Origin of the sequence: uncultured Cyclobacterium sp. (assembly GCF_963977555.1) — a bacterium.
Classification (GTDB): domain Bacteria; phylum Bacteroidota; class Bacteroidia; order Cytophagales; family Cyclobacteriaceae; genus Cyclobacterium.
Map to the genome: position 1 here is coordinate 288,356 of NZ_CAXBPD010000002.1, position 115,343 is coordinate 403,698.

Here is a 115,343-nt window from a genome sequence, read left to right on the forward strand (position 1 = left end):
TTTCAAAGAATTGATAAGCCCTAAAACTTCCTTAAACATCAGTTGAATATGAATATACTTGAAAAAATAATTTCCCGAAAAAAAGAGGAGATAGCTGAGCGAAAAGCATTATATCCACAGAAATTACTGGAAAAGAGCTTGTTTTTTGAGGGTAAGGTGGTTTCGATGAAGAAATACGTTACTGATCCTGAAAAGACGGGCATAATTACTGAATTTAAGCGGAAATCCCCCTCAAAAGGATTGATAAATGGCACAGCATCTGTCGAGCAAACGACCATAGGATACATGCAGGCAGGTGCTTCAGCATTGTCCATACTGACTGACAAGGACTTCTTTGGAGGCAGTGAAGCAGATCTTGGTCTGGCTAGAAAATTCAATTTTTGCCCCATTTTACGCAAAGATTTCATCGTAGATGAGTACCAGATAATCGAGTCAAGGTCCATAGGAGCAGACTGTATCTTATTAATCGCTGCAGCCTTGTCCCCAAAGCGATTGGTCGAGTTGGCAGCTTTTGCCAAAAGCCTGGGCTTGGAAGTGTTGCTAGAAGTACATGACGGCGAAGAACTGACTCAAAGCCTTAACGAGCATGTGGACCTAGTGGGCGTAAATAACCGCAATCTCAAAACATTTGAGGTGGATATCCAAACCTCTTTGGATTTGGTAAAGGCAATACCGGATACCTTCACTAAAATATCAGAAAGTGGTCTCTCTGACCCTGCCAAATTGGTTCAATTGAAGCAAGCAGGGTTTGATGGCTTTTTGATAGGGGAAAACTTTATGAAAACCATTCGCCCACATCAAGCGGCCTATAATTTTATGCAGCAATACCGGAAATTACTGGCAGCCTCCAAAGAGCAAGTATCCCTATGATCATCAAAGTTTGTGGAATGGCCGACCCTGAAAATATTTCAGGATTGAAAGGTATAGAACAAGTAGATTGGATGGGTATGATCTTTTACCCCCCTTCAGGACGATATGTACCCAAATTCGGACAGGAAGCGGCTTTTTATAAACAATTAAGCCTCCCAAAAGTTGGTGTATTTGTCAATGAAAATACAGCAGAGATCATCAGGAAGGTAAACGATTACGGGTTATCCTTGGTGCAACTTCATGGGGATGAGCTTCCTGAACAACTGCAAGCCATCAGAGAAAAATCCAATGTTAAACTTATCAAAGTTTTCAGGGTGGGGGCAGATTGGAATTGGAAGTCATTGGAACCTTATGTAGCCCTGGTTGATTATTTCCTTTTTGATACGGATGGCCCTTCCTATGGAGGTACCGGTCACCAATTCAATTGGGAACTTTTGAAAGCCTATCCTTATCAAATCCCTTTCTTATTGAGTGGAGGAATTTCAGCACAGGATACGGAAACCTTATTGAATTGTTATCAGGAATTTCCTGCCATGGCAGGGATAGATATTAACTCAAAATTTGAAATTTCTCAAGGTTTTAAAGACCTGGAGAAGGTAAAAACATTCGCAGCAGCAATAAGAAAAGAAGCCGCGTCAAAGACAAAACTGAAAAGCAATGATAAAAATTGATGAAAATGGATTTTACGGAGATTTTGGGGGAGCCTATATCCCCGAAATGCTGTATCCCAATATAGAAGAGCTTAAAGAGAACTACGAGCAAATAATGGCTTCTGAGTCATTTAAAAAAGAGTTTGATGGCTTATTGAAAGATTATGTAGGTAGACCAACACCTCTATTTCATGCCCAAAGGTTGTCTGAAAAGTATGGCGCTAAAATCTACCTGAAAAGAGAGGACCTCTGTCATACAGGCGCTCATAAAATCAACAATACCATCGGTCAGATTATTTTGGCTAAGAAGCTCAACAAAAAGCGAATTATAGCTGAGACTGGAGCAGGTCAGCATGGGGTGGCTACTGCCACTGTGTGCGCTTTGATGGGTATGGAATGTACCGTTTATATGGGGGCAGTGGATATGGAGCGTCAAAAACCGAATGTGGAACGCATGCGGATTTTAGGAGCGACCGTGGTGCCTGCAAACTCCGGAAGTAGAACACTCAAAGATGCGACCAACGAAGCCATGCGGCAGTGGATAAACAATCCAGTGGATACGCACTATATCATTGGATCTGTAGTTGGTCCTCATCCTTACCCAGAAATGGTCGCCAGATTTCAGTCAGTGATTTCTGCGGAGATCAAATCACAATTATTAGAGAAGGATGGTCGGGACAGCCCTGATATTGTGATCGCTTGTGTGGGAGGTGGGAGCAATGCTGCTGGCGCATTTTACCATTACTATAATAATGAAAAGGTTCGCCTCGTAGCTGTGGAAGCAGCTGGGCACGGGGTCTATTCAGGCAAATCCGCAGCCACTACTCAGCTTGGAAAACCTGGGATTCTCCACGGAAGTAAGACCTTACTAATGCAAACAGAAGATGGTCAGGTGGTAGAGCCGCATAGTATTTCAGCAGGGTTGGATTACCCTGGAATTGGACCTGTTCATGCCCATTTATTTGCCTCGGGCAGGGGCGAGTTTTTGGCCGTAGAGGATGAAGATGCCATGAAATCTGGTATAGAGTTAAGTCGATTGGAAGGCATTATACCTGCCATTGAGTCGGCACATGCACTTTCAGCATTGAACCAGTTAAAATACAAAGCATCTGACATCATTGTAATCAATCTGTCAGGTAGAGGAGACAAGGATTTGGAAACATATATTAAATGGGGTAATTACTGATGGCTATGAATCGAATTGAAGAATTATTTAAAGATAAGGAAGGAAATATTCTTTCCATATATTTTACTGCTGGTTTTCCTAGTCTTAACGATACCATGGGTATAATGCAAGCCATCGAAGAAGCAGGAGCCGATATTATAGAAATTGGAATTCCTTACTCTGATCCTGTAGCAGATGGCCCTACGATTCAGGAAAGCAATACCGTTGCTTTAAACAATGGAATGACACTAAAAATCTTGTTTAGCCAATTGGCCGAATTGAGAGGCAAATTAAAAATACCAGTAATTTTAATGGGTTACCTAAATCCTATCGTCCAGTACGGTATGGAGGAATTTTGCAAGAAATGCCAAGAGGTAGGTGTAGATGGATTAATTGTACCTGATCTTCCAATGAAACAATACCTAGATTCCTATAAAGGATTGTTTGAAACCTACAACCTAAGAAATACCTTTCTGATATCTCCTCAGACCTCACCTGAAAGGATACGTGAGATTGACAGAGAGACAGATGGTTTTATTTACATGGTTTCTTCTGCAAGTATAACTGGTGCTAAAAAAGACGTAACACCTGATCAAATTGCTTATTTTGAAAGAGTAGGGGATATGGGACTCAAAAATCCTAGACTTATAGGATTCGGTATTTCTGACAAGGCTTCTTTTGCTACTGCAGCCAGGCATGCACATGGCGCTATTATTGGCAGTGCTTTCATCAATGTTTTGCGCGAAGCAAAAGAGCTAAAGAAAGAAATTAACACATTTATAAAAGGCATAAAAGCATGATCATACAGCTCAACTCTGACATAAGTACACAACAAAGAGAAAATTTGATCCAAAAGATCAATGGCATCGGCTATAAAGTAACCGAGGTTAAAACCCAAGCGGGAAACTACCTAATTGGGATTGGGAAAGGTGCTTATGATATTCGAAAAATTGGAGCCATGGATGGTATTTTGGATATCCATGTTGTTTCTGATGAGTACAAGCTGGTCTCTAAAAAGTGGAAAGCAAAACCTACGACAGTTGACCTTGGTGATGGTATAGCCATCAAAGAGGGTGACATGGCCATAATTTCCGGCCCATGTTCCATAGAATCAGAAGAGCAGATAGTACGTGTGATCGCACACCTTAAGGAAAATAAGGTGACGATGATGCGGGGTGGCGTATTTAAACCCAGGAGTAGTCCTTATGCATTTAGGGGCTTAGGGATGGAAGGCCTAAAACTTTGGCACCAACATGCCAAAGCGGCAGGGATAAAAATAGTAACAGAAGTCATGCAGGTTTCCCAAATTGAAGAAATGCACGATTACGTGGATATTTTTCAAGTGGGCGCCAGAAACACTCAGAACTTTAACTTGCTGGATGAATTAGGCAAAATTGATAAAGCGATTTTGCTCAAAAGAGGGATTTCAGGTACGATTGAGGAATTACTTCAATCTGCGGAATATGTTTTCTCTGGAGGCAATGAAAAGCTTATCCTATGTGAAAGAGGAATCCGTACTTATGAGCGGGCAAGTAGAAATACTTTGGACTTAAATGCCGTTCCTATTCTCAAGTCAAAATCACATTTGCCAGTGGTAGTAGACCCTTCACACGGCATTGGTATCAGAGACTTTGTGCCGCAGATGGCTTTGGCCGGAGTGATGGCAGGAGCAGATGGGATTATCTATGAATCGCATGAGCACCCTGACAAGGCATACTCTGATGGTCAGCAAACCTTAAACTTTACCCAAAGCAGTGAATTGATAGGTTATATTAGGAAGATTTTTGATGTGAGAAAGACTTTTGATTTACATTAAGCGGACTGAGGAAATTTAAAATCAGTAGCGACACTCGTGAATCTTAAAAACTCAAAATCCCCCTTCCAAAAGGGGGACAAAGGGGGATTTCTGATGAGAATATTCTTAAATATCAGCTAGCATCATATTCTCGTATAAATCCCCCTTGCCCCCTTGTAAAGGGGGATTTGCTGAAGTGGAGAAGGAAAGCTTAATTTGGTATCATTGTAATTGGCCGAGGAAATTAAAAATCAGGTTCGAATTCATTATTTTTGAAAACTCAAAATCCCCTGTCAAGGGGGATTTGCTGAAGTGGAGAAGGAAAGCTTAATTTGGTATCATTGTAACAGGCCGAGGAAATTAAAAATCAGGTTCGAATTCATCATTCTTGAAAACTCAAAATCCCCCTTTCAAAAGGGGGAAAAAGGGGGATTTCTGGACGGGTTATTCCTAAATATCAGCTTGAGATAGCATTATCCCATGTCATCGCATTCTGGGCTAAATTCTGATCGATGAAAAATAAACCCAGCCTATGAATAGGATTTGCAAGGGAATTCGAAACCACAAATACCCTATGCCATTTCCTTCAAAGTTGGCACTTTGATAATCGATTTGTTCCATGGAAGCCTTTATATTTGCTGGTATAAGCATTATGAAAAAAAGAATCAGTAGCCAGGCGGTTACCACTTGAAATGAGGGAACCTGTAGGCCAATAGCACCTAAAATTTCGATAAATCCTGTAAGGTAAACAAGCTCTTTTTTAAAGGGGATAAAATCAGGAACCATCATTGCCATTCCATCAGTAAACATAAAATGACCCAATGCAGTGAAAAGTAACATGGCTGATAGGCCTATTCTTGCAGCGCAGGTAATATTATAAACACCATATACAAGCCTCAAATAGGTTATTGCGAATACCGTAACAGTAATTAGGAGAAGGAATGGTTTCATCTTTTTTTTCCAAAGTTGGGCAAAGTTCCGCCTTCAGGCAATGAACCCAGGTTAAGAAATTCGCTTTCTGATTCTGCTAAGTGCCTGAGGGGTGATGCCTATATAAGAAGCGATGTATTTGAGTGGGATTTCCAAGAATAGCTTCGGCCGTTTTTTAAAAAGAGAACTGTACCGCTTTTCAGCTGTTTGATTCAAAAAGGAAAGTTCTCTTTCGGATTTTAACAAGAATTGACTCTCAGCAGCAAGTCTACCTATGGTGTTGCCAATACCAGTATTTGCATAAATGTACTGTAGGTCCTGATAGGAAATCCTCCAAAGCGTAGTTTTGATTAAGGTTTCCATCTGGTAATTACATGGTTTCTGGTTTAAAAATGAATCGTAGGCACTGACAAATTGACCTTCAAAACAAAACCCAAAAGTCAAATCGTTTTCTTCTTTTGGGAAATAAAGTCGGACGGAACCTTTTTCAATAAAGGATAAAAAGTTCTCTGTTTCTCCCACCTTTAAGAGGTAGGACTTTTTAGGGTGTTCACTTTTAACTAGTTTGGAAGAAAACGCCAGCCAATCGCTATCATTAATGCCAACAAGCTGTTCAAAGTAATCCCTAATTTGATCCATTCGTTAAGTTTAATTCTGCTTTGTACTATAAATAAACAATGGTGAAATGAGATTGGTCCAAAGGACCCAATCAATGGGGTGGGTAATATTTTACCAACAGTGAAAGTTAAGGCATCCAAGGATTCAGTTTCATAATTTAGGTTAAAATCATTTCATTTTTATAATCCTCGGATCAATTTTTCCGTTTAACAATTAAGTAAAGTATTTTAAACAACTATTGAATCAGAACCCATGGCAAATCTATTTGAACAATTGAAAAGGAAAAATATTTTTTCCACAGGGATTTTTTCAGACCCAAGTTTGGCATTATTGCAACAGGATTTCAAGACTTATACACCGGAAGATTATAAAGTTTGGGAAATTCTTTTTGAGAAGCAAGAAAAAAATTTACCAGGTGCCGCAGCCAAAGAAGTAATTTCTGGCATGGAGGCGATTGGCTTTACTTCAAAATCCATAGCTGACTTAAAGGATGCTTCTTACCGGTTAAAGGTTTCCACTGGCTGGTCTATACAAGTAGTGCCAGGGCTGTTGAGTGATGCCTCGTTCTATAATCTACTACAAAATAAGCGATTCCCCGTCACCTCTTGGCTTAGAAAGCTTGATGAGTTGGATTACCAGCTAGAGCCGGATTTGTTTCATGATGCATTTGCTCATTTACCATTGTTAATGAATCCCACCTTTACTCGTTTTTTGGAAGATTTAGCAACATTAGCGCTGCGGTTTATTGATAACCCATTGGCCATTGAATTAATTTCAAGAATATACTGGTATACGGTTGAGTTTGGTTTGTTAAGAGAAAATAACGGGATCAAAGTTTATGGTGCAAGTATACTTAGCTCCTCCGGTGAGTTGAACTATTGTCTTTCAGAAACATCGCTACACCATGACTTCGAGGTAGAAGCCGTTTTAAACACCCCTTATTGGAAAAATAAATTTCAAGACAGGTATTTTATCATCAATGATTTTGAAGAGCTGTGCAAGGCCATCCCTTTGATTGAAGAGCAACTGGAAGAACTTTTGCAAAAAGCAGGGTAAAAACGGGCAATTGTAAGGGAATTTTTATAATCTTAGCACATCAATTCTTATTTAATATTTGATCGCTGCTATGTCTGCTCTTTTAAAGAAACTTGTATTTTTAGTATTTCTATTGCCATTTGCTTTATTTCTTCAAGCACAGGAAATCAAAAATTTAGATATTTACCTGGCCATTGGGCAGTCTAACATGGCAGGGAGGGCGGAAATCCTTCATGACTTGACGGCACCTATTGAAGATGTCTACCTTTTCACGGGGCAGGAGTGGGTGCCAGCTACCAATCCACTAAACTTGTATTCAAGCGTTAGGAAAGTGGTAAGTATGCAGCGTCTAGGGCCAGCGTATGGTTTTGCAAGAAAAATGCAAAGGGATATTCCAGATAGAAAGATAGGGCTTGTAGTCAATGCAAAAGGTGGTAGTGTGATTGCAGAATGGATGCCAGGCACCTTGTTTTTCAATGAGATTATCTCTCGAGCAAGGATTGCAGCGGAAAGTGGTGAGATAAAAGGAATTATCTGGCATCAGGGTGAAGGAGATGTGAAGGAGGCAGACCAATACCTGGGAAAAATAGCTCATTTAATTACGGCTTTACGTGACAGTTTAAATTTACCAGACTTGCCTTTTGTAGTTGGACAATTGTCTGAAGATAAAGCAATCAGGAAGCCTCTCAATGCCTTCCTGACAGAGCTCCCAAAGCAGACGCCTAATACTGGAGTAGCTTTGGCTTATGGGACGACTACCTTTGACAGTACCCATTTTGACAGCCCAAGTCAGCTTTTAATTGGAGAAAGATACGCTACCGAAATGATAAACCTATTGAAAACACAAACTCAGACGGATGACTTTTCTTTCGGTATATTAACTGATATTCAATATGCGGATGTGGAAACTGTAGGAAAGCGAAACTATCGAGGCACCTTAGAAACACTAAAACGCACAATACCCTTCCTTAATGCCTATGATTTAGAATTTTCTTTTCATCTAGGGGATTTGATTGATAGAGATTTTGAAAGCTTTAATGCACCCTTATCGATTTTGGAAAGCAGTAAAGCACCATTTCATTATATCTGGGGTAACCACGACTTTTCTGTTCTGGACAGCCTTAAACAAAAGGTTGGAGGAAAAATCGCCAATGAAAAAGGTTACTATTCCATAGAGAAAGGGAACATGGTATTTATGGTGGTCAACGGGATGGACATTAGTGTAGGCGCACATCCTGAAGGCACGAAGAACCATGTACAAGCCTTAGAGATGATGACTGCAATGGAAACCGAAGGCGCCAATAATGTGAAGCCCTGGAATGGAGCCGTTGGAGAAGAACAGTTGGCTTGGATGGAATCTGTGGTTCAAAAGGCAGAAAAAGAAGGGAAGCATGTAATTGCATTGTGCCATTACCCACTTTTACCAGAAAACGGATTGCATTTACTCAATCACAAGGAAGTAATGAACCGTATTGGAAAATCGCCAGCCATGGTGGCGTGGTTTTCGGGACATCACCATGCCGGAAACTATTTTAAGGATTCCAACGGCATGCACCATCTAACATTTCTGGGCATGGTGGAAGCCGAATCTCCTGCCCTTGGCGCAATTGTTACCGTAAAAAAAGATTATTTAATTATTCAGGGAATAGGGAAAGAGGAAGATCGGATCCTGAATTTCAGGTAAATACCGAATTCAAAAATTTTCTTTTCTCAAAGGCTGGTAGACTTTCCGTTTTTGGTACTGGATTAATTTTTATATTTGCTGGCTAAATAAAAAATCATGTACACCCGCTTTGCTAAATTCTTTTACTTCCTGTCGATAGGAATGTTTTTATTCGTTTTCTTGTATGCCTATGCCTCAATGCCTGATTTTGCCACCTATGAGCAAAACAGCAAAGGCCTGCCTGTGAAACAATTAGGGAAGGAAAGCTTTTTCTATGTCACAGTAATTATATTTTTCGTATACAATGTCCTATTGATTATTCCGGGAAAAATGATAGAAATGAAGGGTAATACCTCCCTGCATAGAATTTTCCCAGTAGGGGATATTTACAGAGACCGTATTCTTGCCTGGATTTATTCCTTCATAGGAATACTTAATTTATCTACATGCATTATGGTTTTTTATATTCACAGCCTTACCAACCAGAATGAGATTAGGAGTGCTGAATACAATGTATTCTTTTACATTGTGCCCATATTGTTAGTGATTTGGGTGATGGCATTGCTCTTTTTGTTGGTAGGAAAAATGAAACAGGTAAAAACAGGTACAGTTTAAAGCAGAAAAGACATAAGATATGGCAGAGAACGTACAATACACCGAAGACAGTATAAAATCCCTGGATTGGAAGGAACACATCCGCCTAAGGCCGGGTATGTACATTGGTAAGCTGGGAGATGGTAGTGCTCAGGATGATGGTATTTATGTTTTGGTAAAGGAAATCCTTGACAATAGCATTGATGAACACATGATGGGGAATGGTAGAACCATTGAAGTGAAAATCAGTGAGCACAAAGTGGAAATTAGGGATTATGGGCGCGGAATTCCCTTAGGGAAAGTGATAGATTGTGTTTCTAAGATTAATACTGGAGGAAAATACGATTCAGGTGCTTTCCAAAAATCTGTAGGGCTAAATGGTGTGGGTACCAAAGCCGTTAATGCGTTGTCAGAATATTTTTTGGTTCAATCTTATAGAGAAGGTCAGACTAAGGCAGCTCAATTCGACAAAGGAGAATTGATTGAAGACCATCCTATAAGCAAAACATCGGAGCGAAATGGTACCAAAATTATTTTCTCTCCTGATTCCTCCGTTTTCAAAAACTACCACTTTATTCCAGAATACCTGGAAAATCAAATTTGGAATTATGCCTTTCTGAATAGTGGGCTTACTATAAATTTTAATGGTGTCAAGTACTATTCCCAAAATGGATTACTTGATTTATTGGACCGGAAGGTGGATGAGGACAGTAGGAGATACCCTACCATTCACCTCAAGGGCAATGACATAGAAATGGCCCTTACGCATACCAATCAATATGGAGAGGAATATTACTCTTTCGTAAACGGTCAATTTACTACCCAGGGTGGAACGCACCTTGCGGCATTTAGGGAGTCTATCGTTAAGTCGGTTAGAGAATTCTTCAAAAAGGATTTTGATGCGGCAGATATACGGCAAGGAGTAGTAGCAGCCATCGCTGTAAGGGTCATGGAGCCGGTCTTTGAATCGCAAACCAAAACCAAGCTGGGCTCCCAAAGTGTGGGGCCTGATGGGCCTACTTTGCGTACTTTTGTTAATGATTTTGTTAAGGTAGAGCTTGACAATTACCTGCACAAACATCCAGATACTGCCAATGCCATACTCAAGAGGATTCTTCAGTCCGAAAGAGAAAGAAAAGAAATTTCTGGCATTAAAAAGCTGGCCAATGAAAGGGCCAAAAAAGCCAATTTACACAATAAAAAATTGCGCGATTGTCGGGTGCATTATGACGACAACAAGGCGAAAGAAGAACTGAAAAATGAAACCATGCTGTTCATAACGGAAGGGGATTCAGCATCCGGTTCTATTACTAAATCCCGAAATGTCCAAACCCAGGCGGTGTTTTCATTGAGAGGTAAGCCCCTGAATTGTTTCGGAATGACTAAAAAGGTGGTTTACGAAAACGAGGAATTCAACCTGCTCCAGCATGCACTGAATATAGAGGACGGAATTGAAGGCTTACGCTTTAGGAAAATTGTCATCGCTACTGATGCTGATGTGGATGGAATGCACATTAGGCTTTTGATAATGACCTATTTTCTGCAGTTTTTTCCTGACTTGGTTAAGAATGGGCACCTTTTTATCCTGGATACGCCACTATTTAGGGTGCGAAACAAAAAGGAAACCATTTACTGCTATACGGATGAAGAACGGCAACGCGCCATTCATAAATTAGGAAAAACTTCGGAAATCACTCGATTTAAAGGACTTGGTGAAATCTCGCCAAATGAATTTGGTGGATTTATAGGGGAAGATATTCGGCTGGAGCCAATTATCCTTAACAAAGAAACTAAGATAGCGGACCTATTGGGCTTTTACATGGGTAAAAATACGCCTACCAGGCAGGAATTTATCATAAGCCGATTGAAGGTAGAGAAAGACCTGGACCTTGGCGCTACAGTGCAGGACAATGAAGCATCAGAGGATGAAAAAGAGGTAGCTTAAACCTAAGTTAAAAGGGTAGGTGGTTTACTGGGAATTTAATGCTTAACTAATTTACCGGAAGAGGAATGACAGATAGGGACATTGTAGTTTTGCATTTTAACCCAAGTGATGAAAAAGATTTCCTGACCTCTTTTACCCCTTCTGTTCTTTACTTTAGGGAAATGATGCGTTGAGCTAATAGCTAGGCTTTTGTCTACCGGATTTAAGCTTGACAATAAATAATATCAACTTAGTATTTCCGATTTGGAAATAAGATTTAAGTGTGACCGGATTTTTATCTGACTACTTAAATAAAAATAGAAGTCAATACATGAGTGAAGAAAAAGGTTTACCAATAGATGGAAATGAGGGGCTGTACAATGCTGTTCCTGTTTCTGGAATGTACCAGGATTGGTTTTTGGATTATGCCTCCTATGTTATCTTGGAGCGTGCGGTACCTGCGATAGAGGATGGGTTCAAACCTGTTCAGCGTAGAATCATGCACGCTATGAAAGAAATGGATGATGGTCGTTTCAATAAAGTAGCCAACATCATTGGGCAATCCATGCAGTACCATCCCCACGGAGATGCTTCTATTGGAGATGCAATCGTGAACCTGGGTCAAAAAGAATTGCTGATAGAAACCCAAGGTAACTGGGGCGATGTCAGAACTGGTGATGGAGCTGCTGCTGCCAGGTACATAGAGGCTCGTTTGTCCAAATTTGCCCTTGAGGTAGTCTTTAATCCGCAAACTACAGAATGGCAACTATCATACGATGGTAGAAAGAAAGAACCCGTAACCCTCCCGGTTAAATTCCCATTGTTATTGGCTCAAGGGGTGGAAGGTATCGCTGTGGGATTAAGCACAAAAATTTTACCCCACAATTTTTGTGAGCTAATTGAAGGCTCTATTCAAATCCTTAAAGGGAAAAAAACCAATATATTGCCTGATTTTCATACAGGTGGTTATGCAGACTTTTCTGAGTACAATGAAGGATTACGTGGCGGAAAAATAAAGGTCAGAGCCAAGATAGAGGAAGACGATAACAGAACATTGTTGATCAAGGAGATTCCATTTGGAACCACTACCAATTCCCTGATAGACTCTATCATCAAAGCCAATGATAAAGGAAAAATAAAAATCAAAAAGGTTGTAGACAATACTGCCAAAGAGGTGGAGGTCATGATACAGCTTGCTCCTGGTCAGTCGCCTAATATGACCATAGATGCGCTTTATGCTTTTACGGATTGTGAAGTCAGCATTTCACCCAATGCCTGTGTAATCATTGATGACAAACCAGTCTTTCTAAAAGTCAATCAAATTTTAGAAACCAATACCTTTCAGACCAAAGATCTGTTGAACAAGGAATTGGAGATCCGGAAAAATGAATTACTGGAGAAATTGCTTTTTTCCTCTCTGGAAAAAATATTTATAGAAAATAGAATTTATCGGGACATAGAGGAGTGTGAAACTTGGGAGGCAGTGATTGACACCATAGACCAAGGTTTGGAACCCTTCAAACCGCAGTTTTACAGAGAAATCACAAAGGACGATATAATTCGCTTGACGGAGATTAAGATCAAACGTATTTCAAAGTTTGATACATTTAAAGCAGATGAGTTGATGCGTAAGCTCAACGAAGAATTGGAGGAAGTCAACCATCATTTGGAAAACCTGACAGATTATGCCATTCAGTATTATAAAAACCTACTGGCCAAATACGGAAAAGGTCGAGAAAGGAAAACTGAAGCCAGGACTTTTGATACGATTGCTGCCAATGTAGTAGCAGCAGCCAATGCCAAATTGTATGTGAATAGGGTAGATGGATTTGTAGGGCATGGCTTGAAAAAAGATGAGTTTGTTTGTGATTGTTCAGATTTGGACGATATCATAATATTCAGACGGGATGGCGTCTGTGTGGTGACCAAAATTCAAGACAAAGGCTTCGTAGGAAAAGACATTATCCATGTGGCCGTCTTCAGGAAAGGTGATGAAAGAATGGTCTATAACCTGATTTATTTGGATGGTGTTTCAGGCAGAACAATGATCAAACGATTCCAGGTGCTGAGTGTCACCAGAGACAGGGAATATGTGCTCACCAAAGGCACAAAGGGCTCCAAAGTGCTTTATTTCACAGCCAATGCTAACGGAGAAGCAGAGATCATCACAGTCTTTTTGACCGCAGGTGCCAAGGCAAGAGTTAAGGTCTTCGATTTTGATTTCAAAGATTTGGAAATCAAAGGCAGAGGGGCCAATGGAAACATTCTTACCAAATATCCTGTCAGAAAAATTCAGCTTAAGATGGAAGGAGTCTCCACTTTAGGGGGATTGAATATTTATTTTGACCCTTCAGTGGGAAGATTAAATACTGATGATAGAGGGGATCTGGTTGGTAATTTTCTGGGGGAAGACAAAGTACTGGTTTTTTACAAAGACGGAAGTTATGAATTGACAAGTTTTGAACTGACCAATAGGTTTGATGCAGAAAATCTTCTCCTCATAGAAAAATACGATCCAGAAAGTGTGGTATCCTCCATTTATTATGATGGAGTTCATAAGATGTATTATGTCAAAAGATTTGTGATCGAAACTTCTACATTGAATAAAAAATTCAATTTCATCACTGACCACAAGCAATCCAAATTGACTGTAGTATCTACAGAAAAACAGCCTCAGGTAAAAGTCAAGCTTAAGCTGGACGATGGAGTTGAAGAAAAAGTTTATGACATGGATATGCTAATCGACGTCAAAGGATGGAAATCCGTAGGGAATCGATTAAGCAACCATAAGGTGACTGGTATAGAATTGGTGGCGTCTGTAAAACAAGAAAAGAAAGCGCAAGCGCCTAAACAGGAAAAGGATGCTGAGGGATCGAAAGATGCTTCTGAAGAAGACGATGACAAGGAACAATTAGGTCTGTTTTAACCCTGACCCTTTATGGTGAGACTGGACGAAGATGAACTGGCTTTTTTAAATTATCTTTCTGATTATGTGACACCACATAAAAAAGAACTGATAGACAAGGTATTAGGAAAAAGAACCCGTTACATCACCCTGGTGTTGGAAAATATTTATAAGCCTCACAATGCTTCAGCCGTTCTCAGGACGGCTGACTGCTTTGGTATTCAGGATGTTCACCTCATTGATGGTAATGACAGTTATGCAGTCAATCCTTATGTGACGAGGGGGGCTGCTCAGTGGGTAGATTTGCACAAATACGACAATGGGTCCGGTAATGCTACTGCAGAGTGTTATCGGCAGCTAAGGCAAAAGGGCTATAAAATATTTGCTACTAGCCCTAAAGAAGGTAGTTTACCACTAATAGAGTTGTCCACTGATCAGCCGATAGCACTGGTTTTTGGAAACGAGCATGAAGGCGTTAGCAATGAGGCCATAAGCGCAGCAGATGGCCTGGTTCACATTCCTATGAAAGGTTTCACAGAAAGTTTTAATATCTCTGTAAGTGCCGCCATTTGCCTGTATGCCCTTCAGGAAAAAATAGATAGCAGTTCAATCGGAAATTATTTCCTCACTGAGGAAGAAAAAACCGAGCTGAAATACCAATGGTATCAGGGCATAGTCAAGCATTCCGCAGCCCATAAGCGTGAATTCTTTAAAAAATAATTAATTAATGTCGCCCTCAAATTGCTTGAGTAGCGCTAAAACTTTACTTCCGTTTAGACCGCATTGCTTTAACTTTTTCGATGGAATCATCTGCTATGAATTTGGCGTATTCTTCAGTTTCTATGCCAAAAAGGGCGATTTTTCCTTCTTCATTGCTATGAATACCAAAACCATAACGTTTGGTTAAAGGGGAAGCCCGAAAACAAGGCTGGCCTTTGGAGAAAAATTCCACACAGGCTTCTTGGTATTCGGCTTGAATCAAGTCGTTTTTATTGGCATAAACTTGAAACAACACCTCGTCAGAAGTGTATTTATAGGGCGCTTCATTCAATAGGGCAAATTGCCTATAGGCAACAGTTATTTTATTCCCTTTCATCGGAGGCGTTTCGGCCTTATCCACCGGACAGTCATCGGCCACTTCTATAAATGTGTTTTGGTAATTCGTCGTATGTATTTTCATTTAGGAGTTGGTTGTATGCGTATGCCTAATGGTTAAATAGTCTACCACTAAAATAAATATTTTTTTCTATTATTTGTGTGAGATGATTTAATTCTAAACGCTATTGAGAAAGAAGTGTCATTTGTTCGCAAGAGGTATCTCCTTCCTTGGCACAGGAAGTAAATAAATAACGAAAGGCAAGCACAATAAACAGCTTAAATTTCCAAATTAACTTTTTTATAAAAAACACCAACCGAATTGAGTTTGGCTTATATTTTGAGTGATGTCTTATGATATTAGGTGAGCTTTTTAATGAGGATTCTTATTAGATGAGTATCGGTTTTACTTTTGCTTAAGTTCTATGCAGAAGATTAGGTAGGGCTAGCCTTTTATTTACCCTATCGAATTTGCATATTTGCAGTCCATAAATCAAGAAAATCCCTTACTTTTGGTGGGCTAAGCTAAAATTGCAAGGTTTTAAACGATTTTAGTGAAGCTGACTTGCCAATAGGTGGTTAGAAAATAGCCATATAAACCTTGGTTTTGGCGAAAAGTGAGTTGAAAGCACCTGTTTGTAAAGGTGATTTATTATAAATAAAATGAATGCATGTCAAGTATTGGTAATGAGATTAAAGTAACGTTTCCTGATAAATCTATTAGGGAATTTGATAAAGGAGTAACTAGTATAGAGATTGCCATGAGCATCAGTGATGGCTTGGCAAGGAATGTGTTGGCCGCTAAGATTGATGGTGAGATATGGGATGCTACGAGACCTATCCATCAAGATGTCAGTATTGAATTGCTCACCTGGAATGATGATGGAGGAAAATCAACTTTTTGGCATTCTTCTGCACACTTATTGGCAGAAGCCCTTGAGGCGCTTTATCCTGGCGTAAAACTAGGAATTGGTCCTCCTATAGAAAATGGATTTTATTACGATGTTGATTTTGGAGACAAAACTTTGGAGGGCGCTGAGCTTGAAAAGATAGAAGCCAAAATGATAGAGTTGGCCCGTCAAAAAAATGAGTATGTCAGAAAGGACATTTCAAAGAAAGATGCAGTAGCTTATTTTGAAGAAAAAGGGGACGAGTACAAATTAGACCTCTTAGAAAGACTTGAAGAAGGCACCATTACCTTTTATGAGCAAGGTGGATTTACGGATTTGTGTAGGGGACCTCATATACCCCATACTGGGTTTGTAAAAGCGGTGAAATTGCTTAACATAGCTGGGGCGTATTGGAAAGGGGACGAAAAGAATAAAATGCTGACCCGTATATATGGCATCACTTTCCCCAAGGCAAAAGAGCTAAAGGAATATCTTTTTTTACTTGAAGAAGCTAAAAAGAGAGACCATAGAAAACTGGGTAGGGAACTAGAGTTGTTTACCTTTTCAGAGAAAGTTGGTATGGGCTTGCCATTGTGGCTTCCTAAGGGCACCCTTTTAAGGGAAAGACTAGTTGCTTTCCTTAAGAAAGAACAGGATCACTCAGGCTATCAGCAGGTAATTACCCCTCATATAGGGCACAAGGCTTTGTATGAGACTTCAGGTCACTATGAGAAATATGGCAAGGATTCCTTTCAGCCAATAACCACCCCACATGAAGGGGAGGAGTTTTTATTGAAGCCAATGAACTGCCCTCACCACTGTGAGATATATAAACACAAGCCACGGTCTTATAAAGATCTTCCTGTAAGGTATGCTGAGTTTGGTACTGTTTATAGATATGAGCAAAGTGGTGAACTTCATGGTTTAACCAGGGTTCGTGGCTTTACCCAGGATGATGCGCACATATTTTGTAGGCAAGATCAGGTTAAAGAAGAATTTATTAAAGTTATTGACTTGGTATTGTATGTTTTCAAAGCCCTGGGTTTTGATAATTATACCGCACAGATATCCCTCAGAGATCCAGACAATATGGATAAATACATAGGTGAGGAATCGGTGTGGAACATGGCAGAACAAGCGATTATTGAGGCCGCAGAGGAGAAAGGTCTCGATACCGTGACAGAAAAAGGAGAAGCTGCATTTTATGGCCCAAAGCTGGATTTCATGGTCAAGGATGCGCTTGGTAGAAGTTGGCAGTTGGGAACCATTCAGGTAGATTATCAGTTACCGGAACGATTTGAGTTGGAATATACAGGCTCAGACAATCAAAAACACAGGCCTGTGATGATTCATAGGGCACCATTTGGTTCGTTGGAGCGATTTGTTGCCGTTTTGATAGAGCATTGTGCAGGCAATTTCCCGCTTTGGTTGGCGCCAGAGCAATTGATCATATTGCCAATATCCGAAAAGTATGCCGATTATGCAGTCAAAGTGAAAGCGCTGTTGGATGATAATGGAATTACTGGGGACATTGACAATAGGGATGAGAAAATTGGCAGGAAGATTAGAGATGCAGAAGTGAAAAAGATTCCATTTATGGTGATCGTAGGGGAGAAAGAACGAGAAGAAAATAAATTATCCCTTCGAAAACATGGTGAAGGAGATATTGGAACTTTCGAATTGAGCGCATTTGTAGACTTCTTTCAAGGAATTATAAAGGATTCATTGAATAAATAACAAGAATATAATTTGTTGATTTTTAATATTTAAAAAATTATTAGATATTTGCAAATTGAAACTTTAAAAAACAACCATAACTATTTTGAGAGGAAAAAGAACGTATACTCCGAGACAAGAGGAACCATATAAAGTAAATTCAAAAATTAGGGCCAGAGAGGTCAGGGTTGTAGGAGATTTTGTAGAGGGAGGTAACGCGGTAATGGCTACTGATAAAGCAGTAACTTTAGCCGAAGAAAATGGGCTTGATCTCGTTGAAATTTCTCCTTCCGCTTCACCACCAGTTTGTAAGGTGATCGACTATGCTAAGTTCAAATACGAACAAAAGAAAAAGCAAAAAGAGATCAAATCCAATGCAGCTAAAACTGTAGTGAAAGAAATTAGATTTGGTCCCAATACAGATGATCATGATTTTGATTTTAAATTGAAGCATGCCATCAACTTTCTTAAAGATGGTGCAAAAGTTAAGGCTTATGTCCATTTCGTTGGTCGTACCATTGTTTTTAAAGAAAGAGGGGAGATGCTCTTATTAAAATTTGCTCAAGCACTTGAAGATTACGGTCAAGTGGAGCAACTACCTAAGATGGAGGGGAAAAGAATGAACATATTTGTTTCTCCAAAAGCAGGCAAAAAATAATTCAACTAATATATATACGGTAATGCCAAAAGTTAAAACTAAATCAAGTGCTAAGAAAAGGTTCAAGCTTTCTGCGTCTGGAAAGATAAGAAGGAAGCATGCTTTCAAAAGCCACATTTTGACTAAAAAGTCTACCAAAAGGAAGAGAAATCTTACCCAAATGGGAGAAGTACATGAGTCAGATGAGGGCAGAGTAAAAGCAATGCTTAGAATCTAATCTAAAATTAATCAGGTTATTTAATTCACCAGGCCTTTGGTTTTCAAGCCTTTTCAGAAAAACTGAAAGCACCAAAAGTCAAAAACTTAAACAAAATGCCAAGATCGGTCAATTCAGTAGCTTCAAGAGCTAGGAGAAAAAAAGTATTAAAAGCAACCAAAGGTTACTTCGGAAGAGGGAAAAACGTTTGGACTGTAGCAAAGAACAAGTACGAAAAAGGACTTCAATATGCTTACAGGGATAGGAAAGTAAAGAAAAGAGAATTCAGAGCACTTTGGATTCAAAGAATCAATGCAGGAGCCAGACAATATGGCGTTAGCTACTCTCAATTTATGGGAATGTTGAAAAAAGCAGAGATTGATCTTAATAGAAAAGTACTTGCAGATCTTGCAATGAATCATCCAGTAGCTTTTAAAGCTATCGTTGAAAAAGTAAAATAAGATTAGTACAAGCGATATTGAAAAACCCTCTTCGGAGGGTTTTTTTATGCCCTCATTTTTTAAAAGAGGGTTATTTTTTGAATTTTTCCTTATATTACTTTTGGTTTACTTACCTTTTGGAAGGTGAATGCGTGTAAACAAATATTAACCATGAAAGAGAAGAAAAAAGCAATTTATTCGTATTCCTCCAATTTCTTAGGTAAAGTTTTAATTTTCAGCTATGTAGGAGGGTAGGAGCATAAAAAAAGGCCTCTTAAAAGTAAGAGACCTTATTGTTGGTAGCGAGGAGGGGAGTTGAACCCCTGACCTCAGGGTTATGAATCCTGCGCTCTAACCATCTGAGCTACCTCGCCAATTGGGAATGCAAATATGTAAGTATAATCCTTGAATTGCAAATCAAGTACCTAAAAAAAAATCACTTTTTACAACAAGAAATACAAAGGCCATGGAGAAAATTAAATTTGTTTCAGATTATCAGATAAATAGCTCCAAAAAGATTATTTATCCATATCTAAGTTCTGCCAGTGGTTTGTCTCAATGGTTTGCTGATGATGTGGTCATAAATGAGGATAAAGTCTTTAATTTCATTTACGACGGGGAAAACCATTATGCACGTGCCGTAATCATGCGACTCAACCATCACGTAAAATTTGAGTTCTTTGAACCGGGTGAAGAGGAAGATGAAGAGGTAGACCATCCATACATTGAGTTTAGACTTGATGAAAATGAATTGACCCAGACTTTTTACCTGAGAGTGGTCGAATATGGTGACGCCTATGATGAGCAGGAGCAGCACTCCATTTGGGAGGGATTGATTGGTTCACTTAAAGAGATAATTGGAGGATAAAATGCGTTATAATTATCATTTTTAACATAATATGTTCAATTTTGCTTCGTCTTTAAATCAAGTGTAGACCAGAAGAATTGTTGGTTGCCTTGTGGTTTCTTGAGGATTAGGTCAAGTCTGGATTAGGTAAAGTACCGTTGGCCTTGATACCTAAACAGCAATAAAGCTGGTTTTAAGACAATTTCTTCGCTCCTATGAAATGGCAATTGACTGGGTGTGTTAATTAATGAAAAGTAAAGGCATTTCATGAAAAAATTAGATAAGCTAGTATTGGGGTCATTCCTCAGTCCTTTTCTGCTTACTTTTATCGTTGTAGATTTTATCCTGCTCACGGTAAATATGCTTAAATATTTTGATGAAATTTTTGGTAAGGACCTACCTTTCATGGTGTATATGGAACTTATCGGGTATTTTGTCATAAGCATCTCCCCAATGGCCCTTCCCTTAGCGGTGTTGCTATCATCCCTGATGACCTTTGGGAATCTTGGAGAGCATTTTGAATTAACAGCCATAAAAAGCAGTGGTATATCACTTAATAGGACCATGCTGCCAATTGGTGTGTTTGTGGCCATGGTCACAGTATTGGCATTCTTGTCCAATAATTTTATCGTACCCCGCGTAAATCTCAAAACTTTTAGCTTGTTGTATGATATTCGGATGAAATCTCCGGCCTTTGATATCAAAGAAGGGGTCTTTTATAATGGGATACCTGGCTATAGCATCAAAGTGAATTCCAAACTCGATGAAGTACGTCTCAAAGAGGTGCTCATCTATGATCATACCTCAGGCCAAGGGAACCTACACGTAATTACTGCCGATTCAGGAAGGATGGAGCCCTTCTTTAATGACAGTTACATAATGTTGACTTTGTATCAAGGAAACAGCTACCGGGAAGGAACTGGCAGAAGAGGGGGAAGGAATGTTCCTCAGACCTTAGACAGAACAGAATTTGAAACCAATAAAATGGTTTTTAGCCTTGACGCTTTTGACCTTAAAAGAACGCCAGAAAATTTATGGTCCAACAGTAAATCCATAAAAAACATTGGGGAGATACAAGTAGATCTTGATTCTATGGATAGGGAGCTTAACCATTGGTATTATTTTAATTATGCCAATACCGAAGCCTCCTATAATTATTTTGGTAGATCCAGAAAATTGGTCCCTCCCAAAGAGATTGTGGATAAGAAAATGGAAACCGATTCTCTTAAAAACCTCAAGTACCTTGCAGAACAGCAAAATAATGAAAATGGCCAACCCAATGACCCGAGGAGTCAGGCCAATTCTAGCCTTTCCAATTCGTCGTCAGATAGTGCCAATCAGATCATAGCTGATACCACTAAAAATAAATCAGATACTTTATTAGCCCCAGAAGGTCAGCGAACTGCTGCTCAAAATCCTGAGACGGTCACCAAACCCCTTGGTCAATCCAATGATAGCTTGGGTAATTTGACTGTAAATCAGGAACAGAACAACCCCGATTTGAGAGAGATTAATAAAAGCAGTGGCCTGAAAACCGAAGTACCGGTATTACAAGAGCTATCAGCTGCGCAGGAGCAACGGTTGGATTCATTGCTGCTGACGCCACGGTACAGTACCTCCATGGCTTCAGTAGGACTTACTACTGCCAGGAACATAAAGAATAATTTCACTACCAATAAAGCACGAATCAATGAGGTGATGCGAAATTATAGGAATTTTAAAGTAGCATGGTATCAGAAGTACACTCAGTCTTTGGCTTGCTTCGTGATGTTTATGATAGGAGCTCCTTTAGGGGCCATTATAAAAAAAGGGGGGCTGGGAATGCCTGTATTGTTATCCATTATATTCTTTATAATGTATTATATGTTGACCATTACAGGCGAAAAATGGGGAAAGGAAGGATTATCAGACCCCTTGTTTGGGACTTTCTTTTCTAACCTGGCTTTAATCCCATTTGGACTGTTTTTCTTAAGGCAGGCAAGGAAGGACGCAAGGTTATTTGAACCAGATTTTTATTTGGGTTTTTGGGAAAAGCTGGTAAAATTTTACCAACAAAAGGTCCGTAGAAAAAAGTTAAAAGAAGATGTTTTATAATTAGGAATAAAACAGCTACCTTTGGCTCTGTTTTAAAAAATTTAACAACATATTTGACTAAGCATGTATTTAGCGAAAGAAGAAAAAGTAGAACTATTCCAAAATCATGGTCGGTTGAAGTCAGAAACTGATACAGGGTCTCCTGAATCACAAATTGCCCTGTTTACTTACAGGATCAAGCACCTGACTGAACACTTGAAGACCAACAAAAAAGACCATTCAAGTAGAAAAGGTTTGTTGAAACTAGTAGGTAAAAGAAGAAGTTTGCTCAATTACCTGATCAAAATTGATATTGAGAGATACAGAAATGTAATCGCTGACCTCGGTATCCGTAAATAATAACTTGTAGGGTTCCTTGTTTAAAGGAACCTTACTTTTTTACTTCCTTCTGTTATTAAGCCTTATTTTTAAAACTATACACTTTACATACTCAAAAGTATATGTTACCAAATACAATTTCAAAAACTATCACTCTTGAAGATGGTAGGGAAATAATCATAGAAACAGGTGCATTGGCCAAACAGGCGGATGGTGCTGTTATAGTCAAGATGGGCAAAGCTATTTTATTAGCTACCGTAGTAACTAAAAAAGAAGCAGGTGACGGAGTAGATTTTCTGCCCATGTCTGTTGACTACCAAGAGAAATTCGCTTCTTCAGGTAAAATACCTGGGGGATTCTTAAAAAGAGAAGGAAGGTTATCTGATTACGAAATTTTGATCAGTAGAATGGTTGACAGGGCCATCAGGCCTATTTTTCCTGACGACTACCATGCTGACACCAATATTAGTATCACGTTGATGTCTTATGATGAAGATGTGCTACCAGATTGCCTAGCAGGATTAGCTGCATCAGCAGCACTAGCTGTATCAGATATTCCTTTCAATGGACCTATTTCAGAAGTAAGGGTAGCTAAAATTGATGGGCAACTTTTCATCAATCCTAAACCATCTGATTTAGAGAAGGCTTCTTTGGAGTTAATCGTTGCAGGTTCTGAGGAATTTATTCTCATGGTAGAAGGTGAAGGTGACGAAGTTTCAGAAGATGAAATGGTTGAAGCTTTACAATTTGGCCATGAAGAAATCAAAAAGCATTGTAAAGTTCAGAAAGAGCTTACCAAGCTGGTTGGGAAAGAAGAAAAAAGGGCTTACAGTCATGAAGTAAATGACGAAGCTTTATTTGATAAAATTAAAGCAGATGTGTATGACAGCTTGTATGAAGTGGTCAGCAGACAGATTGCTATTAAACAACAACGTTCAGACCTTACCAAAGGCATAAAGGATGCATTTATCGAAAGCCTTGGTGAAGATCACGAATATGACGAACGTCTTATCGGAAAGTATTTTGGTAAAGTTTATAAAGAAGCTGCCAGAAACTTCACTTTAATTGAGAAAAAGAGACTCGACGGTAGAAACCCTGACGAAATTAGACCTATCTGGTCGGTAGTTGATTACTTGCCTTCAGCTCATGGATCCGCAGTTTTTACCAGAGGAGAAACCCAATCTATCACTACTTGTACTTTAGGTACTAAGCTTGATGAGCAAATGGTAGATGGCGCAGTATTGTCTGGTTATAATAAGTTCTTCTTACACTATAACTTCCCAGGATTTAGTACAGGTGAAGTAAAGCCAAACAGAGGACCAGGAAGAAGAGAAGTAGGTCATGGCAACTTAGCCATGAGAGCGCTTAAAAAAGTATTGCCTGCTCCTGCGGACAACCCATATACTATCCGTATCGTTTCCGATATATTAGAATCTAATGGTTCATCCTCCATGGCTACAGTTTGTGCAGGATCATTGGCACTAATGGATGCAGGTATTGCTATCAAAAGTCCAGTAACAGGAATTGCAATGGGAATGATTTCTGATACGAAGACTGGTAATTATACCATCTTATCTGATATCTTGGGTGATGAAGATCATTTGGGAGACATGGATTTTAAAGTTACAGGTACTGATAAAGGTATTACGGCTTGTCAAATGGACCTTAAAGTTGAAGGGCTTGACTATGAAGTACTCAAGGAAGCACTTTATCAAGCTAGAAAAGGGAGATTGCATATACTTGATGAAATAAACAAAACCCTTTCTACTGCTAGGCCTGAATTTAAACCTCATACACCTAGGTCACATAACATGATGATTCCTAAGGAGTTAATCGGGGCTGTTATTGGGCCCGGAGGCAAAGTGATTCAAGAGATCCAAAAAGATTCAGGTGCCACTATCATCATAGAGGAAGTGGACAATATGGGGAAAATCAATATTTTCTCTAATAACCAGGACTCCATGGATGCCGCTATTGCAAGACTTAAAGCAATCGTAGCACAACCAGAAATAGGAGAGACCTATACTGGGAAAGTTAAAAACATTATGCCGTTTGGCGCCTTTGTAGAATTTATGCCTGGTAAGGATGGCTTGTTGCATATTTCTGAAATCAAGTGGGAAAGACTTGAGTCTATGGATGGAGTTTTAGAATCTGGCGAGGAAATTGCTGTGAAACTAATTGATGTAGATAGAAAAACAGGAAAATACAAATTGTCCAGAAAAGCATTGTTGCCTAAACCGGAAAGGAAGGACTAATAAGCTGGAAGTATTCTGAATAATAGTTCATATTTGAAAAAATGAACTATTATTCAGGAAACATCTGTTATCAATGCGTTAAAAAAAAATCAATAAAATTGAATGAGGCAGCTTAAAATCAGTAAACAGATTACCAACAGAGAAAGTCAATCTCTGGATAAATACCTTCAAGAGATAGGTAAGGTAGATTTATTGACAGCGGATGAAGAAGTGGTGTTGGCCAAAAGGATCCGTGAAGGAGACCAATTGGCCTTGGAGAAATTAACCAAAGCCAATCTTAGATTTGTTGTCTCCGTTGCCAAGCAATATCAAAATCAAGGTTTATCACTGGGAGACTTGATCAACGAGGGTAACCTTGGTTTGATTAAAGCAGCCCAAAGATTTGATGAAACCAGGGGATTTAAATTTATTTCTTATGCTGTATGGTGGATTCGTCAGTCCATTCTCCAAGCACTGGCTGAGCAATCTAGAATTGTAAGACTTCCACTTAACAGAGTTGGTTCTCTTAACAAAATCAGTAAAACCTTCTCCGAACTTGAACAAAAGTTTGAAAGGGAACCCTCACCTGAGGAACTCGCTGAAGTACTAGAAGTGACTGCAGGAGAAGTAGTGGATACCATGAAAATTTCTGGAAGACACGTGTCTATGGATGCTCCCTTCGTACAAGGCGAGGAAAATAGTTTGCTTGATGTTTTAGAGAATGATGGAGAAACCAAACCTGATGATGGTTTGATGAATGACTCCCTGAGAAAAGAAGTGCAAAGGGCTTTGTCTACCCTTACCCAAAGGGAAGCGGATGTCATTACCTTATATTTTGGATTGAATGGAGAACATGCGATGACTTTAGAGGAAATCGGTGAGAAGTTTAATCTTACCCGTGAGAGGGTTAGGCAGATTAAAGAAAAAGCGATCAGACGACTTAGACATACCAGTAGAAGTAAAACGTTGAAGCCTTATCTGGGGTAACTTATCTGACAAAGTAGAAAATTTAAAAGGGCGCTTTGCCCTTTTTTTTTACCCAAAAAAAACTCAAGAAGTAAACCTTTTTGTTTTTCTAAAGCGTTAGTATTCGAAAGGATTTCATTTTCGAGTTATAGTGAATAATTAATAAAGCAATGAATAAGGAAACAGAAAATATAAAAGTGCTCATTATTGGCTCAGGTCCAGCAGGTTATACTGCTGCTATTTATGCTTCACGAGCAGGACTTTCTCCAATAATGTATACGGGAGTTCAACCCGGTGGACAACTTACCATTACAAATGACGTGGAAAACTACCCTGGATATCCTGACGGGGTAATGGGTCCACAAATGATGGAAGACTTCAGAAAACAAGCGGAGCGATTCGGTACAGATGTAAGGTATGGTGTGGTTACCGCAATAGATGCCAGTGAAAGACCTTTTAAAGTTACTGTTGATGGAAATCAAACCATCATAGCTGAAACGGTTATTATTTCCACTGGTGCTTCTGCCAAGTGGTTAGGTATTGAAAGCGAAACCAGGCTTAATGGCAAAGGAGTTTCTGCTTGTGCAGTATGTGATGGTTTTTTCTTCCGGGGAAAAGAGGTGGCAATCGTGGGTGGTGGAGATACTGCTTGCGAAGAAGCCAGCTATTTGTCCAACATCTGTAAGAAAGTTTACATGATTGTAAGAAGAGATGAACTTCGTGCTTCTCAAATCATGCAAAATAGGGTTATGAAAAACCCGAAAATTGAAATTCTTTGGAACCATGAAACGGAAGAAATCCTTGGTGATGAGGAAGTTATTGGAGCTAAAGTTAAAAACAGGATTTCAGGTGAAGTGCGTGTTTTGGATGTAGAGGGCTTCTTCGTAGCAATAGGCCATCAACCCAATACCTCGGTTTTTGTCAACCAAATTGATACCGATGAAAACGGTTATATCTTAACTAAACCTGGAACTACACGAACCAATGTCTCCGGTATTTTTGCTTGTGGAGATGCTCAAGACCACGAATACCGGCAAGCAGTAACCGCAGCTGGTACAGGTTGTATGGCAGCCTTGGATGCGGAAAGGTTTTTAGCTTCCCAAGAGTAGTTCTGAGTCCATATGAGTCTAAAAGAACGATGGTTCCTCGTGTTTCTAATTTGGGCCGCTCTTAACTTTGATATTTCAGCACAACAAAGAATAATTGATAAACAGAAAAGTGGTCCTTTAGAACAGTCTATCTCGGTTCCCTTAGGTACAGATCTTTTTGATGCAGATCAATATAGGAGTGAGTTGGAAAAAACAACCGATGCCCTCCTATTTAAAGGAGAAATTGATCTAAAAAAGCGCTTGTCATTGGTAAGTGAAAGCAATGATTCTTTTATCTGGGCACCAACCAATGTGATGGTGGAAGTGGAAGAGAAAGTATTGATAGATAGTATTTGGATTACAGCATATGAATATTATGGTCTTTGGGACAGTCATAAAATTAATAGTTATGACTTTGACCCAAGGGAATTAAAGGATACCATTCCTTTAAATTTATACAATTCTTTGTACGGTTCAGAATGGAGTGCGCCATTAGATCAAACCAAGATCAACTCCGATTTTGGGCAACGGCATTATCGCTGGCATCATGGGACAGACCTGAAGTTGAACACGGGCGACCCGGTGCGATCGGCATTTGACGGTATTGTGCGCATTACTTCCTATGAAAGGTATGGTTATGGTCATTATGTGGTGGTAAGGCATCGAAATGGGCTTGAAACCCTTTATGGGCATCTTTCTAGGAAGGATGTAAAGGTGGGGCAAGAAGTGAGAGCTGGTGAAGTTTTAGGACTAGGAGGAAGTACTGGCAGAAGTACTGGCCCTCACCTTCATTTTGAAGTGCGATATAAAGGCCTTTCAATAAACCCTATTGAAATATTCGATTTTGATATTGGGAGAATTAAAGGACCTGTCTATAACATAACTGCCCAAAGCTTTGATCATGAAATAAAAATGCGTGAAGCTGTTTATCATAGGATAAGGAGTGGAGACAATCTTTCATTGATAGCGCAGCGATATGGTGTTAGGGTGAGCCAAATTACCAGATTGAATGGGATCAGCACCAGGACCATATTGCGAATAGGTAATCGATTGCAGATACAATAAGAATTTTAAAATTCATTTCAAATTTATAAAAAATGAAGTTGGATATTTTGGCCATAGCTGCTCACCCTGATGATATAGAGCTTGCTTGTAGTGGCACCTTGGCATCCCATAGGGACAAAGGATATAGTGTTGGAATATTAGACCTTACCCAAGGAGAAATGGGGACGCGGGGTACACCTGAATTGCGCATGCAGGAATCTGAGGCCTCAGCAAAAATCCTCAGACTTAACGCCAGAGAAAATTTAGGTTTTAAAGATATCTATTTCAAAGATGATTTGGATCATCAGGTGGCCATTGCTAGATTAATACGCAAATACCAACCAGAAATAGTGCTGGCCAATGCGGTAGAAGACAGACATCCTGACCATGGAAAAGGAGGTAGTTTGGCTTCACATGCTTGTTTTATTAGCGGTTTAAGAAAATTAGAAACCGAATTTGATGGCGTTGCACAAGATCCCTGGCGACCAAAATTCATTTACCATTATATCCAAAATCAATACCTTGAACCAGATTTGGTAGTAGATGTATCAGATTATTGGGAGGTCAAAAAGGAAAGTATTCTGGCTTTTAAATCTCAATTCCACGATCCGAATTCTAATGAACCAGAAAGTTTTATATCCAGTCCTGAATTTCTTGATTTCATTGAAGCCAGGTCCCGTGAATTAGGACATAAGATCAATGTGAAGTTTGGAGAAGGTTTTACTGTGGAAAGGGTAGCAGGCGTTAAAGATCTTTTCGATCTCATCTAATTTAAAATAGCAACGGTAGGCCATTAATGAAGTGATAGAATCATTTCAATTCAGCCGATCGTTGCTATTTTTGCGCTATTTTCTAGCTTCCTAAGCGGTGTTTTTTTACCTATTCGAGGTTCCTTTGTTAAATGACCCGGCAAAAATAGTTGTTAAGGTGCGAGCCGTTCCATTGTCCATTCTGAATTGTCCTCCTTGATACTGTACAATACCCTGTCATGTAATCTCGCAGGACGACCTTGCCAAAATTCAATAGAGGTAGGTATAAGGCGATAGCCTCCCCAATTCTCAGGTCTGCTTATTGGTTCTGAATGAAATCTTTTTTCAATTTCTAGCTGTCTTTCTTCCAAGTAGGCTCGGTTTGGAATGACCTCACTTTGTGGGCTGGTCCAAGCGCCTATTTGACTTTGCTCCGGTCTGCTTTTGAAGTACTCGTCTGACTCATCGGCTGAAGTTTTAGCCACAGTCCCTTCTATTCTAACTTGTCTTTCTAATTCAGGCCAGAAAAAGGTTAAAGAGGCCACGGGGTTCTTGGAAAGCTGACTGCCTTTGTGACTCGCGTAATTGGTAAAAAAAACAAAGCCTTCATCTGCTCCTTTTAATAAGACAATTCTTCCGGATGGATGTCCTTTGCCATTAATAGTGCAAAGGTGCATGGCTGTAGGTTCATTGACCTGAGCCGTAATTGCTTCCGAAAGCCATACTTTGAATTGTTCCAATGGATTTGAATTTATCTCATTTAAATTCAATTTCTTAGAAGAATATTCTATTCTTATGTCTGATAATCTCATTTCCCTGTAATTTATTGCCGAAATTTAAGTTTGGAATGCAAATATATTGGTTTTAAATATTTTTACTTTATATTAATGCCTCATATAAACCGCTTTTGATGGATGATATGCCTAATATAGCTCCAGAATCTGGGAGTTTGTTAATTTCTGAACCCTTCTTGCAAGATGAAAATTTTGTCAGGTCTGTTGTTCTATTGTGCGAAAATAATGAATTGGGTTCCTTTGGACTTGTGCTAAATAAGTTGTCTATTTTTAAATTAAACGAACTTCTTGAAGACTGTGTGCTAGACAATGAAGTTTATGTAGGAGGTCCGGTGGAGCAAAACACCTTGCATTTTATATACTACGGAGAACAAGTGTTGGAGGACAGTGTTTCCCTTGGACCCAAACTTTGGTGGGGAGGAGATTTTGCGGAATTGTTAGGGAAAAGTAAATTAGGCCTAGTCAATATTTCCGATTTTCGATTTTTCTTAGGTTATTCAGGTTGGGAAAATGGTCAATTAAAAGAAGAATTAATAGATAATACATGGATTGTTTGTGATAATAGCCATACTGAAAACATCTTTACAGTTGCCCCCGATGATTTATGGAGGGTTATTTTGAAGAATATGGGAGGTGATTTCCAAGTATTGGCAAATTATCCGATTGACCCAAGACTTAATTAGCTCAAAATTGCTACTTTTGTTTAGTATGGTTTGAATTACGCAGGAATATTTTAAATATTATGGATAAGGATAAAGAAATGTCTGAAAATGCAGACAAGGTTACTGACCAATTGGCGAATAGCCAAGCATCAGGAGAAGAAGCATCTGCCGAAAAACAGGAAGTACCAAGTGAGGTAAAGGACGAAAATGCTACAACTGAAAAAGATAAAGAGGAGGTCGTTGCTGAAACGCCCACTTCGTCTAATGAAGTTCCAGATGCCAAGGAGGATGTAAAGCCTTCTGACGCGGAGGAAAAGACAGTTGAAAAGGAGCTGAAGTCACCAAATAGCACCGCTGAGCCCGAGGCTGCAACTGATGGGGTTGTTGCCAGTAAGGAAGAATCAGATGAAACTGAGGAGGAGGAAGAGGAATTTGATTTCCATAATTTTACCAAAGCACAACTTATCAAAACCTTAAAAGATTTTGTAAACGAGCAACATTTTGTTCGAAGGGATGCGTTGGTTCAAGAAATAAAAAACCAATACGACGAATATTATTCAAAAGAACAAGAGCAAGCCTTGGAGCTATACCTGAAAGATGGTGGAGAGAAAGACGGCTTTGCCTATAGGGGCACAGATGAAGACAAAGAGTTTTTTGCCTCTTATCAACTTTTTAGAGATAAAAAACAGCAGCAGTTTAAAGACCTTGAACGTTCCAAGGAAAAAAATGCTAACGATAAAAATCAGATTCTTGACCAATTGAGGGCTATCGTAGACGGAGAAGAAACCACCAATAGCATTGAAACGATCAAAAAAATCCAGGATGAATGGAAAAATATAGGGCCGGTTCCCCACAGTCAGAATAAAAACCTTTGGGCTTCCTATAATGCCTTAATGGATAGGTTTTATGACAACAGGAGTATATATTTTGAATTAAAAGAACTGGATAGGAAAAAGAACCTTGACAGTAAATTGGAACTTTGCCTCAAGGCTGAAGCCTTGTCTGAAGTGGAAGATGTGAAGGATGCGATAAAAAGCTTGAATGACCTTCATGAAGAATTCAAACATATCGGCCCAGTACCTAGGGACGAACAGGAAGCTTTATGGCAACGATTTAAAGGTGCTTCTGATGCGGTTTATAACAAGCGTAAAGCTTATTACGACAGCCAAAGAGAAGTTTTCAAAGCCAATCAGGACTTGAAAGAAAAGCTGATCGAAAAATTGGAAACTTTCAAAACCTTTAAAGCTGAAAAAATTAGGGATTGGAATACCAAAACCAAGGAGATTCTTGCCTTACAGAAAGAATGGGAAGGGATTGGGCCAGTACCTAGAGAGGCAGGTAAAGAAATTAATAAGTCTTTTTGGGGGCTGTTTAAGCAGTTCTTCCATCACAAGAACCTTTTCTTTAAGGAGCTTGATGAAATAAGGCAACAAAATAAAGAGAAGGCTGAGAAGTTGATTCAGAGTGCTGAAGGATACTTGGATAGTACCGATTGGAAAAACTCATCCAACGAACTGATCCAATTGCAGAAAGAATGGAAAGAACTTGGACCAATGCCTGAAAAATTCAGAGATGACTTGTACAGTCGTTTCAAAAAAGCCTGTGATACTTTCTTTGAAAGTAGAAGGAGTGCTAATAAAGAAACAAATAAAGCATTTGAAGACAACTTGGAAGAGAAAGAGAAGATCTGCCAGGCAATATCGGATGCGGCTAAGGATGAAAACCAAGCAAGCTCAGAAAACCTAGAGAAACTTATTCAACAATTCAATGAAATTGGTTTCGTTCCTAGAAAAAGCATGAAGGAAATTTCTGCTAAATTCAATGATGCGGTAAATGAATATGTTTCCAAATTAGAGTTGGAAGGCGAAAGCAAAGATGATTTCTTGTTCAGGCTGAACCTAAATAAACTCCAAGCGGATCCAAATAGCAATAAAGTGCTTAATAAGAAAGAGCATGGTATTCGCCGACAAATCACCGATTTGGAAAACAACATTACCTTATGGAGAAACAACCTTGAGTTTTTTGCTGCTTCCAAGACAGCGGATAAGCTAAAAGATCAATTTGATGAAAAGATTGACAAGGCGGAACAAGAAGTAGAGAAATTAAAAAAGAAGCTTTCAATTATTCGTGAATTTTAATTCCTTCACTATGAGTAAAATAGCTTTTTTGGTTGAAATTTGTACCCAAAAATTTTGATTTCCTAAGTCTATAGAACTATATTTGCACTCGCAATCAGGGAAAAAGTCTTCCTGATATCACTTTTAAAAGAGTGTTTTTATATAGAAGCCTCCTTAGCTCAGCTGGTAGAGCAACTGACTTGTAATCAGTAGGTCGTTGGTTCGATCCCGACAGGAGGCTCATTTATTAAGCCATTTACGATAATTTATTGTAAATGGCTTTTTTGTTTTTATACCCATTATATTTCAATCCTCCAGTTTTAAGCTTTGGATGCACTTCTACCACCTATAATGAAAAAAGACAGCAAGGTTGGGAAAAGAAAGCAGTATAAGCCAAATTCGATCCAGTAACAGGGCAATGGAGATAAATCAATACACAAAAACTTCGAGGAGGGCTATGTGAACCCTCTATCAACTTCTTCAAGGAAGTATAGTACCTTGTTTTACTAAATTAAATTGGGTGCTTTATGCTTTAATTGGAAACTATTTGTTTGCTTTTTCTACGTTAAAAGCTTTGGTTTGCTACCAAAGCGTTCAAAGTGTTTTTTTTTAAAATAAGAGGAATGTTTGAATCCGACTTCCAACACCAGGTGTAGGGAGTTAACCCTGAATTAGAATTAAATTGCTATTGCAATTAAAACATCAATTTATTCGCCATAATTTAATAAATTCATGTTTTAGTTAATTTAAACCATCAATTAAAATCTTAACATGCCCAAGTATCTCAACACGTTTTTTATAAGTTGTTTTTTTCTGTTTAGCTATTCTTTAGCTGCCCACACTTTTTCAAATATTGAAAATGAAAGCAACCCCAATACTTTTTCCGGTACAGATACAGAGCGGATAATGCTGGCCATTGATGAAGCTAAGGGTGCCTCAAAGATAGTTCGTATTCCACATTTTAATGCAAATGGTACGCGTAAGTGGATGATTGATAGTGCCTTGCTGTTGCCAAGCAATATCACCATCATCCTTGACAACTGTACGCTTCAATTATCTGATTCTAGCAGAGACAATATGTTTCGTTCAGACAATGTAGGCCTAGGTGTTGAAGATCCGGTTTGGAATGAAAACATTCGCATATATGGGGTTGGAAATGCGGTGCTTAAAGGAGCGGATAATCCCCGTGCCACAGGTGATGGAGCCAGAATGCTCACACTAGACCCGAAGGGGGAACAAGACAAAGGAAATTGGAGGGTAAGTTATGGCACCGATGCCGGAAAGCCCGATGTTAAGCAAAAAGGGGACTGGAGGAATATCATGATGCTTATTGGCTATGTCAAGAACTTTACCATCAAAAATGTAAGGTTTGAAAATACTCATGGTTGGACGTTGAGTTTTGAAAGAACTGTAGGTGCAGAAGTTGAAGCCCTAACCATTTTCAATGAAGAATTTGTCACTGTCAATGGACAGAAAATGATGGTTGCCAATAAGGATGGAATAAACCTAAGGCAAGGCTGTAAGAATTTTAGAATTAACAATATCTCTGGAATGACTGGAGATGATTTTATTGCTTTATCTAATCTTGATACTGCACCAGATAGTGTCAAAAAAAATGGAGACATTACAGACAGCATGGTTACAGCTAGTAGGTGGTATGGGCCGGAGGATGACATTGAGCAAGTGGTAATTACCAATATCTCTTGTGAAAACAGGTATAGGGCCATAGCCATTAGAGCAAGTGATAAGGCTGGGATTCACCACGTTTATATCAATGGCGTCATTTTTAAAGCCAACGAGGGTCGCCATGATGCTATTCTCATAGGGGGTAGGGGATACGGAATAGAGTCCTTTCCGGGAAAAATTAATAATATCCATGCCATGAATATCATAGGAAGTGGTCAATCCCTTGTAAGAATTCAAGCCAAGGTGGCAGATTGCCATTTTATGAATGGCATGTATTCTGGAGAAAATGAAACAGCTACACTTTATGAAATTGATTCTTTGGAGACTTCTGGAATTACTGAAAATGGTTGGATTAAAGTCAAGTAAGGAGTCAATGTACTAGTAAACACTATTTTATTTCAATTATTGAAAATAACCGTGTAGCTTTAGTATAGGATTGGTTCAGTGCTTATAGTAAATAGCGAGAAAGAAGAACTTCACCTTAGATTTATTTTAGGTTATGGTAACGTAAACTTATCGATTATATCTAAATTTAAATCTAACCCGTAATATTCCTTATCAATCAATAATGCCGGTCCAATTTAGAAAATAGTATAAATTGAATGGTTCAATAAAGAAAAATTTCAACCAAAAATTACAACAATGAATGTAGCTAAAATTTCGAGATACCTGGTTCTTATTATGAGCTTGGGTTTCTTACTTTTATCCAGTGAGACTTTCTCACAAAATGGCCCTTCAAACCCATCTTTATTGGAAATAAATCCACCTGATGGACCTTCTAATGATATGATCAATGCTATAGTTGGGGTAAGATTGATAGATGGCTTTGGAGGCCCTGCGGTTGAGAATACTACAGTAATTATCAAGGGCAATAGAATTATAGAAATAGGGGCTAAAAATCTAGTGAAAATCCCTACAAATGCAATAGTGACAGATGGAGCAGGGATGAGTCTTCTCCCTGGATTAATAGATTCTCATTTCCATAGTGCCAATAACAACAAACAGTTAAGTACACTTCTTAAAAATGGTGTGACTACCATGAGAGATCCAGGTCATCCCATTAGGTTTTACCAGGCACAGCATTTTGCTACTTCCAAAATGCCTAGGGTATATGTAACAGGTGCACACCTTGATGGTTATCCCGGCGTATATGTAGAACAAGCCACTTTAGTAAAAGATTCGGATCATATCAGGTCACAAATTGCTGAATACGTCGAAAATGGTGCTTCAGGAATTAAAATTTATTTCAGACTTCCATTGAAATACATTGAAACAGTAGTTAAAACGGCTGATTTTTACAATATCCCCGTAGTTGCGCATTTGGAATTGGTTGATGCAGATGATGCGATTATGGCAGGCTTACGTGGAATTGAACATGTGACTTCTTTTGGTACTTCACTTGCTGATCCTAAGGATGCTGAAGAATTTAGAAAAGCTGTTCAGGAAAACAGTAATAACAGAAGAGCAGGAAGGTACATGTTATGGTCAAAAATTGATTTGTCCTCTGACAGGGTGAAGGAAGTGATTGAGTTGGCAGTAAAAAACAATGTGGTATTGTCACCTACGCTTGCCACCTTCGAAAAACAGTTTGGAGATGAGGATGTGAAAGACTACGAGGCCAAAGGGTTTAAGAATATGCATGAATTTGTTGGTATGGCGCATAAAGCAGGAATGAAAATAGTAACAGGCTCTCACAATTCAGGTAAATATGTAAAACAAGGGTTTGCTTACCAAAGAGAAATGGAGCTTTTTGTTGCTGCAGGTTTGACAGCCATGGATGCGATTTCCAGCAGCACAATTTATAATGCGGAATATTTTGGCACAAAGGATAGACTGGGAAGTATAGAGCCAGGGAAATTGGCAGATTTGATTTTAGTAGAGGGCAATCCTTCAGTAGACATTAAGGCCATGTATTCGATCAAAAAAGTCATGCTAAATGGAGAGTGGGTAGAGGACAATTAATCAATTGTTACGTCCAATTTCACTCAAATAAATTCGTGATAATTTTATAGAAGTCAAGCGAAAAACCCCACATGGTTATTGTTTTGTGGGGTTTTTGGTGTTTAGGTATAAATGCCTAGACTGGCTGCTAAGTATTTGTCTATTTATCGGTAAGCGATGGCATGTCTATTTCAATCGTTGAAAAGAAATTATATTGGTTTACGCCGCTTTCTTTCTTCGCCTTCTGTCCCACCATACATAGCCTATAAATCCTAATAGACTTATGGCACCTACCCAAATCAAACCAGTCTTCATCCGTTCATTGTTTTGGCCCAGAACAGCAATTATGACGGTCAAAGGTAAGATGCCTAGCATGGTGGAGGCAATGAATTTCCAGTATCCCATTCGGAGCATTCCTGCGATGATGCTAATCGCGTCATTGGATAGGAAAGGGGATACCCTAGTAACTATTACCGCCCAGAAACCATAATCTTCTAAAAAGCCTGTTATTTTCTTTTCCGTTTTTTTACCAAGCAAACGGTCGATTACCGGTGTGCCAAAATTCACCCCTACACCATAACCGATTGAAGATGCAGTGAAAATGGCTACCAGAATAATACCCGATCCTAACCAAGGGCCATAAGCTATAATAGTCACAACCATTAAAAGAAAAGAGGGGATAACGAACATGAACATCTGCAATACCATGGCTCCAACGATTATCAATGGTCCCCAAATATCAAACTGGCTTACCCAATTGGATATTTTCTGTTCATCATTACTACCTAGTACATTCCAGGCTTCATTGAAAAATTGTTGAACGGCATCATTTAGAAAATACAGGCTAACAAGACTGCCTAAGAAAAGGGCTGAAAAAAGGTATGGCCATAAATTTGTTTTTTTATTTGACATCGAAACAGTGCTATGCTAAAAATTGATACTAGAATAAATACCATTAACACTAAAATAATGCCGAAATAAAATTACTGCGGCTTATTTCTTGTAAAAATTAGAATTGCTAAAAATTAAGTCATTTATATGGGCTATGTTCCCATAAGCCTAGCTCATCAGTATTCTACTTCCAAATTGTATTTTGACAACAGGCCAGGAAGTCCACTGACAGAGAATTTTGCTTTTTTAACCTTGTTGTTTTCAGGATCTAGTCTGTAATTATAAGATGTTCTGAAATCTGCTTTTTCCAAGTTAGTTTGGAAGAAAGTGGCAGCCATTAAATCACAACTATCGAAAATAGCTAGCGTTAAATCTGCATTTGAAAAATCAACGTCTTTTAAAGAACAATGATCGAATTTAATTTTTTTTAAGTTTTTACCATGAAAGATGGAATAGTCAAGGTTACATCCTACGAAGGAAGCAGCAAATAGAAAATCGTCGCATTTACTAAAGTCAATCCCCATAATTTTACATTGATGAAAATCGACACTTTTAAAGGCGGTATCAGAAATATTCGTAAGGGAAAAGTTACAATTAACAAATAGGCAATCCATAAACTCTATTCGCCTTAAATCACTATTGGAAAAGTTGCAACCAGTGAATTTACAATCGTCATAGGATTCACCAGTCATCCTGCTGTCAGAATAATTGATTTGATCAAAATGCTCTTTTTGAAATGTTTCAACAGCCATAAACGTAAATTAATGATGGTTTTTAGGTGAGTAGGTTTACCTGATATAAAAGCTTCGAGAGGCGAAATTAAGCCATAGTTTTCATTAAAAAAATCCCCAAAGCAAATATTGCCATTGGGGATTTTTTTTGAGTGGGGTAAACTTATATTATGAAAATTCTAGCTTTACTGCCATCCTCCTCCTAGTGCCCGGTACAGTGTTACAATACTTTGTAATTGCTGTATTTTTAACTCAATGTATTCGATCTCTGAAACCAGTGAATTCGATTGACTATTGATCATGTCCAGGTAATCCGCATAGCCAATTTTGAACATTGTATTGGCATTGTCCACGGATCTTCTTTGCAAAAGTACTTCGTCCGTTTTTAGGTTTAACTCTTCTTTTAATGTTTGGTATTCATTGACTAAACCTAAAACTTCTAAGTAGCCACCCAATACAGTTTGTTCATAATCATACAAAGCAACTTTCTGTTTAGCTTTGGCAGATTCAAAGGTAGCCTTGATGCTGCTTCTATTAAAAACAGGAGCTACTAAACCACCGCCTAGTTGATAAACCATAGAGGCAGGATTGAGGAAAAGTTTACTAAATTCAAATGCATTGAATCCGGCCATTCCAGAAAGATTAAAGGTTGGAAAAAAGGCTGTTCGGGCAATTCCTACTTCCAGGTTATTGGCCTGTAGGGTCTGTTCAGCGGCTCTTATGTCCGGTCGCATGGTCAGAAGCGTGGAAGGTAAACCTAATTCAAGAGCAGGCGGCAAGACATTGACTTCTGATAGGGATTGTCTTTGAATATTTTCTGGGTAAGTACCCAAAAGGTAAGAAAGGTTTAGCTCTGCTTGTTTGAGTTCTCTCCGTTTCTTGACAAGGATTCCTTTTGAATTTAACATCAATGCCTCAAACTGGTCAATTGACAATTGGCTTTCTTTTCCGGCATTCTTCAAGCTTTTACCAAGTTCAAAAGCTTGTTCCTGAAAAGAAATGCTGGACAGCAAAGTTTCAATTTCTTCGTCTAGACCGATAATATTATAGTAGTTTTTAGCAATTTCCGCAATTAACCAGGTACGTGAAAGGTTTCCCATTTCCACTGAGGCCATGAATTCTGAAAGCGCTTGTTTTTTACGCATGTTTAGTTTCCCCCAAACATCAAGCTCCCAATTGAACTCGGCCCCTACCATGAAATCTGTATAGGGGGTGGGGATTTTCTTGTCATCAGGAACAGTCGAAGAACGGTTGGTATCATCATTACCTACCCCATCCATGGTGTAATCCCCAAACTTTCTCACACTAGACCCTGCGGTCAGATTTAGCTCAGGTAACTGTCCAAGCTTTGCCCTTTTTAAGGCAGCTCTTGAGATCCTAATATTTGCCAAAGTTTTAGCGACGTCCTGATTGTTTGCCAGCCCACGTTCGATTAATGCATTTAAGTGTTCATCATCAAAAAAGGCCTGCCAATGGGTCATCGCCAAATTCATGCTATCTTCTCCCACTTGGACATCTTGGTAAGTAGTGGGAGGAGCTTTTACGTCCTCCAGGGAGGTTTTCTGTACCTTGCAAGCGGTAAGGCTGCTAATCACCAAGGTGATGTATACGATATATTGGTATGAATTTTTGTTCATGTTTTTGTTCAGTTTTAGAGCCAAAAACAAGAATCTTTCCTTGCTTTTGGCTCTTCCTTAGGATGTTTTAAGATCAGTAGAATTGATCGCCTTTTCGGTGAATGGGGCTACTTCGGGCTTCTTATTAAGGTAAACCGAAAGGGTCTCAAATGCCACGTACAAGCCAGGGATTAAAATAATCCCTACAAAAGTACCAATAAACATACCTCCAGCTGCAGCTGTACCAATGGTTCGGTTACCAATTGCACCAGCGCCACTGGCTAAAGCAAGTGGGATAAGTCCACTAATAAATGCAAATGAGGTCATCAAAATAGGGCGCAATCTTTCAACGGCAGCGAAAATCGCTGATTCAAGAATACCCATTCCTTTTTCTCTGGACTGAACAGCAATCTCAATGATCAAAATGGCATTTTTACCCAACAAACCTATAAGCATCACCAAGGATACCTGGGCATAAATGTTGTTTTCCAAACCTGTGAGTTGCAACAATAGAAACGAACCAAATATACCTGCCGGCAAAGACAATATTACAGGGAGGGGGAGAAGGTAACTTTCATATTGGGCAGCAAGTAATAGGTAAACAAATACCAAACAAATCAAGAAGATATAGATCGCTTGATTTCCGGAAGCTATTTGTTCCCTTGTAATGCCAGACCAGTCAATATTAAAACCTCTTGGAAGTGTTGCTATGGCTGTTTCTTCCACCGCTTTGATGGCATCTCCACTTGAGTAACCGGGGGCTGCATCTCCATTGATCATGGCAGAAATAAACATGTTATAACGTGTTAACTGTTCAGGTCCATAAATCCTTTCCAGGTTCACAAAGTTGGAGTAAGGAACCATTTCTCCCGTGTTGTTCTTGGTATACATTTTCAGCAGGGATTCCGGATTGGTTCTAAATTCTGGGGAAGCCTGAAGCATTACCTTGTACATTTGACCAAACTGAATGAAGTTGGAACTGTAATAACTACCGATAAAACTTTGCAATGTTTCCATGGATTCTCGGATATCCACACCGAGTTTAGCCGCTTTGTCATGATCTACCCTAAGAATATATTGAGGGAAGGAAGGATCAAAATTCGTAAAGACATCCTGAATCTCAGGTCTTGCCCTTACTTCATTAAGGAAATCATCCACTGTGGAGGCTGTAAAAGCCAAGTCTCCACCAGTCCTGTCCTGCATTTGCAGTTCAAATCCGGAAGCATTACCGAATCCTGGAACTGGAGGTGGAGCAAAAAACTGAATGGATGCACCCGTTATATGTGCTGTCCTTTCCTGGTACTTTACGATAAGGTCATTGACGTTCTGATCACGGTCATCCCAACCAACGAGGTTGATCATACCCATCCCATAAGAAGCACCTGCAGTTTCTGTAAGGAGACTGTAACCAGCGAGTGTTGAAATCGTTTCCACTTCCTCAAAAGGTAGAATTGAAGCCTGCACATCGTCCATAATTTGCTGGGTTCTGTCCATAGTGGAACCTGGAGGAGTGGTCACATTGACGTAAATCATACCTTGGTCCTCATTCGGGATAAATCCTGAAGGGAGTACCAGCGTCATACCATAGGTAAGGGCAAAAAACAGAATTAAAATACCAAAGGTTAAGGTTTTTCGTCCAGCAGTTTTACCTATAAGCCAGGCATATTTCCCTGAAAAAGCATCATATTTTTCATTGAATTTGACGAAAAACCTGCTCATTATATTCTTTTTGCCTTCATGATGAACTGGCTTCAAGAGAATACTACATAACGCAGGAGACAGGGTAAGGGCATTTATACCCGAAATGACAATGGCAATGGCCAGCGTAAGTGAAAACTGCCTGTAGAATATACCTACAGGACCTGAAAGAAAACTAACAGGGACGAATACAGCTGACATTACCAAGGTAATAGCGATAATGGCACCACCGATCTCCTTCATAGCCGCAAACGTTGCCTCTTGGGCATTTAGGCCATCTTGGTGCATCTTTACGTGCACGGCTTCTACCACCACAATGGCATTATCCACCACAATCCCTATCGCCAATACCATTGCAAACAGGGTGAGCATATTGATCGAAAAGCCAAATAAACTCATAAAGAAAAAGGTGCCAACCAGTGAAACGGGTACTGCTATGGCTGGTATAAGTGTAGATCGCCAGTCTTGAAGGAAGATGAATACAACAAATGAAACCAATAAAAAGGCTTCAATTAATGTCTTGACTACTTCAGATATGGATGCATCCAAGAATCGAGATACATCATAGGAGATATTATAGGACATTCCTGGAGGAAAGGAAGAAACCTGCAATTCAGCCATTTTATCTTTTATGTTCTGAATTACTTCTCTTGCATTAGAACCAGGTCTTTGCTTGATCATGATAGAAGCCGATGGTTGACCATCCGTCATCGATACCATATTGTAATCTTCTGAGTCAAATTCAACCTCTGCTACATCCCGGATTTTCAATAAAGATCCATCAGGAAGTGCCTTTAAGGTGATGTTTTCATAATCCTCTTTCTGGTTGAATTTACCTGTGTATTTTAATACATACTGAAGTGCTTGGGGATCTCTGTCTGAGCTAATTCCTGATTTACCCGGTGCCGCCTCTACGTTTTGACTTTGTATGGCAGCACTGATGTCTTGGGGAGTTAGGTTATAAGCCACCATTCGGTCAGGATTTAGCCATATCCTCATGGCATAATCCCTATTTCCCATTATTTCCGCTCTACCTACTCCATCAATCCTTTTTAATTCAGAAAGGATGTTTATATCTGCAAAGTTATATACAAATTTTTCGTCTTGCGTAGTGTCGGATGTGATGAGATTAAGGTAAAGCAACATGGAGTTCACTTCCTTTTCAGTCATTACTCCAGCACGAATTACCTCTTCAGGAAGCTCATCCACTACGGTAGCCACTCTGTTTTGAACATTGACAGCCGCTTGATCTGGATCTGTTCCTACATTAAAAAAAACAGTAATAACAGACACACCGTCATTGGTGTTTACTGAAGACATATAAGTCATCCCTGGTACACCATTGATGGCTCTTTCCAGAGGAGTAGTAACCGCCTTGGTAATAACTTCCGCATTGGCTCCACGGTATTGGGAAGTCACAGTAACAGAAGGGGGCACAATTTCCGGGAATTGTGTTACGGGTAATCCAAACAGCGCTAATAGTCCGAGCAGGGTGATCAATATAGAGATCACCGTCGAAAGGATAGGCCTTTTTATAAATAAATCAAACATGCGTAAGTGTTTTTAACCTTTAAAGGCTTAGGTCCAAGGATTCGTAAATTTCTTCTTCCCCAACAGGGTTTGTTTTGACGGTTACATTGTCTTTCAATAACTGAATACCTTCTAAAACCACTTTGTCGTTGGGTGTGAAATCCTGAGCTATATAGAATAGCCCATGCCTTCCCATTGGTCGGAAACTGCGGACATTTACTTTGTTTTCGCTATCTACCAGGTATACATAGTTATATTCCTGAATCTCGAAGGTAGACTTTTGAGGAATAAGGAAAACATCATTCATCATGCTTTTCATTTGCACTTTACCACTAGCGCCATGTTTGATCAACTGATCAGGGTTGGGAAACCTTACCCTAAGGGCAATTGATCCTGTACCTTGTTCAAAATCAGCTTCCATTGTCTCTAGTTTCCCTTTGTAAGGATAGACCACGCCATCTGACATGATAAGTGAAATGTCTTCTTGTTCTTTTTGAAGCGATTCCTTGACTTGTTGGTTCATATGGTCATTGTCAGTACCCTTGTCCAATTCACCACGCATAAATTCCAGGTATTCGTTTTCTGTAATCCTGTAGTAAGCGAAAATTTCACTGATATCCGTAATGTTTGTTAGCAAATCACCGCTTTTTACTAAACTTCCGGTTTTATAGGGTATTCTATCGACTATACCGTCGAATGGAGCCTTAACAGTGGTGTAGGATAAGCCGACCTGTGCATTTTTCAACAAGGAATGAGCTTCCAAGATGGAGGATTGCGCCATGTCTTTTTTCGATTGGGCTAACTCTAATTCAGAATTGGAATAGATTTTTTTATCGACAAGCACTTTAAGCCTTTCTACTTCCAGGTTGGCAGACTTTTCTTCAGCTTTAGCTTGCATCAGTTTGGCCTTGGCAGAATTTACCAATTCATTGTATTCAGCAGAGGACAATTGAAATAAGGGTTGCCCTTTTTTTACGTTTTGGCCCTCATCAACATATATTTTTTCAACAAAACCTTCCACTTTAGACCTTACCTCCACAAATTGGATGGCTTGCAGGTCACAAACATATGTCTGAGGAACCTCAATACTTTGAGGGCTTAATGTAAAGACCGGAACTTCCAGTACTTCAGCATTTTTTTTGTTTTTCCCATTTCCCTCACTACAAGACACAGTAGTAAAAACAATCCCAGCCAAATAAAGCAACGTGATGACTGTTCGGTATTCCATAAAGGAAGACCTGAACCATTGGTTTTTGTTCAACATTTCTTCTGAATAAAGTTAAAATTTCAATAAAATGACATTATGATTTTCAAGCAATGATACCTTTGAGATACTCAATAGGAGATCTTGCTGGATTATTAAGGGGGTTTGTTCTGACAATTGTTGATACAGTTATGGTTGCATAACTAGGGTACTCAACTCATCCTAATCTCAGGGTGCATTTTTACAAATCACTAAACAGATGATTTGTTTAAGCTGCTTTAGAGAAGCTGATGTGCAGATTTTTTTGGGGATATTTATCGAATTTATTATCAGGCTTTTATAATAATTTGCCTTTAAATAAAAAGTGGGTAATAAAACATTTTTTTGGGGTGAATATTTGGAAAATACTCGGGTTAATGATGTTGGGAAATCTAAATAGTCATAATCCAGTACTCCAATTTGTAGTTCAGAAGACGGGAAATTATACATGGCTTTTTCTCCTTCTGCAACAGAAAGAAAAAGTAAAAAAATGGCCAGTAAATTGGTTAAAACAATTCTGATAATTACCGTTCCTATGTTGTATTTCCCAAATTCCACAGCACAAAAGTAGAGAAAAAATATCAGAAAGGCTGACCGCTTACAAAAGCAAATACCACCTTAATACAAAAATAGACCGGTATTTAGGTGTTTTAAGCTGAGAATGTAGGGTGAGATATAAGAGAGATTTGAGTTTTAATTATTAAAGAAGAGAGGGTTGTACTGTGCTTACCATTTTCGGCTTGTCTTCAAATATTTTTTGGGTAAAAGGCTTATTTATTAAGGCGGATATTAAGTAGAAAGAGTTAAAATCCTTTTGAAAATCAGCAACAAAAGTTAATTCAAGAAAGCTATGTATATATAAATGAGGATGTAATTGACAATTATGAAAGCTGGGTAATAAAACATTTAAAATAATACCCTAGTGGTAGGTGAAAATAGGACTGTAACCTAATATCCAAAACTAAATTTCACTATATATATGGCTTGTACCTGGTGGGGATTTGGTGATGAGTAAAGTCAACACTTCGTAAAAGTTATGCGTACTCAGCGATTGCCTTGTATCAAGGGTTAAGGAATTTTCATTTCGAAATCTTTTTTCTATTCGTTGAATATTCGCTTAGCTCCCCAGCCAAATGTAGATCAAAAGGGTAATGAAACACAATCCCAGAGAGACTGGTTTTGCATAACGCCAGGGCTTCATTTCTAATACTGGAGGTTTTCTAACAAATGTATTGGGTTTACCTGGAAAATAACGACTGATGGCAAACATTACCAAAAGATTGATCACAAACTCAATGGCCCATATATGGATAAAGTGTATGCCTGAATCAAAAATGAAAGTGGTCAACAGGTAAAAGGACAGTCCGGTGAATAGTCCTACTTTTGCACCATTGGCAGTAATTCTTGGGATAAAAAAACCAGCAATTAGAATAGAGGCTATGGGGATAAAAAAGATTCCATTTAATTGCTGCATCAACTGGTACAATCCTTCTGGGGCATTTCCAACAAGAGGGGCGATCAAAATGGCAAATACTGCCAGCACCAGAGAGCTTAACCGACCCACTCTAACAAGCTTTTTATCACTTGAGTTGGTGTCAATTAGTTTTTTATAGATGTCTAAGCTAAATATTGTTGCAGCAGAGTTTAATACGCTATTGAAAGTACTTAAAATGGCGCCTAGAACTACTGCGGCAAAGAAGCCAAGCAATCCCAAAGGCATAACACGCATCAATAAAACGGGATATATAAAATCCTGATTATCGTAGTACATGTCGCCGTAATAATAGTAAGCGATTATACCTGGAATCACGATAATTAATGGAATGAAAATTTTCATCATTCCTGTGAACAACAATCCTTTTTGGGCTTCTGCCATGTTTTTGGCTCCAAATGCCCTTTGTATGATGGTCTGGTTCATGCCCCAAAAATAAAGTTGGTTGATCATTAGCCCAGTGAAAATGGTGCTAAAAGGTAAAACTGAATCGGCTTTACCTATCACATTAAACTTTTCGGGCACGTACTCATACACTTTTGTCATACCATTGATAACATTGCCGTCACCAATATCCCATAGCGCTAATATGGGTACCATTAGCCCGCCAATAAGTAGGCCGATGGCATTTATGGAATCAGATAGCGCAACGGCTTTTAAGCCACCAAAAATAGCGTAAATAGACCCAATAACACCTATGGTTACTACTGTAATCCAAATTCCCTCAGATCTACTGACATTTAAAACTTCGGAGACATTGAAAATACTTTCCAAGTTAATGGCTCCAGTATAAAGTACTATAGGAAGTAAGGTGACTACAAAAGAAACCATCAATAAAAAGGCAACAATTGTTTTTGTGGTACTGTCATACCTTTGTTCCAGGTATTGAGGGATGGTTGTCAATCCCATTTTGAGATAAATAGGCAGGAAGTAAAGGGCAGCGATGACCAAAGCGATAGCACTGGTAACTTCCCAGGCAATAATGATCATTCCGTTCTTATAAGCAGAGCCATTTAGACCTATAAGGTGTTCAGTAGAAATATTCGTGAGGATCATCGACCCTGCAATTACCCCTCCGGTCAATGATCTTCCTCCAAGGAAATAGCCATCCCTGGAGCTGATGTCATCCTTTCGTAATTTGTACCAAGAAAAAATTGCAACAAATAATGTAAATCCAACGAAAGTTATAACCGTGAGCATATTGTAAAATTAAATTGCTGCTCAGTTTTTGATGAGCAGCAATTAAGGTTTGGGTTTATTGTATGAGGTAATTAAAATTTTATGGTTGCGGGAAGGTATTTAGCAACCAAGTCTTCATAATAGGGTTTTAATGCTTTGGAATCTGGAGGAACAGGGACCTTGGAATACAAATCATAAGGGTTGAATTTGTCTACCCATTTGAACATTTCTCTGTCGTGATCGCTCATCAAATGGTCGTATGCATTTTCCCTATGCTGGGAATAAAATGAATGGTACCTGATCATGTACAATGCAGGTTCAGGGAGGAAATCTTTTAGGATTTGGTAAAGGTATTCATCGTGTCCCCATGACATTTGAACATTATCAAGACCTGTATTTTTCTCATAGACCCCATATTTTGTATTGTACCGCTCATCCTTGCTGTCAGGATTTGCAGCAAAATATTCCGGATATACAATTTTATCAGAATGCTTGCAACCAACAGGGAAGGTGTCTCCAACTACCGCCCATTGGGGCTCGTCAAACAAGCACAATACCTTGCCCAAATCATGGATAAAACCAGTTAATACAAACCAATCTGGGTGACCATCTGCTCTTATGGCTTCAGAGGTTTGGAGTAGGTGCTGGAGCTGGTCAAGACTGGTGTCAGGATCAGAATCATCTACAAGTGTATTGAGGTAATCAATAGCCTCCCAAAAAGGCATTTCCTTTTTGTCAAACTTTAGAAATTCTGATTGTTTTTGATTAACAAAACCGACGGTCTGGTATTGATGATTGAGGCGGTAAAATTCCTTGACTGTTGCTACGCGTTCAGAGTCATGGTAATTTCGGTAATCTGTTTTGCTTTTGGCCTCTTCGGACTTTGGCTTGGGGTACCTTACTTTCAAATCAGCCTCCCAATCTTCTATATTGTCCAGTGGGGCATTTTCTTTATCTGTCAATTCCTGTCGCATGAATTATAGGTTTATTATCAGTGCGTTAAAGGTAGAAAAAACAAACCAATGTTTGATCTAAATTTTTAATTTCACTCTAAATTTAACGAAAATTTGGCTCCGATGGATTAATCCTAGGTATAAATTTTAATTAGGAACAAAGGGTGGCAGATTGATTAAACCTGGAATATGGAATAGACAATCTATTACACGCTGATTCGTCGCGGCCGACTATATCAGCCACTTCGATGATGTGGCCAATTTTAGCATAGTCATACTATGCTAAAGTTTACAGACGTCCTGATTTTTTTGCCATTACAGCTCTTCCTGTAAACAGAGGACAGGCTTTAAGTATCCTATTAAATTCAAGTTTAAAGTCGCTAGAAGCTTCCTTATTAATTCTTAAAAACCAGGATCAATTTACCTTCAAAGCGGCCTTGATCATTTTAAGCGCCTTAGTATTGACTTCACTATCACTTTTAATCTCAAGGATTTTTGGCTTAATAGATGTTTGAAAAAATTCTTTCAAGGCCAATTGTAACGCTTCCATGGTCTGTACGACTTGGTACTGAAATCCAAATTCGCTTGCCATTTTATCCGCAGTTAATTTTTGATGGGTTTCAAAATATTCAGCCATTTCGGGCAATGCCGCCGGCCCATCTATCATCCTAAAGATACCACCACCATGATTGTTAAATAGGACCAAACGTAAATTGGGTAAATTATACTGGTGCCAGAAAGCATTTCTGTCGTAAAAAAAAGCCATGTCCCCAGTGAGTAATACGACTGGCTCTTTTGTAGTAAAAGTACAACCCACCGCTGTGCTATTAGATCCATCAATTCCACTGGTGCCTCTATTGCAAATTATTTCCAGGTCATCTCCCCTAAGTCCTAAAAAATTCACATTTCTAATGGCCATGCTATTGGCTATATGTATTTTCCCATAGGAGGGAAGGGCGTTTAAAACCTTGTCTAGTGCTTTCAGCTCCCCAAAGGGTGCAGCCGCTAACACTGCGGGTAAATTTGCTTTGATGGTAGCGTTTTTATGATACCATTCCTTCTCAAAATCAACGTTTATTGGAAGTGATTCTTTTTGAAAGAAATCTAAAAATGATGCCGGGCTTAGCCGAATGATTTGGCTAAGATGCTGAAATGGATCTGGGACTTGTCCGTTAGCCTGAATGTGCCAATGTACAATTTTATTTTCCCTTAAAAAAAGCTTTAGAGCCTTCGAGATAATTGATTTACCAAAGCTAATGATCAGGTCAGGTACCATCTCACTGGTATGATTGGCTAAAAAGAAGTCATGGTGTTCAATTGCGCCTTCCTGAGACATATTACTGATTACATCTGTAACTACTACCGCCTGATGGTTTTCAGCAATAGTTTTCAGTAAATCCTTGATTTTCGTATCTGGTCGCTGTTGGCCCGCCAGTACCATTACTTTTTTAAATTTATTTAACTGTGATTTAATCTGAACAGCGCTTTCCTCTTTTAATTTGGATGTGATTTGGTGAAGGTCTAATGTTGGCTCAAGGTCTGTATCTTCAAAAGGATACTGTTCTTCCTGACTTGGATAAAATGGTTCTCTCAAAGGTATGTTGATGTGTACAGGTCCCATTGGAGACTCACTTGATTGGATGATGGCTTCCTTAGCTATTCTTTTAGCATGCCATAGTTTATCGGGATGGGAGACTTCATCCGGAAAGGTGAAACTTGATTTTATATAGGAGCTGTATATGTTTTCCTGACGAATGGTTTGACCATCCCATTGTTCAATCCATTCTTGTGGCCTATCCGCTGTTAAAACCAAAAGAGGGATTTGCTGGTAAAAAGCTTCAGCTATAGCCGGCGCGTAATTCAATACGGCAGAGCCGCTGGTACAAATCAGAACTACAGGTTTGTTGCGTTGCTGGGCCATGCCCATGGCAATAAATGCGGCTGACCTCTCATCGGGTATCACCCTGCAATGGATGTCTGGATGGCGGATAAAAGCTAGAGAAATAGGTGCGCAGCGTGAGCCGGGAGAAAGTATGGCTTCAGTGATGCCACTATTGGCACAGATAGAGGCAAGGTAGGTGAGTTGGGGAAGTATCAAAATTACTGTTTGGGTTGAATAAACTGGCCAATAATATTACATTTCAATTCAGTCTCTTCCCATTCTTTTTCCGGTACTGAGTCTTCAGTAATACCTGCACCGGCAAATAGCAAGGTCTCTTTATTGTCTAATTTAGCGCAACGGAGATTAACAAACAATGATGTTTCTTCATTCATGTTTACCGGCCCTACGAACCCGGCGAAATAGGATCGGTCAAAGCGCTCCTCTGACTGTAGAAATTTCATTGCTTTTTCTTTGGGCATTCCACAAATAGCTGAAGTAGGATGCAAAAGTTCAAGCATGACACTGCCAAGCTGGGGGAAGTTTGTGCTTTTCATGTCCACTAAAAATTCGGATTTAAGGTGTAAAAGATCTCCTGCCACAGTGGTTTTAGGGCCTATTTCACTGTATTCTCTAAGTCGGATTTTTTTGAAGCAATCCACAATATAGCGGCTTACCAATGCCTGCTCTTCGATTTCCTTTTGCGTCCAGGCAGCATTTTTAAGTGGGTTTTCTCCTTTTGCTTTTTGAGTACCAGCCAAAGCCATGGTGAAAAATTTGTCGCCCTTGGTTTTGATCAGGGTTTCGGGGCTTGCTCCGATCCAAAGGCCCGTTTTTTCACTATAAAAACAATTGATAAAGGCATTGGGGTAAGCTTTACAAAGGTTTAGAAAAACTGAGGCCAGGTCAAAATTATTAGGTAAAGCAATGCTTTTTACCTTTGCTGGGACTACTTTAAATAATTCTCCAGAATTGATTGCTTCAATGGCCTTTTTAACTGTTTCGATAAAGTTTGATCTTGTTGTAGTCCTAACAGTAACCTTGGGTTGAGATTTATGGATGAATTCTCTAATTTCAACCGCCAGTTCTGCTGGCTTACCTTCCCCTATGTCCGGTAGATTCCCTATGTATGAGGCATCATTTGCTTCCTCATTGAGACTAAAAGAGAAGTAGTCGGTTGCTTTAATGTAGAGTGGAGGGTGAAGTTGAGAGCTTATAAATGGGTGAATCATGAATCCAGGGGGGAGGAGATCCAAATCCTTCAATTGACCTATGTATCCTTCCTGATCTTTATCAGTAATGGCTTCAACAGTCGAGGAACCAGGTTTTCGCCAAATGGCTATGGCCGCATTGTTTCTAAGCCCATTTACCAAAAGCGAGGAAATTACAAGCTCTTTGGAGGCATTTATGAATGTATTGGTGGCTTCCATAGGTTTTACTTTTGTAAAATAGCCACGGTTAACCGGCTAATGCAGGATAGTTTGTCTTTATCATCCCAAATTTTAATCTCCCAAACCTGCGTTTTTCTTCCGAGGTGAACGGGCATCGCTCTACCTCTTACTTTTCCTTCTCTAACAGATCGAAGGTGGTTGGCATTGATTTCTAATCCAACAGCGTATTCATTTTCATTTTCTAGTGAAAGCATAGCAGCAAGAGATCCCAATGTTTCAGCCAATACCACATTGGCTCCACCATGTAACAAGCCCATAGGCTGTTTGGTTTTATTGTTAACTGGCATTTCTGCTTCTAGGAAATCATCTCCTATAGCAGTGAAATTAATTTCAAGAAATCCCGGCATATTGTCCTTTCCAAGATTATTTAAAAAATCCGTGTCGGGTTTCTTCTTAAATATCATGTTATATGAGATAAAATTTTTTTCTTTGAACCTTGAACCAAAATTAAGGAAATCTTGAGGACAAAAAAAATATATGTGGTAAGGCATGGGCAAACTGACTATAACCTTAAAGGGGTAGTGCAGGGAAGTGGTATTGATGCGCCCATTAATTCCACAGGTGAAATGCAGGCAGCGGCTTTTTATGAGAATTTTAAAGGCATTCCCTTTGATCATATTTATTATTCTGGACTGATCAGGACGAGGCAATCAATAGCGAAATTTTTAAATCCAGAAATACCGGAGGAGAAATTGGTAGATTTAAATGAGATCTCTTGGGGGAATTATGAAGGATTGCCCATGGATCATCAGGAAAATCAATATTATCTTGACATGTTGGGACGATGGTCGTCCGGAGAACTAGGTCACAAAATAGATGGTGGAGAATCTCCAGTGGAAGTGGCGAAACGATTAAAGCGTGCTTTCGATCATATTCTCGAGGCAGGCGGCGAAAATATCCTCGTTTGCATGCATGGAAGAGCCATCAGAATACTTATGACCGTTGCTTTGGGGTATGATTTAAGATACATGGATGCTTTTAGACATGAGAACTTATGTTGTTATGTCCTGGAAGAGAGAAGCGATGGCGTCGTTTACCTGGATAGTTACCATCCATCCCCGACTATTGTCAAGGATCCTATAGGTTAAGCTTTACAAGAGGGCTTTTTGATTTGAGGTTCTGGTCTAGCGATTCAGAAACCAATGATTTGAAGTTTTGCTGACTTGCATGTAGGTCAATGATTCTAAATGCAACTTGTTCTAAAGGTAACTCCTTACTATTGGAGACCTTTACTATGGCTTGTCCCATTTCACAAACAGTCCAATCCGCAAATGGTACAGTTACCAATAAGGCTGTTTCAGAGTTTCCTAAATAGAGTTTGGTATCGAAAGCGTTTGAAAAATTCACCTCCATAATACTGGGGTTGGCTTGGTGGTAAGCCAGCTCATCCTTGTCAAAAATAATCAAAAAGGTTTTGTCAGATCTCTCTTTTGCAATAGAGAGAAATGTAAGGATACATGTCGTAAGAACCAAAAATACCTTTTTCATAGAATCGTAATATATACAATTATAATATACGAGTCAACAAGGGAATTGGATTAAATATAAAAAAAATCCGGAAATTTAATTTCCGGATTTTTTAGGTTTATGCTTTGCTGCTTCTTTTTCTTTTTGGAGTTGGTTCTTCGACGACTTCATCTTCAACTCCGGCAAGTATTCTACCGCAATGCTCACATACTATGATTTTCTTTCTTTCTCTAATCTCAGCTTGTCTCTGAGGAGGAACTATATTGAAACAACCTCCACAGGCGCCACGCTTAACGAGTACAACAGCCAAACCATTTTTAGCATTGGTTCTGATCTTGTCGTAGGATTTGATTAACCGGGCATCTACCTTCTTGGCAGCTTTTTCCATGTCGTTCTTAAGCTTCTTCTCTTCATTTTCACTTTCAGAGACGATGGTATCAAGTTCACCTTTCTTTTGGTCCAGATCTTTTTGCCTGTCTTTTAAGATGTCATTAAGGGCTTCGATATCCTTTTGCTTGCTTTCAATTCTTACCTGAGTTTCGGTAATCTTCTTTTTAGATACCTGGATTTCGAGATCTTGCAATTCCAATTCCTTAGTGATTGCATCGTATTCCCTATTATTCCTTACATTCATTTGCTGATCCTGGTATTTTTTGATCAGCTTTTCGGAATCTTTTATGGCATCTTTGTACTTTTTGATTTCGTCCTCCATGGAGGATATATCAGCATTAAATTTGCTTAAACGGGTTTCGTATCCTATTATCTCATCTTCCAAATCCTGGACTTCCTCAGGAAGTGCTCCCCTCACCTTAAATATTGCATCAAGACGGGAATCGATATTTTGTAAGTTGAGAATTGCTTCTAATTTTTGTGCGACTGGACTTTCCATGTACTATAGGTAACTTATAGGATTTGTAATTACATTTGTCAAATAGGTTGCAATATTACTAAATTTTCGTGACAATATGTCTTTTAATAGTTCTTTTGTGTAAATTTCACTCTCATAGTGTCCTATGTCGGTCAATAAGATATCCTTTTCAGCATCAAAAAACTCGTGGTATTTGATGTCAGCAGTCACAAAAACGTCCGCTCCAGCGCTTTTGGCATGACCCAAAAGAAAAATACCTGCCCCTCCACAAATGGCAATCTTACTTACTTTTTTATTTGAAATAGCCGTATGTTTTATTACTTGAAGCCCCATCGAAGCTTTTAAATGTAGCAGAAAATCTTTACCCATCAGAGGTTTCGGCAATGTGCCGACCATACCAGAACCTACTTCTTGGTTTTTGTTTTCCAAAATCTGAAGGTAATAGGCCACTTCTTCATAAGGATGTGCCGTTTTTAAGGTGTTGATGATTTTATTTTCCAGGTGGCTGGGAAATATTAATTCCACCCTTGTCTCTTCTATAGCCGAAAGCGCTCCTTTCTCTCCAAGTGTTGGCTGAGCCCCTTCCTTCGGTAAAAAACTTCCTACTCCTTCAGACCTGAAGCTACAATTGGAATAATTCCCTATGTTTCCAGCACCTGCGGCATATAATTTTTCCAGTACCTGATCAACATTTCCTTTTGGAATAAAGGTGGTTAGCTTGGATATAATGCCTTTTTTAGGGGCAAGAATTTGAGGGTTCAATAAGCCTATTTTTTCCGAGATCTTAAGGTTGACACCATGGCTAACAGCATCCAGGTTAGTGTGAATGGCGTAAATGGCAATGTCATTTTTGATAGCGGAAATGACCGTACGTTCGATATAGTCTTTGCCAGTCAAACGCTTGAGGCCTCGAAAAATAATCGGATGGTGCGCTACAATTAGGTTGCATTTTTTCGCTTTGGCCTCCAATACCACTTCCTCCGTGACATCGAGTGAACAAATGATCCCATTTACCTCGGCCAAGGGGTTGCCTACAATTAATCCTGCATTGTCATAACTTTCCTGGTAGGCCGTTGGCGCTAGGTTTTCCAGGTAAGATATGATATCCTTAATCAAATAAACCATATATTTGCTTTCGTTTTACTCTCAAAACTACAAAAAAAACACCAATGCGTTTTGTTGATTTTTTACTGTTTCCATTTGCCCTTATCTACGATGGGATCACTTCATTGAGAAACAAGATGTTTGATGCAGGCCTTAAAAGAAGTCAACCTTTCGAGGTGCCCACAGTTGTTGTTGGGAATCTGGCGGTGGGGGGGACCGGAAAAACGCCCTTCGTGGAGTTTTTGATAAATCGATTTTCATCGGCCTTTAATCTGGCTGTTTTAAGTAGAGGTTACGGAAGGAAAACAGCCGGATACAGATTGGCAAAGGGAGATAGTTCTCCAAGTGAAATAGGAGATGAGCCTTTCCAGATCTATTCCAAGTTTAAAGATAAAGTGACTGTGGCAGTTGGAGAGGAAAGGATTCTTGCCATACCCATGATCCTGGCAGAAAATCCAGAAGTTGAAGCCATAGTACTCGATGATGCATTCCAGCACAGGTATCTTTTAGCTGACCTTAATATTTTGCTGACAACTTATAAAAACCCGTTCTTCAATGATTATTTGCTACCGGTGGGTAGATTGAGAGAAGGAAGAAAGAATGTGAGGAGGGCTGATGTGATAGTGGTTACGAAATGCCCCGATAAATTGAAGGAGCAAGAAAAAGACAGCATCAAAGGACAGGTTTTCACCTATCTTCAGGTAGAAAAGCCCGTCTTTTTTGCCGGGCTTAAATATGGGCTACCTTACCCATTAAATCTGAAGTTCCTCAATCCCAGTGATAAATTTATATTGGTTACAGGTATAGTAGATCCTGAACCAATACGTTTAAAACTAGAAGCCATGCAAAAAGTGGTACTGGAAACCGTGGCTTTTCCTGATCATCACTTCTACAGCCCAAAAGATATGGCCCGAATTAATGATATTTACAATAAGCATTCAGCCCACAATGTAAGCATTTTGACCACAGAGAAAGATGCCGTAAAATTGAAGGACAGTAAATTGTTGGAATTGATAAAAAATATTCCGGTTTTTGTGTTGCCTGTGGAGGTGGATATGGAGCCAATAGAAGAAGAAAAGCTTTTGAAGATTATTAAAAGCATGATCATAAACAAAAATGCGGATAGTGAAATTTAACCCGAGAATTTTCTTCGTGCTTTTAGCATTAACTGCTGCTTTAATGGTTCCTACATTGGCGCAGCAGCAACAAAGGCCTAAAGAACCGCTCTCAGATGAGGAGAAAGGGAACAATGCCATGAAAAAAGGCCTGTTAGACGATTCTACTAAAATGGTTTATGGGCCGAGGACTTCGCTTTATTATTACGAAAACTTCATTAGAAACAATAGGTTCAAGAAATTGGAATTGGACACTTCGCTTACAGGCTTTCATAATTACGAGGCTGTGGCCGATACCTGGTACAAATACCAAGACCTTGGTAATTTGGGAACAGCGGCCAGGCCTGTTTTTTATGATGTTCCAGCACAAGTTGGAAGAACTTCAGGCTTTCATTCCTATGACATTTACCACAATACCCCGGACAGCATCCGGTATTACAACACTAAATCGCCTTATACCAAAATTGAGGCTTTTTTTGGTGGAGGAAATCGAAATAAATTGGACATTGGCTTTGCCAGGAATATCACGCCTAATTGGAATATTGGGATAGGGTATCATACCATTAGGGCTACAAAAACCCTCAACCCAACCACGAGAGATGACCACAATGTGGTGAATGATTCTTATGAGATCCATTCCAACTATAAGTCTGATAACGGTAAGTATTTTTTGCTGGGTACCATTACCAGAATGAAGCACAATGTAAATGAACAAGGAGGGATTATTCCCCCAGGAGTAGATACCACTTCTTTGTATTTTACTTATGAAGATGCCAAGGTGTGGCTGAGTAATTCCAAGGCCGTTGATTTAAGGCAGAACTACCACCTTTATCAGGAATACGAAATACTAAAGGGATGGCAAGCTTATCATGTATTCGATAAAAAGAAACAAGCGGTCACTTTCTTCTCTGATTTGGGAACTTCAGACTCTACCTTTTTTAATAGCAATCGGTTCAATTCACAAAATGAAGACAACTTATTCAGCAAAGAGGATACAACTAACAACCACAATCATTTTTCTGAATGGAAAAATGAAATAGGATTTAAAGGTGATTTTGGGCCTGTTTATTACAATGCCTTTATTAAATTAAGGACAGGAAGGATGGCCAGTCGGTTTTTCACCTCTAACAACTCCTTTACAGAGCTGTCCCTAGGTGGTGCCCTGCGTGGGGAGATTAATGAAAATTGGGTTTTTGAGGCTGAAGGGGAGTACCTTATTCCTGATGGTTATCGAATAAAAGGCTTGTTCATTTCTCCATTTTTGGACGTAAGCTATACCAAAGCGCTTTACAAGCCGAATATGATGCAACAGCAATACAATGGCAATCATTATAAGTGGAGCAATGATTTTTCAAGTACTGGGGTAGATCAAATTAAAGGTACAATCAAAGGGGATTTTAAGAATTACAAGATTAGACCAAATTTAACCATCAATAGAATTAACAATTACATTTATTACAATGAAGAAATGGTGCCGGAACAGATTTCATCTGAAGCCTTTATGGTAATTCCTGGGTTGGAATCCCATTTGGTTTTTGGGGGAAAATTTCACTGGCAATCTGAAGCTTATTATACTTTGATAACCGGAGGTGCCGCAGATAAATTTCGTATCCCAGAACTTTTTGTCAATACGAGATTTTTCTTTGATGGGCCATTATTTGATGACCATGTATATGTGCAGTTAGGAATCGAAGGTAGGTACCGAAGCGATAATTATGCACCAGCATACATGCCTGCAACACAGCAATTTTACCTGCAAGATAATTTTAATGTTTATGCTTACCCTGTTGCTGATGCATTTCTTAATTTCCGTATCAATAGAACCAGGGTATTGTTTAGGTACAATCACCTGAATGCTGGACAAATGGCCAATGACGGATATTTTATTACTCCAGATTATACTGGGTTAAAAGGGATGTTGGACGTTGGGATTAGTTGGTACTTTTTTGACTAAAGATAAAATGAGCTGGCAGGAATCGACAAAAAATAAAATGTTGCGGTTGGATTTACCTACCGACCCTAGGTGGGTGGACATAGCAAGCATAAGTTTGGAAGCCATATTGGTTGATCATGCTTATTGCGAGCAGAAGGCAGCTTCCTCATGCATCTCCATGATCATCAAATACCCGGAATTTGACGAGATGGTCAATGTACTTACGCCAGTGGTAGCAGAAGAATGGCAACATTTCGATGCTGTGATGCAACAAATAAGGAAACGGGGATATAAGTTTGGCTTTCCAAGAAAAGACAATTATGTAGTCCAGCTTCAATCTTTCGTGAAAAAAGGGGGGAGCCGTAAGGACCAGCTTTCAGAGTTACTATTGATGAATGCCCTCATAGAAGCCAGGTCTTGTGAACGGTTTAAGTTGCTATGGAAAAACCTAAAAGACAAAGAGTTGTGTGATTTTTACCATGAACTCATGATATCTGAAGCGGGACATTATGTGAATTTCATACAGTTGGCAAAAAAATATCAGGATCCTGATAGGGTGGAGTTACGTTGGCAAGAATGGTTGGCGCATGAAAAAGAAGTATTGAAAGACCTGGAAATCAGAGGAGATAGAATGCATTAAAATCAAATCCATTATGGGCTGATCATTCAGGCTGAACTTTACAAGTTATTTATCGCCAACTAGGCTTGGACAGTGTTTTGTTTTTAGCATTGCCTCTTTACTCTTTTGGTAGCTGTTTTAAAAACTTGCGCTAAATCCTGAATAAACCCTAATGTTAAAAACAATTAAAAACGTTTGATTCCTTTTAATGAAGGGTATTTTTGGTTAATATTAACGGAAAAGACAGGAATAAAATTAATTATTGCCCATTTACGGACAAGCTATGAATCTGCTCGAAAATATAAGAGAAGCCTTTAGGTCAGTAAAATCAAACCTTCTCAGAACCATTCTTACTGGTCTTATTATAGCCATTGGCATCACCTCCCTGGTGGGAATGCTAACGGCCATTGATGCGATGAAGGCCCAAATCGAAGAAAGTCTTTCTGGCTTTGGTGCTAATAATTTTGATGTAAGAAGCAAAGGATTTTCTGGAGGAAGGGCTACTACTGCAGGAATAGCACCCAAAAATTACCCTAACATTACCTTTAGAGAAGCTTCTGAATTTAAGGATAAATACAATCAGAGAGGAGTGTCCTCAATTACCACCTTCGTGTCAGGTTCAGCAGAGGTAAAAAAGGACTCTAAGAAAACCAATCCTAATAGTCGTATTATCGGTGGAGACGAGAATTATTTTTTAATAAAGGGTATAGCAATAGAGAAAGGAAGAAGTTTTAGCAATGTGGAAATTGAATATGGGAACAATGTCTGTGTTATAGGTACAGAAATCCAAAAGACGCTTTTTGAGGATAGGGAAGATCCCCTAAACCAGTACATTTCATTTTATGGAAAGCGGTATACCATCGTGGGGATTATGGAAAAACAAGGTGGAGTTGGAGGTGATTCAGGTGCTGACAGGGCCATCATTATTCCGATCTTAAATGCACGGAATCTCGACAATCGTGGAAGTTTTAGATATACCATAACCATAGCTGGACAAGACCCATTGCAGTTGCAAAACGAAATGGGACAGGCAACAGGTATTATGCGTACTGTCCGCGAAGATGGTGTAGGAATGGAGGATTCATTTGAGGTGGTAAAATCGCAGACCCTCGGAGAAAGCCTTGAAGAAATAGCCGGATATCTAAGGATTGGGGGATTTGGGATAGGCTTTATTACCCTATTAGGTGCATCTATTGGGTTAATGAACATTATGTTGGTGTCTGTGACCGAAAGAACCAGAGAAATAGGTATCAGGAAGGCAATGGGAGCTACCCCATTACGTATCCGGCAACAGTTCTTAATTGAAGCCATTGTGATTTGTGTTATGGGAGGGGTTTTAGGGGTAATTATGGGAATTGGTATAGGCAATATTGTAGGCAATACAGTGGGGCCAGGAGGATTTCTAATTCCTTGGGTTTGGATAATTTTTTCTTTTGTGGTTTGTATTTTGGTAGGCTTATTTTCAGGACTTTTGCCCGCCTATAAAGCCAGTAAACTAGACCCGATAGAATCACTGCGTTACGAATAAAGAAAATATAAATGAGTAAAAATACGTATGATGCCATTGTTATTGGCTCAGGGATTAGTGGTGGATGGGCCGCTAAGGAATTGTGCGAGAAAGGTTTAAAAACCCTCGTACTTGAAAGAGGTAAGAATGTAACACATAAGGAGGATTATCCTACGATGCATACGCCGCCTTGGGAATTTCCATTACGTGGCCAAATGTCACTTGAGGTAAAAAAAGATAACCCTATTGTGTCGAGATGCTATGCGTTTAAAGACGATGCAGATCATTTTTTTGTGAAAGACAAGGAACACCCCTACGTTCAGGACAAGCCTTTTGATTGGATTAGAGGTTACCAGGTGGGGGGTAAATCCTTGCTATGGGCCAGACAGGTGCAAAGATGGAGCAAATATGATTTTGAAGGTCCTGGAAGAGATGGGTTCGCAGTGGACTGGCCTATTCGCTATGAGGACATAGCGCCTTGGTACAGCTATGTTGAGCGTTTTATTGGTGTCAGTGGAAATAAAGATGGGTTAGAAACCTTGCCTGACGGAGAGTTTTTACCTGCTTGGGAAATGAACAAGGTTGAAAAAACCATTCAGCAAAAAGTAAATGAAGCCTATCCGGATAGGAACTTTGTAATTGGTAGATGTGCCCACCTCACCCAACCTGCAGCCCATCACTTGGCGCAGGGGCGTGGCCAATGCATGGCAAGAAGCATGTGTCAAAGGGGATGTCCATTTGGCGCTTATTTTAGTTCGAACTCTTCTACCTTACCCGCTGCCGAAGCTACGGGGAATCTTACTATTCGACCACATTCAGTGGTTCATTCGCTGATATACGATGATGCGAAAGGAAAAGTAACAGGCGTACAAGTGGTCGATGCGGAGACCATGGAGACGACTGAATTTTTTGCCAAGGTGATTTTTGTAAATGCCTCCGCTCTAAACTCCAATCTAATTTTACTCAATTCGAAATCCAAACGATTTCCTGAAGGATTGGGAAACGACAACGGTTTGTTAGGAACACATATTGCGTTTCACAATTACAGGGGCTCATTGTCTGCCAAAATGGATGGTTTTCTTGAGGATTATTATTATGGGAGGAGGCCTACAGCCATCATGATGCCTAACTTTAGAAATGTGAAAAAGCAGGAAATGGATTTTCTCCGAGGATACATGACCTTTTATTCAGCAGCCAGGGCAGGGTGGGGAAATGCCAGGAATACGGATTTCGGACCGGAGTTTAAAGCTTCCAACTCAGAAGTGGGCCCTTGGGGGGTGTTTATGATGATGCAGGGAGAAACCATCCCCAAGCTTGAAAACAGGGTTTATTTGGATGATAAGTTAAGAGATAAATGGGGCATGCCGCAGTTAAGGGTAGATGTGGGTTATGATGAAAACGATGAAAAGTCCCTTAGAGATTTTTTGGATCAAGGAGCAGAAATGCTAGAAAAGGCGGGCTGTAAGGATATTAGACAAAATGATAGTGGTCAAGCACCAGGGCTGGACATACATGAAATGGGAGGAGTAAGAATGGGCAAAGACCCTAAAACCTCCCTTTTGGGTAAGCACCATCAAATGCATGCTTGCCCAAATGTATATGTCACTGACGGGGCTTCCATGACTTCTACAGGTACTCAAAACCCTAGCCTTACCTATATGGCTTTTACAGCAAGGGCTGTGGATCATGCTGTAAAAGCCCTAAAAAGAAAAGCAATATGATTCAATTTGCAATAAGATTTTAATTATCAATTTAATTGCTCCGCTAATTAGCGAGGGAAAGAAAAGGTTTTGTAAAATTTTAATATAAAATATTTAACTTACGCCTTAATTTTGTTTTGAAGCCATCAGATTTATAAAAAAAATATGAGAAGACTATTGCTATTTAGCCTGTACCTGGCCTTTGTTGCAGGTATCATAAGTTGTAAACCAGAGGTAGTGAAAGAGAATACCCGGCCGAATATTATCTTTATAATGAGTGATGATCATGCTTATCAAGCGATAAGTGCCTATGGTTCTGGTCTTAATGAAACTCCTAATATTGATAGAATAGCGGATGAAGGAGCGATCTTTCATAGGGCTACAGTTACCAATTCTATTTGTGCACCTAGTCGTGCTGTAATGTTAACTGGCAAACACAGTTTTATCAATGGCAAGGTGGATAACATTCAGCCTTTTGATTGGAACCAGGACAACTTCCCTAAACTGCTTCAAGCCAATGGCTACCAGACAGCGATGATAGGAAAAATCCACATGGATGGTTTGCCACAAGGCTTTGACTTTTCTATGGTGCTTCCTGGTCAGGGGCATTATTACAATCCTGATTTTTTAATCAATGGTGAAAAGAAGCAGATTGAAGGATACTGTACAGATATTATCACAGATGCGGTCTTGAGTTGGTTGAAGAATGACCGAAAGGAAGACAAGCCTTTTCTTTTGCTTTATCACCAAAAAGCTCCACATAGAAACTGGAAACCTGCCCAAGAGTATTTGACATTATATGACGATGTTACTTTTGATCCTCCAGCTAATTTCTTTGACGATTATGAAGGTAGGGGCACTGCTGCTAAAACACAAGAAATGGAAATTGATGGGCATGCCCGTTGGGGGCATGATTTTAAATTCCAAATTGACCCTACCAACGGAGACACTACCTGGTTGGTAAATCAATTAAAGCGAATGAACCCAGAACAATTGGAAGACTGGCTGGCAGCTTATGAGCCTAAAAATAAGGCCATGCTAGATGCCAATCTAAGTGGTAAAGAATTGGCTTTGTGGAAATACAATCGCTATATCAAAGATTACCTCAGAACAATCAAGTCTGTAGATGACGGTGTCGGGGAGTTGTTGGATTACTTAAAAGAGACTGGATTAGATGAAAACACCATTGTGGTATATACTTCGGATCAAGGATTTTACTTGGGTGAACATGGCTGGTTTGACAAAAGATTTATGTACGAGGAATCTTTTAGAACACCTTTGCTAATGAAATATCCTAAGGAGATTAAAGCTGGAAGTAGTTTTGACCAGTTGGTGCAAAATCTTGATTTTGCTCCCACCTTTTTAGATTATGCAGGTGTAGACATACCGGAGGAAATCCAAGGGGAATCTTTTAGAGATGTGGTGTCAGGTAAAACTGAGGAGTTTAGGGATGCTGTCTATTATACTTATTATGAATATCCTGCCGAACATCAGGTTAAAAGGCATTATGGCGTTTCTACCAAACGTTATAAACTTATTCATTTTTACTATGACATAGATGAGTGGGAATTGTATGACTTGGAAAAAGACCCTTCAGAGATGAAGAGTGTATATGATGATCCAGCCTATGCAGACGTTCAGAAAATGATGCATGATAAATTAGAAGAGGTTAGAAAGAAATATGGAGATAGTGATGAAATGAATCAGCATTATTTGGACGCTTATTTGGAACATCGAGCCAAGTGAAATAGGTGATTTAAGAGTTGAATTCCCCAACAAAGAAAACCAATCCGGTGTGGGCCGGTTGGAGAAGGTATGGAACGTTCGTTTCATACCTTTTTTAGTACCAAAAGATGGCGTTTATGCTTTTCATAGGTAAAACTTAGAGCACTAATTTCAGCAAGTTGTAGTGAATTGTGAAAAAATTTATCCTATTCCGATTAATAAGGTTCGGAATTATAACTCCGAACAAAAGGTCCATTTTACTTTTTCATATTTGAACCAATAATTGTTGATGAATAAGTCAAATGAAAAAGTTTAAAATTATTCTTGTTAGCATTTTTACGGCCATTCTTTTCCTGTCAGATTTGCTAATTTCTCAGTCCGATTGGGAGCCGGTAAAGAAAAGCTATTACTCAGGGGTTTTTAAGGTCAAAGACCATACAACCTTTAACTTTAATAAGGTCGGTTTCACAAAATTTCTACACTAATTGATAGGCTTTGCTGCCATCCGCCCATTTCTTTATCCTCCAAGAAAAATGCTGTAAAATAATGCCAAAAATGGGCGGCATTATTGGTACGAGAATTTTGACCGACAAATGCAAGATATTTTTGCTTTGCAGGATGAAATCGGCTTGCTAATTGCAGACCAAATACGAGAGAATTTTGGGTATTTGGAGATTAGGGACCATTTGATTCAAGCTTTAACACGTAGTGTTTCTGCCTATGAGCACTTTTTAAAAGGGCGTTATCACCAACTTCAATAGACCCCCGACTTTTTAAAACAAGCCATCGAGCAATATAATGTTTCATCGGTAAAAAGTGGCAGTGGGAAACTTACTGAAACCATAGCAGAAACGGTAAAAAACAAGGCTGAAATAGATAATTAAGCCTGTGAGCCCTAGGCGGTGGGATTCTTTTCACCCACGCTTTTAGCGCTTGGATGCAATAATGAGTCTACTATGATTTTTGAGCATTGTCGCTACGCTGCAACAATGCTTAAAAAATTTAAATCATGAGAAGATTTTAAAATGTTATTTCCCCAGGTGCATTAGAATCGGATTAAAGTAATATTTAATATTTTCAATAAGTCTCAGGCAGGTTTATTGATAATTGGGTCAGGTATAAAAAGCAAGCATTATTTAATTAAGGATGAAACAAGATGATATTTTAACTTAATTTTTATACCCTAGTCTGGCATAAAGCAGTTTTTTACTGTCTCCATTCTTGGGTATAGGAAGCTGGAAGAATCCTTCAGTGGTATTCCCTAGACCATTGGAAAGCTTTGGAATAAGAATATGATTGTTTTTTATTTTGTGCACCATGTTTAGATTGAACACATGTTTTCGATTGAGTTGGTAGAAGTCTTTCAGCATAAAAAGATTGTTTTTATAAAAATTTTTTAAACCTGGAGAAGTAAAATCTATACTTTGTTTGTTGTTGGTAGTAAATGCCCTGATAATTTTGTCATCGGCCTCTAATAAAATTAGGTTTCGTACAGGGATAGCTGTGATTTCATTAAATCCTGTAGTAACCATTAATTTATTATGAGCCCCTGGCGTTGAGCTTAAATTTGTTTGGCCAATATTTTTTCTTTGCGACTGATAGATAATTGCCAATTCTATTTTCTCCGCAAGTATACCTGGGTCAAAAGGCTTGTGGATAAAATCAAAAGGGCATAGGAATTTTGCTTGATCAAATCCTATTTGCTTTGGTAGTCCAGATAAGAAAATGATAGGGATACAGATCTGTTGATTGATAAAATGGGCTAACCTTATTCCTGCATCCTTGTCTTCCCCTAAAGAAATGTCAAGCAATACCAAGTCTGGGGAGGAAGAATAGATCAAGGAAACAGCATCTGCATAATTTGTTGCTGGTCCAATAATTTCAGAAATTCCTGCGGGAAATCTAGTGCTTATTTCAAATTTTAGATCATCTGCAATAAAAGGATCATCTTCTACAATTAGGACTTTCATATAGGTTTGGTGTTTGGTGATTAGTAATCTGAAATCTGGGATAACATTAAGTTGGACTTTTATTTAAGGTATTTGCTGAGAAATAGCACTACTTGGCTGTTATATTTGAAAAACATTTTAAGCTGGGTAAATAGAATTAATGTGTATTTAAAAGCAAAAATTAATATTTTAATTTAGTGATTTTATCTTAAATAAATGCAGGCTTAGCTGTTTTTTATATTTATGGTTTTCAATAGCAAGGTAAGACTATAAAGTAAAATTGGTTTTACAATTGATGTTAACGTACACGAACTTATCAATTAGGAAAATAAAATTTCAACTGTATTATAATATTTATTTGAAATTAATATAACTCATATTGTTTAACCTTCATAAAGCATTCACTAAGTATGAAATGCATTAGTTATTGATTAAAAACACAAAACTTGTATATAAAATCCAATTAATGGTTTTCCTTCACGCAATTATAAGGTACTTTCACGCTGATTTCATATAGGTTCACGAAGATCATTTATAGTTAATAGGTGACTCAATTACTTTTAAGTAGAACCTTAATTGAATCGCTATGGATATTAAATTTTACTTTGTTTGTTTGATGCTTTATATGCTGGGAGCATTGCCCACAGCCCTTTCCCAGGTAATATTTGAGGATGATTTTGAGAGTGGGGCACTGAAAACGGAATGGACAGCAATTCCAGGTGCGGACTATGGAGTGGTAGAGGTCGCCAGTACAAAAGGTGCTCAGAAAGTTTATAATAAAGGTACATATGGTGTAGCTATGGGTAAAGATATTTATTCAGGAGGCTTGCTAACCAATCAGCTTGAATTGAAGCTTGATCTAAGTGATTACAGCGAAGTAGAGTTGTCATTTTATCTTTTTAACAATAATGATGAGACGCATCCAGAGGATGGCTTATTTTTTAGCGATAATGGTGGAGCTAATTACAAGAAGGTGATGGATTTTGATTTTAGTAATTGGACTGCATCCAATTATGAAAAATTGCCACCCATTGATATTGATCGGTTAGCAAAACATCATGGTTTAAGCCTTTCGGCTGATTTTGTTATTAAATTCCAACAACATGGAACCCGAAATATGGGAGATGGATATGCTTCTCAAAGGGATGGTTTTTTTTTAGATGATGTGCTCGTAAAGGTGCCAGATAGAACTTATATTTCCACTTTTCCTTATGAAACAGGTTTTGAAGGAAGTATTGAGTTACCCGCTGGCTGGAAACAGGGAAATCCTACTTTTCCTTATATCAGTCCAGAGATAAATAGTTCTACTGCAGTGGTAGAAGGGGAATCTACTGTACGTATAGAGGGAACTGTAGCAGTGTCTACAACAGTCAATACAATTCCTGCTTTTAAAAGTGGGAGTAACGGTTTGGCTTTGGGCAAGACTATTGGAGGGGTAGAAGGAGCGGTTGCTGCAGACCTTCATTTGGACTTAAGCAAAACACCAGACGTTGAGCTTACATTCTGGATGAAAAACAATTTTGATGAAACAAGTACTATGGATGGTATTTATTTTAGTGATAATGGAGGTGAAACCTTTACCAAGGTTATGGAATTTGACGGAACCAATTGGTCAAATGATGAGTGGGGTAAATTACCCCCTTTGGATATAGACAGATTAGCTAAAAATTACGGTTTGTCATTGACTTCTTCTTTTGTGATTCGGTTTCAGCAATATGGAAAATATCCATTTAGAACCTCTACTTCTGCTTCAACTAGAGATGGAATTTTTATAGATGACGTTGAAGTCAGGGTGCCGGACAATACTTATATATCTACATTTCCTTATAAAACAGGCTTTGAAGGCAGCGTTGAATTGCCAGCTGGCTGGAAACAAGGCAACCCTACCTTTCCTTATATTAGCCCTAAATTAAATAATTCTACTGCAGTTGTAGAAGAGAAGTCCACGGTGCGTTTAGAGAGTACAGTAAGTGTTGTAGCTACAATCAATACTATATCAGCCTTTCATAGTGGATCTAACGGTTTGGCAATAGGAAAAACTGCTGGAGGTATCAATGGAGCTGTTGCGGCAGACCTTCATTTGGACTTAAGCAAAACCCCCGATGTTGAGCTTTCTTTTTGGATGAAAAACAATTATAATGAGTCCAGTACAATGGATGGTATTTATTTTAGTGATAATGGAGGTGAAACCTTTACCAAGGTTATGGAATTTGACGGAACCAATTGGTCAAATGATGAGTGGGGTAAATTACCCCCTTTGGATATAGACAGATTAGCTAAAAATTACGGTTTGTCATTGACTTCTTCTTTTGTGATTCGGTTTCAGCAATATGGAAAATATCCATTTAGAACCTCTACTTCTGCTTCAACTAGAGATGGAATTTTTATAGATGACGTTGAAGTCAGGGTGCCGGACAATACTTATATATCTACATTTCCTTATAAAACAGGCTTTGAAGGCAGCGTTGAATTGCCAGCTGGCTGGAAACAAGGCAACCCTACCTTTCCTTATATTAGCCCTAAATTAAATAATTCTACTGCAGTTGTAGAAGAGAAGTCCACGGTGCGTTTAGAGAGTACAGTAAGTGTTGTAGCTACAATCAATACTATATCAGCCTTTCATAGTGGATCTAACGGTTTGGCAATAGGAAAAACTGCTGGAGGTATCAATGGAGCTGTTGCGGCAGACCTTCATTTGGACTTAAGCAAAACCCCCGATGTTGAGCTTTCTTTTTGGATGAAAAACAATTATAATGAGTCCAGTACAATGGATGGTATCTACTTTAGTGATGACGCTGGTGTCACCTTTACAAAAGTTATGGATTTAGATGGAGACAATTGGGCAAATAGTGAGTGGGGTCAATTACCACCTCTTGATATTGATCGGTTGGCGAAATATTACGGGCTGTCTTTAACCGCCACTTTTATAATTCGGTTTCAGCAATATGGAAAATATCCATTTAGAACCTCTACTTCTGCTACAACTAGGGATGGAATTTTTATAGATGATTTGGAAGTCAGGGTGCCAGACCAGACTTTTATTAAAGATTTCCCCTATAAAGAAGGGTTTGAAAACGGGGATAATTTACCCAATGGTTGGGCTTATAGTAATCCTACCTTTCCCTATACCGAACCATTGCCAGAATTTTCTACTGGATTAGTTGACAACAAATCTACAGTTCGATTAGAAGGAGCTGTTGGTGTTACAGATAAGTATCAATCTCTAACTGTTAGTAATTCAGGTAATAATGGTTTGTATTTAGGGAAAAGTGCATCTGGAGAATTTGGTGTGGTATCTACTGATTTAAAGCTTAATTTAAAAGAAGCTCAAAATGTAATTCTTAAATTTGAGGTTTTTAGTAGTTATGAAGAACAACACCCCCAGAATGGTATTTATTTAAGTGTGGATGAGGGTTTAACTTTTACTAAAATCCAGGAATACACCTTTAATTCTAATAAATGGACAGCTATGGAAGTGGACATTTCCACACTGGCTGAAGAAAAAGAATTGATACTTTCAGAGAAAACCGTTGTCCGGTTCCAACAATATGGAAGCAGGGCCATTTATACTAGTTCATCTTCTAGGGATGGTATCTTTCTGGATGACATAGAAATAACCACCAAAAGCAGAATAAATCAGGTCATATCATTTTCGCCATTGCCTGACATGCAATTTGGCGATGCTCCTTTCGATTTATCAGCAACAGCGGATTCTGATCTTCCTGTTCAATTTACAGTAGTAAGTGGTCCTGCCTCTATCACAGGAACGCAGCTAACCATTACGGGAACAGGAACTGTAAAAATAAAAGCCGAACAAGTTGGTGACAATGAATATGATGCGGCTGAAGCCGTAGAACAATCTTTTGAAGTAGAGAAAGCCAACCAGGAGATAACATTTGGTTCCATATCAAAGAAGACCTATGGAGATGCCCCATTTACCTTGGTGGCCTCGGCTGACTCCAAATTACCAGTTACCTTTTCACTAGTGGGTGGCCCAGCTACCTTGAGTGGAAGCAAGGTGACCATCACAGGAGCTGGGACCATTACCGTGAAGGCAACACAAAATGGGAATGATAATTACAATGCGACCTCGGAAGAAAAGGAAATTACCGTAGAAAAAGCAGGGCAGACCATTACTTTTGCAACCCTGCCGGATAAAATATATGGAGATGCTCCAGTTGATCTATCTGCAACATCAAGTTCAGGTTTGACTGTGACTTTTACCGTCAAAAGTGGTCCCGGAAGCCTTTCAGGTAAGGAGTTAAGCCTAGATGGCGCGGGAGCAATAGTCGTAACTGCTAGCCAATCAGGAAATGATAATTATAAGGCTGCTAGTGAGGTAAACCGTACCCAGACCGTAAACAAAAAATCACAAAGTATTGAATTTACGGCTATAGGAGACAAAGTGGTTGGTTCAGAACCATTTGACCTGAGTGCCAGTAGCAGTTCAGACCTTGAAGTTACATTTGAGGTGGTTAGCGGACCGGCAACTATAAGTGGTAAGACGGTTAGTCTAACGGGCGCAGGGAAAGTTGTTATTGAAGCCAGTCAAAACGGTAATGACAATTATGCTGCCGCTGAAGAAAAAACCAATAGTTTCTGCGTTGCTCCACCTGTTCCTGAAATAGAAATCATCGGCTCTGAATTTTCCCCTGAATTGGTGCTTAAAGTAAAAAATGCGCCTGCAGGAAGTACTTTCCAATGGCAATTGGATGGTGCTGATATCTCAGGGGCAGACCAAAGTGAGATCAGCCTCACAGCAGGGGGAGCTTACACAGTCAGGGTTACTGTGGATGGTTGTAGCAGTGTTTCAGAGCCCCAAACCTTGACAGCTTTAGGCGAAAGGCCTAGTTCCGGAGGCTTGGTGAAGCTTTTCCCTAACCCGGCAACAAGCAGTTTTTCAATTGAAGGGTTAACTGTAGGAGAAACTTACGAATTGACCATCAACGATGTCAATGGTAAAAGCAGGGTGGAGTTGGAATACCAGCACAAGGATAATAATTTCATTGACATATCCGGCTTTAATGCAGGTGTCTACCTGATAGAAATCCAAGGGTATAGGGTTTTTGTTGTTCGAAGACTTATCATAAACCACTAAAATAAAAGGAGAGCGACCTATTTGGCGCTCTCCTATATACACTCCTTTCAAATAAATATTCATCGCTATGAAATCTAAATATAACCTATTTTATGTTGCTAGTTTATTGCTTTTGGTTAGCCTCTTTTCCTGTAAGGATGATGATGAGCCCGAGACTCCAAAAGCCAAAACAAAAACTGAACAACTCACTCAGAATTGGAAATTGATTAAGCTAACCGCCAATGGTTCCGACCAGCCTACAGACGGCTATACTGTAAAATTCACTGCCTCCAATACCTATACCGCAAGAGGAGCACTGCTGTCCGTTCAGGAGACAGGAACATGGGCCTTTAATTCCACCGAATCTGAGGTGTTACTTAATGGAGGTCCAGAGAAATTCCTGGTCAACAGCCTTACAGACAACAAAATGACCCTAACCATCAATCAGACCAACTACAAAGCAGGAGCTGTGGAGTTGAAGCTGGAGTTTGGGTTGTAGGGAGAGGTTGAATGTTATAGACAATGGTTTTTTTAGTAGATTGATCAAAAACACTAAAAAATACACCCATTGTCTATATCTTAGACTTAAGAAGTACAATTAGGCATAAAGAGATTTAATGGCTTTAGATTTTATTTCGGAGTTATTAACGGCATTTTTAATTTTTTCAAACTGCTCGTATTTTATGAAAAAAGCGATACAGTTGTCATGAATATTTTTGTCAGTTGAACATAGTATTGCTATTTTATACAATTCATAAATATCTTCGGGCCCTATTTCAGGGCTTCTTAAAAGTTTTTCCTCTTTTAACTTTCCCATTTCAAAGTACACAGTAGCAAAAACTTCAGCATAAATTGATTTAAACCAACTATTTTCAACTTTTTCAGATATTTTTTGAAGAATTTTTTCAAAGTTTGCTGGTGTAAATATTTTTTTATAGCCTAATAGTATTATTGCGGCTACAAATTCATAATAAATAATTCCTGAAAGTTTCCATATTTGAGTTTTCTCATCAGGTTTTTTTTCAATCTTTAGGTATTTCCAATCCTTAGTAAAATGATCAATTATTGAGCCCTCCAGCTTATCCAAAGAGTGGATTTTATTCATTGAATCTTTAGCTTTTTTAAGGCTTACCCCCATGGCGGTGGCTACTGCTGCGATTACATGATGATCAACATATTTAGGGTATTTTTTAAGTTGATAGACCACAGCCAAACAAAGGTTGGTTTCCAAGGGTTGATAGTTGTCATTCAATAATTTCCTAAAAATATTTATAGATTTGCGATACTCTTTTTTAAGTGAAAGCCTTATGGCCGTAGACCATAATAATGATTTTTGGAATTTCTCTAAAAATTCACTTTTTATATTTTTAATAGTAAAGGTTCGTAGATCTAGTGGATTGGACTTCCAAAAAAATGATATTTCTGGTTTTAATGCGTAGAAGGATGTGTGGATTGTATTGTCTTGATCCAATCTACCCCAAATCACCAGATCTCCATGCTGTTTGTTTCCTATTTTCTTTGCGTTTATCCAGTTGAAATTATTATGTTCTTTTGGGTTTTTACTGACAAGTTTTATAATGTCTAAACTCAGTAATTCTTCTTTTTGAAATAAATTGAATTCATAGGATAATAAGTTTTGGACAAATGTAGATTTTGAGGTAGGTTCAAAAAATGGTAGTATAAGTATTTTTATTGTCTCAGAGGTATAAAAATATTGGTTACAAAAATTCTCAAAACTTTTGTAACCAACAGCTCTTGAAATTAGATTTAGGAAATCTAATGAAGGGGGCTGGTAGCTACTCGTAAAATTATTATTTGAAGATTTACCTCTTTTTGCACCTTTCCAAAAATTAGAAATGTTCTTGTTACTGTCGTCTTTTTTTTTGTAATCAATATTAAGTTGATATTCTATAATAAATATAGTTCGGTTTTTGTAGTTTTTATCACCTTCTCCATATGGGGAGAGATTGTTGTAACTTTTGTCAAAACCATTCTCAATAAAAGTTTTGGAATTATTCTTCATTAATGAAGAAACCTTCTCCTCCAATTTATTTGCTAATTTAAAAAGTGGGATGTATTCAAAATTCTCCTCATCCTTGTATTTTTCCAATAAGGGGCATTCTTTGATTATTTTGAGATATGATTTTTTCATCCCATATAATTATTGTATCAAGTTTTACAAAATTGTGGAATAATCTATTTTGCCGAAATCGTATCCGCTATATATATATTTAAATACATGACCTTAATTTTTATATCCATGGTGAAGGAAAATCTATGGATTTGTAATTAATTCCTATGAGATATCTGCAAATTTAAATAAGGTTGTATTACTTTCGATATTGCTATAATTTTCCGTTCATACATTTTTTTAATATAATATATTGTTTACCTGTTATATTTGTAGTATTCAAGAAGTTTAGAAGTTTGCTAAACCAATAGAGCGGTCTTGATGGATGGCCATCCAAGACATTGTGATTCTAAGAGAGCTTCCTCTAAGTTGATCAATGTCTATTCTGTGAAGCATGAGAAATTGATTAATAAATTCTATTTTATGAAAAATTTGATAATTATGCTTGAATTGCTATTCTTAATTACGATGAGTAGCAGCTGTGGGTTTTTTTCTGATGAAGAAATGAGACCAAGGGAAGATAGGAAATCGGTTTCGATTGGAGATTCTGACTCTCCTAGTCGAGATTAAATAGATTATTCATCTTTAATCATGGGAACCTAAGATTTTTAGGTTCCCTATTTTTTTTTTTTTCTATATAAATTTAAAATTAAGTTATTTACAGCCTAAATGTAATTGAAAATGTTATTTTTCAAACCATTATTTTCGTGAACCTTGTAAATTATATCGTGAAATTACCATATAAATTCGTGAAGCTGCTAAGTGAGTTGTTAATCTGATCTAATTTCATGTGTGGTTTTCACTGATATGATGGAGGTATAAAATCACTTTAATAACAAATTTTGACCTGAGTAATTGAAAACCAATTCATACCGCATTCCCTGATGTTTTATGCTTGTGATTTTAGCATTCAGGTCTAAAGCAAATTTTTCTATAAGTCTGCTTCCAGTGCCTTTACTTGTGTGACCTTTTATTCCTACCCCGTTGTCCTGGTAATCAATGGTGATATTTTGGTTATTGAGCTGAATAGCGATTGTTATTTTGGGTTCATCAATCCCTTTAAATGCATATTTAAGACTATTGTAAATCCATTCTGTCAAAATCATGGAAATGGGAATAACGGATGCCACAGGAAGGACAATCTCAGCCGATTGTAAATAAGCAATCTCAATGGCTCGGTTTTCCTTGGCAAGCATTTCTCTATGTTGCTGTACCAAACCATCAAGGAATTCATTCAAATTAACCTCCTCTTCATCTTCTATGCTGAAAAGATACCTCTCCAAAGAAGCCGCCGAATGCAATAGTTGGGTGGACCTTAGCATTTCCTGTTGGGCAGTATTGTCAGGGACCCTTCTGGCGATCTCCTTGATGATGCTCTGTAGCCGCATGATATTATTGGCGGTACGGTGCCTCAATTCCGTTTGTTGGAGGCTGATGGTTTCATTTTTGGCGCCAATGATTTGCGTGAGTTTTTTCTGTCGTTTTAGATTCCTAAAAACCCAAAATAGAAATAGGGTTAAAATGATTCCGAGTAGGGCAAGAAATAAACTGGTCTGTTGGAATTTACTACTCTGTAATGCAAATAATTCAGCTTCTTGACTTATTTTCTGGTTCTCAAATTCCTTTTCTCGCAATAGGTAAATATTGCTAATCTCCTCTACTTTCAATTTTTCATCCTGAAACAATTGGTTGTTCAATGAATCCAAAGTTTTGTAGGTAGCCAATGCTGCCTTGTATTGATTGGAACTTTCCAATAGCTGAAAGCGTAAGTTAAGATTATCCAATAACAGGCTTTTATCTTTGGTTTCCTGAAGCACCAGAAAGGCTGAATCTAGGAAAGAGGATGCTAGTGATACATTGCCTTTTTTAAGCCAATAATCTCCTAAATTATTATAACTGATAGCCAATCCTTGTTGGTCTTTAGTTATTTGGTGAATTTGATAGGCTTTTTTGAGGTATGGAAAAGCTTCTTTTAATTTCCCTTGATTTAGAAGGATCACACCAATATTATTAAAGGTAACTGACCTGCTTTGTGCAGCGGAAATAGGCGAATTAATGTCAAGTTGTACTAAATTTAAAACACCTTGGAAATAGTAAAGACTTGAATCCAGATTGTTGAAATGTTCATAATTTGCACCTAAATTATTCATTACATCCGCAATGTCACTTGTGTCCCCTAAGTTTTTGTAAATTTGAAGGGATTGATGCAATAATTGTAATGATTTTACTTCGTTTTGGGTTTTTCTGTAAAGGTTACCCATGGAATTATAAAGTGCAGCTTCTTTGGATGGATTTGACGCACTTAGACCAAGATAATATAATGCTTCTTGATACCCTTCGATGGCCAAACCGTAAAGCCCTAAATATTGGTAGTTGAGTCCTATACTTCGGAGAAAGCTACTGGTTCTATTGTGATCGGATTGTGCTTTTGTAAAATTTAATGCTTCCTCATATTTAGCAATACTATTTTGAAACTTTCCTAAATGGAAAAATACATAGCCCAAATCTGCAGTATATTGTCTTAGATGTACAGTGTCTTTGCTGTCTACCTCCTTTAAAGCTTTTTCTAATAATTTTATGGCGGCTTTGTAATCTCTGTCATTTATTCTATCATCTATTTTGTCATTAATATTTATTTGCCTTGCATTAATTGTATTGCTTTTTGAAGTTGATATTACTAAAAATATGCATAAACAAAAGAATGCCTGGAAGTATTTTAAATAAATAGTATTCATTTTAAAATAGACTTAGAGGGTAAGGAGAAATGTGCTTATTATAATTGGGTCTTATAAATATCTTTTATCTGTAGCTTAAATCCTATTATTGACAGAGTAAATATTCCATTAATCAGGAAATGTCTTTGCGTTAAATAACATTACGTTTACACATTTATAGAATAGGTTCACGAATTCCTTAATCTTTTATGCATATATGTTTTTATTTTTAATTGTTTAAAAAAAGGAGGTAGGCACTCCTAATTATTTAGATTCCTTTAAAAGGAGACAGGGCTTGGATTTCCAAGCCTTGTTTATTAAAAACCAAGTAAAAAATAAACATTTTTGTCTGGTGGCAAAATGCCTACTGATTGGGCTACAGTTATTGTTCTTGTGGATATAGGTATAAAAAGTCTTGCGTAAAAGCTTTAATAGCTTTTGTGCAAGACTTGGTGTAAGGTGAAAAGACCATCTTATTACTTTTCTAAATTTCCCCCAAAAACTGCTCTGGAAGAATTTTTAAATATTCATTTCCTTTTTGAACGGCATCTTAGTGGCTATGCCATTGTAAATTAACTGGTAGATTTTTTTCTTATAATTTCTGCCAAACGATATTTTAAACCGATTTTTTCCCGTTTAGCCATTTTCTTTACCTATTATTAATTTATTGTCCTTAGATTTATGCAGGAACAGTCGAAAAAACATGGACAAGGGTCAAAAAATCCTAGTGGTAGGTAGCGCAAATACAGACATGGTAATAAGAGTGGATGAATTTCCTTCAGCAGGTCAGACCTTGATGGGACACAGCTTTCTGTTGAACCCGGGGGGAAAAGGTGCCAATCAAGCAGTTGCGGCAGTCAGACTTGGGGGTCAGGTAGCCATGATCGCCAGGCTAGGGAATGATCTTTTTGGTAACCAAACCATTGAGAATTTCAGGAAAGAAGGGCTCAATGTATCGGGGGTAGTACTTGATAATAAATTACCTTCTGGTGTCGCACAGATAGTAGTGGAAAAGTCAGGGGAGAATACCATCGTGGTGGCTGGAGGAGCCAATTTAGCCTTGAATACCCGACAGATCAATAAATTCTACAGCCTGCTACAGGAAGCTGAAGTGATTCTCCTTCAGCTGGAGATTCCGTTGGATACTGTTCTGTATGTGGCGAAAAAAGGGGCTAGTTTAGGTAAAAAAGTGATATTAAACCCTGCACCAGCAAGTAAATTGCCTAATGAACTGTATTCAAATATCTATGCCATTACTCCCAATGAAACGGAAACAAAATTTTTGACAGGAATTAAAATTACTGGAGAGGAGAGCGCACAACATGCTGCAAATTATTTCCATGACAAAGGTGTGAAGGTAGTGATCATCACTTTAGGTGCAGCTGGAGCTTTCCTTTCTACACCGGATTTTTCTGGGACCCTTCCGACGCTGGAAGTAGACGCCGTAGATACCACTGCTGCTGGAGATACTTTTAATGGTGCTTTGGCTGCAGGTTTGACTAGGGGTAAGGATTGGCAAGAGGCAGTAACCTTTGCTAACAAAGCTGCTGCTTTATCTGTGACCAAACATGGTGCCCAGGCCTCTGTTCCATATTTAAATGAAATCCAAGAATAACCGTCATAAATCATTTCATATTTAACCTTGAACTTCACATGAAAAAAGTTTTTATCGCCCTCATAATAAGCATGGGAATACCATTTCTTTTGACGAGTTGCCAAAATTCACCAGCGTCAAAAAAATACCGGGTGCTTTTGGATTCAGATGCCAATAATGAATTGGATGACCAGCATGCCATGGCTTATTTATTCTTTAATGGGGATGTTTTTGACGTGGTAGGAATAACCGTTAACACCACCAGAAATGGGGGGAATATCGAAGGTCACTATAAAGAAGCCAGAAGGGTCATGGACCTATGTAACGTGTATGAATCCATGCCACTATATAAAGGGGCTAATGCCTCTTTTGAGGAAATTAGACCTAATTTGGATAAAGCTGATTTCGATGGTGCGGAAGCAGTGGACTTTATCATTGAACAAGCCCATAAAAAAGCGGATGAGAAGTTGATCCTTTTGCCTGTGGGTAAATTAACCAATATCGCCTTGGCTTTAGAGAAGGACCCATCCATAGCAAGTAAAGTAAGGATAGTATGGTTGGGTTCTAACTATCCCTATGCTGGCGAATACAACCAAGATAATGACGAGGAATCCATGAATTATATTCTTAATACGAATGTGCCTTTTGAGATTGTCTTGGTAAGAGGGGGTAAGGAATCAGGTACAGCGGCAGTATCTTCAAATAGGGCTGAAATCAATAGCATTATGCCAGGGAAAGGTCCTTTAGCTAACAAAACAGTGATTGGTAGACATGGAGATTCCTTTGATCGTTTTGGAGATTATTCTGTAAGCCTGTACAATAATATCCAGACCTATGACGAGGCAGGAACCAGGCCCTTATATGACATGGCTGCGATCGCAATTATAAAAGATTCTTCTTGGGCTGAGAAGAAAGAAATCCCTGCTCCAATATTGGTGGATGGAGAATGGCAAGAAAGACCTGATAACCCTAGGAAAGTGTTTATCTGGGAAAACTTTAACAAGGAAGCCATAATGGGAGACTTTTTTGATAGAATGGAAAACTATGTGCTTGTCACTCCTTGATGCTTAATAGATACCAACACATTACCTATATCAATTCACTTTCAATTAAGTTATGCAAAGCCATGAACATTGAATGGCCTTGATAAAATAATTAATAAACCCAACCACCAACCTGATGTATATAATCAACGATTACCCATTGGCAGTTTTCTTTTGTTTTATCACCATGTTGTGTTGGGGTTCATGGGCCAACACACAAAAATTAGCAGAAGGCAATTGGAGATTTGAATTGTTTTACTGGGATTATGTGTTGGGCATCGTCTTGCTTTCTTTAGTATTTGGATTGACACTAGGAAGTATGGGAGAAGGTGGAAGACCATTTCTAGATGACCTAAGCCAGGCGGATCTTTCAAGTTATTGGAATGCCCTGGCTGGAGGTGTGGTTTTTAATCTCGCCAATATATTGATTGTCGCAGCCATCTCCGTTTCAGGAATGGCAGTGGCCTTTCCTGTAGGCATCGGCTTGGCCCTGGTTTTGGGGGTTTTGATCAATTATATTTCCGAGCAAAAGGGTGATCCCATCCTATTGTTTTTAGGTGTCGCATTGGTTACTGTCGCCATTATACTGGATGCAATGGCTTATAAGAAAAACAGTAAAGATAAAGCAAAAGATGTTTCAAAAGGGTTAAAATTGGCTTTGATAGGAGGGGTATTGATGTCCTTTTTCTACTTCCTTGTCCAGCAATCCATGTCGCTGAACTTTCTATCTCCAGAAGTTGGAAGATTTACCCCATACAGTGCTGTTTTTGTTTTTGCTTTAGGGATATTGCTAAGCAATTTCCTTTTTAATACCATTCTAATGAAAAAGCCTGTGGATGGCGCTCCCGTATCCTACAAGGATTATTTTGCAGGAAACTTTAAGGTTCACCTGGTAGGGATTCTCGGGGGAGCGATTTGGTGTGTTGGAATGGCCTTTAATATTATTGCCTCAGAACAAGCTGGACCTGCCATCTCTTATGGTCTTGGTCAGGGGGCTACTATGGTAGCTGCATTTTGGGGTGTATTTGTCTGGAAAGAATTCAAAGGGGCTTCAACAAGCACCCAAACCATGCTTAAAAGTATGTTTGCCTGTTTTATAGTGGGCATCATTATTATTATTTATGCCGGAATATAAAGCTTTTTATATAGACACTGAATTAAGTAATAGCCTACAGATCAGTACCTGTAGGTTATTACTTTATTTATAGCCTAGAAATCATCCAGGTTTCATTCCGCTAATTTTACCACCGGCTAGTTAACTATAAAACTTGGAAGGATTGCAGATTTAAGACAATCCCGTAGTAAAGGAAATAGGCGCCATGGTTAATGTATTTAAGTTTCTGGCCTTTGTCAGTCTCAACCTGTTAGAATCTTTTGACAAGCTTCTTTGCAAGCTGTACATGCTTCCGCACATGCCTTGCAATGCTCATGCTCATGCTGACCACATTCTTCCGCACATCTAGTACAAACACTGACGCAAAACCGCAACAGTTCATCTATTGGGCCATAGTACATGGACAAGATTTTTGCAGTGGAAGTACAAACCTCAGCACAGACCCGATCATTTCTGATACAAGCGATCATATGAGCAACATTCTCTTCATCTAGACAAGCATCAGCACAATGATTACATGCATTTGCGCAGTCGTTCAAAATTTTTATTAAGGCTTCGTTTTTCATGGCTATATCGATTTAATATTTTATCCTACCCATGGTTTTACAAAAAATGTGCCTTAAAGACCGTATGCCCTATTTATTCTACGAAGTCCAGGTAGGCAAGCCGTGCAATTTCAGCAATGATGCTATCCGCATTCATCAAATTGGAATAGTGCGCTATAAATACGGTCACCACTATAGGTTGCTTACCAAATATAATCCCAGCATCTCCTCGGACATATTCTAGGGTGCCTGTTTTATGCGCGATGGCTACTCCTTCAGGCAGCAAATTGGGTAAGGCACTATTGTCCTCGCAATTTTCCATCCATTCAAGGACTTGTAAGGTGGAGCCTTTATTTAGGGATTTTTCATTTAGTAGGGAAAGGAGAAGCTTGTTCATTTCTGCTGCACTCGTATAATTCTGATGCCCCTTTGTAATGGCATCAAAATCCATCATGAACCTGTTGAGCTGGGTAGCTTTATATCCGTTGGTAATTAGCCATTCCTGAAAGGGTTTTAGGCCTACCTTTCTAATTAGAATATTGGTGGCGGTGTTGTCACTTATACGGATCATTTCCGATGCCAGGTACGCATAAGTTATCAGGTTTCCATCAGGTATAAATTGCAATTCGCCAGAACCGCCAACTTTATCTGACTTTCTAAGTTCGTACGTTTCCCTAAGGTCCAATTCGTTTTTTTCTACCTTTTCCATAAGGTAGAACAATAGGGGGATTTTTATGATACTTGCAGATGGAATTTGTTTGTCTGCATTCAATTTGCCAAGGATTTTCCCTTCCTTATTTTGAACCATATATGACAATGCTACAGTGGAGTCTACTGTCGCTGTATATTCTAGTAACAATTGCTGGCCTGAAACTGGCTTGGGACTGATCCCTAGCAATAGACTTGATAGTATTAAATAGTAACAATAGTACTGAAGCTTTACCATGATTATTTATTTACATTGCTGGATATTCATAGCTTGATTGCAATCCTAGTGGAATACCCAGACTCCAGTAAATCAGTAAAAATGCTGTCCAAATTACCAATAAGTAAACAGAATAAGGTAACATAATAGAAACAAGAGTGCCTATTCCAGTTTTTTTCACATACTTCTGACAGAAAATTACAACCAAAGGGAAATAAGGGAGTAAAGGAGTTATTATATTGGAGACCGAATCTCCTATTCTGTAGGCCGCCTGGGTAAGATCAGGTGAAATCCCCAATTGCATTAGCATGGGAACAAATACTGGGCTGATTAAAGCCCATTTTGCTGATGCGGAACCTACCAATAGATTGACAAAGGCACTGAGAAAAATGATTCCTACTACAGTTACCTGCGATGGTAATTGTAAGCTTTGGAGAAAGGAAGCGCCTTTTAATGCCGTCATGGCCCCAATGTTTGATTGAGCAAAGGCATCAATAAACAATGCGCAGAAAAAGGCCATTACTATATAGTGCGCCATGCTTCCCATAGACTTACTCATGGACCCAATAACATCTGCCGAAGACTTATAGTTTTTTGAAATAAATCCAAAAATAATTCCTGGGATCCAGAAGATTAGAAAAATCAAAGGCACTATGGAGCGCATTAATGGTGCCGCAAAAGAAGTGATTTCTCCAGTTTCGCTTCGTAGGCTGGAATCTACTGGCGAGGCCCAGAAAAAAAGGCCAATTAGCCCTAGAAACATTACCAAGCTAGCTATTTTAAAAGCACGTTTTTCTACTGGTTTCAAGTCCTCCATTTTAGGTATGTCGGATAGGTCTTTGTCTACAGGGTTGGTTCGGTTTAAGCGAGGCTCTATGATTTTATCTGTTAAATACCATCCAACACCTACCACCACAATACTTGAAATGCCAGTAAATATGATATTGTTTAAAGGGTTTAAAGTAATAGCGGGGTCTATTATTTGTGCCGCAGACTGAGTGAAACTTTGAAGTAAGGGATCTATAGCAGAAGGAATGAAATTGGCGCTAAAACCTCCCGAAACCCCCGCAAAAGTAGCGGCAATACCTGCTAAAGGATGGCGTCCTGCGGCATAAAAGATGATGCCACCCAAAGGGATAACCAGTACATATCCGGCATCAGCTGCCGTATGGCTTACAATGGCTACCAATATCAAAATAGGGGTAAGTAAACTCTGTGGGGTAAAACTCAAAAGGTACTTTAGGCCAGCATTAATATAACCAGAATATTCAGCTACCCCCACGCCGAGCATGGCCAGTAGGACTACTCCTAATGGTGGGAAACTGATAAAGACACTGATCATTCGTGAAAGAAAATCTGCTAATTTCTCTCCAGTAAGTAAGTTTTGGATAAATAATTTTTCACCGGTTCTTGGGTCAAACTCTCCAAAATCAATGGGGGCCAGCAAAGCTGAAAACAACCAGGTTAACAACATTAATACTAAGAATAAAACGGCAGGGTCGGGAAGCTTGTTACCTGCTTTTTCAATGGCATTTAAAAACCTATCTAATAAACTTTTTTTCGTACCTATTTTTTCCATTTTGGCTTGATTATTCTCAAAAATAAGAAAGACTATCAGTAATTGCCTATCAAATAAATGAAATCATAGAAAAAATAAGAAGGATTAGCAGTTAAACTAAATTTAAAAACTGCTAGACAGCGCTTATTATTTTTAGAAGAGTTTTTTTCCTAGCACTGTTATGTAATTGGTTAAAACATTTAGTGGAATGGAATTAGGTACCTCTGATAGAGGTAATCTATTGGCTGAAAGCCTGTAAATGACACTTCAGCCAACAATCATAGAATTTCATAGCAAGAAATTCTATGGGTAAACAACTAAATTGAGGCATTTTACCCCGGCTCTATTTTTCGGTGGCGATGGGTAAATTGTTCCTTGACCATTCACTCCAAGAACCCACATACAATTTAGGTAGGTTAAGCCCGGCCTGGGAGATAGCAAGCAGGGTATGGCAGGCTGTTACTCCAGAGCCGCAATGAACAATAATTTTATCTGTTGGGCTACCATTAAACGCTTTCAGGTATTTATCCCTTAAGGTTGTTTTGGGTAAAAAGAAGCCGTTTTCATCAAGATTTTCTGTAAAAGGCAGATTAATCGCACCCGGAATATGCCCAGCTATTTTATCTATCGGTTCTTTTATTCCCTTGTATCTTTCAACCTCTCTTACATCTATTATTTGCTGACTTGCTTGTTGCGATGCTTTTGAAACTTCTTCCAGTTCCGCCACTGGCAACTGCCAGGAATTGGAAGGGTAAGTGGATAAAGGTTGAGGGGTTGGGCGTTTGTCATTGGTAGGAAATCCTAGCATTTTGGCAGCCTGAAACCCCCCGTCCAAAACCTGAATTTTTTTATGACCAACTGCCCTGAGCATCCACCAAAAGCGGGCTGCTGCAATGGCTGCGGATTTATCATCATACACTATAACGTGGTTTTCCGGGCTTATGCCTAATCTACCAAGCCTATCTACAAAAGAAGAGGTAGAAGGCAAGGGGTGTCTTCCTCCCTGTGCAGGATTCTCCCCAACATTAGACAAGTCTTTGTTTAAATCGACATGAATTGCTCCATCAAGGTGTTCTTTCTCGTAATCTGAATAGCCATATCGAGCATCTATTAAGGTCAACTTTTGCGTACTAGCCAGCTGAAGTAATTCTTTTACGTTAATTAGAGGTTGGATCAATCTGTTCATTTTACCAGAGGTGTTTTATGTCGAGCGATAGAATTTCTAGTTTTTTTGAAAAAGATAACTGACAGAAATACAGGGAAGCACCTAATTATTTTTTCTTGGAGGTGTTTTCTTTCACCCTGTATTGTACGATGTCTGCAATTAGTTGAAATGGTAAAGGCTTGTCAAGTGGGAATTGGATGGCACCTTTAGAATAAGAGTAATTGGTTAGTTGAATTTTAAAAACTTCAATTGCCGAGGGGGTAGGATAGAAGCCTATGTGGTTTTTGTAAGCTGCAAAGTGGACCAGGTTACCATAAAGTTTGAAAGTTGGCATTTTATAATTGAGGCATTCTTCCACTTCCAAAGGGCAATTATCCTTGATAATGGCCCTTAGATCCTGTAATTTCTTGACTAAATCCTGTGGGAATTCCATGATATAATCATCGATATTTTGAGCACCTTTCATTTTTTCATAGCATTTTTAAAATTTCAGCTTATTGAAATTTCCTCCTTTTTTAGTAGGCCATTCAATATAAAGATTATCACATAAATAAAGAAGTCAAATCGGCAAGTTTAAAACAAAAAGCCCAAGGCGATTACCTCGGGCCATATAGCTTTGAATTATTTAGGGTTTAGGTGTTCATGGCACCATTTACCTCAAGGGTTTGGCCTGAGATATAGGTACTCATGTCCGATCCTAAAAATACACAGGCATCGGCTACTTCTTCTGGGTTTCCTCCTCTTTTCATGGGAATGGCGTCTCTCCACCCTTGAACCGTTTTTTCATCCAGCACGGCAGTCATTTCAGTTTCAATAAATCCTGGTGCGATGGCATTGCATCGGATATTTCTTGAACCAAGTTCTAAGGCCACAGATTTGGTGAAGCCTATTATTCCTGCTTTTGAAGCGGCATAATTGGATTGTCCGGCATTTCCCCTAACACCTACTACGGAAGTAATGTTGATGATGGATCCAGCCTTGGCTTTCATCATGGTTCGTGTTACCGCCTTTACGGTATTAAAACAGGACTTGAGGTTGATGTTAATCACTTCGTCCCAGTGTTCCTCAGACATTCTCATTAAGAGGTTGTCACGGGTGATTCCAGCATTATTTACAAGAATATCTATTCCTCCTAAAAATGTCACCACATCACCTATTAATTTGTCTGCTGCCGCAAAATTAGAAGCATCAGAACGAAAACCTTTTGCCTTGATTCCAAAAGCGGCCAATTCTTTTTCAAGTGCCTCTCCTTTTTCTACACTTGACAAATAAGTAAAGGCCACATCAGCACCTTCCTGAGCAAAACGTATAGCAATGGATCTTCCTATTCCTTTGGAAGCCCCTGTTACCAAGGCTTTTTTACCTGTAAGTAATCCCATAGTCAATTTTTTTATTGTTTGATTTAATTCAAAAATAGCTATTAATTATAAAAAATAGGCTACCCAATAAATTATTCATTCCTCCTACATTTTGAGTAACGTTGCTCAGACTGAGGGAAAATTGGAATTATATTAACTTTTATATGTAAAACCAAATTTTTTTCTGAACTTAATTATTATAAATTTGCATAGCAAAATAGTAATCAAAAGATAAAAATATGTCTTCAACTAAATTCGATGTCATTGTTCTGGGCAGTGGTCCAGGAGGTTATGTAGCAGCAATTAGAGCTTCTCAATTAGGATTAAAAACTGCTGTAGTAGAAGCAGAAGACCTAGGTGGGATTTGTCTTAATTGGGGTTGTATACCTACTAAAGCTTTGATAAAAAGCGCTCAAGTATTTGAATACATTAATCACGCAGGCGATTATGGTATTTCCGTAGAAAAAGCGAGCGTGAATTTTGACGACATGATTAAGCGTAGCCGGGAAGTGGCTGGGGGAATGAGCAAAGGCGTTCAATTTTTGTTAAAGAAAAACAAAATTGAAAAATTGATGGGCTGGGGAAAAGTAAAACCTGGCAAAAAAGTAGAGGTAGAAGACAAAGACGGTAAGAAAACAGAATACAGTGCCGATCATGTCATTATAGCCACTGGAGGAAGGTCAAAAGAATTGCCCGCATTAAAAATAGACAATGAAAAAATAGTAGGTTACCGCAAGGCCATGACCCTTGATAAATTGCCTAAGAAAATGGTAGTTGTGGGGTCTGGAGCCATAGGGGTAGAATTTGCCTATGTGTACAGTTCTATTGGTGTGGAAGTGACCATTGTTGAATTTTTGGATCGTATTGTTCCGAATGAAGACGAGGAAGTGTCCAAAACATTAGAGAAAATATATAAAAAGAAAGGCATCAAAGTGATGACCAGTGCTGAGGTGACCAATGTGGATACCAAAGGTGATGGTTGCAAAGTGACTGTCAAGACCAAAGAAGGAGAAGAGAAAATTGATTGTGACATTGTCCTTTCAGCAGTTGGTGTGGTGTCAAATGTAGAGAATTGTGGTCTTGAAGATGTTGGTATATTAGTGGATAAAGGCAAAATCAAAGTAGATGAGCTTTATAAAACCAATATGCCAGGTTACTATGCCATAGGAGATGTGGTACCTGGCCCTGCTTTGGCTCACGTAGCTTCTGCTGAAGGGATTATATGTGTAGAAAACATTGCAGGTCAAAACCCTGAACCGCTTGATTATAATAACATTCCTGGTTGTACTTATTGTCTTCCTGAAATCTCCTCTGTAGGTTTCACTGAAGCCAAGGCCAAAGAAGCAGGATATGAAATTAAAGTCGGTAAGTTTCCTTTTTCTGCCTCTGGGAAAGCTTCTGCAGCTGGAGCCAAGGATGGTTTTGTGAAACTTATATTCGATGCGAAATATGGTGAACTCCTCGGAGCACACATGATCGGTTATAACGTAACAGAGCTGATAGCTGAAATTGTGGCTATAAGAAAACTTGAAACAACTGGACACGAAATTATCAAGACTGTACACCCACATCCTACCATGTCTGAGGCAGTGATGGAAGCTGCTGCGGCAGCCTATGGTGAGGTGATACACTTATAAATTTCAGTAAGAGTACATTAATATTTGTAGTAGTCAATTATTGACCAACACGCTTTTTGGAAGAACAAGCATTAGTACATGGGCTAAGGGCCAGAGACAGCAAAGTTCAGGAATATTTATACGAAAAATATTCCAAAGCTTTGTTTGGTGTGATTTCTCGGATCATTTTTGATCGGGACATAGCCGAAGAAGTCTTTCATGATGCTTTCATAAAAATTGTCAATAAGATTGATAATTATGATGAAAGTAAGGGTCGAATCTATACCTGGATGGCCAATATTTGTAGGAATTCTGCTATAGATAAAACCCGTTCGAAAGAATTTTCAAAGATGAGTAAGACCAATACGATAGATGCTTACGTATATGGTATGGAGAACGATTCCGGAACAGCAGCATCTGTAGACGGAATCGGTGTCAAAGAATTGATGGACGACCTGAATAACGAACAAAGATTCGTGATGGAATGTATCTACTTTAAAGGGTATACCCATACTGAGGTAGCGGAAGAGTATTCCTTGCCTTTGGGTACTGTGAAATCCAGGATAAGGTCTGCCATCAAAGTGTTGAAACTGAAAGCTGATAAAATCTAGTGGATATCCAAGACTACATATCGTCCGGTAAATTGGAGCTCTTCGTATTGGGAGATCTTAATGAGACAGAACAACAAGAGGTTCTTGCAATGGCAAAGAAGTACCCTGAAATTGAACAGGAGATAACTGCCATTGAAGAAGCCATGCTTGCTATCGATGAAGTTTCAGGTATCAGTCCATCCAGTGGCATTAAAAATAAAATTTTTGAGACCCTGGAAGCTGAGAATAAAAAGCATAGCGCTACAAATACTTCTGCAAAACCTTTGCAGAAAGAAGTAAGATTAGGAAAAGAAGTACCACTAAGCAATCCATGGAAAACTTTCGCTGTCGCCGCTTCGGTAGTAGCCATCGTCTCCGTAACTGCAGCGGTATATTATGCCAATCAGTATTCTGATGCTGAAGAAAGGTTGGCAATATCATTCCAGCAAAATGGTGTGCTCGCTGAAGAAGTACAAGCCAATCAGGTAAAATTGAAATCGTTAGATACTGGTATGGAGAAATTCATTACAGGAAATTTCGATAAGATCCCTATGAAAGGCGAAGGTTTCCCCATGCAGGAAGATGCCTTGGTTGATGTATTCTGGGATAAAGAAAGCAAAGAAGTACTTATTTCGGTAAATCAACTGGCTGCACTTGATGAAGAAAACGATTATCAATTATGGGCGATAGGTGAAGATGGCCCAATTGGTATCGGATTGGTAAATCCTGGTAAAAGAATTGATTTGCAAACCATGAACATTGCCTCAGGTGCACAAGCTTTTGCCATCACCATAGAGCCTAAAGGAGGCAGTGAAAGTCCTACACTTGAAAAACTGGTAGTTTTAGGAGAAGTTTCTTAAAATATTTCCTAAAAATATATATTGGACCCCGTCATTGATTTGACGGGGTTTTTATTTTAGTTTAAATTGTGGTTTAGCTCTCGATTTCGTTGGATTTATTAGGGTTAGTTGAATTTCCACCTAGTAAATTGAAGCGATAGACTAAAGGTTGTTTGGTTTAAGTTTACCATGATTTCCAGAGTTTAAGGTAGCTTCGATACCATACAAAATGGTTAATACTAAAATTTTAAATGAATTAAATTATGGAGCTAACGCTTTCTACACCAGCCTTGCTTTTTTCCGCCATCACATTGCTCATGTTGGCCTATACCAATCGGTTTTTAGCAATGGCCAATTTAATCAGAGGGTTACATAAAGAATACAAGGAAGATAGCATGGGAGAGGAGGTCATTATTGGTCAGATCAAAAACCTTAAGAAAAGGCTGACCATGATAAAAAACATGCAGACTTATGGCGTCATCAGTTTTTTCCTTTGTGTGATTTGTATGTTTTTATTGTACCAGGATTTCGATACCGCAGCCAATTGGGTGTTTATGGCCAGTATGCTTTCCCTATTAATTTCATTGGGCATCTCGTTGGCGGAAATACAAATTTCCAATAATGCCTTGAATATAGAACTTTCAGATATTGAGGGTTTACTGGATATAAAGACCCGCACCAGATTTGGACAGACCTATAAAAAAAATAACGATGGATAATAAATTGAGGATAGATCTTAGGTCTGATACTTTGACCTTGCCCACTCAAGCAATGAAAGAGGCCATGCTAAATGCTGGCCTGGGCGATGATGTGTTTGGAGAGGATCCTACCGTGAAAATATTAGAAGAGAAGCTGGCTGGAATGTTCGGTATGGAAGCAGGTTTATTTTGTCCTTCTGGAACAATGACCAACCAGATAGCCATCAAGTTACATACCAGACCTCAAACAGAAATTATATGCCATAAATCTTCCCATATCTATTTGTATGAAGGCGGTGGGATTATGTCCAATAGCCTTGCTTCTGTAAAGCTATTGGAGGGAAAATTCGGTAAAATTGATGCGGAAGCCATTCGCCAAGTCATTAATCCGGATGATGATCATTTGCCAGAAACTACTATGGTGTCTTTGGAAAACACGATGAACAAAGGGGGGGGAAGCGTGTATACACTCGAGGAGGTAAGACCCATCAGGCAGCTGTGTAAGGAGACGGAGTTAAAACTCCATTTGGATGGTGCTAGAATTTTTAATGCCCTCATCTCCACTGGTGAACGACCCTTTGATTGGGGGAAGATGTTTGATACCATATCTGTATGCCTAAGTAAAGGATTGGGTTGCCCTGTAGGTTCTGTATTATTGGGAAGTCAGGCAGACATAAAGAAGGCTAGAAAGATCAGAAAAGCTTTGGGCGGAGGCATGAGACAGGCGGGCCTGCTTGCCGCTGCAGGAATATATGCTTTGGATCATAATGTTTTCAGGCTGGAAGATGATCACGAAAGAGCGAAAGCCATTGCAGCCATTTTACAACAAACGCCTTTCGTCAAAGAAATTTTGCCCGTCACGACTAATATTGTTATTGCCCGATTGGAACAAATTAGTCCCGAGTCTTTTTTGGAAGAACTCACGGAAAGAAATATCTGGGCCGTGAAATTCGGCAAAGACCAGATCAGGATGGTTACCCATATGGATTTTACGGACCAACACCTGGAGGCCTTCGAAAGCAGATTAAAGCTTTGGAAAAAATGAATTTTTGAATAATTCCAATACCTAGTCAATAGAAAAAAATACTATGGAACAGACCCCTTTAGCCGAAAGGATGCGCCCTACTAAATTAGATCAATTGATAGGGCAGGATCATTTGTCTGGGCCCAATACATTCCTTCACAAAGCCATCAAATCAGGTGCTATTCCTTCATTGATATTATGGGGACCTCCTGGAGTAGGGAAAACAACCATTGCCAATATCATTGCCAATGAAGTAAAAGCCCCTTTCTACACCTTGAGTGCCGTCAGTTCGGGCGTAAAGGATATCAGAGAAGTAATCCAAAAAGCCAAATACCAGCTTGGAGTCGTGCTATTCATTGATGAAATCCATCGGTTCAATAAATCTCAACAAGATGCGCTTTTGGGAGCGGTGGAAAAAGGAGTCATCAGACTTATTGGTGCTACCACAGAAAACCCTTCCTTTGAGGTCAACGCCGCTTTGCTCTCCAGGTGTCAGATTTTCACCCTCAACCCACTGGGTAAGGAGGAATTAGAAGCCATGATGCATCAGGCATTGGAAAAAGACAATGTACTAAAGAAAAAAAAGGTTGTACTCAAAGAGACGGATGCCCTGCTTAGAATATCAGGAGGTGATGGTAGGAAGCTGCTAAACCTACTGGAAATTGTTATAGACAATTTCCAAGATGAGGAAATCGTGATCGAAAATGACATGGTCATGAAGGTCGCCCAACAAAAAGTAGCCCTGTATGACAAATCAGGAGAGCAACATTATGACATCATTTCGGCATTTATAAAATCCATCAGAGGGTCTGACCCCAATGCGGCTGTCTATTGGTTGGCTAGAATGATAGAAGGGGGAGAGGATGTTAAGTTCATCGCCCGAAGGTTACTTATATTGGCTTCTGAGGACATCGGAAATGCCAACCCGAATGCACTTTTGCTTGCGACCAATTGCTTTCAGGCGGTGAATGTTATCGGATATCCCGAATCCCGAATTATCTTGTCCCAATGTGTTACTTATTTGGCTTCCTCTGCAAAAAGCAATGCAAGTTACATGGCCATCAATAAGGCCCAGGCAATGGTAAAACAGGAGGGAGACCTGCCTGTCCCCCTTCACCTGCGCAATGCGCCTACCAAGTTGATGAAAGACTTAAATTATGGGAAAGCGTATAAATATTCACACGATTACGAAAATAATTTTGCGCTTCAGGAATTCCTTCCAGACAAAATCAAAGGCACCAAATTATATGATCCTGGTGCCAATGCCCGAGAGAATGATTTGAGGAAAAACCTTCAAAAGCTCTGGGGAAAGAAATATGGGTATTAAACCTAAATATGAAATAGATCTTCTGTTAACAGATGGAATCAATTTGAAGTCAGTAACTTCATTGCTATTTCTTTAGCCCTAAAGGGGTGTAATATTATAGCCACGGGTGTGAGCCCGTGGATTAGTAATTGAACATTTAAAGATTTTGGCGGTATTGTTGCTTTTTACCTGCAACAATGCTGACAAAATCTCCACCTTCGTAACGTTTCATTACATTTTTCCCAAGTCTTAAAATTGGCACAGTACTTTTCAGTATTCCTTACTTAGGGTATAGCGCAATCCTATCAATGCCCTGATGGTGAAATCATAGGGGCCATACATAGGCGTTCCTTCAAGCAATAAAGTAAATTGGCGATGGTTTGCGATAGGTTTAAAGCTTAATCCTACTGGGGCACCTACACGTATGTCATTGATAAATTGAGTATATCCGATCATCAATCCTGCATGCAGGTTATACCAATCTGTTTGGCGAAAATTATAATGTCCCAAAGCTTCTACTCCCATAATAGGATTTAGGATACCCCCTGCAAATAACCTGGCTTCTCCGAATATTTTCTTTTCGGGGTCCGTTCCTACCCCTATATGGCTAAGTACGCCCTCATGATAGAGGCCAACATGCACTTGCGCATTTCCTTTGAAAGCGCTAAACATTAATAAAACGGCAAAAAAAGCGGTAATTGATAACTTTGTCTTCATAGGGTTCGTTTTAGTACGAAGGTAAACAAAACCTATTTATTTCGGTAATTTTCAATGTGAGATTTGTTACCAATTACTAAAAAATCAGGTTTTACCTTTACATAAAATTGAAACCTATGAATTGGAGAAAAGAGATAAAAAGTTGGGGGATAATGTTGGGGGTATTTGGCATTTTATACTTTACTGGCCTCATTACCCCAATAGCCGGAGGGCTTCAATCCATGATTTTATCAACAGGACTGATTAAGCCTAAGGTTCTATTGGAGAACAAAGAAAAGGAAGATTTTGATTATGCTGGGCAATTTGTAGACACGAATGGTAACCGGGTGGGCCTATCTCAGTTTAAGGGCAAAACCATTTTCATTAACCTTTGGGCCACCTGGTGTCCTCCCTGTCGGGCAGAAATGCCTCATATTTCTGATCTGTATGACAAGGTTAATGGAGAAGAAGACCTGGTGTTTCTAATGATAGCCTTAGACGATGACTTTAATAAAAGCAAAAAGCTGGTGGAGAAAAAGGAATATTCATTTCCCATTGTCCACGCTGCCTATGGATTAAACCAATCCCTGCAAAGTCAGGCGATACCTACTACATTGGTGGTAAGTCCTGAGGGTAAGATAGTCTTTTATCAGGAAGGAATGAGCAATTTCAACACCCAGGAATTCCAGGATTTCCTTTTGGGCTTATAAGGGTATTTCAGTTGGAAATTACTGGAAATTTAATTAACGCTTTAAAGACTGTTTAAATGGTCATTGTTTCTAATTCACTAGCCTTAGAAAGAGCGTAATATAAAAACCACGGGTGAAACCCGTGGTTATGTGATTGTACCTTATAAGTTTTTGGCGGTACTGCTGCCTTCATTCTGCTACAATGTCACAAAGGCTTTCATCCACCTTAGAACCTGGGTAAAACATACCCGAGTTTACCGTATTTAATCGGTAATGATATTAAACGCTCCTTTTACCAGAAATTGAGCACCTTCAGAAAATTCTTGATGATTCAAAATCTCTACGTTCCCTTCATTTGACAATCGGGTTTTTACTTTTCTTTTCATAAAAGTGTACTCATTTTTAGAAAAATGCTTGAGAACCAATACATAAAATTCCCCATCAATATCTACTAATGCATCTTGGGGTAAGGATATCTTGGTAGCAGTAGTTGCGTAAATTTCAGCTTCCACATACATTCCCGGATTAAATCTCTCGGTAATTTTTTCGTCTGATAAGTGACCATGTATACCAATGGTTCGATTTTCAGGATCTACGACTTTATTTACCAAATAGACAAAAGCTTCATATTCCTTACTGTCATCCTCCTGTATTTTAAATACGATGGGCTGGCCTTTTTGAATCTTTGACAAGTCCTTCTCGAAAACATTTAATTCCAGGTGCATGTGATCAGTGTCAACTATGGAAATGGCTGTTTCTGAAGGATTTAAAAATTTACCCCTCATAGCATGCACTTGGGTTACATATCCTTCAATAGGTGAATTTATTTGTATGGTGGAACGTATATTTTCCAAGCTTAGAGAGTTTGGATCAATATTCATCAGTTGTAATTTTTTTGCAAGTGATTCTGCCTTGACATTTGTCACTATATAGTCTGACTCTGCCTTCAGGTAATTTTTCTGAGAAGTTACATTGTCTTGGGCAAGGTTTTTCTGTCTTTCATAGTCTGATTTTAGATAAGTGAGTTGCCCTTTAGCTTCTAAATAATCCTGTTGGATTTGTACAAAATCAGGATTTTCCAGTGTAAAAAGTTTTTGTCCCTTTTTAACTTTTTCACCGGGTAGCAAGCGGATATCCTTGATGGTTCCTGAGAAATAGGAACTTACGGCAGCATTGTTTTCTGGGGGTACATCAAATTTTCCGATAGCTTTTACCACCTGGTGAAATGATGCCATCTCAAATATCCCCAACTCCATATTAGAGGACTTGAATTGATTGGCAGTTAGGACATAAGTCCCCTCTTGTAGGGGTTCTGCTTCTTCTTCGGGTATATCTGATTGAGAGGAGCAGGATCCAAAAAACAGTATAGAAGCAAACGTTATATAAACTAGCGCATGATTTTTCATGGTTTGATTATTTTATATTATAAATTCATTAAGTAGTTCGCCTCCAAGACAGTGTTATTGTATTGGAAAAGAGAATGGAGATAATTGGATTCAATGGTTTTGGAATTTTCTAAAAACTGGGTGTATTGAAGAAAATTTATTTCACCATTCTGAAAAGCCTCATTGGCATGGAACAATGTTTCTTCAGCTAATTTCTTACCTGTTTCTACATAATAATTCAGTTCCTCTTCAAAATGCTTAAGGTCGGAAAGCAAAGCCTGGTACCTAGATTCCAGTTGTATTTCGTAATTATTACGCTCAGATTCCATTATTCTTATTTCAGTTTTTGCAGCGGCTATTTTTGATTTTTGGTAGCCAAACCATAACGGAACAGCAACCCCAAGATGAAAACCTGAATAAGTTTGTCTTCCTGCGCCATTGTTCATTCCTTGAAAAATTGAAAGATTTAAATCAGGAAGTAATTTTTGTCTTTCCAAGTTATAATTACTCCCAGAAAGCTTCATGGCATCCGTATAGAAGTTGATGGTTGGATGTTCTTCCATCCTAAGAGGGCTTAAAGCAATTCTCTCCAAGCGTTCATCTTGTACCATGTAGGTAGAATCGGATTGTAGCCATTGATTTAAATCGATAACTGATTTTTTTATGCTTTCTCTTATTCGATTTAACATCAGGGAAATTTCTTTCTTTTTAGTGTCTGCTGTTAGTTTTTCCAAATAGTTTGACTCGCCTTGATCGTACCTTCTGGTAGCAGCATGCTGAAATTGGGTGTACAAACTATCCAAATAGAGATAATTTTTCAGCATTTCCTGCCAATAAATATTTTCATAGTAGGTTCTGGTTACCTCTTTGGTCAAAAGAAAAAGGTCCATTTCGTATTTATCTCGGACCAATTGTGATTTTCCTTGCATAACCTTCCTTTGAGCACCGTACACTGTAGGGAATTGAAGAGACTGTTGAATGCCCCAAACGTCAAGGGCCAAGTCATTGGGGGCTAGATTGTTTTGGTCTTTACTATAATATAATTCTGTTTTACCAATGTCTATGGCACTCCCTATCAATTGATCACTTTGATCAATTCTTTGTTGAGAAGCTTTCAAACCCAGGTTATTTTGTACAGCAATTTCCACAGCCTGAGTTATTCCTATTTTGTGCTCCTGAGCTTTACTCAGAAGCGGGATTGAAAGCAATAACAATAAGGTAACAGCTATTTTAGGTATTTTGCCCTGTGCAAAAGGGCGCCGCTTTTCAAAAAGAGCGTAGAGAATGGGTAATACTATTAGCGTTAGAATGGTAGAAGTAATTAGCCCTCCAACTACTACAGTTGCGAGAGGTCTTTGAACCTCAGCACCGGCAGCAGTTGAAATGGCCATGGGCAAAAATCCCAGTGCATCAGTGGCTGCTGTGAGCAGAACGGGTCTCAACCTGTTCTTTGTTCCTAAAAGTATTCGTCTGTTGATATCATTTACGCCATTTGCTTTCAGTTCTTTAAATTCTTCTATCAAGATAATGCCATTTAAAACGGCTATACCGAACAGTGCAATAAAACCCACCCCTGCGGATATGCTAAAGGGCATGTCACGAATATAGAGAAGTGCAACACCACCTACAGTAGCCATAGGAATAGCACTGTAGATAAGAAGGGCTTCTTTTACTGAATTAAAAGCAAAATATAGTAAAACAAATATGAGCACCAATGCTATAGGCACGGCAATTATTAGCCGATTTTTGGCTGTTCTAAGGTTTTCAAACTGGCCCCCATAATCAATCGTGTAACCTACAGGAAGCTTGATTTCGCTGTTTATTATTCCTTGTACATCTTCCACTACCGATTCAAGGTCTCTGTTTCTAACATTTACCCCAACTACAATTCTTCTTTTTGTATTGTCTCTTGATATTTGTGCTGGCCCTTTGGTATAAGTGATTTCGGCAAATTCCCGGAGTGGCAACTGGTTTCCATTTGGCAATTGAATAGAAGCAGATTCAATATTATCAATGTCTTTGCGGTGGTTTTCATCGTAGCGGATCATCAAGTCAAATCTCTTTTCTCCTTCAAAAATGGTTCCGGCTGATTTACCAGCAAATCCCATGGTGAGGATGTCGTTGAGATCAGCTACATTCAGTCCATACTTTGCAATCTTTAGCCGATCGTATTTCACTGACATTTGTGGAAGTCCCGCTACTTTTTCTACTGTAATGTCCACTGCTCCCTCAACATTTTGAATGGCTTTTCCTACTTCCAGTCCTTTTTCATAGAGGATGTCCAAATCTTCACCAAAAATCTTAATTGCCAAATCGGCACGAACACCGGTTATGAGTTCATTAAAGCGCATTTCAATTGGTTGTGTAAATTCATATTCCACTCCAGCTATCTCGGACAAGGCTTCCTTGAATTTGTTGGCCAGATCATCTTTGTTGTCTGCTGTTACCCAATCACCTCTAGGTATCAATTTAATAATTACGTCACTTTCCTCCATTGACATCGGGTCGGTAGGAACTTCTGCTGCCCCAATCCTGGTAACCACCTGATCTACCTCTGGGAATTCCTTAAGGATATTTTCCATCTTAGTGATAATCTCAATGGTATTGGTTAATGAAGTGCCAGTTTTGAGAACGGGTTGAATTACGAAATCTCCTTCATCTAGGGTAGGTATAAACTCACCACCCATTTGAGAGAAAAGCACTATTGCAGAAACCAACAAGGCAAATGCTACTCCTACTACTATTCTTTTTTGTCTCAATGACCAGAGGATAGCAGGCCTGTACCTGTCTTCTAAAAAGGTAATCAGTCCGGAGGAAATGTTTTTTTTGTTAGGGTCTGTAGGTTTTATGAACAGAGATGCCATTACTGGCACGTAGGTGAAACAAAAAATGATGGCCCCAATTAATGCAAAACAGAAGACCAATGCCATGGGCCTAAACATTTTGCCTTCCACACCTACTAGTGAAAGGATAGGGATAAAGACAATGATAATGATTAGTTGTCCAAAAATCGCGGAGTGCATCATTTTGGAAGCACCTATATGCGTGATTTTATCTATTCTATTTTGCCTTTCTGCTTTTGGTAAATGCAGAAGACTTGATCGTTCTGAAGTGATTTTAAAGGCAATGAACTCGACTATGATTACTGCGCCATCTATGATGATCCCAAAGTCTATAGCGCCAAGACTCATTAAATTGGCATCCACCCCAAAAATATACATGAGTGAAAGCGAAAACAGTAAACACATGGGTATAACGGAGGCAACTACCAGTCCTGATCTCAGGTTGCCCAATAAAAGAACCACTACAAAAATCACAATCAGGCATCCTAGAATAAGGTTTTCTGCAATGGTATAAGTCGTTTTATCTATCAATTCACTTCTTTCCAGAAATGGATTAATGCTGATACCGGGTGGGAGCGAAGGGGATATTTCTTCAACTCTTTGTTTTACTGCATTGATGACAACTTTGGAATTGGCCCCTTTCAACATCATTACCTGACCCAAGACTTTCTCGCCTTCGCCATTCCCAGTTATTGCGCCAAACCGAGTAGCTTTCCCAAAACCTACTTCAGCTACATCTCTGATGAAAATTGGTACCCCGTTTCGATTTTCAATTACTATATTTTCAATGTCTTCCAAAGAACTTGCAAGCCCTTCGCCTCTAATAAAATAAGCCTGATTCGTTTTTTCTATGTATCCACCTCCTGCAATACTGTTGTTTTTCTCTAAAACAGCAAATGTTTGTGCTACTGTAATGTTAAGGCTTCTGAGTTTTTCGGGGTTGATGGCTACTTCATATTGTTTCAAATACCCTCCCCATGTATTTACTTCTATTACGCCGGGAATGCCTGAAAGTTGACGTTTGATAATCCAATCTTGGATGGTCCTCACTTCTGTCAGGGAGTATTGGTCTTTGTAAGCAGAATCAACTTCTATTACATATTGGTAAATTTCTCCCAAGCCTGTGGAGATGGGCCCCATAAAAGGCTGCCCAAAGCCTGGAGGTATTTGTTCTTCTGCGGCTTTGATTTTTTCAGCGATAAGTTGTCTGGGTAGATAAGTGCCTATTTTATCATCAAATACCACTGTCACCACTGATAGTCCAAATTTAGACACCGAACGAATTTCATTGACGTTGGGTAAATTGGCCATCTCCAGTTCTATAGGATAGGTTAAAAATTTCTCAACATCTTCTGTCGCAAGGTTTCTGGAGGTGGTAATAATTTGTACCTGATTGTTGGTAATATCAGGTACAGCACCAATTGGGATTTCAGTAAGGGAATAACTTCCAAAGGCAATTACAGCTGCTGAAAATAAAAGGACGATCAATTTATGCTGAATGCTGTATTTGATGATTCGCTCTAACATTGGGACGGTGGATTATAATTATTGACCAAAGTTAAAAAGTCAATGTCTTGTCTTTTCTCAAGCTTTTCTTAAGATTCGCTTAAATTATTATTGTTTTACTTCTTTGGGTTCCAAAATTATTGCTTCCCTAATGCGCACTGAAACCACTTCAGTAGACACATTCATTTCCTTTGCAATTTTGCTTTGTTGGTGCTTAGATCAAGGTCAATACAATCAGTTCTACCTATTCCCTCTCTATTCAAGGGGTAGGGTACAGATTGTACTTGATTTTTGCAAAATTAAGGCTGCGCTAGGAATGTAAAATCGCAGGAGGGAAAAGAAGGACAATGGTGGTCCCCTTTCCTTTTTTGCTAAGTATAGAAATATTTATCTTATATATATCACAGAGTTTTTTCACAATGGAAAGCCCTAACCCTGCTCCATTGATACGACCTAGTTCATGGCTTCCTCCCCGAAAAAAAGGCTGGTAAATTTTCGCAAGATCGGCACCGGAAATACCTATACCCTTGTCCACAATATATAAATGGATTCCATCTGTTCCCTGCTCCAAAATCAATTTGATGGTTTTATCAACAGAAGAGTATTTTATGGCATTTTGAACAAGGTTTTCAATGATAATGGCTGTAGATTTCTCATTGGCTTTAATGTACAATTTTTCATAGATCTTATTTTCCAGTTGGATGGATCGACCTGGGTATTGTTCACAGATAGAAGTTACAATATCGTTTACTAGAAAAATCAAATCTACTTCTTCATCCTCAGAAGGGCTTTTCTGAAGTCTTGCTAGGGTCAATAATTGATCAAGAATGGCATTAAGTTTATCTATGATCACAATGCCATCCTTTATTTTTTCAACATATTCTTCCTGCGGTCTTGGTTTTCGTATCAATACTTCAAAATTGCCTTTTAAAATTGCCAATGGCGTTCTTAATTCATGGGAAGCGTCAGAGGTAAATTGCTTTTCCCTTAAGACTCCTTTTTCTACCCGCTCCAAAAGGTGGTTGATAGATACGGATAGACTGTTGATTTCATCTTTGTACTTGGAGGAAGGTAGCCTTTCATTCAAGTTGTCCTTAGTGATTATTTCGGCCTTTTGAGTAATATCGATAATAGGCTGTATGCTTCTTGAAGCAAGCCTTCTCAGGGTCAAGAAAAGGAACAACAATACCACGGGATAAAGTATAAAAAGAATGGTGCTTAGATTGGAAAGTAAAAGCTTAGAATCTTCAAATGAGGTTGCAAGCAAAAGGTAGCCTGAAAACTCATTATTGGTGAACAATTCCACCTGCATTTGCCTTATTTCTTGTCCATTTAGAGTAAGGTTAAAGCCTTGGTTTTCTGAAGTAGTGCCGGGTTTGAAATTTAGATTATTGGTGCCCAGATTGGGTGATTTGTCCATGGACTTCCCCTCCTTATCAACTATTTCAATAAAAATGGGATTGAAATTAATTTCATTGTGTTCTTCCTCTTCCCATTCCCCCTTATGCGCAAATTTTATTTGGCCATTTTCAATCTTTATTTGATCGCCATGTTTATTCGTTTCATTTTCAAGGTTATTGTCTACATTATTTAAAACAGTAGATTTTACCACCATATAGATAAGGATAAATGAAATCAATATCATCAAGGCAGAGGCCATGGTTAATTTGAACGAAATCCTGTTTTTGTAAGTCCTGTTCATTCTTCCTTGGCCATGTATCCTACCCCTCTAATGGTTTGGATGTAATTGTTGTCTTTACTTAAGCCGAGCTTTTTCCTCAATGAATTGATAAATACATCGATCACGCCGGTGTCATAGTCAAAGTGGATATCCCACACACTTTCTATGATTCTGCTTCTTCTGCAAACTTTGTTTTTATGTCGAAGTAGGTATTCTAAAAGCGCAAATTCCTTTTGGGTCAAAACCACTTCCTTTCCATTGGATTCCACACGGTGATTATCAGTGTATAAGCAGATAGGACCCAAGGTGAAACACAGTTGATCCCCAGATTGTGGTCTCAATTGTACCCTGATGCGGGCAAGTAATTCTTCAAAATTAAATGGTTTTCGGATATAATCATTCGCTCCGGCTTGTAAGGCAAATATAGCTTCATCTGAAGTGTCTTTGGCTGTGATAAACAAAATAGGGGTTACTGGAAATTCTTTTCTGAATTGTCTTGTAACTTCAATCCCGCTTAATCCTGGTACCATCCAATCCACCAAAAGAATATCATAATACCCCTCCAGAGCCATTTCCAATCCTATTTTGCCATTATCTGCTACATCCACCGCATAAGCTTCTTCCTCTAAGCCCTGCTTTAAAAAGCCTGAAATTCCGGGTTCGTCCTCTATAATTAAAATCCTCATGCTGAATGAAGTTTATAAATCACTGCAAATCATTTATTGGCATTTTTGTAACATACCCGCCAGGGCCTGGTTGGTGCAAATACAAAGCAAATAAACAATATCTTTCTTAAGATTGCCTTAAGGAAATATTAATGTGCCCTAAATATTTTTAAAAAATGGTCAAAATAAATTGATATACAGTCTTTAACCAGGGTTTTGTAATAGAAGATCTAAAGCATATTTTAGTTTTAGTGAGACTAAAGAAAAAATGGTACAAATTATCTTACACCCTTATTTTTTCACTAAACGAAAACGCCTAAAGGATTCTCCATTATTCACAATGAGAATGTACATCCCTGCTTTTACCTTGCTGGTATCGAATGTTGATTGGTGTACATCATTTTTCTCCATCAAAACCTTTCCTGTAGGAGAGATCAGTGTGATATTTATTGGGTCCTGAGAGGAACTTTTCACTGTTAACAGGTCATTTACAGGATTTGGGTAAATGGTTAATGATTTTTCAAAAGCATCACCTGCTGACATTGAGCTTTCAGTGTCAATACTTCCTGACTTTTCAGGATTGATGGCTACCTGGGAAGCCGTCGTTTGGGTTCGTAATACCTCGGAAGTAATTTCTGGTGTTACGCGCATGGAGATCGTTTGATCAAGTAGGCAACAGGTACCATTGTCACCACCATTGGCCACTATAAGTTGATCGCCTATTATCTTTGCCGATGGAGCGAGTAGCTTTGCAGGTAATTGGCAAAGTTCTTTCCATGTGTCGGTTTGAGGATCATACTCAGTGATGTCATTGAATATAAAACTTCCTCTTCGACCTCCAACAATCATGATTTTATTATTGTGTACAATAGTTCCGGGTTCAAAGTGTGAACGATCAGATCTCAGATCATTTTTTTCTGTCCACTTATCTGTTTCCGGATCATAGGCGTGTAAAAAGGCTTGGTCATCTACTCCATCGTCATGGCCAAATTGACCACCAATTGCATAAAGAATTCCGTTGACTGCAGCAGCTCCAAGATGATTTCTCGGTTCTGGGAGAGGGGCTAAAGTTTCCCAACCTGCCGCTATATTATTTGCATTAATTACATAATGATCGCCGACATCGGTTACCCTATCGGGAAGTAATCCTCCGAAATAATGAATTTTCCCCCCACTAAATACAGCCCCTCCAGATCCTCTTGGCTGGGGTAAAGAAGGGCCAGTTGTCCAGGTATCGGTAACAGTATTGTAAATCTGCACAAGGTCGGTAGCTATTCCCGGATGATCTCCTCCGAAACCGGCCAATATCCATATTTCTTCCCCAACAGGAACAGCCCCCATGTGGGTGACGGGGTAAGGCATAGGAGCTCCCTTGGACCATGTATCTGTAACTGGATCATATATTTCAGTAATAGCTGTGACGTCAAGGTTTTCCACAAAACCTCCCAGAACATACAGTTTATTATTTATTTTGACACTTTGAGATTCTGTTTTACTTAAAGATGAAGGTTTAAGGGTATTCCAAGAACAACTCGTAGGGTCAAAAGTCAATTGTCCATCGCCAAATACTTCTAAAGCTGAAACCTTTGGTTGATTATATGAGGCACTAAATAGGATGTCCAGAGACCCGTCCGTCACCTTTGTGCTGAAAGTTTCTATCACCGCTGTCATAGGGTCTACTACTGCATTGATATCGTATTCCATCAATACATTTACCCCTTCAATAATTACATTAAACACCCTTCTTCCGGTTCCGCCCTGTCCGCCATTTATAGCGCCAAAGTAGGTTTCAGCAAAGTGTAAGTTGACAGAGTAGTCCCCGTTGCTAACAGGAATATTGTAGGTGAATGACTCCAGATTTCCAGTTGCCCTGCGTTCCGATTTATATAGGTCATCCTGAGTTGTACCATGAATCTCAGTAATGGAGCTTCGGATAAACTCAGCCCCTTTTCCTTCAAAATATTCATCAGCCATATAAAGTGTATCTCCATAAGCAATTGTAGGTCCGCCACTGTTAATTCTTACGACCGCGGATAGATTGTTTCCATCACCTGGGACACTTTCCTTTTCTAGAACCTCAAAATTCACAATTAATGTGGCTCCCGACAGGCTGCTACCATTATCTCCCAAATAAGCTGTAGCGCTAAGAGAATTTGGACCAATATCAGGAAGCCATGGGTCATAATCACTTTTGCTGTCTCCCCCAATCGCGTAAACCGGGAGGTTTTCTATTTTGTAATTTGAATTTCTTTGGTAACCGAAAACAACACTTTCTGTATCTTCGCTTACCTCAGCCCTTATATTAAGATTTGAAGTGCCTATTTCTTCCAAGTTAAATACATCGCCTTCCTCAATTATTGCAATGTCTTGGTCAGTGTCAGCATTCACTAAAATAAGTGCGTTTACACTCGGTCCTACCTGTGCAACGCTGTCCAAAATGGTGATAGTGCATTGATCAGAAACACTTCCATCGCTAAGACTTGTCACGGTAACAATAATTTCTCCTGGAGCATTAGCTGTCAATTCACCACTTAGATAATCGATGCTGACGTTATCACTTGCGGTGAAAGCTACTGTCTGATTGGTAGTGTTTGCAGGGAAAAACGCAACATCAAAATCAATGACATCCCCAACATACAATGCTTGCGTAGGACAATTGGTAATGTTTAGGGTTTCAATGATAATTTCTTCAGATTCCGATAGTAGGCTTCCCTGACCGAAAACTTCAATGGCTGATAATTTTGGTTGATCCGCAGATGCGGTAAAGGTTAAATCCAAAGACTGGTCAGTGACTGTGGTGGTGAAGGTTTTTACCAAAGCAGTCATTGGCGCTACCTCTGCACTTATATCAAAATCTGAAAGGATCAGTTCACCTTCAAGTTTTATATCAAATACCCTTTTTCCGCTGCCCGCTGGTCCTCCTCCAGAAGCTCCCCAGTAAATTTCTGCAAAATGAAGGTTGATTTCATATTCCCCATTTGTGACAGGAATTTTATAGGAAAATGACTGCTTGCTGGCATTGGTGCTGCGTTCTGACAGGTAAATTTCATCTTGGGTGGTACCAAATATATCAGCAATCTTGTTTTGTATATAGGGTTTTCCATTTCCTGAAAAATATTGGTCGGCTATAAAAAAAGACTCCCCAAAAGTGACTTCTGGTCCACCGCTATTGATTCGAACCACAGCCGGACGTTCTATTGCTTCTTCAATTACCTCAAAATTTACCGTCAGCGGTGGACCTGAAAGTTTTGTCCCATTATCTCCCAAATAAGCTGTAGCGTTAAGAGAATTTGGACCAATATCAGGAAGCCATGGATCATAATCACTTTTGCTGTCTCCCCCAATCGCGTAAACCGGAAGGTTTTCTATTTTGTAATATGAATTTCCTTGGTAACCGAAAACAACACTTTCGGTTCCTTCGCTTACCTCAGCCCTTATATTTAGATTTGAAGTGCCTATTTCTTTCAGGTTAAATACATCCCCTTCCTCAATTATTGCAATGTCTTGGTCCGTGTCTGCATTTACTAGTATTAATGCAGTAACATTGGGACCAGCAAAGTCAGTATCCTGAATGTCTCCAAAAGCTTTGTTCTGACCAGTGATAGTTATTCCACCAAAGCAGGTCAATAAAAATAAGACTGCTCTCAACATCTCTTTGCTACCCATGATTACGACTTTTTTATGATTGAGTTTAAATGAGTTCCCACAATCTTATGCATCAAGACAATTATAAAAAACGCCATGTCATTAACTGTCTCTTAAATTTCTAAACTAAAATTATGATTCTTCATAATTTACTAGTTTATAGAAAATTTCTTTTAGAGATTAGGACATGAAATATTTCACTTCAGCCTGACGGATTTGTGTTTATCTAATGGTATTTAAATAGCGGAGGTTTGTATTTCAAAATCCTGTATTTGAAATACGTTTATACAAACATATAAAGCGATATCTGGAATGTCAAATGTTTTAAATATTTATATTCCGAAGATATATGAAGTTTAACTTTTCCAAATTTGGACGAAGTCTTTCCCTGGTAAAGAGATATTATGATTGTGATTTAGAAGTTTCTTATTTAATCCATGATCTTTTCCTTTAGGGAAAAAATGAGCAACTAAATCGAATCGTGCCTAAAGTATTTCACCTTCCATTGTAACAAAAAAAAATATAGAGGCACAATGCCCGTGTGCAAGTTAGGCCAAACGGCCTAACTTGCACACAAACTGAAGTCATTAGTAATTTTATTTTTCAGTAGTTTTTAAGAATATATGCAGCTCTAATGATTAATTCCTTACCTGTCCATCGCCTCTAATCACCCACTTATAAGACGTCATTTCTTCCAGGCCCATCGGTCCCCGTGCGTGTAGTTTCTGGGTGCTAATGCCTATTTCGGCTCCTAGTCCAAACTGAGCACCATCGGTAAAGGCTGTAGAAGCATTGGCATATACCGCTGCAGCATCTACTGCTCTCAAAAAATGGTCAATTGTTTTTTCATTCTCTGCAATGATGGCTTCGCTATGTTTGCTACTGTATTTAGTAATGTGTTCCAAGGCTTCGGATATGTTTTCCACCACTTTTAAAGACATTGTCATGGAAAGAAATTCTGTACCAAAATGTTCTTCTTTGGCATGATGCAGTAGGTTTTCAGGATATTTTCCTTCCAATTCTTGATAGGCTTCTTCATCTGCATAGATAGTTACCTCTTTTTTAGCGAGTGGAGAAGTCAATTCCTCCAAATCACCCATTCTACTTTGATGTATCAATAGACAGTCCAGCGCATTGCAAACACTTACCCGTCTGGTTTTGGCATTAAGAATGATTTCAGTACCTTTTTCAAGGTTAGCAGATTTGTCAAAGTAAGTGTGTACTATACCTGCTCCAGTTTCTATAACTGGGACTTTGGAGTTTTCTCTTACGTAGTCAATAAGTCCTTGGCTTCCTCTTGGAATAATCATGTCTACAAACCCTACCGCTTGTAGTAAGGCTTTGGTTACCTCTCTTCCGGCTGGCAGAAGGCATACGATATCTGTAGAAACTTTGTTTTTTTTCAGTACTTTATGAATAACATCTAAAATGCAGGCATTGGAGGCATAGGCATCTGAACCTCCTTTAAGTACTAAAGCATTGCCAGTTTTAAGGCACAAGCTAAAAACATCAAAAGTTACATTGGGCCTGGATTCATATATGATGCCTATAACGCCAATAGGAACCCTTATTTTTTTCAGTTCTAATCCATTGACCAAGGTTCTTTCTGAAATAATATCTCCAAGTGGGGTATCAAGCTTAGCCACATTGATAAGGTCACTAGCGATTTCTTCCAACCTTTCCTCAGTCAATTTAAGGCGGTCGTATTTGGGGTCATTAGGATTCATTCGATCCAGGTCCTCTTGATTGGCATCGAGGATTTCTGGGGTGAATTTAATGGCTGCCATCGCCAAGTCATCTAGGATTTTGTTAATTTTATCTTCCGATAGTAGGGAGAGATCCCTGCTTGCTTCCAGTGTTTTTAAAAAGATGTTTTCCTGGTTGTCCATAACTACTGTTGTTTGTACCGATAGGTATCAGTTTAATTCAGAAATGTAAAGGTAATCATAATGTATCAATGGTTTCTGACCAGTAAGTCCAATTTTTTCGTTGGCAGTTTTGGCATTGTATTCCGCTTTACCTAGACCCAGCCTATTTCCTGACCGATCTACTATACGAATAATATCCCCTTTTAGGAATTCTCCTTTAATAGCTAAAATGCCGACTGGCAATAAACTGGTGATTTTATCCGAAACCAATGCATTTTGAGCCCCTTCATTGATGGTAACCTCACCTTTGGAATAGTTTTCACTATGGGCGATCCATTTTTTATGATTGTCTTTAGATTTTCCTGGTTCAAAGTAGGTGCATTTAAGCTCCTTATTGAAATAAGCGTTTAGTACATTGTCCTTTTTTCCATTGGCAATCAATACTTCAATGCCAAGATTGGCAGATTTTTTTGCCATGTTCATTTTTGTAAGCATTCCACCACGTCCGAAGGAGGATTTATGAGTGGATATATATTGGCTTAAATCAGGCATTTTTTGGCCTACAAATGTTATCAGCTCAGACGCTGGGTCAGCAGGGTGGCCTTTATAAATTCCATCAACATTGGTAAGCAGCAACAGACTATCAGCATCTATCATGGCTGCCACCAGACCGGCAAGTTCATCATTATCTGTAAACATCAATTCCGTTACAGCAACGGCATCATTTTCGTTAATCACAGGGACCACGTTGTTTTTTAACAAACCATCGAGGCAATTTTTCATGTTAAGGTAATGCGTCCTGTCTCGAAAATCCTCTTTTGTAACCATTAGTTGGGCAATGGGATGTCCATATTTTGAAAACAATTCCTTATAGCGTCGAATAAGTTCTATTTGCCCTATGGCTGCCCAAACCTGCTTTTTGGATATCGCATCGGTTTTTGGAGTCAGAGGTAAAGATTTTCTCCCAAATGCAACAGCGCCAGAGGTGACCAAAACCACTTTTACACCTTTTTCCAAAAGGAAGACCATTTGGTCCACTAGGCTTGCCATCCTGTTAAGGTCGGGATTACCATCCTCCATGGTTAGTACATTGGAACCGATCTTGATGACGATGGTATTGGTTTTAATCTTCATTGTCTGTATGAATTGTAGAATAGATGCAAAATTAGAAAGATTCATTAAATAGACTAGCCATCAAAATTCATTTATTGAAGTCAAACCTGGGTATTTAATGTGTATTAAGTAAAAAGGTAGGGCATCACGCCCTTTATAGCCTTGCAATGGCAAGGGAATCAGCACGTTCTAATTTTTTTTAAAGGGAAAGCGATGGTTGAATTGAAAACTAGTCCGATTGATTGATTTAAAAGTGATTTCAGCAGGTGATAGAATGTCGATTGCATATTTCGGGTTTAGGTATTTATTGATTACTTTGTACACTTTAAGGCATTTGTTTAAAGAAAAAACCATATCACTTTTGGGAGAGGTAATTATAGCATTTAGTAATTGGATTTGGGGTACTCCATTGTTACTTCTTTTGATGGGCGGTGGATTTTTCATGTTGATTTATTCTCGTCTTATTCCTTTCAGGGGCCTAAGACACGCAATGAAAGTAGTAGGGGGGAAATACGATGACCCAAATGCTACAGGGGACATTACTTCCTTGCAGGCCTTGTCCTCGGCGATAGCGGCCACTGTAGGATTAGGAAACATTAGTGGTGTTGCACTGGCCATAAGCACAGGCGGACCAGGAGCTATATTTTGGATGTGGATCTCTGCTTTTGTGGGCATGGCCACCAAGTTTTTCACTTGTACGCTTGCCATTATGTACAGAGGGAAAGATTCATCTGGCCACGTTCAGGGAGGGCCTATGTACGTTATAGAAGAGGGAATGGGTAAGAAATGGCGCTTTCTTTCTGTGATTTTTTGCGTTGCAGGGATTATGGGTTTATTGGCTATCTTCCAAGCAAATCAATTGACCGAGGTCTTAAGGGTAGTAATGCTTAAACCGCTTGGACTGGATTATGGACAACCTACGCGTTGGATAATTGGTATCACAATGATGTTTTTGGTGGCAATAGTCATTTTGGGAGGAATTCAAAGAATAGCAAAAGTGGCATCCAGACTTGTGCCTTTTATGGTAATCATGTATTTCGTGGGTGTTTTTGTTATCCTTTACAAAAACATGGGAGAAGTGCCAGAGATGTTGTGGTACATACTTGAAGATGCATTCACAGGCAAAGCTGTTTTAGGGGGTGCTGTAGGCCAAGTGATTATTACTGGAGCTAGAAGAGCAGCTTTTTCGAATGAGGCAGGAATTGGTACTGCCCCTATGGTGCATGGAGCTTCTAAAACGGATGAGCCTGTCAGAGAAGGTTTGATAGCCATGCTAGGGCCATTTATAGATACCATTGTCGTCTGTACCCTTACTGCCTTAGTAATCATGGTGACTGGGGTTTGGAAAACAGGAGAGCAAAATGGCGTTTTACTTACCCTGGCGGCATTTGAACAAGGATTACCTGGCATAGGTAAGTATATTTTGGTGGTAGCCGTGCTGGTCTTTGCTCTTTCTACCATGTTTACCTATTCCTATTATGGTCACAAATGCTTTAATTATCTTTTTGGAGCAGATAAAGCTAACTATTACAATTATTTCTACTTGATCACCATTGTTGCCGGTGCGGTCACTTCCTTAAGTGTAGTTATGAGTTTTGTGGATGGCATGTACGCAATCATGGCATTCCCAACGATGATTTCAGCCATCTACCTTTCGCCAAAAGTAGTAGCGGCAACACAGGATTATTTTCGGAGAATGAAAAGTATGGACAAAGAATGAATTGGTTAATAGCACCTAATGCATTTAAAGGTAGTCTGGAGGCGGATGATGCAGCTGACATCATTCAAAAGCTAATCCAAGAAAGAAACAAAGAAGATATTGTGACTACTGCACCCATAGCTGATGGAGGAGATGGCACATGTTATTTACTTAATCAGCAGCTAGGGCTAAAGAAGTTTTATGCTCGCGTAAGCGATCCTCTGGGAAGAGCAGTTGATGGTTTTTTTGGTTATGATCCTATCACTGAGACCGCATACTTGGATGTTTCCACTGTTTCAGGTATCAAATGGCTTACACCAAGTGAGCTAAACCCCTGGTTAAGTAGCTCTTTTGGAACAGGGGAGTTGATACTAGAAGCGATCGCTAAGGGAGCGAAAAACATTGTATTGGGCTTAGGAGGTAGCGCTACAATAGACATGGGCACAGGAATTTTATCAGCTATGGGGGTTATTTTTCTGGATGAAAATAACAAAGAATTGTCAACGCATAGCGCTAAATTCCTTCAAAAAATTAAGCACATACAAATTATTGAGAACATCCCATCGGTATCTTTTACTTGTCTTTGTGATGTGAGCAATCCATTTTTTGGAGATAAGGGAGCAATTCCAGTTTTTGGGCCTCAAAAGGGTTTGAAACCTGAGGACCATTCATTGTTTCTGGAGTCAGCAAAAGCTGTTTACCAACTTTTTGAAGATATCAGTGAAAATGACCTTCATGACCAGCCAAGTTTTGGTGCTGCTGGAGGCATTGCTTTGGGTTTAAGTGCGTTCTTTCCAACGAAGATGGCTCAAGGTGCGCAGTTCTTCTTTGAGAAAATTGGGATTGAAAAAATGATTGCCAAGGCTGACGTGATTGTTACGGGAGAAGGGAGGTATGACAGTCAGTCTGAAGATGGTAAGGGAAGTTATGAATTGCTTCAATTGGCCAAAAAGTATAACAAAAAAGTATGGCTGATCACCTCCGGAAATGAAGCTGATGAAGCAGGTTTTGATGAAGTAATTAAGTTGGCAAATCTGGATTTCAATCTTCCCAATATAAAAAATACTGCTGTAGATAATTTAACAATAGCATTTTTAGAAAAACTTGATAAAAAAGGGTTGTGAAATTTATTTTTTAGCTATAAAATAGTATAAAAAGGTTTATCTATTATTTGAACACCATATTTCATTTTATTAAATGGGGCATTCATTTTCGAAGGTTTTTCCAGTTGAAAATTATAAAAACTAATACTTTTTAAGTAGTATATTTGTACCACTCAGCAAGAGTTATTTTTAAAACTATTTTTAAGATGAAAAACAACAGCTTATTCCTGATCATAGGGATAGTGGCAACACTATTTTCCTGTGATCCAAATGATGACATGCCTGATCCAGGCGCAGAGGTTGGTTATCTTGGTATGACCCTTCCGGCAGGTTTTGATTTCTCAACTACCAAAACAATAGCGTTTAACCTGTCAGCTATAAGTCGAGACAAAAGCCCTATACCCTTTGTCGTTTACAAAATTTACGACAACAACCCTCTGAAAGAGGGTGAATTATTGCAGACTGTTCGCCTGAATGAAGAAGGCAGCGCGACCGTTTTGATTGATCTTCCCAGCTATCAAGAGGAGTTGTGGGTAAGCTCGAGTTATATTGGAGTAGAACCAGTGGCAATTGTGCAGGTGAATGGAAGCCAGGCCTCCTATAATTATGATGCCGCCAATCCGAGTGTTTTACCAGATTCGTTTTATGATATTGATGAGACAAATGCGAATGCCAGAATAGCAGCAACAAATGAAGACTTCCTAACATTGGGTTCGTGGAACAGTCAAGGAAAACCCTCCTACTTGTTGGAGCCTGATAAGGTTTCCAATGAATTACTCAAAAATATTAATACTAGCCTACCTGAGCAAAGGGATGTAAGAAAACACAATCCGGAAGCTTTAGACGACAAATATAAACGAGAGTTATTTGTCAGTGAGGATGCGGAAGTATGGGTAACCTATGTACATACTGGAGGAAGCTACCGTAATTCTATTGGTTATTATTATTATAAAGAAGGGGAAGCACCTAAATCCGCTTCTGAAATCCAGAATAAAACCATTATATTCCCCAATGCCCAGAACGGTGTTTTACGCTCTGGTGATAAAGTGAAGCTTAAAGGGCCTATGGATGGTGCTTTTGAAAAGGGAACTTATATTGGTTGGTTTCTAATTTCAAATGGATGGCAAAGTAATAGGGTGACTGTCGGAAACGGTGTTTTTTATGCGGATAAAAAGCTTAATACAGGAAATGCGATAATGTCACTTAGAGACCAAATGGTGTTTCTTTATGACGCCTCAGAAAAACTTTTGTTAATGGGTTGGGAAGATATTCGAAGAGATTTTGGGGCTTGCGATCATGACTTTAATGATGTGATATTTTATGCTTCTTGGAACCCTATAACAAGTGTGGAGGTCTCTGACTATGTGCCTATTGATACAGACGAAAAGGACAAAGACGCTGATGGGGTGTCAGATAATGAAGATGAATATCCAGATGATCCAGAAAGGGCATTTAACAACTACTCTCCAGGTGCCCATATTTACGGTACGCTATTATTTGAAGACCTTTGGCCAAGTTTTGGAGATTATGACATGAATGACTTGGTAATAGACTATAATGTAAATGAAATATCAAATAGTAAAAACCATATTAAGGAAATCCAAATAGTTACAGTAGTGCGTGCCACTGGAGCAGGTTACCGCAATGGATTTGGTATACAATTGCCTGTTAATTCAGATCAGGTGGCAAGTGTAGAAGGAACTAGGTTAAATACAGGGAAAATTAATACTTCCTCAAGTGGCGTAGAACTAGAACAAAACTTGGCCACAATTATCATAATGGATGATGTGAATGAAAAGTTACCCTTCTTGGCAAATGTTAATTCTGAAAATGCCCATCATGAAGAAGATACGGTGAAGGTAAATATCGTATTCAAAGAGGCGATAAGAAAAGCTGATTTGGGTGCCGCTCCTTATAATCCATTTATGATTATCAATCAACAAAGAGGTAGGGAAGTTCACCTTATGAACAAAAAACCGACAGATTTGGTAGATAAGGATTTGTTGATGACTGGTGATGATATCAGTTCCATGGGCAAAGATAAATATTACACAAGTTCCAAAGGATTTAACTGGGCGCTACATATTCCTACAAGTATACCCTATTCGCAGGAAAAAGTTGATTTCACTAAAGCCTACAGCAGATTTTCAGACTGGGCAAAATCTGGTGGAGTATCCTATTTAGATTGGTATTTGGATAAAGATGGTCAATTAAATTCAGAGGCTATTTATAAAAGATAAGCTAAATCATAAAAAGCCTTCTCTGATTTTGGGAAGGTTTTTTCTTGATTTTCTACCTATGAGATTGTGCAATTTTAGTGAGTAAATCCTTGAAAAATCAAAACCATAATTTTTTTACTCTTCCGAAATAGGTAGGTTTTGACATTTTAGGTAAGTGTTATTATTCAATGTAAAATTATAAAGTAGGATAGCAATTTTTTTAAGTTGCTGAACGGAGCAGTTGTGTAAAGTAATTCAATTTTCTACGAATTTGCTTTTAATTATTAATGTACAGTATCCTATAATCCAATAATTTCTTATGTTATATTTTGAATAATAGTCGTATCTATATTTTTTTTGTGATTTTTATTAATAATTCACTTAAAAAATGGTCATGATATTATTATAAATAGGATTAAAAAATCAATATAAAAAGATCGTTCTTTTGTATAAAAATTTGACTATAAAAGTTTATATTTCAGTATTGTTATTTTGACTTTTATTATGCTATCATCTATAAATTTTAATCTTTTGCTGCTTTTATTGGTGGTGGTGGGCATTGCACCTGTCTTGCTTATTTTATTTATAAAAAAGGATGAGCGTGGAAAGGTGTCGACTTATTTTTCTGCCCTAATGATTGCATGTTTTGTCTATTCTATTTCCAATGTATTAGAATTGACTATGACAACCATACCCTTAAAACTTTTGATGTATAAGGGCATGTACGTTGGTGCGGTTTCATTTGCACCTTTGGTGCTCTTATTTACATTGGTATATACTGAAAGGGAAAAATGGATTACTCAGGAAAGACTGTACCTGTTGTTTTTAGTGCCTGCCATAAATATCCTCTTGGTATGGACAAATGATTATCATACCTTTTTTTACAGCTCTTTTGAACTTTCAAAGAAAGGAGAAATATTGTTTTTGCTAACAGGTAAAGGATTTGGTTATTGGCTACACCAATCCTATACACTGCTTTTATTGTTTGTCAGTTTGTATCTATTGTTAAAAAGGATAAAGGAGGTTCCTCCATCTGACTCTAAACAAGTGTTTATGGTGATTCTGGGGCTTTGCTCACCTTTATTAGTTTATCTGTTTTACATAACAAGCAAGGGGCCTTTAGTGGTAGACTATATTACTTTCAGCTTCCTAGGTACTGGTTTGTTTTTTTATTTAGGTTTGACTCGATACAACCTATTTAAGATTGCGCCTATTGCCTATAGGACCTTGTTTGATAATATGCAGGAAGGGGTTTTGGTAACAGATACTTATGGTTCATTAATTACCTTGAATCTTGCTGCAGCCAATATGCTTGAGTTAAAAACAATAAACCAAAAAGTAGCATTAAAAGTCATAGAAAAAGGTTGGCCAGATATTCACGAGTTGATCATTAGTTCGGAAGACTATCGCATGATTGAATTTTCATGTGAGAAAGAAGATTATTTAAATTGGTATCTTGTTTCTAAGTCATCTATTAAAGGACACAATAGAAAAGTTGTTGGCAGCATAATTTTGCTAAGAGACATTACCCAAGAAAAGCTTTTTCAAATTGAAATTCAACAATCGAGAGAAGAGGCGGAAGAAGCTAATCGTGCTAAAAGTGAGTTTTTGGCCAATATGAGCCATGAGATAAGGACGCCGTTAAATGGTGTCATTGGTTTTACTGAGCTCCTTTCCAACACCCAATTGAATGACCAACAAAGTAAATATGCTACAACTGCTTTGAATTCGGCCAATGCATTGTTGGATTTAATAAATGACATTCTGGACCTGGCGAAAATTGAATCTGGAAAATCAGAAACCAATATTAAGCCTTTACACTTATATGAATTACTCGAGACTATCCTAGATGTTTTGAGTTTTCAGGCCCACAATAAAGGTTTAGAATTGCTACTTGATCTGGATCCAAGAATAGGAGATGTGATAGAATCAGATGAATTAAAAATTAAGCAAGTCCTGATTAATCTACTCAACAATGCGTTGAAATTCACTGAAAAAGGTCAAGTAATTTTAAAATTGGCCTTACTAAATACTGAAAATCAAGAGAAGACAGGTGAAATAAGTATTAGGTTTTCTGTTATAGACAGTGGTATTGGTATTCCAAAAGGGAAACAACAATTAATCTTCGATGCTTTTTCGCAAGCCGACTCCTCTACCACTAAGAAATTTGGTGGAACTGGTTTGGGGTTAACCATTTCAAATAAACTCCTTAAGTTATTGGACAGTTCTATCCAACTGAAGAGTGAAATAGGGGTAGGAAGCGATTTTTATTTTGACCTGAAAGTTAAAGCTCCGAATTTTAAAATTCACAATGAAAATCTCTCAGAACTTAATGAGGTATTGATAATTGATGGAAATGAAGTTTCTGGAAATGTTATTAAAACCTGTTGTGAACGTTTCAATATGAAGGTGCTGCATGTGGTTTCAATCACTGATGCCTTCTTTGTATTAGAAAGCAATCTTAATATAAGGCTCGTGATTTTAAATAATAGCTTGCTAGGGAAAAACAGTGTTTGGACCATGCAAAAGATGATGGTTATTGTTGAGGATAGGCCCAAAGAAGTTAATTTTATAGCTGCTCTAGGAAGTATAGAACAAGAAACAATAATAAAGTCTTATCGGTCTATTGGTTGTCAATCTTTTTTGTATAAGCCTGCTACACCAGCAAAATTGGAAAGACTGTTTAAAGGACTTTTGAAAGTCAGTACTGTGAAACAAGATTTTCCTAGAGGGCGAAATGTTCATTCAGTGCCTTTAAAGCCCAAGGATCCGTTTAAATTGTTAATAGCAGAAGACAATGCAGTAAACAGGATGTTGGTTAAAATATACATGGAAAAGCTGGATCCCAATGCGATAATTTTGGAAGCAGAAAATGGTGAAGAGGCTTTGCAACTGCTCAAGTCTTCAAGTAAGCCTGACTTGGTAATAACAGATATAAATATGCCTAAATTAGATGGCTATGAATTATTGAAAGCAATTAGATCTAAACCTAGTACCATACAGATTCCTGTCATAGGCTTTACTGCCAATGCCTTTCAAAGTGAAGAAGAAGCAATAAAAAATGCGGGGTTCAATGGATTCTTAACAAAACCAGTTGTTCAGGAGAAATTCAGAAAGGTAGTGATGAAATGGCTTAAAAATAGCAATTAACCTTCTCATAAATGATAAAAACCAAGAGGGCGATGATTGAATCAGGCCCTCTTGGTTTTGACTAATTGTCTTCTCCTCTAAGTTTTACTACTGCACCTTCCAGTTCTTCACTTATTCTTATCTGGCAAGCCAGTCGGCTTGTCGGAAAATATTCAGGCAATGATTCCAACTGATCTAATTCCACATCAGAAGCTTCTCCCAAGCTCTCTTTTCCTTCCAAAACCTCGATATGGCAGGTAGCACATAGTGCCATTCCACCACATGTAGCCAATACAGGATATTCTGATGCTTTTAATATTTCCATTAAACTTAAGCCCATATCATCAGGGGCTTCTATACTTTGGCGGTTGCCAGCGTGATCTTCTACAGTGAATGTAACCATTTTGCAAAAATACGATTAAAATGAATTTACACCATTAACAGTAGTGTATTTAAAGCTTAATTTTTGATCAGGGTACACAAACTTAAATGCAGAATGCATCATAATGGCAGCCTCATGGAACCCACAAAGGATTAATTTTAGTTTGCCTGGGTAAGTATTAATGTCACCAATAGCGAAAATTCGATCTACTCCAGTAGAATAATCTCTGGTATCGACTTCTATCGCATTTCTGTCGATCGTCAAGCCCCAATCCGCTATAGGTCCTAATTTCGGACTTAAGCCAAATAAAGGGATGAGGTAATCTGTTTCAATTGAAAACTGAGATTTACTTTTGTCCTCTAAATAAACCGTATCCAGGTGTCCATTTCCTCCTAATTTTTTAAGGTTGGCAGATAAAATAAGGTCTATTTTACCTTCATTGGCTAGGTTAAATACCTTTGAAGCAGAATCGGGAGCTCCTCTAAAGGTTTCGTTTCTGTGGACCAAAGTAACCTTCTCCGCTACATCAGATAGGTAAATGGCCCAATCTAAGGCGGAATCTCCACCTCCGGCTAAAATCACCTTTTTGTCCCTGAATTGCTCAGGGTTTTTTACCATATAAGTTACTCCTTTTCCTTCAAATTCAGTCAGGTTTTCCAATGCAGGCTTTCGAGGTTCGAAACAGCCTAATCCACCTGCAATTATCACTACCTGAGCATGTACCTGAGTCTTGTCACTCGTAGTAAGGACATAAGACCCATCAGTTTGTTTGCTAAGATGGTCAACACGTTCTCCTAAAGAAAATGTAGGCTTAAATGGCTTTATTTGCTCCATTAGATTGTCTACCAATTCCTGGGCTTTTACTTCAGGATATCCGGGAATATCATAAATGGGCTTCTGTGGATAGATCTCCGAAAGTTGTCCTCCTACTTGTGGCAAGGCGTCTATCAAATGGCAGCGCATTTTTAATAAACCTGCTTCAAAGACAGCAAATAAGCCAACTGGGCCTGCTCCAATAATGCAAATGTCAGTAGTAATCATCTTTTAGTCGATTTTATGTGTTAACCTCTTTAAAAGTCAATAGTTTGT

General features: G+C 38.7%; 88 protein-coding genes and 2 tRNA genes (1 of these 90 cut by a window edge). 53 read left to right on the forward strand and 37 right to left on the reverse strand.

The window, feature by feature from the left end:
• The 6 genes in view from trpD to aroF are tightly spaced (at most 5 nt apart) and all read left to right on the forward strand, a layout consistent with a single transcriptional unit that may run on beyond the window.
• A protein-coding gene (gene trpD / locus AAC073_RS03470; RefSeq protein WP_339922444.1) for an anthranilate phosphoribosyltransferase crosses the window boundary here: on the forward strand, positions 1-46 show its 3' end. The gene continues 965 nt to the left of window position 1, outside the view; only the last 46 of its 1,011 coding nucleotides appear in the window; its start codon lies off the left edge, out of view; it ends in the stop codon at positions 44-46.
• Between the two features lie 2 nt (positions 47-48).
• Positions 49-870: an indole-3-glycerol phosphate synthase TrpC gene (trpC, locus tag AAC073_RS03475; protein WP_339922445.1), complete on the forward strand. Its 822-nt coding sequence runs from the start codon at positions 49-51 to the stop codon at positions 868-870.
• Positions 867-1,541, forward strand: a complete 675-nt coding sequence (locus tag AAC073_RS03480; protein WP_339922446.1) for a phosphoribosylanthranilate isomerase — start codon at positions 867-869, stop codon at positions 1,539-1,541. The genes trpC and AAC073_RS03480 overlap by 4 nt, the downstream gene beginning before the upstream one ends.
• A complete protein-coding gene (trpB, locus tag AAC073_RS03485; protein WP_339922447.1) occupies positions 1,528-2,706 on the forward strand; it encodes a tryptophan synthase subunit beta in 1,179 nt (392 codons plus the stop codon). Before AAC073_RS03480 ends, trpB begins: the two co-directional genes overlap by 14 nt.
• 5 nt (positions 2,707-2,711) lie before the next feature.
• Entirely contained in the window at positions 2,712-3,485 is a 774-nt protein-coding gene (gene trpA / locus AAC073_RS03490) for a tryptophan synthase subunit alpha (protein WP_339922448.1), read from the forward strand.
• Positions 3,482-4,501 carry a 3-deoxy-7-phosphoheptulonate synthase gene (gene aroF, locus AAC073_RS03495; RefSeq protein WP_339922449.1) on the forward strand — a complete coding sequence of 340 codons (1,020 nt, stop codon included), beginning with the start codon at positions 3,482-3,484 and terminating at the stop codon, positions 4,499-4,501. The genes trpA and aroF overlap by 4 nt, the downstream gene beginning before the upstream one ends.
• 477 nt (positions 4,502-4,978) lie before the next feature.
• Here the strand turns inward: aroF and AAC073_RS03500 are convergent, their stop codons facing one another.
• Together AAC073_RS03500 and AAC073_RS03505 are read right to left on the reverse strand one after the other, a co-directional pair.
• Positions 4,979-5,431 (reverse strand): hypothetical protein, encoded by a 453-nt coding sequence (locus AAC073_RS03500; RefSeq protein ID WP_339922450.1) that lies wholly within the window; start codon positions 5,429-5,431, stop codon positions 4,979-4,981.
• Positions 5,432-5,482: 51 nt separating this feature from the next.
• Positions 5,483-6,049 carry a Crp/Fnr family transcriptional regulator gene (locus tag AAC073_RS03505; RefSeq protein ID WP_339922451.1) on the reverse strand — a complete coding sequence of 189 codons (567 nt, stop codon included), beginning with the start codon at positions 6,047-6,049 and terminating at the stop codon, positions 5,483-5,485.
• Between the two features lie 231 nt (positions 6,050-6,280).
• Between AAC073_RS03505 and AAC073_RS03510 the strand changes: the two genes are divergently transcribed.
• The 6 genes from AAC073_RS03510 to AAC073_RS03535 all read left to right on the forward strand — a co-directional run bounded on the left by AAC073_RS03510 (position 6,281) and on the right by AAC073_RS03535 (position 14,869).
• Positions 6,281-7,084: a phenylalanine-4-hydroxylase gene (locus tag AAC073_RS03510; protein ID WP_339922453.1), complete on the forward strand. Its 804-nt coding sequence runs from the start codon at positions 6,281-6,283 to the stop codon at positions 7,082-7,084.
• A gap of 70 nt (positions 7,085-7,154) precedes the next feature.
• On the forward strand, positions 7,155-8,747 hold the full coding sequence (locus tag AAC073_RS03515) for a sialate O-acetylesterase (protein ID WP_339922454.1): 1,593 nt from the start codon (positions 7,155-7,157) through the stop codon (positions 8,745-8,747).
• Between the two features lie 96 nt (positions 8,748-8,843).
• Positions 8,844-9,341, forward strand: a complete 498-nt coding sequence (locus AAC073_RS03520; protein WP_339922455.1) for a DNA topoisomerase IV — start codon at positions 8,844-8,846, stop codon at positions 9,339-9,341.
• Between the two features lie 19 nt (positions 9,342-9,360).
• On the forward strand, positions 9,361-11,265 hold the full coding sequence (locus AAC073_RS03525) for a DNA topoisomerase IV subunit B (protein WP_339922456.1): 1,905 nt from the start codon (positions 9,361-9,363) through the stop codon (positions 11,263-11,265).
• Between the two features lie 310 nt (positions 11,266-11,575).
• Positions 11,576-14,170, forward strand: coding sequence for a DNA gyrase/topoisomerase IV subunit A (locus AAC073_RS03530; RefSeq protein ID WP_339922457.1), 2,595 nt, complete (start codon positions 11,576-11,578; stop codon positions 14,168-14,170).
• A gap of 12 nt (positions 14,171-14,182) precedes the next feature.
• A complete protein-coding gene (locus AAC073_RS03535; protein ID WP_339922458.1) occupies positions 14,183-14,869 on the forward strand; it encodes an RNA methyltransferase in 687 nt (228 codons plus the stop codon).
• A gap of 43 nt (positions 14,870-14,912) precedes the next feature.
• Here the strand turns inward: AAC073_RS03535 and AAC073_RS03540 are convergent, their stop codons facing one another.
• Positions 14,913-15,329 carry a DUF6157 family protein gene (locus AAC073_RS03540; RefSeq protein ID WP_339922459.1) on the reverse strand — a complete coding sequence of 139 codons (417 nt, stop codon included), beginning with the start codon at positions 15,327-15,329 and terminating at the stop codon, positions 14,913-14,915.
• Between the two features lie 586 nt (positions 15,330-15,915).
• Here AAC073_RS03540 and thrS point away from each other — a divergent pair.
• From thrS to rplT, 4 genes are all read left to right on the forward strand, one after another.
• Positions 15,916-17,871 carry a threonine--tRNA ligase gene (gene thrS, locus AAC073_RS03545; protein ID WP_339922460.1) on the forward strand — a complete coding sequence of 652 codons (1,956 nt, stop codon included), beginning with the start codon at positions 15,916-15,918 and terminating at the stop codon, positions 17,869-17,871.
• A gap of 85 nt (positions 17,872-17,956) precedes the next feature.
• Positions 17,957-18,508 carry a translation initiation factor IF-3 gene (infC, locus tag AAC073_RS03550; RefSeq protein WP_020893023.1) on the forward strand — a complete coding sequence of 184 codons (552 nt, stop codon included), beginning with the start codon at positions 17,957-17,959 and terminating at the stop codon, positions 18,506-18,508.
• Positions 18,509-18,530: 22 nt separating this feature from the next.
• On the forward strand, positions 18,531-18,725 hold the full coding sequence (gene rpmI / locus AAC073_RS03555; RefSeq protein ID WP_048644557.1) for a 50S ribosomal protein L35: 195 nt from the start codon (positions 18,531-18,533) through the stop codon (positions 18,723-18,725).
• A 95-nt stretch (positions 18,726-18,820) separates the two neighbouring features.
• Positions 18,821-19,165, forward strand: a complete 345-nt coding sequence (rplT, locus tag AAC073_RS03560) for a 50S ribosomal protein L20 (protein ID WP_048642681.1) — start codon at positions 18,821-18,823, stop codon at positions 19,163-19,165.
• Between the two features lie 276 nt (positions 19,166-19,441).
• Here rplT and AAC073_RS03565 read toward each other — a convergent pair.
• Positions 19,442-19,518 (reverse strand) — tRNA-Met (locus tag AAC073_RS03565).
• 92 nt (positions 19,519-19,610) lie between these two features.
• Here AAC073_RS03565 and AAC073_RS03570 point away from each other — a divergent pair.
• From AAC073_RS03570 to bshB1, 8 genes are all read left to right on the forward strand, one after another.
• Positions 19,611-20,012, forward strand: coding sequence for an START-like domain-containing protein (locus AAC073_RS03570; RefSeq protein WP_339922461.1), 402 nt, complete (start codon positions 19,611-19,613; stop codon positions 20,010-20,012).
• A 246-nt stretch (positions 20,013-20,258) separates the two neighbouring features.
• Positions 20,259-22,085, forward strand: a complete 1,827-nt coding sequence (locus AAC073_RS03575; RefSeq protein WP_339922462.1) for an LptF/LptG family permease — start codon at positions 20,259-20,261, stop codon at positions 22,083-22,085.
• Positions 22,086-22,148: 63 nt separating this feature from the next.
• Complete coding sequence (gene rpsO, locus AAC073_RS03580; RefSeq protein WP_020893017.1) at positions 22,149-22,424, forward strand: 30S ribosomal protein S15; 276 nt, start codon at positions 22,149-22,151, stop codon at positions 22,422-22,424.
• A 101-nt stretch (positions 22,425-22,525) separates the two neighbouring features.
• The gene (pnp, locus tag AAC073_RS03585) at positions 22,526-24,658 is read left to right on the forward strand and encodes a polyribonucleotide nucleotidyltransferase (protein WP_339922463.1); all 2,133 of its coding nucleotides are present in this window, start codon (positions 22,526-22,528) and stop codon (positions 24,656-24,658) included.
• Positions 24,659-24,760: 102 nt separating this feature from the next.
• Positions 24,761-25,624, forward strand: coding sequence for a sigma-70 family RNA polymerase sigma factor (locus AAC073_RS03590; RefSeq protein ID WP_010853621.1), 864 nt, complete (start codon positions 24,761-24,763; stop codon positions 25,622-25,624).
• 149 nt (positions 25,625-25,773) lie between these two features.
• Positions 25,774-26,712, forward strand: coding sequence for a thioredoxin-disulfide reductase (gene trxB, locus AAC073_RS03595; RefSeq protein ID WP_339922464.1), 939 nt, complete (start codon positions 25,774-25,776; stop codon positions 26,710-26,712).
• 12 nt (positions 26,713-26,724) lie between these two features.
• Positions 26,725-27,756 (forward strand): peptidoglycan DD-metalloendopeptidase family protein, encoded by a 1,032-nt coding sequence (locus tag AAC073_RS03600; protein ID WP_339922465.1) that lies wholly within the window; start codon positions 26,725-26,727, stop codon positions 27,754-27,756.
• Positions 27,757-27,788: 32 nt separating this feature from the next.
• A complete protein-coding gene (bshB1, locus tag AAC073_RS03605) occupies positions 27,789-28,505 on the forward strand; it encodes a bacillithiol biosynthesis deacetylase BshB1 (protein ID WP_339922466.1) in 717 nt (238 codons plus the stop codon).
• Positions 28,506-28,657: 152 nt separating this feature from the next.
• Here the strand turns inward: bshB1 and pdxH are convergent, their stop codons facing one another.
• Positions 28,658-29,296, reverse strand: coding sequence for a pyridoxamine 5'-phosphate oxidase (gene pdxH, locus AAC073_RS03610; RefSeq protein WP_339922467.1), 639 nt, complete (start codon positions 29,294-29,296; stop codon positions 28,658-28,660).
• A gap of 98 nt (positions 29,297-29,394) precedes the next feature.
• Between pdxH and AAC073_RS03615 the strand changes: the two genes are divergently transcribed.
• From AAC073_RS03615 to AAC073_RS03635, 5 genes are all read left to right on the forward strand, one after another.
• Positions 29,395-29,961: a YqgE/AlgH family protein gene (locus tag AAC073_RS03615; protein ID WP_339922468.1), complete on the forward strand. Its 567-nt coding sequence runs from the start codon at positions 29,395-29,397 to the stop codon at positions 29,959-29,961.
• Positions 29,962-30,020: 59 nt separating this feature from the next.
• Positions 30,021-32,078 (forward strand): DUF349 domain-containing protein, encoded by a 2,058-nt coding sequence (locus AAC073_RS03620; protein ID WP_339922469.1) that lies wholly within the window; start codon positions 30,021-30,023, stop codon positions 32,076-32,078.
• Between the two features lie 147 nt (positions 32,079-32,225).
• Positions 32,226-32,298, forward strand: a tRNA-Thr gene (locus AAC073_RS03625).
• A gap of 530 nt (positions 32,299-32,828) precedes the next feature.
• Positions 32,829-34,109: a hypothetical protein gene (locus AAC073_RS03630; protein ID WP_339922470.1), complete on the forward strand. Its 1,281-nt coding sequence runs from the start codon at positions 32,829-32,831 to the stop codon at positions 34,107-34,109.
• A gap of 276 nt (positions 34,110-34,385) precedes the next feature.
• Complete coding sequence (locus AAC073_RS03635; protein WP_339922471.1) at positions 34,386-35,705, forward strand: amidohydrolase family protein; 1,320 nt, start codon at positions 34,386-34,388, stop codon at positions 35,703-35,705.
• 198 nt (positions 35,706-35,903) lie between these two features.
• Here the strand turns inward: AAC073_RS03635 and AAC073_RS03640 are convergent, their stop codons facing one another.
• The 10 genes from AAC073_RS03640 to AAC073_RS03685 all read right to left on the reverse strand — a co-directional run bounded on the left by AAC073_RS03640 (position 35,904) and on the right by AAC073_RS03685 (position 50,751).
• Positions 35,904-36,596 (reverse strand): TVP38/TMEM64 family protein, encoded by a 693-nt coding sequence (locus AAC073_RS03640; RefSeq protein WP_339922472.1) that lies wholly within the window; start codon positions 36,594-36,596, stop codon positions 35,904-35,906.
• 155 nt (positions 36,597-36,751) lie between these two features.
• Positions 36,752-37,327, reverse strand: coding sequence for a pentapeptide repeat-containing protein (locus tag AAC073_RS03645; RefSeq protein ID WP_339922473.1), 576 nt, complete (start codon positions 37,325-37,327; stop codon positions 36,752-36,754).
• 164 nt (positions 37,328-37,491) lie between these two features.
• The gene (locus AAC073_RS03650; RefSeq protein ID WP_339922474.1) at positions 37,492-38,943 is read right to left on the reverse strand and encodes an efflux transporter outer membrane subunit; all 1,452 of its coding nucleotides are present in this window, start codon (positions 38,941-38,943) and stop codon (positions 37,492-37,494) included.
• Between the two features lie 57 nt (positions 38,944-39,000).
• Positions 39,001-42,171 carry an efflux RND transporter permease subunit gene (locus tag AAC073_RS03655; protein ID WP_339922475.1) on the reverse strand — a complete coding sequence of 1,057 codons (3,171 nt, stop codon included), beginning with the start codon at positions 42,169-42,171 and terminating at the stop codon, positions 39,001-39,003.
• A 19-nt stretch (positions 42,172-42,190) separates the two neighbouring features.
• Positions 42,191-43,414 carry an efflux RND transporter periplasmic adaptor subunit gene (locus AAC073_RS03660; RefSeq protein WP_339922476.1) on the reverse strand — a complete coding sequence of 408 codons (1,224 nt, stop codon included), beginning with the start codon at positions 43,412-43,414 and terminating at the stop codon, positions 42,191-42,193.
• Positions 43,415-44,510: 1,096 nt separating this feature from the next.
• Positions 44,511-46,085, reverse strand: coding sequence for a solute:sodium symporter family transporter (locus tag AAC073_RS03665; RefSeq protein WP_339922477.1), 1,575 nt, complete (start codon positions 46,083-46,085; stop codon positions 44,511-44,513).
• A 71-nt stretch (positions 46,086-46,156) separates the two neighbouring features.
• The gene (locus AAC073_RS03670) at positions 46,157-47,038 is read right to left on the reverse strand and encodes an inositol oxygenase family protein (RefSeq protein WP_339922478.1); all 882 of its coding nucleotides are present in this window, start codon (positions 47,036-47,038) and stop codon (positions 46,157-46,159) included.
• A gap of 394 nt (positions 47,039-47,432) precedes the next feature.
• Positions 47,433-49,115 (reverse strand): 2-succinyl-5-enolpyruvyl-6-hydroxy-3-cyclohexene-1-carboxylic-acid synthase, encoded by a 1,683-nt coding sequence (menD, locus tag AAC073_RS03675; RefSeq protein WP_339922479.1) that lies wholly within the window; start codon positions 49,113-49,115, stop codon positions 47,433-47,435.
• 2 nt (positions 49,116-49,117) lie between these two features.
• Positions 49,118-50,326, reverse strand: coding sequence for a chorismate-binding protein (locus AAC073_RS03680; protein WP_339922480.1), 1,209 nt, complete (start codon positions 50,324-50,326; stop codon positions 49,118-49,120).
• A gap of 5 nt (positions 50,327-50,331) precedes the next feature.
• Entirely contained in the window at positions 50,332-50,751 is a 420-nt protein-coding gene (locus AAC073_RS03685; protein ID WP_339922481.1) for a hotdog fold thioesterase, read from the reverse strand.
• A 54-nt stretch (positions 50,752-50,805) separates the two neighbouring features.
• On the opposite strand from AAC073_RS03685, the gene AAC073_RS03690 reads away from it, so the two are divergent.
• Positions 50,806-51,435: a histidine phosphatase family protein gene (locus AAC073_RS03690; protein ID WP_339922483.1), complete on the forward strand. Its 630-nt coding sequence runs from the start codon at positions 50,806-50,808 to the stop codon at positions 51,433-51,435.
• Here the strand turns inward: AAC073_RS03690 and AAC073_RS03695 are convergent.
• The 3 genes from AAC073_RS03695 to AAC073_RS03705 all read right to left on the reverse strand — a co-directional run bounded on the left by AAC073_RS03695 (position 51,425) and on the right by AAC073_RS03705 (position 53,807).
• Positions 51,425-51,835, reverse strand: a complete 411-nt coding sequence (locus tag AAC073_RS03695) for a hypothetical protein (RefSeq protein ID WP_339922484.1) — start codon at positions 51,833-51,835, stop codon at positions 51,425-51,427. The genes AAC073_RS03690 and AAC073_RS03695 overlap by 11 nt on opposite strands.
• Positions 51,836-51,932: 97 nt before the next feature.
• Positions 51,933-52,703 carry a C4-type zinc ribbon domain-containing protein gene (locus AAC073_RS03700; protein ID WP_339922485.1) on the reverse strand — a complete coding sequence of 257 codons (771 nt, stop codon included), beginning with the start codon at positions 52,701-52,703 and terminating at the stop codon, positions 51,933-51,935.
• Between the two features lie 3 nt (positions 52,704-52,706).
• Positions 52,707-53,807, reverse strand: a complete 1,101-nt coding sequence (locus AAC073_RS03705; RefSeq protein ID WP_339922487.1) for a Nif3-like dinuclear metal center hexameric protein — start codon at positions 53,805-53,807, stop codon at positions 52,707-52,709.
• A 44-nt stretch (positions 53,808-53,851) separates the two neighbouring features.
• Here AAC073_RS03705 and lpxK point away from each other — a divergent pair, with 44 nt between their 5' ends.
• From lpxK to AAC073_RS03735, 6 genes are all read left to right on the forward strand, one after another.
• Positions 53,852-54,922 carry a tetraacyldisaccharide 4'-kinase gene (lpxK, locus tag AAC073_RS03710; protein WP_339922488.1) on the forward strand — a complete coding sequence of 357 codons (1,071 nt, stop codon included), beginning with the start codon at positions 53,852-53,854 and terminating at the stop codon, positions 54,920-54,922.
• Complete coding sequence (locus tag AAC073_RS03715; protein WP_339922489.1) at positions 54,903-56,855, forward strand: putative porin; 1,953 nt, start codon at positions 54,903-54,905, stop codon at positions 56,853-56,855. Before lpxK ends, AAC073_RS03715 begins: the two co-directional genes overlap by 20 nt.
• A 7-nt stretch (positions 56,856-56,862) precedes the next feature.
• Positions 56,863-57,474 (forward strand): tRNA-(ms[2]io[6]A)-hydroxylase, encoded by a 612-nt coding sequence (locus tag AAC073_RS03720; protein ID WP_339922490.1) that lies wholly within the window; start codon positions 56,863-56,865, stop codon positions 57,472-57,474.
• A 262-nt stretch (positions 57,475-57,736) separates the two neighbouring features.
• Positions 57,737-58,981 (forward strand): ABC transporter permease, encoded by a 1,245-nt coding sequence (locus tag AAC073_RS03725; protein ID WP_339922491.1) that lies wholly within the window; start codon positions 57,737-57,739, stop codon positions 58,979-58,981.
• Between the two features lie 11 nt (positions 58,982-58,992).
• A complete protein-coding gene (locus tag AAC073_RS03730; RefSeq protein ID WP_339922492.1) occupies positions 58,993-60,681 on the forward strand; it encodes a GMC family oxidoreductase in 1,689 nt (562 codons plus the stop codon).
• A 144-nt stretch (positions 60,682-60,825) separates the two neighbouring features.
• Positions 60,826-62,406, forward strand: a complete 1,581-nt coding sequence (locus AAC073_RS03735) for a sulfatase (RefSeq protein ID WP_339922493.1) — start codon at positions 60,826-60,828, stop codon at positions 62,404-62,406.
• Positions 62,407-63,554: 1,148 nt separating this feature from the next.
• Here the strand turns inward: AAC073_RS03735 and AAC073_RS03740 are convergent.
• The gene (locus tag AAC073_RS03740; RefSeq protein WP_339922495.1) at positions 63,555-64,355 is read right to left on the reverse strand and encodes a response regulator; all 801 of its coding nucleotides are present in this window, start codon (positions 64,353-64,355) and stop codon (positions 63,555-63,557) included.
• A gap of 565 nt (positions 64,356-64,920) precedes the next feature.
• Here AAC073_RS03740 and AAC073_RS03745 point away from each other — a divergent pair.
• Entirely contained in the window at positions 64,921-69,432 is a 4,512-nt protein-coding gene (locus tag AAC073_RS03745; RefSeq protein ID WP_339922496.1) for a T9SS type A sorting domain-containing protein, read from the forward strand.
• A 67-nt stretch (positions 69,433-69,499) separates the two neighbouring features.
• Entirely contained in the window at positions 69,500-69,910 is a 411-nt protein-coding gene (locus tag AAC073_RS03750) for a hypothetical protein (protein WP_339922497.1), read from the forward strand.
• 99 nt (positions 69,911-70,009) lie between these two features.
• Here AAC073_RS03750 and AAC073_RS03755 read toward each other — a convergent pair whose 3' ends face one another.
• Entirely contained in the window at positions 70,010-71,563 is a 1,554-nt protein-coding gene (locus AAC073_RS03755; protein ID WP_339922498.1) for a hypothetical protein, read from the reverse strand.
• Between the two features lie 402 nt (positions 71,564-71,965).
• Here AAC073_RS03755 and AAC073_RS03760 point away from each other — a divergent pair, with 402 nt between their 5' ends.
• Positions 71,966-72,112, forward strand: coding sequence for a hypothetical protein (locus AAC073_RS03760; RefSeq protein ID WP_339922499.1), 147 nt, complete (start codon positions 71,966-71,968; stop codon positions 72,110-72,112).
• Between the two features lie 254 nt (positions 72,113-72,366).
• Here AAC073_RS03760 and AAC073_RS03765 read toward each other — a convergent pair whose 3' ends face one another.
• Complete coding sequence (locus tag AAC073_RS03765) at positions 72,367-74,277, reverse strand: tetratricopeptide repeat protein (protein WP_339922500.1); 1,911 nt, start codon at positions 74,275-74,277, stop codon at positions 72,367-72,369.
• 682 nt (positions 74,278-74,959) lie between these two features.
• Here AAC073_RS03765 and rbsK point away from each other — a divergent pair.
• The 3 genes from rbsK (at position 74,960) to AAC073_RS03780 (ending at position 78,028) form a co-directional block, all read left to right on the forward strand.
• Positions 74,960-75,871, forward strand: a complete 912-nt coding sequence (gene rbsK, locus AAC073_RS03770; RefSeq protein ID WP_339922502.1) for a ribokinase — start codon at positions 74,960-74,962, stop codon at positions 75,869-75,871.
• A 38-nt stretch (positions 75,872-75,909) separates the two neighbouring features.
• Positions 75,910-76,914, forward strand: a complete 1,005-nt coding sequence (locus AAC073_RS03775) for a nucleoside hydrolase (protein ID WP_339922503.1) — start codon at positions 75,910-75,912, stop codon at positions 76,912-76,914.
• A 115-nt stretch (positions 76,915-77,029) separates the two neighbouring features.
• On the forward strand, positions 77,030-78,028 hold the full coding sequence (locus AAC073_RS03780) for a GRP family sugar transporter (protein ID WP_339922504.1): 999 nt from the start codon (positions 77,030-77,032) through the stop codon (positions 78,026-78,028).
• Between the two features lie 221 nt (positions 78,029-78,249).
• Here AAC073_RS03780 and AAC073_RS03785 read toward each other — a convergent pair whose 3' ends face one another.
• From AAC073_RS03785 to fabG, 6 genes are all read right to left on the reverse strand, one after another.
• Complete coding sequence (locus AAC073_RS03785) at positions 78,250-78,546, reverse strand: four-helix bundle copper-binding protein (RefSeq protein ID WP_339922505.1); 297 nt, start codon at positions 78,544-78,546, stop codon at positions 78,250-78,252.
• 100 nt (positions 78,547-78,646) lie between these two features.
• Positions 78,647-79,498 carry a serine hydrolase gene (locus tag AAC073_RS03790; RefSeq protein ID WP_339922506.1) on the reverse strand — a complete coding sequence of 284 codons (852 nt, stop codon included), beginning with the start codon at positions 79,496-79,498 and terminating at the stop codon, positions 78,647-78,649.
• Positions 79,499-79,508: 10 nt separating this feature from the next.
• Positions 79,509-81,056, reverse strand: a complete 1,548-nt coding sequence (locus AAC073_RS03795) for an AbgT family transporter (RefSeq protein ID WP_339922507.1) — start codon at positions 81,054-81,056, stop codon at positions 79,509-79,511.
• 322 nt (positions 81,057-81,378) lie between these two features.
• Entirely contained in the window at positions 81,379-82,221 is an 843-nt protein-coding gene (locus AAC073_RS03800) for a sulfurtransferase (RefSeq protein WP_339922508.1), read from the reverse strand.
• Positions 82,222-82,306: 85 nt separating this feature from the next.
• The gene (locus tag AAC073_RS03805; protein WP_339922509.1) at positions 82,307-82,666 is read right to left on the reverse strand and encodes a DUF1801 domain-containing protein; all 360 of its coding nucleotides are present in this window, start codon (positions 82,664-82,666) and stop codon (positions 82,307-82,309) included.
• Between the two features lie 166 nt (positions 82,667-82,832).
• Positions 82,833-83,579, reverse strand: a complete 747-nt coding sequence (gene fabG, locus AAC073_RS03810) for a 3-oxoacyl-[acyl-carrier-protein] reductase (protein ID WP_339922510.1) — start codon at positions 83,577-83,579, stop codon at positions 82,833-82,835.
• Positions 83,580-83,797: 218 nt separating this feature from the next.
• On the opposite strand from fabG, the gene lpdA reads away from it, so the two are divergent.
• The 6 genes from lpdA to AAC073_RS03840 all read left to right on the forward strand — a co-directional run bounded on the left by lpdA (position 83,798) and on the right by AAC073_RS03840 (position 89,652).
• Positions 83,798-85,195 carry a dihydrolipoyl dehydrogenase gene (lpdA, locus tag AAC073_RS03815; protein ID WP_339922511.1) on the forward strand — a complete coding sequence of 466 codons (1,398 nt, stop codon included), beginning with the start codon at positions 83,798-83,800 and terminating at the stop codon, positions 85,193-85,195.
• A 56-nt stretch (positions 85,196-85,251) separates the two neighbouring features.
• A complete protein-coding gene (locus tag AAC073_RS03820) occupies positions 85,252-85,785 on the forward strand; it encodes a sigma-70 family RNA polymerase sigma factor (protein ID WP_339922512.1) in 534 nt (177 codons plus the stop codon).
• Complete coding sequence (locus tag AAC073_RS03825) at positions 85,785-86,624, forward strand: anti-sigma factor (protein WP_339922513.1); 840 nt, start codon at positions 85,785-85,787, stop codon at positions 86,622-86,624. Before AAC073_RS03820 ends, AAC073_RS03825 begins: the two co-directional genes overlap by 1 nt.
• 242 nt (positions 86,625-86,866) lie before the next feature.
• Positions 86,867-87,322 carry a DUF2721 domain-containing protein gene (locus AAC073_RS03830; RefSeq protein ID WP_339922514.1) on the forward strand — a complete coding sequence of 152 codons (456 nt, stop codon included), beginning with the start codon at positions 86,867-86,869 and terminating at the stop codon, positions 87,320-87,322.
• Positions 87,315-88,346, forward strand: a complete 1,032-nt coding sequence (locus AAC073_RS03835; protein WP_339922515.1) for a GntG family PLP-dependent aldolase — start codon at positions 87,315-87,317, stop codon at positions 88,344-88,346. Before AAC073_RS03830 ends, AAC073_RS03835 begins: the two co-directional genes overlap by 8 nt.
• A gap of 43 nt (positions 88,347-88,389) precedes the next feature.
• Complete coding sequence (locus AAC073_RS03840; RefSeq protein ID WP_339922516.1) at positions 88,390-89,652, forward strand: replication-associated recombination protein A; 1,263 nt, start codon at positions 88,390-88,392, stop codon at positions 89,650-89,652.
• 249 nt (positions 89,653-89,901) lie between these two features.
• Here AAC073_RS03840 and AAC073_RS03845 read toward each other — a convergent pair whose 3' ends face one another.
• On the reverse strand, positions 89,902-90,348 hold the full coding sequence (locus AAC073_RS03845) for a hypothetical protein (protein WP_339922517.1): 447 nt from the start codon (positions 90,346-90,348) through the stop codon (positions 89,902-89,904).
• 116 nt (positions 90,349-90,464) lie between these two features.
• On the opposite strand from AAC073_RS03845, the gene AAC073_RS03850 reads away from it, so the two are divergent.
• Complete coding sequence (locus AAC073_RS03850) at positions 90,465-91,037, forward strand: TlpA disulfide reductase family protein (RefSeq protein ID WP_339922518.1); 573 nt, start codon at positions 90,465-90,467, stop codon at positions 91,035-91,037.
• A 242-nt stretch (positions 91,038-91,279) separates the two neighbouring features.
• Here the strand turns inward: AAC073_RS03850 and AAC073_RS03855 are convergent, their stop codons facing one another.
• The 7 genes from AAC073_RS03855 to proB form a co-directional block, all read right to left on the reverse strand.
• The gene (locus AAC073_RS03855) at positions 91,280-92,422 is read right to left on the reverse strand and encodes an efflux RND transporter periplasmic adaptor subunit (protein WP_339922519.1); all 1,143 of its coding nucleotides are present in this window, start codon (positions 92,420-92,422) and stop codon (positions 91,280-91,282) included.
• Positions 92,423-92,439: 17 nt separating this feature from the next.
• The gene (locus AAC073_RS03860; protein WP_339922520.1) at positions 92,440-96,771 is read right to left on the reverse strand and encodes a CusA/CzcA family heavy metal efflux RND transporter; all 4,332 of its coding nucleotides are present in this window, start codon (positions 96,769-96,771) and stop codon (positions 92,440-92,442) included.
• Positions 96,772-97,060: 289 nt separating this feature from the next.
• On the reverse strand, positions 97,061-98,452 hold the full coding sequence (locus AAC073_RS03865) for a HAMP domain-containing sensor histidine kinase (protein WP_339922521.1): 1,392 nt from the start codon (positions 98,450-98,452) through the stop codon (positions 97,061-97,063).
• Entirely contained in the window at positions 98,449-99,117 is a 669-nt protein-coding gene (locus AAC073_RS03870) for a response regulator transcription factor (RefSeq protein WP_339922522.1), read from the reverse strand. The genes AAC073_RS03865 and AAC073_RS03870 overlap by 4 nt, the downstream gene beginning before the upstream one ends.
• Before the next feature lie 270 nt (positions 99,118-99,387).
• Positions 99,388-102,762 carry a malectin domain-containing carbohydrate-binding protein gene (locus tag AAC073_RS03875; RefSeq protein ID WP_339922523.1) on the reverse strand — a complete coding sequence of 1,125 codons (3,375 nt, stop codon included), beginning with the start codon at positions 102,760-102,762 and terminating at the stop codon, positions 99,388-99,390.
• A gap of 617 nt (positions 102,763-103,379) precedes the next feature.
• Positions 103,380-104,630 (reverse strand): glutamate-5-semialdehyde dehydrogenase, encoded by a 1,251-nt coding sequence (locus AAC073_RS03880; RefSeq protein WP_339922524.1) that lies wholly within the window; start codon positions 104,628-104,630, stop codon positions 103,380-103,382.
• A 27-nt stretch (positions 104,631-104,657) separates the two neighbouring features.
• Positions 104,658-105,743, reverse strand: coding sequence for a glutamate 5-kinase (gene proB, locus AAC073_RS03885; RefSeq protein ID WP_339922525.1), 1,086 nt, complete (start codon positions 105,741-105,743; stop codon positions 104,658-104,660).
• A 340-nt stretch (positions 105,744-106,083) separates the two neighbouring features.
• On the opposite strand from proB, the gene AAC073_RS03890 reads away from it, so the two are divergent.
• The 4 genes from AAC073_RS03890 to AAC073_RS03905 all read left to right on the forward strand — a co-directional run bounded on the left by AAC073_RS03890 (position 106,084) and on the right by AAC073_RS03905 (position 113,893).
• On the forward strand, positions 106,084-107,442 hold the full coding sequence (locus AAC073_RS03890; protein ID WP_339922569.1) for an alanine/glycine:cation symporter family protein: 1,359 nt from the start codon (positions 106,084-106,086) through the stop codon (positions 107,440-107,442).
• Positions 107,439-108,545 carry a glycerate kinase gene (locus AAC073_RS03895; RefSeq protein ID WP_339922526.1) on the forward strand — a complete coding sequence of 369 codons (1,107 nt, stop codon included), beginning with the start codon at positions 107,439-107,441 and terminating at the stop codon, positions 108,543-108,545. The genes AAC073_RS03890 and AAC073_RS03895 overlap by 4 nt, the downstream gene beginning before the upstream one ends.
• 185 nt (positions 108,546-108,730) lie before the next feature.
• Positions 108,731-110,764, forward strand: coding sequence for an LruC domain-containing protein (locus tag AAC073_RS03900; RefSeq protein WP_339922527.1), 2,034 nt, complete (start codon positions 108,731-108,733; stop codon positions 110,762-110,764).
• A 483-nt stretch (positions 110,765-111,247) separates the two neighbouring features.
• Positions 111,248-113,893, forward strand: coding sequence for a histidine kinase N-terminal 7TM domain-containing protein (locus tag AAC073_RS03905; RefSeq protein ID WP_339922528.1), 2,646 nt, complete (start codon positions 111,248-111,250; stop codon positions 113,891-113,893).
• 61 nt (positions 113,894-113,954) lie between these two features.
• Here the strand turns inward: AAC073_RS03905 and AAC073_RS03910 are convergent, their stop codons facing one another.
• Both AAC073_RS03910 and AAC073_RS03915 read right to left on the reverse strand, forming a co-directional pair.
• Positions 113,955-114,275, reverse strand: coding sequence for a 2Fe-2S iron-sulfur cluster-binding protein (locus tag AAC073_RS03910; protein ID WP_339922529.1), 321 nt, complete (start codon positions 114,273-114,275; stop codon positions 113,955-113,957).
• Positions 114,276-114,290: 15 nt separating this feature from the next.
• Positions 114,291-115,295, reverse strand: coding sequence for an NAD(P)/FAD-dependent oxidoreductase (locus tag AAC073_RS03915; RefSeq protein ID WP_339922530.1), 1,005 nt, complete (start codon positions 115,293-115,295; stop codon positions 114,291-114,293).
• Positions 115,296-115,343 lie beyond the last annotated feature (48 nt).

What these genes read in the sequence shown, in the direction of transcription:
- trpC (WP_339922445.1), top strand. Translation starts at nt 49, where the DNA reads ATGAATATACTTGAAAAAATAATTTCCCGAAAAAAAGAGGAGATAGCT.
- AAC073_RS03480 (WP_339922446.1), top strand. Translation starts at nt 867, where the DNA reads ATGATCATCAAAGTTTGTGGAATGGCCGACCCTGAAAATATTTCAGGA.
- trpB (WP_339922447.1), top strand. Translation starts at nt 1,528, where the DNA reads ATGATAAAAATTGATGAAAATGGATTTTACGGAGATTTTGGGGGAGCC.
- trpA (WP_339922448.1), top strand. Translation starts at nt 2,712, where the DNA reads ATGAATCGAATTGAAGAATTATTTAAAGATAAGGAAGGAAATATTCTT.
- aroF (WP_339922449.1), top strand. Translation starts at nt 3,482, where the DNA reads ATGATCATACAGCTCAACTCTGACATAAGTACACAACAAAGAGAAAAT.
- AAC073_RS03500 (WP_339922450.1), bottom strand. Translation starts at nt 5,431, where the DNA reads ATGAAACCATTCCTTCTCCTAATTACTGTTACGGTATTCGCAATAACC.
- AAC073_RS03505 (WP_339922451.1), bottom strand. Translation starts at nt 6,049, where the DNA reads ATGGATCAAATTAGGGATTACTTTGAACAGCTTGTTGGCATTAATGAT.
- AAC073_RS03510 (WP_339922453.1), top strand. Translation starts at nt 6,281, where the DNA reads ATGGCAAATCTATTTGAACAATTGAAAAGGAAAAATATTTTTTCCACA.
- AAC073_RS03515 (WP_339922454.1), top strand. Translation starts at nt 7,155, where the DNA reads ATGTCTGCTCTTTTAAAGAAACTTGTATTTTTAGTATTTCTATTGCCA.
- AAC073_RS03520 (WP_339922455.1), top strand. Translation starts at nt 8,844, where the DNA reads ATGTACACCCGCTTTGCTAAATTCTTTTACTTCCTGTCGATAGGAATG.
- AAC073_RS03525 (WP_339922456.1), top strand. Translation starts at nt 9,361, where the DNA reads ATGGCAGAGAACGTACAATACACCGAAGACAGTATAAAATCCCTGGAT.
- AAC073_RS03530 (WP_339922457.1), top strand. Translation starts at nt 11,576, where the DNA reads ATGAGTGAAGAAAAAGGTTTACCAATAGATGGAAATGAGGGGCTGTAC.
- AAC073_RS03535 (WP_339922458.1), top strand. Translation starts at nt 14,183, where the DNA reads ATGGTGAGACTGGACGAAGATGAACTGGCTTTTTTAAATTATCTTTCT.
- AAC073_RS03540 (WP_339922459.1), bottom strand. Translation starts at nt 15,329, where the DNA reads ATGAAAATACATACGACGAATTACCAAAACACATTTATAGAAGTGGCC.
- thrS (WP_339922460.1), top strand. Translation starts at nt 15,916, where the DNA reads ATGTCAAGTATTGGTAATGAGATTAAAGTAACGTTTCCTGATAAATCT.
- rpmI (WP_048644557.1), top strand. Translation starts at nt 18,531, where the DNA reads ATGCCAAAAGTTAAAACTAAATCAAGTGCTAAGAAAAGGTTCAAGCTT.
- rplT (WP_048642681.1), top strand. Translation starts at nt 18,821, where the DNA reads ATGCCAAGATCGGTCAATTCAGTAGCTTCAAGAGCTAGGAGAAAAAAA.
- AAC073_RS03570 (WP_339922461.1), top strand. Translation starts at nt 19,611, where the DNA reads ATGGAGAAAATTAAATTTGTTTCAGATTATCAGATAAATAGCTCCAAA.
- AAC073_RS03575 (WP_339922462.1), top strand. Translation starts at nt 20,259, where the DNA reads ATGAAAAAATTAGATAAGCTAGTATTGGGGTCATTCCTCAGTCCTTTT.
- rpsO (WP_020893017.1), top strand. Translation starts at nt 22,149, where the DNA reads ATGTATTTAGCGAAAGAAGAAAAAGTAGAACTATTCCAAAATCATGGT.
- pnp (WP_339922463.1), top strand. Translation starts at nt 22,526, where the DNA reads ATGTTACCAAATACAATTTCAAAAACTATCACTCTTGAAGATGGTAGG.
- AAC073_RS03590 (WP_010853621.1), top strand. Translation starts at nt 24,761, where the DNA reads ATGAGGCAGCTTAAAATCAGTAAACAGATTACCAACAGAGAAAGTCAA.
- trxB (WP_339922464.1), top strand. Translation starts at nt 25,774, where the DNA reads ATGAATAAGGAAACAGAAAATATAAAAGTGCTCATTATTGGCTCAGGT.
- AAC073_RS03600 (WP_339922465.1), top strand. Translation starts at nt 26,725, where the DNA reads ATGAGTCTAAAAGAACGATGGTTCCTCGTGTTTCTAATTTGGGCCGCT.
- bshB1 (WP_339922466.1), top strand. Translation starts at nt 27,789, where the DNA reads ATGAAGTTGGATATTTTGGCCATAGCTGCTCACCCTGATGATATAGAG.
- pdxH (WP_339922467.1), bottom strand. Translation starts at nt 29,296, where the DNA reads ATGAGATTATCAGACATAAGAATAGAATATTCTTCTAAGAAATTGAAT.
- AAC073_RS03615 (WP_339922468.1), top strand. Translation starts at nt 29,395, where the DNA reads ATGGATGATATGCCTAATATAGCTCCAGAATCTGGGAGTTTGTTAATT.
- AAC073_RS03620 (WP_339922469.1), top strand. Translation starts at nt 30,021, where the DNA reads ATGGATAAGGATAAAGAAATGTCTGAAAATGCAGACAAGGTTACTGAC.
- AAC073_RS03630 (WP_339922470.1), top strand. Translation starts at nt 32,829, where the DNA reads ATGCCCAAGTATCTCAACACGTTTTTTATAAGTTGTTTTTTTCTGTTT.
- AAC073_RS03635 (WP_339922471.1), top strand. Translation starts at nt 34,386, where the DNA reads ATGAATGTAGCTAAAATTTCGAGATACCTGGTTCTTATTATGAGCTTG.
- AAC073_RS03640 (WP_339922472.1), bottom strand. Translation starts at nt 36,596, where the DNA reads ATGTCAAATAAAAAAACAAATTTATGGCCATACCTTTTTTCAGCCCTT.
- AAC073_RS03645 (WP_339922473.1), bottom strand. Translation starts at nt 37,327, where the DNA reads ATGGCTGTTGAAACATTTCAAAAAGAGCATTTTGATCAAATCAATTAT.
- AAC073_RS03650 (WP_339922474.1), bottom strand. Translation starts at nt 38,943, where the DNA reads ATGAACAAAAATTCATACCAATATATCGTATACATCACCTTGGTGATT.
- AAC073_RS03655 (WP_339922475.1), bottom strand. Translation starts at nt 42,171, where the DNA reads ATGTTTGATTTATTTATAAAAAGGCCTATCCTTTCGACGGTGATCTCT.
- AAC073_RS03660 (WP_339922476.1), bottom strand. Translation starts at nt 43,414, where the DNA reads ATGTTGAACAAAAACCAATGGTTCAGGTCTTCCTTTATGGAATACCGA.
- AAC073_RS03665 (WP_339922477.1), bottom strand. Translation starts at nt 46,085, where the DNA reads ATGCTCACGGTTATAACTTTCGTTGGATTTACATTATTTGTTGCAATT.
- AAC073_RS03670 (WP_339922478.1), bottom strand. Translation starts at nt 47,038, where the DNA reads ATGCGACAGGAATTGACAGATAAAGAAAATGCCCCACTGGACAATATA.
- AAC073_RS03680 (WP_339922480.1), bottom strand. Translation starts at nt 50,326, where the DNA reads ATGGAAGCCACCAATACATTCATAAATGCCTCCAAAGAGCTTGTAATT.
- AAC073_RS03685 (WP_339922481.1), bottom strand. Translation starts at nt 50,751, where the DNA reads ATGATATTTAAGAAGAAACCCGACACGGATTTTTTAAATAATCTTGGA.
- AAC073_RS03695 (WP_339922484.1), bottom strand. Translation starts at nt 51,835, where the DNA reads ATGAAAAAGGTATTTTTGGTTCTTACGACATGTATCCTTACATTTCTC.
- AAC073_RS03700 (WP_339922485.1), bottom strand. Translation starts at nt 52,703, where the DNA reads ATGGAAAGTCCAGTCGCACAAAAATTAGAAGCAATTCTCAACTTACAA.
- AAC073_RS03705 (WP_339922487.1), bottom strand. Translation starts at nt 53,807, where the DNA reads ATGGTTTATTTGATTAAGGATATCATATCTTACCTGGAAAACCTAGCG.
- lpxK (WP_339922488.1), top strand. Translation starts at nt 53,852, where the DNA reads ATGCGTTTTGTTGATTTTTTACTGTTTCCATTTGCCCTTATCTACGAT.
- AAC073_RS03715 (WP_339922489.1), top strand. Translation starts at nt 54,903, where the DNA reads ATGCGGATAGTGAAATTTAACCCGAGAATTTTCTTCGTGCTTTTAGCA.
- AAC073_RS03720 (WP_339922490.1), top strand. Translation starts at nt 56,863, where the DNA reads ATGAGCTGGCAGGAATCGACAAAAAATAAAATGTTGCGGTTGGATTTA.
- AAC073_RS03725 (WP_339922491.1), top strand. Translation starts at nt 57,737, where the DNA reads ATGAATCTGCTCGAAAATATAAGAGAAGCCTTTAGGTCAGTAAAATCA.
- AAC073_RS03730 (WP_339922492.1), top strand. Translation starts at nt 58,993, where the DNA reads ATGAGTAAAAATACGTATGATGCCATTGTTATTGGCTCAGGGATTAGT.
- AAC073_RS03735 (WP_339922493.1), top strand. Translation starts at nt 60,826, where the DNA reads ATGAGAAGACTATTGCTATTTAGCCTGTACCTGGCCTTTGTTGCAGGT.
- AAC073_RS03740 (WP_339922495.1), bottom strand. Translation starts at nt 64,355, where the DNA reads ATGAAAGTCCTAATTGTAGAAGATGATCCTTTTATTGCAGATGATCTA.
- AAC073_RS03745 (WP_339922496.1), top strand. Translation starts at nt 64,921, where the DNA reads ATGGATATTAAATTTTACTTTGTTTGTTTGATGCTTTATATGCTGGGA.
- AAC073_RS03750 (WP_339922497.1), top strand. Translation starts at nt 69,500, where the DNA reads ATGAAATCTAAATATAACCTATTTTATGTTGCTAGTTTATTGCTTTTG.
- AAC073_RS03755 (WP_339922498.1), bottom strand. Translation starts at nt 71,563, where the DNA reads ATGAAAAAATCATATCTCAAAATAATCAAAGAATGCCCCTTATTGGAA.
- AAC073_RS03760 (WP_339922499.1), top strand. Translation starts at nt 71,966, where the DNA reads ATGAAAAATTTGATAATTATGCTTGAATTGCTATTCTTAATTACGATG.
- AAC073_RS03765 (WP_339922500.1), bottom strand. Translation starts at nt 74,277, where the DNA reads ATGAATACTATTTATTTAAAATACTTCCAGGCATTCTTTTGTTTATGC.
- rbsK (WP_339922502.1), top strand. Translation starts at nt 74,960, where the DNA reads ATGGACAAGGGTCAAAAAATCCTAGTGGTAGGTAGCGCAAATACAGAC.
- AAC073_RS03775 (WP_339922503.1), top strand. Translation starts at nt 75,910, where the DNA reads ATGAAAAAAGTTTTTATCGCCCTCATAATAAGCATGGGAATACCATTT.
- AAC073_RS03780 (WP_339922504.1), top strand. Translation starts at nt 77,030, where the DNA reads ATGTATATAATCAACGATTACCCATTGGCAGTTTTCTTTTGTTTTATC.
- AAC073_RS03790 (WP_339922506.1), bottom strand. Translation starts at nt 79,498, where the DNA reads ATGGTAAAGCTTCAGTACTATTGTTACTATTTAATACTATCAAGTCTA.
- AAC073_RS03795 (WP_339922507.1), bottom strand. Translation starts at nt 81,056, where the DNA reads ATGGAAAAAATAGGTACGAAAAAAAGTTTATTAGATAGGTTTTTAAAT.
- AAC073_RS03800 (WP_339922508.1), bottom strand. Translation starts at nt 82,221, where the DNA reads ATGAACAGATTGATCCAACCTCTAATTAACGTAAAAGAATTACTTCAG.
- AAC073_RS03805 (WP_339922509.1), bottom strand. Translation starts at nt 82,666, where the DNA reads ATGAAAGGTGCTCAAAATATCGATGATTATATCATGGAATTCCCACAG.
- fabG (WP_339922510.1), bottom strand. Translation starts at nt 83,579, where the DNA reads ATGGGATTACTTACAGGTAAAAAAGCCTTGGTAACAGGGGCTTCCAAA.
- lpdA (WP_339922511.1), top strand. Translation starts at nt 83,798, where the DNA reads ATGTCTTCAACTAAATTCGATGTCATTGTTCTGGGCAGTGGTCCAGGA.
- AAC073_RS03830 (WP_339922514.1), top strand. Translation starts at nt 86,867, where the DNA reads ATGGAGCTAACGCTTTCTACACCAGCCTTGCTTTTTTCCGCCATCACA.
- AAC073_RS03835 (WP_339922515.1), top strand. Translation starts at nt 87,315, where the DNA reads ATGGATAATAAATTGAGGATAGATCTTAGGTCTGATACTTTGACCTTG.
- AAC073_RS03840 (WP_339922516.1), top strand. Translation starts at nt 88,390, where the DNA reads ATGGAACAGACCCCTTTAGCCGAAAGGATGCGCCCTACTAAATTAGAT.
- AAC073_RS03845 (WP_339922517.1), bottom strand. Translation starts at nt 90,348, where the DNA reads ATGAAGACAAAGTTATCAATTACCGCTTTTTTTGCCGTTTTATTAATG.
- AAC073_RS03850 (WP_339922518.1), top strand. Translation starts at nt 90,465, where the DNA reads ATGAATTGGAGAAAAGAGATAAAAAGTTGGGGGATAATGTTGGGGGTA.
- AAC073_RS03855 (WP_339922519.1), bottom strand. Translation starts at nt 92,422, where the DNA reads ATGAAAAATCATGCGCTAGTTTATATAACGTTTGCTTCTATACTGTTT.
- AAC073_RS03860 (WP_339922520.1), bottom strand. Translation starts at nt 96,771, where the DNA reads ATGTTAGAGCGAATCATCAAATACAGCATTCAGCATAAATTGATCGTC.
- AAC073_RS03865 (WP_339922521.1), bottom strand. Translation starts at nt 98,452, where the DNA reads ATGAACAGGACTTACAAAAACAGGATTTCGTTCAAATTAACCATGGCC.
- AAC073_RS03870 (WP_339922522.1), bottom strand. Translation starts at nt 99,117, where the DNA reads ATGAGGATTTTAATTATAGAGGACGAACCCGGAATTTCAGGCTTTTTA.
- AAC073_RS03875 (WP_339922523.1), bottom strand. Translation starts at nt 102,762, where the DNA reads ATGGGTAGCAAAGAGATGTTGAGAGCAGTCTTATTTTTATTGACCTGC.
- AAC073_RS03880 (WP_339922524.1), bottom strand. Translation starts at nt 104,630, where the DNA reads ATGGACAACCAGGAAAACATCTTTTTAAAAACACTGGAAGCAAGCAGG.
- proB (WP_339922525.1), bottom strand. Translation starts at nt 105,743, where the DNA reads ATGAAGATTAAAACCAATACCATCGTCATCAAGATCGGTTCCAATGTA.
- AAC073_RS03895 (WP_339922526.1), top strand. Translation starts at nt 107,439, where the DNA reads ATGAATTGGTTAATAGCACCTAATGCATTTAAAGGTAGTCTGGAGGCG.
- AAC073_RS03900 (WP_339922527.1), top strand. Translation starts at nt 108,731, where the DNA reads ATGAAAAACAACAGCTTATTCCTGATCATAGGGATAGTGGCAACACTA.
- AAC073_RS03905 (WP_339922528.1), top strand. Translation starts at nt 111,248, where the DNA reads ATGCTATCATCTATAAATTTTAATCTTTTGCTGCTTTTATTGGTGGTG.
- AAC073_RS03910 (WP_339922529.1), bottom strand. Translation starts at nt 114,275, where the DNA reads ATGGTTACATTCACTGTAGAAGATCACGCTGGCAACCGCCAAAGTATA.
- AAC073_RS03915 (WP_339922530.1), bottom strand. Translation starts at nt 115,295, where the DNA reads ATGATTACTACTGACATTTGCATTATTGGAGCAGGCCCAGTTGGCTTA.